Genomic DNA, 94868 nt, shown 5'->3' with positions numbered 1-94868 from the left:
GTCAACTCGACGAAAAGCGTGTCGAGTTGACACCCCGATCCTGGCGCGGCAAACGATCAGGCACGACTCGTGACGGGACCCCACCCGAAGCGCACGGGACAAGCAGCTCGCCTTCGGCGTCGCCTTGCCTCGGCTTCGCCTTCGGGTCGCCTCGCCTTCGGCCTCGGGGCGATTGGGCTTGCCCGATGCGCGCGGGGCCGCCTTCGGCGTGCGGGGGGGAGCAGTTCGTTCGGCTGGCTAGCCCAGGTTTTTGCAGGTGGGCGGTGGCAGCGGGTTCAAGGGACTGCACGGCCAGCCCGAGGATTGGGGTGGGGCGCTCGTCGTGGCCGCCGGTGGGGGTGGCGGGGCCGGGTTCGTCAGGGCCGGGGGTGGGGTGGTGGTTTTCTTCGTCGGTTGTTGCGTGCTCGGGGTCGAGGTGGGGCTCGACGGTGCGCTGCTGTCCGGTGGGGAGCTCTCCGTTGAGCTCGGCGGGGTGTTCGAGGTGGATCTGATCCAGGTGGAGGCGGGTGTCCGGCTCAGTGGATCTTCGTCGGCCACGCCGTGGATCGCCATGCCGACCAGAACGCCCAGCAGTGCGGACCCGAGCACGGCGGAACCACCTGTGGCCCACAGTGCGCGCACAGCGGTCCTCCTCTGAATGCTCATGATTGGAAGTGGAACGATCACGCTCTTCGGCAGATTACCGGGTAGGCCGGTCGCAGGAGAACGCTCGCCTGCATGCCTTATCGGCTTCCTGATGGCCCCGGTTGAGTGATCGCTGTCACTGATCTGTGATCCGGGCGAGTACCAAACTGGCCCCGGAAAGGCCTGCCACCAGCACGGTTCCGGTCAGATGCCACGTCGGAGCGTCACCCGTGCAGGTGAACACCTCGGTGAAGCGTTGTGAGGAGCAGGTGACGAACGGGACCGAGGAGAGGGCTATCGAGGCGGCCGCCACGCCGCCCAGGAGGGCGGAGCCGAAGGTGCGCATCAGTGGGAAGGCGGCGTTGGCCGTGCCCACGGCGGCGATGGCGAAGAGGAGTGGGACGGGCTTGGGGAACAAGCCCGTCAGGGCGCAGCCGACCATCAGGACACCGAGCACGGCCTGGCCGATCCTCGCCTGCGTCGCCACGGCAAGGACCCTAACAACTCCGTAAGCTCTTTTCGGGGCGATTTGGGCCAGTATTTTCGGTATGCCGGATCGTCGAATTCTGATCCCCGTCGCGGTGGTGCTGGTTGCTGCCCTCGGGGTCGGGTTGTACCTGTTCCAGCCGTGGCGACTGCTCACGGTGCGCGAAACGCATGAGGCGCTGCTCGTGCCCTCGTCGACGTCTGCTCAAGCGCCGGCGGGGACTTCGGCGGCCGTCGTGGAAACGCCGAAGGAGATCGCGGCGGGCGAGTGGCGTTCGCTTGAGCACGCGACCACCGGTAAGGCGAGCCTCATCAAACTGCCGGGTGGCGCGCATTCGGTCCAGTTCGCGGCGTTGGACACCAGCGACGGGCCTGACCTGTACGTATACCTCTCGCCGCACGCCTCGGGGTCGGCTGAGAAAACATTTGGTCAGGGATTCACCAGTCTGGGCAAGTTGAAGGGAAATCGTGGCGACCAGGTGTACGAAATTCCCGCCGGCGTGGACGTGTCCGCCATTCGGAGTGTCGTGATCTGGTGCCAACGGTTCTCGGCGGGGTTCGCTGTAGCACCGTTGGAACAAGTATGAAACATCAACCAGGTCTTGCTCTCTTCACACTATTGACTTTCCTGGTCTAGACCACATAACGTTAACAACAGGACATAACATCGTCCCTTGCCGATGGGCGTGCGGAAGCCCCGTTGGCGAGGAGCACGGCTCACTGGGTGGGCCCTTCGCCGGCGGTGACGCGGCTCCAACTCTCCCCGGAGCCGCGTCACCGCCAGCGGCGTTTTAGTGTGGTTCGTGCACACCCGGACCGTGGCGATCCACTACGTGCGCGCGGCACTGCGCGCGTGCCCGTCGCCGTCCGAGGTCATGGCGGGGGCCGGGATTCCGCCGAGCCTTCTCGCTGACGACCGGGCCCGTGTGACGCCCGCGCAGTACACGAAGCTCATCCAGACGCTGTGGGAAGTCCTCGACGACGAGTTCATGGGCTTCGGGCCGCGCCCGTCGAAACGCGGCACGTTCGCGATGATGTGCCTGCTGGCGGTCCACTGCCCGGACCTCGACTCGGCGCTCAGACGCGGGCTCGCGTTCTACGCGCTGTTCGACGAGCCGCTCGACCTGTCGCTGAACGCCGGGCGCTTCTCGCTGCACGTTCCCGGCGACCCGGACCACTTCCTGACGGAGTCGCTGCTGGTGCTCTGGCACCGCTTCTCGTCGTGGCTGATCGGCCGCCGCATTCCGCTGCGGGAAGCCGGGTTCGCCTACCCGGAACCGGCGCACGCCGCCGAGTACCACCTGATCTTCGGGTGCCCGCTGACGTTCGACGCGCCCTCCACGGCGATCTCGTTCGACCCGAAGTTCCTGCGCATGCCGGTGGTGCAGGACGAAGCGGGGCTGCGCCGGTTCCTGAGGCACTCGCCCGCGGAGCTGTTGTCGCGCCGGGACCACGGCGCTGACACGGCGGGACACGTGCGCCGGCTGCTCGGGCGCGGGATGAGCGGGCTGGAGGTCGTGGCGGCGCAGCTGGGCGTGTCGGCGCCGACGCTGAGACGGCGGCTGGCCGCTGAGGGGACGTCGTTCCGCGAGGTGCGCGAGCAGTTGCTGCGCGACCAGGCGGTGGCCTCGCTGGTGCGGGGCGGGGAGTCGGTGGAGGAACTGGCGCTGCGCCTCGGGTTCTCCGAGGCTAGCGCCTTCCACCGGGCCTTCAAGCGGTGGACCGGGTCCTCACCCGGCTCCTACCGCGCGTGACTCACCAGTCCCAGACGTCGCCCGCAGCCGAGGCCTGGACCGAGTCCGTCCGGGGCAGGAGCGTGTCGATCGAGGCCGGGCCCGCCAGTGCGAGCATCGCGGCGGCAGCGGACACGATCGCGGTGAACATCTTTTTCATGGCACAGAGCTTGCGGCCGCCCGGTGGACGGCCGCAAGAACTCCAAAACGTCGTAAAACGTCAGAACTTGTCGCGCTCCCGCAGCGAGGCCGGCGGACGGAACCGCTCCCCGTACGTGTCCGCGAGGTAGTCCGCGCGCTCCACGAACGCCTGCACGCCGTAGGAGTTGATGAACTGCAGCGTGCCACCGCTCCACGGCGCGAACCCGAACCCGAAGATCGAGCCGATGTTCGCGTCGGCGACGGACGTCAGCACGCCCTCGTCCAGGCACCGCACGGTTTCCAGCGACTGCACGAACAGCAGCCGGTCCCGCACGTCCTGTTCGGAGACCCCCGCGTCGGCCTTGGCGTACCGCGTGGTCAGCTCGGGCCACAGGAACTTCTTCGAGCCGTCGGCGGGGTACTCGTAGAAGCCCGCGCCCGTGGACTTCCCGGCGCGCCCCAAGTCGACCATCTCGCGGATCAGGTCGTAGGCTGCGCTGTCCGCCACCAGCGACGGGTCGTCGGCGAGCGTCTGGTCGTGGATCTTCAGCTGCAGCGACAGCGTCACCTCGTCCGACACCGCCAGCGGGCCGACCGCCATGCCCGCCTTGCGAGCGACGTTCTCGATCAACGCCGGGGCGACGCCCTCGGCCAGCATCGAGATCGCCTCGATCACGTACGTGCCGAACGTGCGCGAGGTGTAGAAGCCGCGCGAGTCGTTGACCACGATGGGCGTCTTGCCGATCTGCCGCACGTAGTCCACTGCCCGCTGCAACGTCTCCTCGGACGTCTTCTCGCCGCGGATGATCTCGACGAGCCGCATCTTCGGCACTGGCGAGAAGAAGTGCAGTCCGATGAACCGCTCGGCGTCCGGCACCGCGGTGGCGAGCCCGGTGATCGGCAGCGTCGAGGTGTTGGACGCGATCACCGCGTCAGGCAGTGCTGCGGACTCCGCGGCGCCCAGGACCTTGTTCTTCAGCTCGCGGTTCTCGAACACCGCCTCGATGATCAGGTCGCAGCCCGCGAGGTCGTCGTCGGAGTCGGTCGCGGTGATGCCGGGAAGGTCTCCAGCGCCCTTCTGGGCCGCTTCGAGGGTCACGTCCTTCAGGACGACCTCGATACCGGCTTTCGCTGACACCTCGGCGATTCCAGCGCCCATCATGCCCGCGCCGAGCACGCCCAGCTTGGCCACGCGCTTGCCGGACGACGACGCGCGGCCGTTGACCTCGTTGAGGTTGAACCAGAACGCCGTGATCATGTTCTTGGAGACCTGACCGGCGGCCAGTTCCACGAAGTAGCGGCCCTCGATCTTCAGCGCCGTGTCGAAGTCGACGTAGGCACCCTCGACCGCCGCCGCCATGATCTTCTCGGGCGCAGGGTACGCGCCGTGGGACTTCTTGCGCAGCACCGCGGGCGCCGCGCCCAGGAGCCCGTAGCTGTTGGGGTCACCGAACTTCAGGTCCGGCACCCCGGCACCCTGCACGTCCCACGGCTGGACCGGCGCCGGGTTCGCCGCGATCCACGCGCGGGCTTCGGAGAGAAGCTCCTCGCGCGAGGACGCCAGCTGGTGCACGAGACCGGCCTGCAGCGCGCGTTCCGGACGAAGCTGCTTGCCCTCCATGAGCAACGGCAACGCCTTCTGCACGCCCAGCAGCCGCACCATGCGCGTGACGCCACCGCCGCCGGGCAGCAGACCCAGAGTGGCCTCGGGCAGGCCGATGCGGATGCTGTCGTCGTTCAGCACGATCCGGCGGTGCGCGGCCAGCGCGATCTCGAACCCGCCACCCAGCGCGGAGCCGTTGATCGCCGCGACGACCGGCTTGCCGAGCTTCTCCAGCCGCCGCAGCTGCGACTTGAGCTCCTCGACGCCTTCCAGCGCCTGGGAAGCGTTCTCCGGCGTGACCGCGATCAGCACGTTCAGGTCGCCACCGGCGAAGAACGTCTTCTTGGCCGACGTGATGATCACACCGGTGATCTCGTCACCTTCGAGCCTGGTGACGGCGTCGCCCATCAGCTCCTGGTACTCGGTGTTCATCACGTTGGCGGAGCCGGACATGTCCATCGTCAGGGTGACGATGCCGTCGGAGTCCTTGTCGTAGTGGAAAGGCATCCCTCAGACCCTCTCGATGATCGTCGCGATACCCATGCCGCCGCCCACGCACAGCGTGGCGAGGCCGCGGCGCAGGTCCCGGCGCTCCAGCTCGTCCAGCAGCGTGCCGAGGATCATGCAGCCGGTCGCGCCGAGCGGGTGGCCCAGCGCGATCGCGCCGCCGTTGACGTTGACCTTGTCCTCGGAGACCCCCATGTCCCGCACGAACTTCAGCACCACGGACGAGAACGCCTCGTTGACCTCGAACAGGTCGATGTCCTCGACCGACAGGCCGGCCTTGTCCAACGCCTTGCGCGCGGACGGCGCCGGCCCGGTCAGCATGATCGTCGGCTCGGTTCCCACCACCGCAACCGAAACGATCCGGGCACGCGGCGTCAGACCGAGCGAACGCCCGGCGGCCTCGGAGCCGATCAGCATCGCCGCGGCGCCGTCGACGATCTGCGACGAGTTGCCCGGCGTGTGCACGTGGTTGATGCGCTCGACGGTGGGGTAACGGTCGATCGCCACGGTGTCGTAGCCGAGGTCGCCGTGGAACTGGAAGCTCGGCTTCAGCCGGCCCAGAGATTCCACAGTGGACTCAGGGCGGATCGTCTCGTCCTCCTTCAGCACCACGGTGCCGTTCTGGTCGACCACCGGCACCACGGACCGCTCGAAGAAGCCGTTCTTCTGCGCCTCGAAGGCAAGCGCGTGCGACCGCGCGGCCCACCCGTCGACGTCCGTGCGCGAGAAGCCCTCCAGCGTCGCGATCAGGTCGGCCGACACGCCCTGCGGCACGAACGACAGGTCGAAGTTCGTCCCGGGGTCGATCGCCCACGCGCCACCGTCGGACCCCATCGGCACGCGCGACATCGACTCGACGCCGCCCGCGACGACCAGGTCCTCGAACCCGGAGGCGACCTTGGCGGCCGCGAGGTTCACCGACTCCAGGCCGGACGCGCAGAACCGGTTGAGCTGCACACCCGCCGGGCGCTGGTCCCATCCCGCGGCCAGCACGGCCGTGCGGGCGATGTCACCGCCCTGCTCGCCGAGCGGTGACACCACGCCGAACACGACGTCGTCCACCGCGGAGGTGTCGAGGGAGTTGCGTTCGGACAGCGCGCGCAGCACCCCGGCGGCGAGAGCGACGGGCTTGACGCTGTGCAGCGACCCGCGCTTCCCCTTGCCGCGCGGCGTGCGCACCGCGTCGAAGATCAAGGCTTCGCTCATGCCACCACGCTAGGCCCGGCCTCTCAAGCTGGCCATGACCGTGAAGGGTGACCGATTAGCTCACCCGGAACTCCATGTGCTCCGGCTCGTCGGAATCCACGAACCCCAGCCGCTCGTAGAGCCGCCGAGCAGGCAGGTTGTCGTCGTACACCTGCAGCCGCACGAGCGTCCAGCCCTCTGCTGCCGCCTCCGCCAGCACAGCCCTGACCAGCGCTTCTCCGACACCTCGGCCGCGGTGGGAGGGCCGCACCCACATCGAGTACAGGTACAGGCCGCTCGGCTTGCCGAAGGCACCGACGAGGCCGGCGGGATCCGGATCGAGCGCGACCAGCCGCGGGCCGTCTTCCAGCGTGCGGCGCCAGTCGGCCTCGGTGAACGCCTCCTCGCGGGCGAGCGTCGACCCGAACCCGCCGGGATCCGCGCCCAGCGCCTCCAACCGGACGTCCCGCCAGAGCTCCCAGTCGTCCGGCGTGACCTGGTGGATCTGCATATCGAGCAGTCTGGACGACGAGGGTGGGAATTTCGCTCACTTTTTCGGGCGACGGCCTGGCGCGGCGGTCATGGCGTGGATCACGGCCGGGTGGTTTCGTGGAACGCATGGCAGAGCGTCGATCGCGGTGGATGGACAGCGACCTGGACCAGTTGCGCCAGCTCGCCCGCACGTTCATGGAGAAGGAGGTCGTGCCGCACCAGGAACGCTTCGCCGAGCAGAAGCAGGTCGACCGCGACCTGTGGCGTCGCGCGGGTGACGTGGGGCTGCTGTGCCTGAGCATCCCCGAGGAGTACGGGGGCGGCGGCGGCACGTTCGCACACGAGGCCGTGCTGCTCGAGGAACAGGCGCGCGCCGGTGACAGCGCCTGGGGCAACAGCGTCCACAGCGGGATCGTCGCCCACTACCTCAACTCCTACGGGTCCGAGGAGCAGAAGCGGCGCTGGCTGCCCAAGCTCGCGTCCGGCGAGTACGTCGGCGCGATCGCCATGACCGAACCCGGCGCGGGCTCCGACCTGCAGGGCATCCGCACGAGGGCTCTCCGCGACGGTGACGAGTACGTCATCAACGGCTCGAAGACGTTCATCACGAACGGCGTGCACGCCGACCTGGTGATCGTGGTGGCCAAGACCGACCCCGCCCAGGGCGCCCAGGGCATCTCGCTGATCGTCGTGGAGAACGACATCCGGCGCGGCCGCGTGCTCGACAAGGTCGGCATGAAGGGGCAGGACACCGCCGAGCTGTTCTTCGACGACGTGCGCGTGCCCGTCGCGAACCTGCTGGGCGACCAGGAGGGCCTCGGGTTCGTGCAGCTCATGCACCAGCTGCCGCAGGAACGCCTGATCATCGGCGTCTGCTCGGTCGCGGGCATCGAGGCGGCCGTCGACGTGACGCTGAAGTACGTGAAGGAGCGCACGGCGTTCGGCAAGGAGCTGATGAAGTTCCAGAACACCCGGTTCAAGCTCGCCGAGTGCGCCACCGAGGCGGCCGTGACCAGGGCGTTCATCGACGAGTGCATCGACAAGCACCTGCGCGGCGAGCTGGACGTGCCGACGGCGGCGATGGCGAAGTGGTGGGCCAGCGACCGGCTGGGCAAGGTCGTCGACGAGTGCGTGCAGCTGTTCGGCGGCTACGGCTACATGAACGAGTACCCGATCGCACGTGCCTGGTCCGACGCCCGCGTGCAGCGGATCTTCGGCGGCACGAACGAGATCATGAAGGAAATCATCGCGAGGTCCTTGTGACTGCTACATCGAGGACAGGACCTCTGGCAGGACTTCGCGTGGTCGAGCTCGCCGGTCTCGCGCCCGCGCCGTTCGGCTGCATGGTGCTCGCGGACCTCGGCGCGGACGTGATCCAGGTGCACAAGCCCGGCAGTCACCCGACGGTCCCCGGCGACTTCCTGACCCGCAACCGGCGCTCAGTCGCGATCGACACCCGCAAGCCCGAGGGTGCCGAGCTGGTTCTTCGGTTGGTCGAACAGTCGGACGTGCTGGTCGAGGGCTTCCGGCCGGGCGTCACCGAGCGGCTGGGCATCGGTCCGGCGCAGTGCCTCGCCCGCAATCCGCGCCTTGTATATGGACGCATGACCGGCTGGGGGCAGGACGGGCCCCTGTCCGACCGTGCCGGGCACGACATCAACTACATCGCCGTCGCGGGCGCTTTGGAGCCTCTCGGACGCGCAGGCGGGCCACCGTCGTTCCCGATCAACCTGCTCGGCGACTTCGGCGGGGGAGGGCTGCTGCTGGCTCTCGGCGTGCTCGCGGCGCTGTACGAACGGGAGCGCTCCGGACGTGGCCAGGTCGTGGATGCCGCGATGGTCGACGGGGCGGCGTTGCTGACGACGTTCCTGCACGGGATGCGCAACGCGGGCATGTGGTCCGGCGGGCGCGGCGAGAACATGCTCGACGGTGGCGTGCCGTTCTACGACGTCTACGAGGCCGCGGACGGGCAGTTCGTGGCCATCGGCGCGCTGGAGGAGAAGTTCTACGCCGACCTGGTGCGCGTGCTGGGCCTGGAGGACGCACCGACGCGCAACGACCCGGCGAACTGGCCTGACCTGCGGGAACGAATCGCGGCGGCGGTGAAGACGCGGACGCGGGACGAGTGGGCTGACCTCGCGCGGGACACCGACGCGTGCCTGGCGCCGGTGCTGACGCCCGCCGAAGCGGCGCGGCACCCGTACAACGCGGCGCGGGCGACGTTCGTCGACGTCTCCGGTTCGCCGCACCCGGCGCCGGCTCCTCGCTTCGACCGGACTCCGGCGTCGGTTCCGACGCCTCCGGTAACGACCGGGATGAACACCGGGGAAGTGCTTGCCGACATAGGTGTGGCGGACGCCCGAATTATGGAACTGCGCCGGGCAGGAGTTATTGGATGAATGCTCGCGTGCGCATTAATAAGGACACGACGGGGTGACAGAGCGTGATGCCGTCGGTTCGGCATCCGGGTGAGGCTCGGTTCAACATGTCTGGTCCACGCTGTGGGATGCGAGGGAGTCCGTGTTCACCTCGTGCCCAGGACATCGGCGCTGCTGAGGCCTCTCTTTAGCCGCCATTCGGGTGACATTCCCCGTCAGCAGGCGTGCGTGGCCGGTGGATCCTGGGGGCAGTTGGGCGTGGTCGTTGTTCATCAGCCGGGTGAATGAGGGACCATGTCGGGTGACACGGGCGGTCTGCCGCCTCACCTGTGAGCGAGATGGACGGAGAGGTACCTGTGAACCTCAAGAAGGTGCTAGTGCTGGCGGTCGTCGCGCTGGTGCTGTTCCTCCTGATCACCCGGCCCGAGGAGTCCGCAGGCGCGGTCCAGACGCTCCTCGGCTGGCTGAGGCAGGGCGCGGAGTCGATCATCACCTTCATCAGGAGCCTCTTCGGGACGGCGACGCCTGTCGCCTAGTGACTCTCGGTGATCCTCGGCCATCTGCGTTGGACCGGATGGGTGGAAAGAGGCCAATCACGCACTGGTAACGGGTGTTCTGGGGATTCAGGGTCTGGCGATTGTCAGACCTACCGAATACCTTCCGCTGCAATGGCCGATCCCCGACCGACGAGGAGGCACATATGGTCGAGGACTCCGGGGTCCACGAGCTGTTGCAGCAGTGGGCGGCTGAACGGTCTGATGACGCAGAGATGCAGGAGGTGAACCGGATCAAGAACGCGTGGCTCGCTGAGGCTCCCCCCTCGGCGCCAGGCATCCCCGCACAGCGGGGCGGCAGGGGCGGGCCCTCGCGTGGCTTGGTCAAGGTCGACTCGGCGGATCCGGCCTACGTGGCCGCGATGCGCAAGCGGGCGCCGGAGGCACCCGAGGCACTGCTCGCCGCCGCGGCGAGCTACTGGCAGCTGGTTGGCGATGTCGCCGAGGCCGAGCAGTGGTGGGACGCGGGCATCAGCCCGTTGGACCAGCGCGCGCTCGACTATCGCGCGGCGGGTCTGAGCCCTGCCGACCTCGGGCGGCGCCTGGGACCGATGACGGTTCTCCAGCACCTTCGCCGCGGTTCCGCCGCAGCCTGGTGTGTCGCACGTCTGCAGAGGCAGCGCCGGGACGGCGTGGCGTAGTAGAGGGAACGGGCTGTCGGAGGCGGCAGCCCTGTATCCATGCGTTCCAAGTAGTGTGGAGGCCGTGCGCGGCCTCCTTACACCCCAGCGAGTGTTGATCGGGTTTGCCTGTCTGGTGGCCCTGATCGCCTGTTGCGGGCTCGCGTACTGGCAGTGGCAGCGCTTCGAGTCCGCCAGCGGCACGTTCCAGAATCTCGGTTACGTGCTCCAGTGGCCGCTCTTCGGCCTCTTCCCGGCCTTCATGGTGTGGCGTTTCCGCCGTTTGGCGCGCCAGCGTCGTGACGAGGTTCTCTCCGCACCGGAGCCGGTTGCGGCCGCCGCGAAGCCGATGACTACCGTTGACGCCGTCAAACCCGCGCCTGTCGAGCACTTCGACGATCCTGAAGACGCGGAGCTCGCGGCCTACAACCGCATGCTCGCGGACCTCAACGCGCGGGACGGTCGTTGAGCGAAGGCGGGCTGATGAAGGGTGCGTTGACCCGGTTCCGGGTCATGGCTTACGTGGTCGGTGTCTTCCTGCTGCTCCTGTGCGTGGCGATGGTGCTCAAGTACGCCGCGGACATGGGTCAGTTCATGAAGGTCGTCGGGCCGATCCACGGCTTTCTCTACGCCATTTACCTGGTCATTTCCGTCGACCTGGCGCTGAAGCTGCGCTGGTCGATCAAGGGCACCGCCCTCGTGCTGCTCGCCGGGACGATCCCGTTCCTGTCGTTCTGGGCTGAGCGCAAGGTGGTCGAGAAGACTGCGCAGGGCGTGCCGCTGTGACGTTTGGCCTGCTAGCGTCTGGGGCTACCAACTGAACACGGCCGTCGATGTCGCGCGGGAGAGCTCACTTGAGTGTGAGCGCCGAAGGAGCAACTCCTCCCCGGAATCTCTCAGGTACAGGTACCGCACGACGAAGGCAACTCTGAAAAGCAGGCCCATCGGCCTCGCCCACGGTGCAAGTCGCGTGCTGCGCGGCGAAGCTCTCAGGCTCATGACAGAGGGGGAGGCTCGCTCTGGTGAGGAGTCTCCGATGGACCGTGTCATTCTTCTGTTGCCTCAGCCGGCCCAGGCCGGCTCTTCGGCGCACCCTGGAGGAGCGTTCTGATGTCCCGCCTCACGCCTCTGAACGCCGAGCACGAGCAGCTCGGCGCGATGTTCACCGACTTCGCGGGCTGGCGGATGCCGCTGCGCTACTCCAGCGAGCTCGCCGAGCACCACGCGGTGCGCACCACCGCGGGCCTGTTCGACCTCACGCACATGGGTGAGATCGTGCTGACCGGACCCCAGGCCGGCGAGGCGCTCGACTACGCGCTGGTCGGCCACATCTCGGCGCTGGCCGTCGGCAAGGCTCGCTACACGATGATCACGCAGGCCGACGGCGGCGTGATCGATGACCTGATCGTGTACAGGTTGGGCGACGAGGAGTTCATGGTCGTCGCCAACGCCTCCAACGCCGCTGTGGTGGCTGACGCTCTGGTCGAGCGCGCCGCCGGGTTCGACACCGTCGTCACCGACAAGTCGACCGACTACGCGTTGATCGCGATCCAGGGCCCGAAGTCGGTCGAGATCCTGTCCGGACTCACCGACACCGACCTGTCGGCCGTGAAGTACTACGCCTCCTACCCGTCCACCGTGGCAGGTGTCGACGCGCTGCTCGCCCGCACCGGGTACACGGGCGAGGAGGGCTTCGAGCTCTTCGTGGCGCCGTCCGACGCCTCGGCCGTCTGGGCCGCGCTGCTGGAGGCGGGCGAGGCGCACGAGCTCAAGCCGTGCGGTCTCGGCTGCCGCGACACGTTGCGTCTCGAAGCCGGAATGCCCTTGTACGGCAACGAGCTGACCACGTCGCTGACGCCGTACCACGCTGGTCTCGGCCGCGTCGTGAAGCTCGACAAGCCGGGCGACTTCGTGGGCCGCGACGCGCTGACGAAGGTCTCGGAGTCCGATGTGGACTCGGTCCTGGTCGGACTGAAGACCCCCGAGCGCCGCGCCCCGCGGCACGGTTACGCGGTGCTGAACGGCGACGAGGTCGTCGGCGAGGTCACGTCGGGCGCGCTGTCGCCGACGCTCGGCTACTCGGTCGCCATGGCGTACGTGACTCGGGCCAGTGCCGAACCCGGCACCCCTCTGCTGGTGGACGTCCGCGGCAAGAAGCAGCCGGTCGAGGTCGTCGCACTTCCGTTCTACAAGCGCGCCAAGTAGGGAGATCTTCCAGATGTCCGACCAGTTCAACGCCTCCCTCGCGGAGTACGACCCCGAGGTCGCCGAGGCCGTCGCGGCCGAGCTGGCGCGCCAGCAGGGCACTCTCGAGATGATCGCCTCGGAGAACTTCACGCCCGTCTCGGTGCTGCAGGCACAGGGTTCGGTGCTGACCAACAAGTACGCCGAGGGCTACCCCGGCCGCCGCTACTACGGCGGCTGCGAGCACGTCGACGTCGTCGAGCGCCTGGCCATCGAGCGCATCAAGTCGTTGTTCGGCGCCGGTTTCGCCAACGTCCAGCCGCACTCGGGCGCGCAGGCCAACGCCGCCGCGATGTTCGCGCTGCTGCAGCCCGGCGACACGATCCTCGGCCTCGACCTCGCGCACGGCGGTCACCTCACGCACGGCATGCGCATCAACTTCTCCGGCAAGCTCTACAACGTCGTGCCGTACCACGTGTCCGACTCGGACGGCCGCGTCGACATGGCCGAGGTCGAGCGCCTGGCGCAGGAGCACCGCCCGAAGCTGATCGTCGCCGGCTGGTCCGCGTACCCGCGCCAGCTGGACTTCGCCGAGTTCCGCCGCATCGCGGACTCGGTCGAGGCCTACCTGATGGTCGACATGGCGCACTTCGCGGGCCTCGTCGCCGCGGGCCTGCACCCGTCGCCCGTGCCCCACGCGCACGTGACGACGACCACGACCCACAAGACCCTGGGCGGTCCCCGTGGCGGTGTGATCCTCTCGAACGAGGCGGACATCGCCAAGAAGATCAACTCCGCGGTCTTCCCCGGCCAGCAGGGCGGCCCGCTGGAGCACGTGATCGCCGCCAAGGCCGTGGCGTTCAAGCACGCCGCCTCGCCGGAGTTCGCCGACCGCCAGCGCCGCACGCTGGAAGGCTCGAAGATCCTGGCCGAGCGCCTGTCACAGCCGGACGTGGCCGCCGCGGGCGTGAAGGTCCTCACCGGCGGCACGGACGTCCACCTGGTCCTCGTCGACCTGGTGAACTCCGAGCTCGACGGCAAGCAGGCCGAGGACGTGCTGCACCAGATCGGCATCACGGTGAACCGCAACGCCGTCCCGAACGACCCGCGGCCGCCGATGGTCACCTCGGGTCTGCGCATCGGCACCCCGGCGCTGGCCACCCGCGGTTTCGGCGAGGTGGACTTCGCCGAGGTCGCCGACGTGATCGCCGAGGCCCTCAAGCCGGGTGCGGCTGTTGACGAGCTGCGCGCCCGCGTCGAGGTGCTGGCCGCCAAGCACCCGCTGTACAGCACGCTCTGATTTACCGCACCAGTTCGACCGGGCGACCGGCCTGCACCGACCACACCTGGCCGGTGCGCCGGTCGCCCAGCACTGTCTCGGCAGCGGCGGCGACCTCCTCCGGCGTGGCCAGCTCCAGTCCCGCGGCCACCAGTTCCGACCGGTACGCCGCCACTGCCCGCGTGTCGACCAGGCCGGGGCACAACGCGTTGATCCGGTAGCCCGGCGCGGTCTGCGAAATCGACCGCACCAACCCGATCTGCGCGTGTTTCGCTGTTCCGTAGCAGACGTCGGGCGAGCCGGTCAGCCCGGCGATGCTCGACATCACGAGCGCCGAGCCGTTCAGCACTGCGGAGCACGCGGCCAGCCCGTAGACGACCGCGTCGAGGTTGATCCGCATGGCGTCGCGGTAGCCGGCCACGCTGAACGAACGCGGTCCGGCGGCACCGGCGTTGAACACCGCGATGTCGAGTCCGCCGAACCGTTCGACAGCGGCGGCCACGACACGTTCGTTGCCCTCGTACGAGCGCACATCGGTCCGAACGAACAAGCTGCCGCGCTCCCCGTCCAGATCGACGTCGGCGATCACCACGTCGTCGCCCCTGCCGATCAGCCGCCTGACCAGTGCCGCGCCGATGCCGTGCGCCCCGCCGGTCACGAGCGCGATCATGCCCGGCTGACGTGCACGCCGTTGATGCGCAGCCCGGCCCGGTGCATGACCATCCGCGAGTACACCCGTTGGACCACAACGAGAACCACGAGCAGGACCACCAGCAGCACGTCGTCGAGCACCGGCACCAGGTCGATCGGCAACGTCAGCGCCATGCCGACCCGGATCGCGGTGTCCGCCAGGAAGATCACGCCCCAGATGGCGGTGCAGCCGCGCAGCGCGTGCCGGATCGCCGGGTACTTCTCCCAGTTCTCCGTCCACACCTGCTTCTTGTCCTCGGGTAGTACGAGCATCGCCATCGAGTGGAGCAGCGGCCGCTTGAAGAACAGGCTCGCCAGCATCACGACGCCGAATGCCGCGGTGCCCCACGCCGCGCGCACGAGCAGCACTCGCGGTTCCCCGGTCACGAACGACATCGCGAAGCCGAGCACGACCGCGCCGAGCACGAACGCGTTCACCCCGCTGATGCGTCGTTCGGTGATCACGGAGTAGATCACGCGCAAGGCCGGTATCACGCCGCTGAGCACGAGTGCTGTCGTCTGGTCGGCGCCGAGTGCGCGCGATCCGTAGTAGATGCCCGTCGGTACGAGCAGGTCGATCGCTAGTTTCCGGAACATTCGTCCCCCAGACGAACTGCGAGGTCGATCGCGGTGATGACCTCGGTGGTGTAGGTGTCCAGATCCACGTCGGACCCGTCGCGCACGCGTTGTGCGGCCGCGTCGACGGCCGCGCGGATCAGCACGGCCATCGAGCGGGTGTCGAACTGGCGGAACTCCCCGGCCGCCTTACCGGTTTCGAGCAGTTCGGCCAGGCCGGTGACGCTGAAGTCCTGGCTGGTCGTGCTCGTGTAGCCCTCTCCGGACGGGGTGCGCAGGTGCGGGCCGATCTCGGTGAGCGCGACGATCTCCCTCGGGTGATCGCGCAGGAACCGCAGGTTCGACTCCAGGTAGGCGCGCAGCTTGCCGCCCCACGTGGTCTCGGCGGCCATCGCGGGTGCCATGACCTGGCCCGCGGCGGTGAAGACGTCGATCACGACCTGGCGCAGCAGGTCGTTCTTGTCCGCGAAGTGGTACGAGATCATCCGCGGGCTGCTCAGCCCCGCCCGTTCGGTGATTTTGGCGAACGTCGCCTGGTCGTAGCCCAGTTCCGCGATGGTCTCGATCGCCGCCCGCACGATCTGCGCGCGCCGTGCCGCCGTTCTGCCCGTGTGCTCCACGGTCACCCCCGTTTTTATCCAGCTAGATAAAACACTACCAGACGAACGCAAGCAGGGCCCGCCTGAACCAGGCGGGCCCTGCTTGCGAAGCGAGAGAGCGAAACGACGGGAACCCCGGCCCCTTCCCCAGGGCCGGGGTTTGTCCGTTCAGAGTGGTGTGTGTCTCAGTTGGACCGTCCTAACGGGATGCTTTGGGGGCTACGCCGCCGGTGCCGTGACGCCAGGGGGCAGGCATTCCACGTTGCGCTTGCCGTTGGGCTGGATCACGAACCAGGTGCCACCAACGCCCTGGCCCTTCCACTTGCCCGGGCCCGGGTCCAGCGAGTAGGAGTAGACCGGCCACTTGTCGATGGCGACCTGCTTCTTGCCGTCCGCGCGGGTGATCAGCGAGACGATGCTCGGGTCGATGCCCTCGAGCTGCGGGACGGTGTCCGACAGGAAGGGCGGCCACGTCACAGCGCACTTGTCGTTGCAGTTGGACTTGGTTTCCGGCTTCGGAGTGTCCTTGTCGAAGCGGTACATCGTGCGGCCGTCGCCGTCCTGGACGACCATGCCCATCTTGTCGACCTGCTTGCCGACCAGCTTCAACGAGCTGACCGGGGCGGCTGCGGGAGGCTGCGCGGCGGGGGGCTGCGCGGCCGGGGCCGGGGTTTCCGGTGCTGCCTGCTGAGCAGGGGTCTCGGGTGCCTGAGCGGGCTCCTGGAGTACCGGGGCAGTTCCCACGTCGCCGTAGTCACCGAGGACGCCCAGGTCGGTTTCGGTCTGTGCCACCGGCTTCGAGTTCGTGTTGCTACCCGTTGCGCTCCAGACACCCAGACCCAGCACAACTGCCAGCCCCGCGGCGAGCCCGATGGCAATGCGGTTACGTCGGATCACACTCATGTCCTCCTTGTTCCGTCGTTCGCTCTATCGAGGCCATACGGGCGTGGTTGCGTCTCGGTTCAGAAACGAACCGAACCTCTTGCCGCCCCGAACGTCTGGCGGAGCCAGGTCGTGCAGGAGGTGCAGGGTGGTCGTCGCTGGTCAGCTGGCAGGAATGGCCGAGCGGGTGCTGGGTTCGGCGTTGCCGATCGGAATTCGGGCGTGGGACGGGAGCGTGGCCGGGCCGCAGGACGGCACCGTGCTCGTGATCCGCAGTCGCGACGCTCTCCGCCGGCTCGTGTGGAGTCCGAACGAGCTCGGTCTCGCGCGCGCGTACGTGAGCGGCGAGCTCGACGTGGAGGGAGATCTCGCGGCGGGGCTCGCCCAGATCTGGGGACTCGTGCGGCGCGGGGGCACCCGCAGGCCGCGTGTGGCGGAGGTCGCGAAACTTGCATTGCAACTGAAAGTGTTGGGTCCCAATCCGTCCGCGCCTCGAGAGGAGGCACGGCTGCGCGGCGCCTTGCACACCAAGGCGCGCGACCGGGACGCCATTTCGCATCACTACGATCTGAGCAACGCGTTCTACCAGCTCGTGCTCGACCCGAGCATGGCCTACTCGTGCGCCTACTTCACGTCCTCATCGGACTCGCTCGCGCAGGCCCAGCACCACAAGCTGGACCTGGTGTGCCGCAAGCTCGACCTGCAGCCGGGTATGCGGCTGCTGGACGTCGGCTGCGGCTGGGGCTCGATGATCATCCACGCGGCGCGCAACTACGGCGTGCACGCGGTCGGCGTCACCATCTCGGCGCAGCAACGAGAGCACATCCTCGCGCGCGTGGCCGCGGAAGGGTTGCAGGACCTCGTCGAGGTGCGGCTGCAGGACTACCGCGAAGTGCTGGACGAACCGTTCGACGCGATCTCCACCATCGAGATGGGCGAGCACGTCGGCGAACGCAACTACCCGACGTACGCCTCGACTTTGCACCGGTTGCTGAAGCCGGAGGGACGCCTGCTGCTGCAACAGATGTCGCGCGGCCACAACGCCCCCGGCGGCGGCGCGTTCATCGAGTCGTACGTCGCGCCGGACATGCACATGCGACCCGTCAGCGCCACGACAGGATTTCTCGAAGCCGCGGGTTTGGAGATCCGCGACGTGCACGCCATGCGCGAGCACTACGTCTGGACCGTGCGGGCGTGGGCGCAGACACTGGAAGAGCGGTGGGACGAGGTCGTCGCGCTGGTCGGTGAGGGGCAGGCGCGCGTGTGGCGGCTGTACCTCGCGGGTGGCGCGCTGACGTTCGAGGAAGGACGGATGGGCGTGGACCAGATCCTGGCGGTGCGCAGGAACGAGCACGGACGCAGCGGCATGCCGCGCGTGCGTCGTGAACTGGTGGCGCGATGAGCTACCTGATCAGCTTCCTGGTCGTGCTGGCACTGCTCAGCGGCCTGTTCCTGTACGCGGACGCACGTCGTCGCTACGACCTGATCGACTCCGCGTGGGGCCCCGGATTCGCGGTGATCGCGGTCGTCACGCTGCTGTTCGCGGAGGGCGAACCAACTCGGCAGTGGGTGGTCGCGGCGCTCACCGCGGTGTGGGGCGTACGCCTGGGCCTGCACATCTTCGTGCGCAACTCGGGCAAGGACGAAGATCCGCGATACCAGGACATTTTGAGGCGTGCCAAGGGAAATCCGCGCCTGCGGATGTACCGCGTCTACTTGATCCAGGCCGTGCTGATGTGGATCGTGTCGCTGCCGGTGCAGGCCGCGCCGCATCTTTCGGCCCCGTTCGGAGTGCTAGATTGGGTGGGCACTGGCGTGTGGATGGTCGGCTTCGCTTTCGAGGCCGTGGGTGACTGGCAGCTCTCCCGGTTCCGGTCGGACCCGGCGAACAAGGGCGCCGTGATGGATCGCGGACTCTGGCGCTACACAAGGCATCCGAACTACTTCGGCGACGCTGTCGTGTGGTGGGGCCCGTACCTGTTCGCGCTGCACTCGTGGCTGTCCGCGCTCACGATCATCGGTCCGGTGATCATGACGTGGCTGCTCGCCAAGGGCACCGGCAAATCGTTGCTCGAGAAGGACATCGTGTCGCGTCGCCCCGGCTACGCGGAGTACGTCCGGCGTACGAGCGGGTTCGTGCCGCTGCCTCCGAAGAGTCGCGTGAGCTAGCGACGTGATGTTCGGCGGTGAGGTCCGGCAGGGCGCTGCGCTGCGGCCGCGTTCGCAACCCCACCTGGGGCTGTGGTGCGCGAGGTGAGCCTGCTCGGGGCACCGGCTTGGTGCCGGGCGGGGTGGGTTGTGGCGTGATCGTCGGCGGTGCGTTCGGTGGAGCGCGTCGGCGTTGGTTGGTGCTGCCGCGTCCGTTCCGCGACCTTGCAGCCTGCCGATGTGTCGGCAAGTCCTCCGGGGTTTGTGTCGCGCTGGGGTGGGCCTGCTTGGGGTACCGGTTCGGTGCAGAGCGGGTGAGTTGGTGGCGTGATCGTTGGCCGACGGGTCCGACGGGTCCGACGGGTCCGACGGGTCCGACGGGTCCGACGGGTCTGGCGGGGCGCGTTGCCGTTGGGTGGTACTGCCGCCCCCGTTCCTGCCTCCGCCCTCCGCCCTCCGCCCTGCGGTTCTGCGGCCTGCCTCCGTCGCGCGGCGCTGCGGCCTGCCTCCGTCGCGCGGCGCTGCGGCCTGCCTCCGTCGCGCGACCCAACTCGCCTGCGCGTCCACAACCCCCACCGGGTCTGTATCGCGCCAGGTGAGCCTGCTCGCGACGCCGGTCCGGCGAGGAGCCGCGGGTTAGTGTGGGCGGGTGGGCAACGACATCTCCTTCCCGCGCCAACAGGCGCGCACCCAGCGGTTCACCGTAGGCGCACCCAGGACCTTCGCGGTGTCGTCAGACGGGGCACGTGTCTTCTTCCTGCGTCCGGCCACGGCCACGAGCCGCGCGAACGGACTCTGGGAGCTGAACACGGCCACCGGCGTCGAACGGCTGCTGGCCGACCCGGCACAGCTGCTGACCGACCCGGAGGACCTGCCGGCCGAGGAGAAGGCCCGCCGCGAGCGCACGCGCGAGTCCGGCGCGGGCATCGTCGGCTACGCCCTGTCGAAGGACGCGACGGTCGCGTCGTTCGCGCTGTCGGGCCGCCTGTTCGTGGCCGACCTGACCAGCGGTGCGGTCCGCGAGCTGCCGACCCAGGGCGGCGTCATCGACCCGCGGGTCGACCCGACGGGCACGCGTGTGGCGTACGTCACGCGCGGCACGCTCAGGGTCGTCGACCTGGACTCGGGTGACGACTACGCCGTCGCGGTCCCGGACGGCGAGGACGTGACGTTCGGCCTGGCCGAGTTCATCGCGGCCGAGGAGATGTCGCGCTACCGCGGTTACTGGTGGGAGCCGAACGGCACCCGCCTCATCGCCGCGCGCGTGAACAACGCCACGGTCCAGCGCTGGTACATCGCCGACCCGGCGAATCCGGCCACGGCGGCCACCGAGATCGCCTACCCGGCCGCCGGCACCCCCAACGCGAACGTGACGCTGCACGTGGTGTCGCTGGACGGCACCTTCGTGCCGGTGCTGCTCGAGTTCGACTACCTCAACGACGTGCACTGGTCGTCCGGCGGCGCTCCGCTGATCACCACGCAGACCCGCGACCAGCGCACCCGGCGGATCTACTCGCTCGCCCCCGAAACCGGCTCCGTCACCGAGCTCGTCACCGAGACCGACCCGACGTGGATCGAGGTCACCGGCGGCGCCCCCGCCTGGACCCCGGACGGCCGCCTCGTGCGCATCGTCGGCTCCGGCGACGAGTACGCCCTCCAGGTCGGCGACGACGTCGTGACCACGGGCCTGCAGGTGCGCCGCGTCCTCGACATCGCCGACGACTCGATCCTGGTCGCCGCCTCTGCCGACGACCCGACGCAGACCCACGTCTACTCGGTCGGCACCACCGTCGAGAAACTGTCCACTGAGGACGGCGTGCACACCGCGATCCGAGGCGGTGACACGGTTGTGCTCGCATCGGCCACTTTGGACCGATTCGGCGTCCGCGCCACCGTCGGCGCCCACGAGATCGAGTCCTGGGCCGACACCCCGGTACTCAAGGCCGCCCCGCGCCTGCTGACCCTGGGCGAACGAGACATTCGCGCCGCCCTCCTGCTGCCCACCGGACACACCCCGGGCACCAAGCTCCCGGTCCTGATGGACCCGTACGGCGGCCCGCACGCCCAGCGCGTCGTCTCGTCGCAGAACGCCTTCCTGGCGTCCCAGTGGCTGGCGGACCAGGGCTTCGCGGTGATCGTCGCCGACGGCCGCGGCACGCCCGGTCGCGGCCTGGCCTGGGAACGCGCCATCGCCTACGACTTCGCCGGCGCCACCCTGGAAGACCAGGTCGACGCTCTGCACGCCGCGGCGGCCATCGAGCCCGACCTGGACCTCAGCCGCGTGGCCATCCGCGGGTGGTCGTACGGCGGCTACCTGTCGGCACTGGCCGTCCTGCGCCGGCCCGACGTCTTCCACGCGGGCATCGCCGGCGCACCGGTCACCGACTGGCGGCTCTACGACACGCACTACACCGAGCGCTACCTGGGCCACCCGGACGAGAAGCCCGAGGTCTACGACTCGAACTCGCTCATCGCCGACGCGGACAAGCTGTCCCGCCCGTTGATGATCATCCACGGGCTGGCCGACGACAACGTGGTGGCTGCTCACACGTTGCGGCTGTCGAGCGCGTTGCTGGCGGCAGGGCGGCCGCACACGGTGTTGCCGCTCTCCGGCGTCACGCACATGACCCCGCAGGAACAGGTTGCTGAGAACCTGCTGCTGCTTCAGGTCGACTTCCTTAAGCAGTCACTGGCGTGAGCAAGTACGGCGGGACCGGTGTCAGGCTCGGTCCCGCCGGTGCGACTCGCTCCACCCGGAGGAGAACGTGATCATCGAGTACCGGGTCCTCGGTCCGCTGGAGGTTCTGGTCGACGACATCGCAGTGCCGGTTCCCGCCGGGCGGTGCCGATTGCTGTTGGCCACGTTGTTGTTGCGACCCAACCGGAATGTCTCAGTCGACGAGCTGATCGACCGCCTCTGGGACAGCGAGCCGCCGTCGCCGGACCGTGCTCACAAGTCGCTCCACATGGTCGTGATGAGATTGCGGCAGGCTCTTGGCGATGCGAACTGCGTGCGTCACGTGCGCGGCGGCTATCTGGCCGAGGTCGAGCCGAGCCAGCTGGATCTGCTGAGGTTCAGGGAGTTGGCGAGTGCGTGCGACTTCGCCGCGGCGGTTGGTTTGTGGCGTGGTCCGATGCTCTCAGACGTCGCGTCCGATGCGTTGCATCAGCATGACGTCCCGCCGGTGACTGAAGAGTGGTTGCACGCGCTGGAACGGCGAATCGGTGCCGATCTCGCTACAGGCCGGGCGGGCGAGCTGGTCGCCGAACTGCGCTCGCTCACCAGGCAGCACCCGTTCCGGGAGAAGTTCTGGGGTCAGCTGATGCTGGCGTTCGCCCAGTCCGGGCAGCAGGCTCAGGCGTTGTTCGCCTACGAGCAGCTCCGGGCGCTGCTGGCAGACGAGCTCGGGGTTGATCCCGGTGATGAGCTCAAAGCTGTGCACCAGCAGGTGCTTTCCGGCTCGGCGGGGGTGTCGGGTCCGGTGCCGCGTCAGCTGCCGAGCGCGACCCCGAGGTTCGTCGGGCGGGCTGCGGAGCTGCGCCGTCTCACCGAACTGGTCGGTTCCGACGCGTTGACCATCGCCGTGATCACCGGCACGGCAGGCATCGGCAAGACGACCCTGGCCGTGCACTGGGCTCGCGGTGTGGCCGACCGCTTCCCGGACGGCCAGCTCTACGTCAACCTGCGCGGATTCGACCACCACCGCGAACCTGTGGCGGCGGGCGACGTGCTCACCCGGTTCCTCGAAGCACTCGGTGTCGCTGCCGAACGCATTCCCGTCGATCTCGAAGCGCGGTCCGCGATGTACCGCAGCCTCGTCGCGGATCGTCGCATTGTGGTGCTGCTGGACAACGCCCGCGATGTCGAGCACGTCCGGCCGCTGCTGCCAGGACCGTGCCCGTCACTGGTGCTGATCACGAGTCGCTCGCACCTCACCGGCCTGATCGTGAGCGAGGGTGCGCAGCATCTGGCTCTGGACGTGCTCACGCCCGGCGAAGCCCACGCACTGCTGGTGAGCAGGGTCGGCGCGGTACGAGCGGATGACGCCGACAAGCTCATCAGGTGGTGCGGTGGCCTGCCGTTGGCGCTCGCGATCGTGGCCGCACGCGCCGTGCAGGCGCCTGGTCTGCCGTTGCCGGCGTTGGTCGCGGAACTGGCTGATGAGCGCACTCGGCTCGACACGCTGGACACCGGCGATGCTGCCACCAGCGTGCGAGCTGTTTTCCAGTGGTCGTACCAGCAGCTCAGTCCGGCGGCGGCGCGGATGTTCCGGTTGGCCGGTGTCCATCCCGGACCTGACATCACGGTGCCCGCCGCCGCGAGTCTTGCCGGTGTTTCCACCGCTGAGGCACGGGAGTGCGTGCGGGAGCTGGTGCGGGCGAGCCTGCTGACCGAGCACGTGGCCGGGAGGTTCACGTGTCATGACCTGCTGCGGGTCTACGCGGCGGACCGGTCCTCGGAGGAGGGAACGGCCGAGGTTCGCACGGCCGCGATCGAGCGGGCGTTCGACCACTATCTCCACACTCTGATGGTTGTTGATGCGGCACATCATCAGAGGTTCCGCATGATCGAGGACGTGCCGACGCCGGCGTCCGGCACGGTTGCGGAAATTCTCGAGGACCGCGACGCGATCAAGGCGTGGATCCACGCCGAAAGCGCCGTGCTGCGAGCGGTGATCGCGCAGAGCGATGAGCTCGGTTGGCATCGTCACACCTGGCAGCTCGTGTGGTTCATCTTCGACGTGATCGACTCGAGCAGTCCGTGGCTGGACTGGTTGTGGATCTTCGCAAGGGCTCGCGGCGCCGCGAGCAGGCTCGGTGAGCGGCAGTACGTCGCCAGGCTGCTGTACCTCGAGGGCATGGCGCTGGGCAGGGTTGGACGGTTCCAGGAGTGCAGGGAACTTCTCGAGCAAAGCGATCATGCCTACGCGGAGATCGGCGATGTACCGGGTCGTGTGCGTGCTCAGACCAATCGCGCGTGGTCGTTCATGATGATGGGACAGGCACACGAGGCGTTGCAAGCCGCCGAAGGCGCACTGGAGTTGCAGCGCGGTGACGCCGGCTCGACCGGCCCGTTGATCGGCCTGGTGATCCATCAGATGGTGGAAGCCCTGGTGGTGATGGGAAAGTTCGAGTTGGCGTACGAACGCTGCCTCGAGTGGGAGACCGCGAACTCCGGCGGCGCCACCCCGTACCTGGCGGGGCTGCAAACCCAGGCGACGGCGAACGTGCTGGTGAAACTGCGGCGGTACGACGAGGCCGTAGAAACCGCGCACCGATCGCTGGACCTGCTCGGACAGATAGGATCCGCAGGGGACCTCGCCCACTCGCACCTCTTGCTCGGGGACGCCCATCACGGTCTCGGCGACCAGGAGGAAGCCCGCCACTGGTGGTCGAAAACCCTTGCCGCCTTCGAGTACCACCAGAACCCGCGGGCGGAGGACATCCGGGCGAAGCTCGCAGCGCTCGGCTGACTGGAGCGACTTTCCTGTGCGGCGATCCGCTGAGAGTTCGCGGGTGTTGCAGGTGGACTTTCTCAGGCATGCGGTGAGCTGAGGTCTTGGTAGGGCTGGCCCCCGTGTACTGCGGTCTCACTCACGGCACGCTTCTGCGCCATGGGGAGGAACATCAACGCGCGCACGGTGTCCGTCGCGCTGTACGTGCTCTGGGGCCTGCTGCACATGGGCCTGGGCACCTCGATGGTCATCGGCGATCTGTCCGATGGCGCGCCGGCCGACGAGGTGGCGGCGGAAAGTCTGCTGTACTTCATCGCCGTGACCGTCCTGGGCGCCCAGGCGATCTACGTGGCCCTCACGCTGAACCGGGTGGCCAGCCCGGTGGGGTTCTGGCTCAACACCGTGGTGCTCGGTGTCGTCGACGTAGCTTTCTTCGTGCTCCTGGTGGTTCCGGGTCACGTCGACCTGTTCGGCGGCATCGCGGGCCCGGTCGTCTGGCTCGCCGCGACCGGCTTTGCCGCCGTAGCGCTCAGGAAATAGCAAGAGGGGCGCCTCCCCGACGAACGGGAGGCGCCCCTCTCAGAGCCGTGCTCAGGCCAGCGACTGCCGGACCCGGTAGGGCGGAATGCTGTTGCCCACCAGCGCCAGGTCGTCGATCGACTCAGGCTCGTACCCAGCCGTGGCCAACCGCTCGACCATCAGCGCGGTCGGGTCCTCGACCACGTCCGCGCGGCCGAACAGGTACGCCCACTCGTGCTCGTCGGAGCCGTAGTAGGCGACGGTCTCGAACACCTCGTTGAACCGCTGCCAGGAGCGGATCAGGGTGGTGTTGCGCCACATCGTCTGGCAACCGGACTGGTTGACGACGACGCCGCCCGGACGCAGCAGCGCCTTGCACATGCGCAGGAAGTCGGCGCCGTACAAGCGGTTGTGCTGCGCCTCCTCCTCACGCTCGTCGGGGAGGTCCACCAGCACGATGTCGTACTTCTCCGACGTCGTGCGGATGTACTCGAAGCCGTCGATGTACTGCACGCGGATCGGGCCATCGCCCTTCTCCGCCGCGGCCAGCTCGTCGGTCGAGTACCCGTACGGCAGGTGCTCGGCGCACAGCTTGACGGCCTGCTCGTCGATGTCGATGTGGTCGACGACCGACGCGCCGTGCTGCACGGCCATCTGGCACACGACGCCTTCAGAGGAGCCGATGACCAACACGCGCTCGACCTGATCCGCCAGCAGCAGAGCCGGCACCATCAGGGCCTCGTGGTAGGTCAGTTGGCTGAACTCCGTCGACTGGCGGTCGTTGTCGCAGAAGAGCGAGATGCCCTGGGCCGTGCGGGCGATCACCAGGTGCTGGAAGTCGGTCTTGGTGTCGACCAGCACCTCGTCCACCTGCCAGTGGCGGGTCATGCCGTCGGCGAGTGGCTCGTTGATGGTGTTCACGCGGCGTGCTCCTTGATGCCACGAGTGACGACGTCCGTGCTCACGTGAGCGGCGCCCAGGGCGTCAGCGAGTAGCTGGACGGCCAGCGCGGGTTTGGCACGAGTACCGCAGGTGAACACGTCGACGAACACCGAACCCACTTCGGGATAAGTGTGGATCGACGCATGGGACTCCGACAGCAGAGCCAGCACGGTGACTCCTTGGGGATCGAACTTCTTGGAGATCACCTCCAGCACCGTTGCGTCGGCCTGCGTGAGAACCTCACCAAGGGCGTGCCGGAGGAACCGCTCGTCGTCGAGCAGATCCGCGCTCACACCCGAGAGCTCTGCAAGTACGTGCTGTCCCGCGAACAAACCGACGGTCTCCTCGGTCTGACAGGGCGCTTCGGACATCAATCACTCCAAACTATGTGAATTGCAGACAGGTTCAGACGCAGTACGTGGCCAACGGCGGGAAGCCGTTGAAGCACACGGACGAATAGGACGAGGTGTAGGCGCCCGCGCAGAGGATGTCCACGTGGTCACCCGCCTCGAGGTCCAGCGGCAGGTCGTAGCGCGTGTGCTGGTAGATCACGTCGTCCGCGTCGCACGTCGGACCGGCCAGCACGATCGGGCCGGTGGGGCCGCCGTCACGCGAGGTTCGCAGCGCGTAGGCGATCGCCTCGCCCTCGGTCTCGGCGAGTCCCTGGTAGCGGCCGATGTCGACGTACACCCAGCGGCGTTCGTCCGAATAGGACTTCCGCGACACCAGCACCACGGACGAGCGGATCATCCCCGCCTCCGCGGAGATCGCGCGGCCGGGTTCGATCATCACGCGCGGCCGGTCGGAACCGAAGTGCCGCGCGAGTGAAGCTTCGATGGCGGAGGCGAAAGCCTCCAGGGTGGGCGTATCCGCTTGATACACCGCGGGAAGGCCACCGCCCAAGTTCACGGTGGTGATCTCAACGCCTTCCGCACGCAACTTTGACGAAATCAAAGCGGCGTCGGCGATGCCGGAGTCCCAGCCGGAGACCGAGAGCTGCTGCGAACCGGCGTGGAACGCGACGCCAAGAGGAACGAGTCCCAACTCATGCGCGAGCCGCAAGAGATCCGTCGCCATCTCGGGATCGCAACCGAACTTGTTGCCGAACGGGTACGTGGAACCCTTGCTGTGTACAAGAATCCGCAGCAGGACGGACGAACCGGGCGCGTGCTCGGCCACGAACCGCACGTCCTGCTCGCTGTCCGACACGAACAGTCGCACCCCGCGCGAGTAGGCGTACGCGATGTCCGCGGCCTTCTTGATGGGGTTGCTGTAGGAGATCGACGACGGTGCGGCGCCGCGCGCCAGGCACAGATCGATCTCCGCGGGGGAGGCCACGTCGAACTGCGAACCCTCGGCGACCAGCGTGCCGACCACGTCCGGCTCGGGGTTCGACTTGACGGCGTAGAAGATGTCCACTGACGGCAGCGCTGCGTGAATTGCCTGGTAGCGCGTGCGGATCGTCTCGAGGTCGATCACCAGACACGGTGTCGACGGGTTCTCCTGGTCCAGGAAACGCCGAATACGAGCCTCTGCCTCGTTGCGCCGATCAACGGCGAAGCTCTCGGTCATTTCCCCAGGGGTCCCCCTTCATCCGCCTCGCGGTCCGTACGCGGGCACGGCCGTCCACTCTACGGCCTCCACACCGCAATCGCGCAATCCAGTCCGCGCGAGTGTGATTTAGCCAGCAGAACGAAGCTCGATCATCGTGATGTCGGGAGGGGCGCCCACGCGTACCGGAGGACCCCAGAAACCCGCGCCACGACTGACGTAGAGCCACGTGTCGTCCACCTTCGACAGCCCCGCGACACTGGGTTGCTGCAACGGCACGACGAAGTTGAACGGCACCATCTGTCCACCGTGTGTATGACCGGACAACTGGAGGTCTACGCCTCGTGAAGAGGCGTCGGCGACCTGCACCGGCTGGTGCGCCAGCAGGACGACAGGATTGTTCGTGTCACGGCCCGCGAGAGCGCGGTCGAGGTCCGGTGCGTCACCGTACGACTTGCCGGTCACGTCGTTCACGCCCACGAGCTCGAGCCCGCCCGCAATGGTCAAACCCTCGTTGCGCAACGGGTTCACGCCGAGCCTGTCGATCTCGGAGATCCACTGTTCGTGGCCGGAGAAGTACTCGTGGTTGCCCGTCACGAAATAGCTGCCGTGCCGCGACACCAGGTCTCGCAACGGCGCCGCGGCCTCGCCCAGTTCGGCGACCGTGCCGTCCACCAGGTCACCGACGATCGCGACGAGGTCGGCCTCCTGCTCGTTGATCATCCGCACGATCCGCTCGGTGTGCGAACGGCCGAGCAGCGGCCCGAGGTGGATGTCGCTCACGACCGCGATCCGGAAGCCCGACAGGGACTTCTGGAGCTTGTCCAGCGTCACGGGGACCCGCAGCAGCTGCGGTGCGCCGAGCGCCTGTGTCATGCCGTAGCCGACCACACTGCCCGCCGCGATGCCCGAGCCGATCGCGACCGACCGCGAGATGAACAGCCGGCGCGCGGGATCCGGCACGACCTCGACCGGTTCGGGCCCGACCGCCGCGGGCACGAGGGTTGCTCGCCTGAGCAGGACCCGGCGGGGGATCTCGGCGATGCCGAGCACGATGGCCAAGTAGAACAGCACGGCGAGCCACACGAACCCCGGCCAGGCGAAGAACTTCCCGAACTCCGGTGGCACCCGTCGCGTCACAACCAATGTGCTCATCAGCAGCACGAACGCCCCGACGACGGCCACCGTGCCGATACGACGCCCGAGCGTGCGGGGGAGCGTCGTGTCCACGACCAGCCGGCGCCACAGGTACAGATGGCCCAGCGCGACCGGGACCCCGAGGAGCAACAGGAAAATCACGACATCAGTATGCTTTTCGCTGCCGCGGGCGTGATCGTTGGAGGGACCTATGAGGTCCGTAGTACTCGCGGTGTTACTGCTGGTGTCCGTTCTGACACCTCCCGCGCACGCCGCACAGTCGTGGAAACTCGCGCACACCGACGTCGCGGTCAACGTGACCTTGGCAGATAACGGCTCGCTGTCGATTTCGGTGGCGAAGGCTGAGAAAACCGTGCTGAACCCGTCCGCGCTGGGCATTCGCACGACCGCGGCCGACCTGAGCACCGGCCTGCAGTTCGTCAGCCGCAGCGACAGGACCGTGCGGGAGCAGTACACGACCATGTCCGGACGGCGCCGCCAGCACCAGGCGGACGCGAACGAAACCACTCTCCGTTTCACAAAAGGCACCGAACGGCTCGACGTCGTCTTCCGCGTCTCGGCCGACGGACTGGGATACCGGTACGTGCTCGGGAAGTCCGCGACGGTCACCGGTGAGGCCACCGACTTCGCGGTGCCGCCCAACGCGAAAGCCGTGCTGCTGCCGTGGGACAACGGCAGGCAGGACTACGAGAACATCCACACGCACACGACCGTCGCACAAGCACCACAGGTCGCGTACGGCTACCCGTCGTTGTTCCAAGTGGACGGAACGTGGTTGCTGCTCACCGAGTCCGACCTGACCGGTGACTACGGCGCGAGCCGGATCACCCTGCGCGACAACAGGTTCCAGCTCACCCTGGCGGACGCGCAGACTCAGAGCAACGGCACCACCCCGTGGCGCACGCTGATCGTCGGCGACCTCGCGACCGTCGTCGAATCGGACCTCACCACGGACCTGGCGGGCCCCAACAAGGCGGGTGACGTCTCGTGGGTCAAGCCGGGCATCTCCGCGTGGTCGTGGTGGGGCGAAGGCACGGGCGACCTGGCGCTGCAGAAGAAGTACGTCGACTACGCGGCGAAACAGGGTTGGGAGTACATCCTGGTCGACTCCGGCTGGAAGAGCTGGGGCTCGGGCCAGGTGCAGGACCTCATCCGGTACGGCGCGCAACGCAAGGTCGGCGTGCTGCTGTGGGTGCATTACAGCGACCTCGACACCGCGTCGGAACGCGACTCCAAGCTGCCGCAGTGGAGGCAGTGGGGCGCGGCCGGTCTGAAGATCGACTTCATGAACTCCGACTCGCAGGCCAGGATGCGCTGGTACGACGCGATTCTGGCGGCCACGGCGAAGAACAAGCTCATGGTCAACTTCCACGGTTCGACCGTTCCGCGCGGCACCGAACGCACCTGGCCGCACGTGATGAGCTACGAGGCCGTGCGCGGCGCGGAGGGAACCAAGCCGAAGCCTGGCAGGCAGCCCTACCCGATGTCGCACTACCTGACCCTGCCGTTCACCAGGAACCTCGCCGGTTCGATGGACTTCACGCCGGTCACGTTCAGCGGCGTGCGGGTCAACAGCGACGCGGCCGAGCTCGCACTGTCGGTGATCTACGAGTCGGGTCTGCAGCACTTCGCGGACAAGGTCTCGAACTACCCGAAGTACCCGATCGCGGAACGGCTGCTCAAGACCGTGCCGTCGGTGTGGGACGAGACGAAGCTGCTGGCCGGCGATCCGGGCACGCTCGCGGTCATCGCGCGCAGGAACGGCCCCGAGTGGTACGTCGGCGCGAACGTGGCGGGCGACGCGCGGACGCTTGACGTGCCGCTTTCGTTTCTCGGGGGTGGTCAGTGGACCGCTGAGATCTACGCCGACGGTGCCGACCGCAAGCTCGCATTCAGCACACGGACGGTCACGGCCGGTGGGACGCTCTCGCTACCGGTCGTGAAAGACGGCGGATTCACCGTGAAGTTCGTGCAACCCGCGAGGCCACCCGTGGCGTGACTAACCCGGCACCGCAGAAGGGGGAGACCTGATGAGTGATCGGGACGCCGCGTTCCAGGAGTACTTCGCGGCCCGTTCCGACGCCATGCGCGGCACGGCGTACCTGCTGTGCGGCGACTGGCATCGCGCGGAGGATCTCGTGCAGGCCGCGTTCACGAAGCTGTACCTGGCGTGGAAGCGGATCGAGCGGCACGAGGCGTTGGACGCCTACACCAGGCAGATCCTGGTGCGGACGTTCCTGTCCGAGCGACGGCGCGGGTGGTTCCGGTTCGAGTCCACGAGCGAGGAGCTCGAGGACTCGGCGGCTCCATCAGGGCTCTACTCCGAGGACCGGATGGTGTTGCTGGAGGCTCTGGCGAAGGTGCCTCCGAAACAACGTGCGTGCCTCGTCCTGCGGTACTGGGAGGACATGTCGATCGAACAGACGGCAGTCGTCCTCAAGTGTTCGGAAGGAACGGTAAAGAGTCAGGCCGCGCGGGGGCTGCAGACGCTGCGCGGCCTGCTCTCACAGCAGGAGAGGGTTCGATGAACGAACAGGACCTCAAAAGGGCTTTCGAGACCGTGGTGGTGGCGAGCAGCCCGCCGCCGTCGATGGACCCCGGACGGGCGCTCGACGCGGCCCGCAAGGCCAGGTCGAAGCGGCGGTCGTCGATCGTCGGCGCACTCGTCGCGGTGCTCGTGGTCGGGGTGGGTCTGGGCTCGGCGTTCGCGCTGAACCCGAAGGCCGCCACCGAGTACATGACGGGTGCCGGGCCGAGCAGCAGCAGCTCCTGGCCGGGTGAGTGGCCGGACGGGCAGACCGATCGCACCGCCAAGAACGGGCCGCAGGCGGACCGGGCGACCAAGCTGCTGGAGGAGCTCAAGGGCGTGGTGCCGGCCGGGTACGACGCCCCGCAGCTCAAGTACCAGGACCCCACGTACTCCGGGGGTGACATGCAGCGGACCCAGGGACAGGTGCGGTCGAACAAAGGCGAGGTGCCCGAGGTCTGGGAGTACATGGCGGAAACGCCTGTGCGCAAGGACGGCAAGGTCGGCTGGCTGCTCGTCCAGTCGTCCACGCCCAACTCCCAGCTGCCCACGGAGCCCTGTGCCCTCGCCAAGTCGTTCTGGGGCATGGGCGGGCAATGCCAGGTGCTCGACGTCAAGGGCCTCAAGGTCGGCGTCGTGCAGAACAACACGAGCGACCGTGACCAGTTCGACAAGTGGGCCGCTTACCGGGCCAACGACGGGCAGGTCGTGACGATCGCGCAGGACGACAAGTACCTCGGCGGTGGATATCCGGAGCTCGACGCGCCGGTCTTCACCGAACAGCAGCTCGCCGAGCTGGCGACGGATCCCCGGTTCCGCGTCGGAAGCTGAGTTGGCGCGTTGTTCGGAGGGCGGTCACGTTTGTGGCCGCTCTCTCTCACTGCTCTTTTCGGGTGTTTTGGCAGGTAGAGTGCCGTCCTGCAATGCGCACCCTCCTCATCGACAACTACGACTCGTTCACGTTCAACCTCTTTCAGCACCTCGCTGAGGTGAACGGCGTCGAGCCCGTGGTCGTCCACAACGACGACCCGCGCTTTCGGCTTGCCTCACTGCGGTCGTTCGACAACGTGGTGATCTCTCCCGGACCCGGCCGGCCGGGCAACCCCGCCGATTTCGGCATCTGCCGCGCCGTGATCGACCACGCCGAGATTCCGTTGCTGGGTGTGTGTCTGGGCCATCAGGGGCTGTGCCTGTCTTACGGCGCTGTGGTCGGACCTGCGCCCGTGCCGCGCCACGGGATCGTTTCGCCGGTCACCCACACGGGCGTCGACGTGTTCGCCGGGTTGCCATCGCCGTTGGACGTCGTGCGGTACCACTCGTTGGCCGTCACGGATCTGCCTTCTTCTTTGGAGGCCATCGCGTGGAGCGACGACTCCGTGCTGATGGGTGTGCGCGCTCTCGACAGGCCCGCGTGGGGTGTGCAGTTCCACCCGGAGTCGATCTGCACTGACTTCGGGCGCGAGATGCTCGCGAACTTCAGCGCGCTGACGCCGACTCGATCCGCGGCCGTGCCGGAACCTCCGCAGGTTCGTCCAGAGCCTCAGAAGCGCCCTGTGCACGTCCGGCGCCTTGACCTGGCAGTTGATGCCGAGGAAGCGTTTGCGGCGCTTCATGGGGCGTCTGAGACGTCGTTTTGGCTGGACAGCGGGTCCGGCGGGCGGTTCTCGTTCATGGGGGACGCTTCAGGGCCCCTCGCACGCGTTGCGCAGTATTCAGTGCCGGACCAGGTGCTCACTCTCGATGGCACGCGTCTGCCGTGTCCTTCCTTCTTCTCATGGATGGACGACGACATCGCGGCGTGGGGAGTCGAACAGCCCGATGTGCCGTTCGACTTCGCACTCGGGTGGGTCGGATACCTGGGCTACGAGCTGAAGGCGGAGTGCGGCGGCGACTACGCCCACCGCGCGGAACAGCCTGACGCGTCGTTCGTGTTCGCAGACCGTGCGGTGGTCATCGATCACGTTGATGAGTGCGTCTATTTGATGTCTCTGACCGATGACACGTGGTTCGGAGAGGTTTCGGCCGTTCTGACGGACCTGCGGCCGCTGGGTGAGCCTTCGCGGCCGGTCGTGTCCGCCGTGACGTTGCGGCATCCGCGCGCGCACTACCTCAAGCTGATCAGCGCGTGCCAGGAAGCGATCACCGCGGGGGAGACGTACGAGGCATGCCTGACGAACATGATGTCGTGGCACGGCTCGCTCGACCCGTGGGGCACTTATCGGCTGCTTCGCGCCGCAAATCCCGTTCCGTTCGGTGCGTTGCTGCGTTTCGGTGAACTGTCCGTGCTCAGCACGTCACCCGAACGATTTATCCGTGTCGACCGACATGGTGTCGTCGAGTCATCGCCGATCAAGGGCACACGCCCGCGAGGCGTTGATGCGCCGGACGACGAGATGTTGCGCACAACGTTGGCCCGTTCGGTCAAGGACCGGGCCGAGAACCTGATGATCGTGGACCTCGTCCGCAACGATCTCGGCACGTGCGCGGAAGTGGGTTCGGTCGAGGTGACGCGGTTGTTCGACGTCGAGACCTACGCGACCGTACACCAATTGGTGAGCACCGTGCGGGCACGTCTTCGACCGGACAGTTCTGCCGTCCGATGTGTTCGAGCCGCGTTTCCAGGTGGTTCGATGACCGGTGCCCCGAAGATCCGGACCATGCAGATCCTTGATGGGTTGGAAGCCGGTCCACGTGGGGTGTACTCGGGAGCCCTCGGTTACTTCTCGCTCAACGGCGCCGCCGACTTCAGCATCGTCATCCGAACGCTCGTGACGAACGGCGACCAGGTCAGTTTCGGCGTGGGCGGAGCTGTCATCTCGCTGTCCGACCCCGACGAGGAATTCGAGGAGACAGCGGTCAAGGCCACTGCAGTGTCACGCCTGTTCGGGGCGCACTTTCCCGGTCGTTGATCCCACGTTCCGGGGATAGTGTGAACAGACCGAACTGTGTTCGTGGCTGATGGTTAACACGTCGGCCGGCGACCCGGCCGACGTGTGGAAACCTCGCGTGTTCGCGCAGGTCAGGAGGCGTGCGCTTCCTGGAACTGCACAACCAGGTTCTGCGGAATGCGACCGCGGTCCGAGATCTGGTGCCCCTGCGCGCGAGCCCAGTCACGAATGCGCTGCGCCTCGGCCTTGTCGGTGGCCTTCACCGTGGACTTGCCGGTGCCCTTGCGCTGCTTGCGGCCACCCGCACGACGAGCCTTGCCGACGAAGTCCGCCAGCGACTCGCGAAGCCGCTCCGCATTTCCCTTCGACAGGTCGATGGCGTACTCGACACCGTCAAGTGCGAAGGTCACGGTCTCGTCGGCTTCTCCGCCGTCGAGGTCGTCGATGAGTTGGACGACGGTCTGCTGTGCCACTGTTCCTCCGTTAGGTACTCACATAGCACGCGGATCCTCGACGTAACCACGTGCTCCGACAACACCATAGTCCAGATGAGGAAAAACGGCGAACCTTTCGCCGCTAAAATGTGACCCAACCGCCCGGTCGGGTCATTTACCCCGTGAAACCACAGGGGTGTTATGGGTCCAAAATGTGCAGCTAGTCGTCTCACTTCGACCCGTTGCTGGGCTTGCTGGCCGCTTCACCATTCCCGCTGACGGAGCAGCGTTGCGCATAACGCACCCCCATCCGGTGCAGGTATCCTCGACATACCCGCCAGGGGTAGGGAAGGTCAGGGGCCGATGCACGGGTACACCGCGGACAAGGACGCATACCTCAAGCGACTGCGCCGCATCGAGGGACAGATCCGCGGTCTCCAGCGCATGGTCGAGAACGACGAATACTGCATCGACGTGCTGACGCAGATCTCCGCGGCCACGAAGGCACTGCAGGCCGTGTCGCTGGGGTTGCTCGACGAGCACCTGAAGCATTGTGTGGCACAGGCAGTCGCTGAAGGCGGCCCGGTGGCCGAAGCGAAGCTGGCAGAAGCCTCAGCCGCCATCGGACGCCTCGTAAAGTCCTAGAGCCCCCGCGCGAAAGTTGCTGGCGTGATCCGCTAGAGTTCACACAGCTACGCCCCCGTAGCCCAATCGGCAGAGGCAGCGGACTCAAAATCCGTCCAGTGTGCGTTCGAGTCGCACCGGGGGCATCGTTCGACCGGGCGGCCTCTGTTCGCGGAAAGCGCGAACCGGAGGCCGCCCGAGTGTTTTCCGGGGGTGTGACCCCCAGGCCCCGCCCGGCGGGCTCCGCCCCCAGACCCTCCAGTTGTGGCGTGCGCAGATGTTGCAGGGGTTGAACCGGGGGCACGTACAACGTCCGCTCAGAACCCATGACCGTGCTGGTCACGGGTTCTGTGCGTCTTGGGACATTTCGTCGACCCTTTCCGCGGCTTCGACGACGGCGGTGAGCCGTCGATCAGCAGGTAGTAGGCGTGCTCACCGCGTTGGCTGCCGAACGTCCGGCGCCCGGAGTTCGTCGAACATCCACTTCGGACAATTGTGCAAGCACTTGCTCCTCGGGAGGCTTGCGTGTGACGCCTTGGCCGGTTGACGTTTCGCGTGTTGTCGGGCGCGCGCGGATCTCTTGTGGGCTTCATCTTGGTACGCGTATTTGGCGCGCGCGGTTTGCTCGTGCTGCCGGTCGAGGTGGCGCGACGATCCCGCGTTCGACTCCACCGGCAACGGGCACGACCTGGTGCTGACCGGGGTGGACACGGCTCGTGCCGGGCGGACTGTTGCCGGGCAGGGGGCGGTCGGTTCGACGGGGTGGCGTCCAACGGGGGCGCTGCGGCGAAGTGTCGGTGGTGCCAAGTGGGGCGCTGGCGTCGGGGCCGTGGGGCTGGAGTTCGTCGGCGGTACCAGTGCCGCGACCACGAGTGAACCCGTGCTGTACACCGACCAGTCCTTCACGGTGGACGTGTGGGCCAGGATCAACGACACCGGCACCGCTCGCACGGTCGTGGCCCAGCGCGGGTCGTCCGGAGTGGACCCGTTCTCGCTCGGGTGCGACGGCACGCGGTGGAGCGCCGAGATGCCGAATGCCGCGGTGAAGCCGTCGAAGTGGTGGCGGGCGAAGGGCAACGCGGTCGTGAACAAGTGGACTCATCTTGTGGCCGCTTACAACGCGAGCGCGCGCACGCTCAGCCTGACCGTCGGCTATCAGGACACCGCCGACACGCACAAGAGCACTGTCGGCTGCGTGGTCGGCTGGAACTCCACCGGTGTGTTGTCGGTCGGTCGCGGCAGCACGGGTGAGTCCTTCAACGGCAGCATCGACGAGCTGAAGACGTTGCGGGGCGTGCTGGCCCGAGAGAGTCCAAAGCGGAGCGGGTGGCGGCTTGTGCGCCACCCGCTTTTTTCGTCCGGTGAGGACAGCCAACATCGGTTCGCACACAACGAACTTTGGTCTGAACCACCTAGGCCTCCCTTTCGCGCAGTTGATCAACTCCGAACGGCGGAGTGCGAGACGCTCCGGGACCGATACGGTCGTCAAAGATTCAACGACCGCGTCGGGAGTCCCTGGTGGTCCGGAAGTTCTTGTCTTTTCTCATGGTTCTCCTCACCTGTGCGTGTGCGGAGACTCCGGCGCCGTCCTCGGTTCCCCGTGTGCCGTCGCGGCAGCCCACGTTGATCACGGACGCGCAGGAGAACGTATCGAGGTTCGTGCGTGAGGTGGTCGACGGTCGGACGGTCGAGCTGGACGACGGCCGGCGCGTTCAGATCTCGCTGCTGGCGCCGCCCGCGGTGTGCTGGGCCGCTGCCGCGATCGCGTTCGCGACGAAGACCTTGCTGGTGCGGCCGGTTCGGGTCACGGCGGTCGAGCCCGGCGAGGTCAACCTGGCGTTCGAAGACGGCACCGACTACGCGCTTCTCGCCGTGCGGGAAGGTGTGTTGCGGGCGCAGGGTGCGGCCGGTGAGATCGCTGACGCCGAGGTCGCTGCGGCGCGGGAGAACCGCGGCCTGTGGGGATTGCCCTGCAACGGTATGGATGTCACGTCGACAACCGCTGTGCCGACCACCACCACGCCGCCGAAGCGCATCCAGCCGCCGAATCCGGTTGCGACGACGACGCCTCCTCCGGCGCAGGCGCCGCCTCCGGTCGTGACGGCTCCGCCGAAGCCGTCTCCCACGCCGCCGTGCAGGGTCGCGTACGGGATCGAAGGGCAGTGGCCGGGCGGGTTCAAGGCCGGTGTGACGATCAGGAACACGGGCCGTGACGCGATCAACGGCTGGACGCTGCGGTGGTCGTTCGGCGACGGTCAGTCCGTCCAGAACATGTGGAACGCGTCGTCGTCTCAGCGGGGTGCTGCCGTCAGTGCGACCAACGCGTCCTACACGGTGACGATCGCGCCCGGCGGTGAGGTGTCGATCGGGTTCATCGGGTCGATGCGCGACAGGAACGCCGCTCCGTCGTCGTTCACGCTCAACGGAACGACGTGCGCGAACGGCTGAGGTATTGGTCCCTGAGGTCGAACGTGGCAAGATAAATTATTAATTAACCTCGCACTCGATCATGTTGGGACTAACCGTGCAGGTCACAAGGGCTGTGCCGCTGCACGTCGAGGTCGACAACACCCTCGGCGGCCGCTGGACGTCGCTCCGCACAGCCCGCCGCGAGTGGCTGTGGCACCGCCACGACGAAGCCCGCTCACGCGCGGCTCCGGGTGTCCCGTTCGTCGACGTGGGTGGCCTGGAGGAGTGCGTCCCGACCGTTCGCGGCGTCCCCGACCACGGTGACGCGTGGAGCAGGCCGTGGGACGAGACCGGGGTGGTCTGCCCCGAGTTCCTGCTGCGCCGCCGAATCGAGTCGAAGGACGGCGCGGTCATCGCGGACTACGAGCTGACCGCCGAGCCCGGCTACCGGTTCGTCTGGGCCGCACACGCGTTGCTCGACGTCAGCCCGGACGCTCATCTCGTGGCACCGAAGGGAACTCCGGTGCTGATCACCGACCCGGAGCCGGTTCTTCGCGAATGGCCCGCAGGACTGTCCACTCTCGGCCCGGATGACGGCACGGCGGTGGGTGCGGTGCTCGAGAGCGGCCAGATCCGTGTGGTGGATGGAGATCACCGGCTCGACATGCACATCGAGTGCGTCGACCAGCCCGTGTCGGTCGCGTTGTGGCGCAACCTGCGCGGCTGGCCGGAAGACGAGCCTTACCGCAGCGTCGGCGTGGAACCCATGCTCGGCCGCACCTTCGACCGAGACGACGTCACTCGTCCCGTGGTGGTCGTGCCCGAGTCGGGAATCGTGCGGTGGCGCCTGACCTTCACCGCCTTCGAGGACCTTCTGGACCTGCAACCGGGGAGCACCGTCCGATGACGTTGACGCAGTGGAACTTCGAGCAGCTCGATCTCGGCGAAGGTGCCCGCTGGATCGGCGGCAGGCTCGTCGTGGTCGACCTGCTCGCCGGACGCGTCCTGGAGACACCCGGCGACGTTCCCGCATCCTTCAAGGAGATCGCCGAGCTCGACGTCCCGGTCGGCGCCGTCGCTCCCACCGGGAACGGGCTCATGGCGGCCAAGGGAACCGGCGCCGACCTCCTCGACGGCCCGATCCTGGAGTCCTTCGCGGGCGCGGGCATGCGCGTGAACGACGCGGTGGCCGACCCCGCAGGCCGCTTCTGGGTCACCACGATGGCCTACGACACCGAACCCGGAACCGGTGCCTTACACCGCCTCGGCTCACCGTCACCGGTCCTCAAAGGACTGACGATCCCGAACGGCCCGGCGTTCTCCCACGACGGCAAGCTGATGTACCTGGCCGACAGCGCACGCGGCATCGTCCACCGCTTCGACGTCGACGGCGCCAGCGAGCTGAGCGGCCGCCGCGTCTTCCTGCACGCCCCGCACCACACCCCGGACGGCATGACCGCGGACGTCGCGGGAAACGTGTGGATCGCGTTCTGGGGCGCTTCGGTCGTGCGCCGCTACCGCCCGGACGGCCGTCCGGACCACGAGATCCGCCTCCCCGCGCGTCAGCCCACGAGCGTCTGCCTCGGCGGCCCGGACATGAGCCGGCTGTTCATCACCACCGCCAAACACGGCCTGCGCCGCCCGACCCTGCACGACGGCGCGTTGTTCGCCGCCGACGTGAACATCCCCGGCCGCCCGGCGAACGCGTACGTGCCTGCTGTGGGCTGATCTGCCCACAGCAGAGAAAGCGGCGCGAAGCCGGAGCTGCCCGGCATCGTCGAACCCATGACGAACAACGAGAGGTTCTTCAGTCCTGGGTTGAGGGAACGGTTCTTCGCTCAGCGGGTGCTGATTCTCGACGGCGCGCTCGACGACGACAACGGAACGGTGCTGGCGACGCAGATGTTGTCGCTGGCGAGCGAGGACCCGCGACAGGACATCGCGCTGTGGATCCACTCGCCGGGCGGGTCGGTGCCTTCGATGCTGGCGATCCGGGACGTGATGCGGCTGGTGCCGTGCGACGTGGCGACGCTGGCGCTCGGGCTGGCGTGCAGTGCGGGGCAGTTCCTGCTTTCCGCCGGTACCAAGGGAAAGCGGTTCGCATTGCCGCACGCGCGGATCCTGATGCACCAGGGGAGCGCGGGCATCGGCGGCTCGGCGGTCGAGGTCGAGGTGCAGGCGGACGACCTGCGGCACACCAGGGACACCGTGCTCGGGCTGATCGCGGAGGACACCGGGCAGCCGTTCGACCGGATCTTCACCGACTCGCTGCACGACAGGTGGTTCACCACCGCGCAGGCACTCGAGTACGGGTTCATCGACCACGTCGTCAGCGATCTCGGGCAGGTCGTCCCCGTCCGCACGCATCAGCTGGGACTGCACGCGGGAGCCGTCGCATGAGCACCTACACGATTCCCAACGTCATCACGCGGGACGCGCGCGGCGAGCGGGTCATGGACGTCTACTCGCACCTGCTGAGCTCGCGGATCGTCTACCTCGGCACAGGGATCGACTCCGGGGTCGCCAACGCGTTGATCGCGCAGCTGCTGCACCTCGAGGCCGACAACCCTGACATGGAGATCAACCTCTACATCAACTGCGAGGGCGGCGACCCGTCGGCGATGCTCGCGCTCTACGACACCATGCGCTACATCAAGGCACCGGTGGCGACGACGTGCGTGGGGCAAGCGGTTGCGGCCGGGGCCGTGCTGCTCGCGGCGGGTGCGGAAGGGCGCCGGGCCGTGTTGCCGCACAGCAGGGTCGTGCTGCACCAGCCCGCGGCGCAGGGGCGTGGCGCGATCCCGGACCTGATCCTCGCGGCGGACGAGGTGGTGCGGGTGCGCACGCAGCTGGAGGAGATCCTGTCGCGGCACACCGGCCGGAGCGTGGCCGAACTGCGCCACGACACCGACCGGGACCGCGTGTTCGACGCGGCGGGCGCCGTCGAGTACGGCTTGGCGGACCGGATGCTCGAGCAGCGTTAGGCGACCGCCATGAGCACCGGACCGGAGGGACGTCCCATCGGCCGCGACGTCTGGAACTGTTGAGTGCGCACCACGTACTGGGAACGGACCTGGCCGGCGACACCGATCAACAGGTCGGCCAGGTCAATACCCAACGCGCCGGTGACGGCGGCGATCATCTCGCTGGACGGCTCCTTGCGGCCGCGTTCGATCTCGGACAGGTACTGCACCGAGATGCCCGCCCGTTCGGCCACGTCCACCAAACGGTCGCCGCGCTCCTCCCTGGTCTCGCGCAGCTTGCGGCCCAACGCCTCACGCCACAACGGTTCGGGAGCGCGCTTGAAGTCCAGGATCTCCGCCATTTCCTCATGGTGACAGCACCGCGACCACCGCAAAGGGGCGTTCTGCTGTCAGCAGAAAGACGGCTCTAAAACCACTCAAAGGTGGCTGAAAGACCTCTGAGCAGGCTCTTCCCGGCACAGCAAGACACCACCAAGGGGAGAAACCAGCATGAGAATGCTCATCGGTCTGGGCGTCGCCACCCTCGCCGCGATCGCGATGCCCGCCGTCGCGCACGCCACGCCGCACACCACCGTGTACGTGACCAACCACCAGCTGGTCGTCGAGGGCGAGGCCGGCAAGACCAACAACATCGTGGTCGCGCTGGACCCCGCGAGCCACAACCTCACCGTCACCGACTCCGGCGACCTGCTGGCCGTGGGCGCCGGATGTGCGCTGACCAACGACATCGTGCGCTGCGCCTACGAGTCGGGCACCACGAAGCTGATCACGTCGGTCCGGGTCAACGCGGGTGACATGAACGACCGCGTCGCGATCAACTACGACAACACGAACGCCGACGCGATGCCGGCCTACGTGTACGGCGAGGAGGGCAACGACGTCATCGAGACCCGCGCCAAGGGCACGATCAGCGGCGGCGACGGCGTCGACACGCTGCGGCCCAAGCGCGGTGGCGTGAGCGTGTACGGCGGCCTCGGCGTGGACCGCGTCGACTACAACAGCGGCAGCGTGCTGCACCCGAACTCGGGCGTCTCGGTGACCATCGGCTCCGGCACCGACGACGGCTACGACACGCTGGCGCTGAAGGACTACGTCGCGAGCGACGTGGAGAACCTGACCGGCACCAACTTCGTCGACCACCTGGTCGGCAGCGCGGTGGCCAACAACATCCTCGCGCTGAACGGCAACGACCTCATCTGGGGCCTCGCCGGCAACGACACGCTCAACGGTGGCCTCGGTGTGGACACCTGCCTCGACGCCGAGGACGGCGACGTCCTGGTCAGCTGCCCCTGACCTTAAGGCGGCTTTAATCGAGCGCGGCATCCTTCGGGTCCGCGGGCTGAACGAGCCCGCGGACCTGAAGGGGGATGGACGTGAAGGTGATGGGCACCGCCCTGCTCGTGCTGAGCATGACCGGTCCGGCGGTCGCGCACGCGGCGACTGGCAGCACCGTGGACGACGTCGTGGCGGTGCAGGCCACCAGCCCGGCGTCGTCAGCGGACAAGACCATCTCCGTCAGCTGCCCTGATGGCACGAAGGTCGTCGGCACGGGCGGTTCGGTGACGGGCGAGCGCACGACGATCACGCGGGTGCGGCCGAGTGACGACCTCACCAGCGTGGAGGTCACGGCGGTGGAGCACGGAACGGGGACCGTGCAGCCGTGGACGGTGAAGGTGCGGGCGAACTGCGCGCCCGGCGAGTTCACGCTGGTGTCCAAGAGCGGCACGAAGAACGCCGAGGCCTCCTGCCCTGCTGAGCAGAGGACGCTCGGCGTCGCGGGCGAGACCGAGGGCGTGCACCTGACCAGGCTCGCGCCCAAGACCAACCTCAAGGGCGCGCTGGTCGAGGCACCCGGCACGGCCACCGTCACGGCGTACGCGATCTGCGGCAGCAGGCCGGGACTGGTGCTCCGCGGCGGTACGTCGTCGATCATGCTGAGCAAGACCGGGTCGAAGTCCGTTGCCTGCCAGGGTGACGAGCAGGTCATCAGCGCCGGCGGTGCGGTCGGCGGCGCCGTCATCGACGACGTCGAACCCGTCGGTCCCGTCGCGATCGTCTCCGGTGAGGCGGCGGAGGGTCAGGCCATCCGGTGGTCGATCACGCCCTACGTGGTGTGTTCGCAGCGAACGGGCGCGGGTCGACCTCGATCTCGCGCATCCGCGTGACGTAGGTCTGGTAACACCTCCTCGCCTCACCGTGACTCCCTCCGGCGGCGAGGACGCGCACCAGCATCAGGTGCGCAGGCTCGTCGTACGGGTCGCGTTCAAGTACGCGCAGGCAATACCTGCTGGCCAGCGCGTACTCCCCACCGGACTCGGCCCGTGCGGCGAGCACCGCCACGACCTGCAGGTAGATCAGCCGGGCTTCCTCCCGCAGTCGCCCGGCCCAGTCCTCGTATGGGTCTTCCTCCAGGAAGTCGCCGTGGTACGCGGACTCGGCGGCCGCCAGCAGCGACTGAGCCTCCGACGAGTTCCGTTGTGCCGCAGCGAGTCCGGCTCGTGCATCGGCGAGGAACACGACCACGTCGACGGGCAGGACGTCCGGGTCGAGCCTGATCGCGTCGCCCTCGGCCACGATTCCGGTGCCCGCCCTCAGCACACTGCGGGCCGTGGACAACGCGACCGCGAGCCGGTTCGCGACCTTCTCCGGTTCCTCGTCCGGCCACAGCAGGCTTCCCAGCGCCTCGCGGGTGATCGGCCGTCCGCGCCGGGCGATGAGGATCTTCACCAGGTCCCTGGCCTTGCGCGACTGCCACGCGGCGGGCGGCAGCGGGGCGCCGTCGCGCAGCACCCGGAACCCGCCCAGCGTCTGGATGAACAGCTCGGGCCTGCTCGCTTTCCGGCACGTCTCCGCGACCGCGGCGGCGGCTTCGGCGAGCACCCGTGCGCCGAGATCCGCGGCTTGCCGGCGTGCCTCACCGGCGAGCTGTTCGCCCGCGGCACCACCGACCAGCGCGGCCTGAGCCGTGCGCACCCGGATCTCGCCGAGCGGGTTGCCGATCTCCCGCCACAACGTCAGCGCCTGGTCGAGCAGCACCGAGTCGCGTTCCAGAACTCCCCGCAGCCGCAACGATCGCGCGAACCCGGCCCGGTCACCACGCCGGGTCGCGATCTCCGCGGCCTCCTGGCACAGGTCCTTGTCGTGGTCGAGCCACCCCAGCACGAGCAGCGCCGCGACGCTCTCACCCAGGTCCAACGCCTTGCGGGCGTGCTCACGCGCGAGGTCGGGGTCGTCGTCGGAGACCAGCTCGGCCAGTCCGACGTGCGCCAGGATCATGTGCGGCACGGTGTTCTTGGCCGATGCGAGTCGCAACGCCTCGTGCAGCGCGTATCCCGCCAACGCCCGGTCGCCCCGTTTCCGGTGCACCTCGCCCAGATACACCAACGGCGCCGCCGCGAGCCAGCTCCCCGCTGAGTCGAACACCTTCTGCGCCGCGAGGAAGTCGGCGGCCGCCTCGTCCAACCGGCCGAGCCCGAGCAACGCCTCACCGCGGTTGTGCAGCCCGATCGCCCGGTAGGTCGCGAACCCCGTGACGTCCGCGAGCGGCAGCATCTCCTCGATCTCCCGCAGCGCCGCCCGGTACTCACCGGCCTCGACGTGGTGCGACGCCCGGTTCGACCGGATGCGGATGACGCCGAGCACGTCGCCGGCCTTCTGCGCGTGGTCCAACGCGATGTCGTAGTGCTCGGTCAGCTCGTCGCGTTTCCCTTGTGCCGCGGAGACCATCGCGAGCACGGTGTGCGCGGTGCCGATCGCGCAGTCGTTCGTCGCGGTCTTCAACGCCTCGCGCGCCTTTGCCGCCGCCGCTTCGAGATCACCCAACGCCCAGTGTGCGCTCGCCGCGGTGCTCAGCAGCATCGACTCGGCGGTCGGATCGGAGCCGTCCGGCACGTAGTCGTCGCAGATCTTCAACGCGTCCTGCGGCCCGCCGCGCAGGTGCTGGATCCACGCCATGCGCCAGGCCAGCTCCGCGGTCAGCCCGTCCTCGGTGGCGCGGGTGAACCGGTCCGCCGCCTGCCGCCACTCGCCGCGCAACTGATGCGCGACGCCTTCGAGCTGCCACACCTCGGCCGTGCGCTGGTCTTGCGGCACCAGTCCGGTCGCCGCGAGGACCGCGTCGGCACCCCCAGCTCGCAACACGTCGCCGAGCAGCGCCGTGACACCGGGCCAGTCCTCCAGCGCGGCAAGGGAATCGACGGCACGCACGTACTCACCGCGGGACGCGAACCAGCGCGCGGCCGTCCGGTGCACGCCGATCGCGGGCTCCAGGTGCTCCCGCGCCAACGGCACGAGCGCGAACCAGCCGGGCTCGGCCCGGACCTGCTCGACGAACAACCCGCGCCGCGCGAGGTCCGGCAGAATCGTGGTCGCCGCGGAATGTCCCAGCTCCACCAGAAGATCCGTCGTGAACCGATCGAACGCCGCAGCGGTCCTCAGCAGTGAGCGGGTCTGTTCAGGTTCTCTGCCAACGACTTCGTCGACCAGATCGGCGAGCTCCTCGACCGTGCCCGTCTCCGCGACCAGCCGCACCGCGATCGGCCACCCACCGGTCACCTCGTGCACGTCGTGACCAGCGACCACAGTGGTCTCCTCCGCCGTGAACGCCAGCTGGGCCGCGTTGATCTCGGTCAGCTCCCCGTCGACCTTCAAGCGCCGCAACGAGAACGGCGGCACCGTGCGTCCGGACAAGACGATCCGCGCGCTCGCGGGCAGCTGCAGGCACAGCGCCTCCAGCAGCCGAGCGGCCGAATCTCCTTGTCTCAGAACATGGATGTCGTCCAACACGACCACGACGTCCGATGGCCAGGCGTCGATCAGCAACCCGGCGATGGCGTGCGCCCGCCCGGCCTCGTCCTCACCGGACACCGCAGGGACGCTGGTCCAGTTGGACGCCAAGGAAGTGGCCATCGGCTGCAACAGCCGATGGCCTTCCTGGCAGGTGTGCCACACCACCGGACGGTCGGTGTGCGCCTGCGTCAGCAGAGTCGTTTTGCCGTAACCGGCTGGTGCGACGAGAGTCGTGAGCCTCGTCGTGCGGAGCAGCCCCTCGAGCCGGGGCCGCCGGATCACCGTTGTCCTCCCACGCCCCAAGATCGCCGCTCGGCCGAGAGCGTTACACCGTCACCTCGGTTTTCTTGCGCCGCAACCGCATCACCGTTGCCACCACCAGAATCACCGCGAGCACGCTGTAGGCGAGCGCCGCGAACGGACTGGCGACCAGCGCCGTGAGAGAGCCTTCGCTGATCTGCAACGTGCGGCGCAGCTGTTCCTCCGCCATCGGCCCGAGGATCAGGCCCACGACCAAAGGTGCGACCGGATAGCCGTGACGCCGCATGAAGAAGCCTGCGACGCCGATCACCAGCAGCACGATCAGGTCGTCCACCACGAAGTTCACCGCGTAGGTGCCCAGTGCCGCGAACAGCAGGATTCCCGCGTACAGGTAGGGCCGCGGGATCTGCAGCACCTTCACCCAGATCTTCACCAGCGGCAGGTTCAGCACGAGCAGCATCACGTTGCCGATGTACAGCGACGCGATCAACGCCCACACCATCGCCGAGTTGTTGGTGAACAGCAACGGCCCCGGCTGGATTCCGTAGCTCTGGAACGCCGCCACGATCACCGCGGCCGTCGCCGACGTCGGCAGGCCCAGCGTCAGCAACGGCACGAGAACGCCTGCCGCGGCGGCGTTGTTGGCCGCCTCCGGACCCGCCACGCCCTCAATCGCCCCGTGCCCGAACTCCTCCGGCCGCTTCGAGAGCTTCTTCTCGGCCGCGTAGGACAGGAACGTCGACACGTCCGCGCCACCGGCGGGCACGGTGCCGATCGGGAACCCGATGGCCGTGCCGCGCAGCCACGGTTTCCAGGAGCGCGCCCAGAACGAGCGGGTCATCCACTTCCCGCCGACGGGGATCACCTCGATCGGCCCGTGCCGCAGCCTCGACGCCACGTACAGCGCCTCGCCGACGGCGAACACGCCGACCGCCACCACGACCACGTCGATGCCGTCGGCCAGCGTCCCCACCCCGAGGGTGAAGCGCTGCTGTCCCGACAGGGTGTCGGTGCCGACCAGGCCGATGAACAGCCCGAGACCCAACGACGCCAGGCCGCGCACGGGTGACGACCCGAGCAGCGCCGCCACGGTCGTGAACGCGACCACCATCAGTGCCACGTAGTCCGCGGGCCCGAGCGTCACCGCGACATCGGCGATGGCCGGTGCCAGCAGGGTCAGCAACACGGTCGCGATCGTGCCCGCCACGAACGACCCGATCGCCGCCGTCGCCAGTGCCGCCGCGCCACGTCCGGCGCGGGCCATCTTGTTGCCCTCCAACGCCGTCACGATCGACGCGGACTCACCCGGTGTGTTCAGCAGGATCGACGTCGTCGACCCGCCGTACATGCCGCCGTAGTAGATGCCCGCGAAGATGATCAGCGCCGCGGTCGGGTCGAGCGAGTACGTCAACGGCAGCAGCAACGCCACCGTCATCGCCGGCCCGATGCCCGGCAGCACACCGACAGCCGTGCCGAGCGTGACGCCCAGCAACGCGTACAGCAGGTACACGGGTTGCGCGGCGGTGGCGAAACCCTCCATCAGAGCGGTGATGCTATCCATCGAGGAACGGCACCCCTTCGAGAATTCCGGCGGGCAGCGAGAGGCCCAGACCGGACGCGAACACCACCTGCACGACCAGAGCGAGCACCACGGCGATCGGCAACGCGCGCCACCACACCGCGCCGAGCGTCCACGCCGCCCCGAAGAACAGCACGGTCGCCGCGACCGGCCAGCCGGCCAGGTCGATCAGCACCAGATGTGCCACCAGCACCGCCACGAGCTTGCCCACGGTGATCCAGTCGGTGCGCACATCCGCGTCGACGTCCTCGCCCTCCTCGGCCTGGCCGAGCTTGCCGCGGGCGGTGGCGATGATCGCCGCCACACCCGTGACGATGAGCAGAACCCCTACGGCGTAAGGGAAAGCACGCGGCCCGACCGCGTTGTCGTCACGGGCGACGATCGTGGTCGCGTCGACGAGGGTGAAGACCCCGATCGCCGCGACCAGACCGCCGAACGCGTACTCCTCGACTTTCGCGGAGACTTTGTCCGTGGTCACTTCACGAGCCCGATGTCCTGCAGTGCCGGGCGGATGCGGCCGATCTCCTTGTTCAGGAACGTGGAGAACTCGCTGCCGCTGAGGAAGGTGTCCGTCCAGCCCTTCTTGGTCAGCTCGGCCTTCCACTGCTCGCTCGCGTGCATGTCGGTCACGAGCTTGGTCAGCCGGTCCTTGGCCTCCGGGGAGATCCCGCCCGGTGCCACGACGCCACGCCAGTTCGTGAGCTCGACGCCCAGGTTCAGCTCCTTGAAGGTCGGCACCTTCAGCGTCGGGTCCTGGCTGGGCCCGGACGTGCCGAGCGCACGCAGCTTGCCGGCCTTGATCTGCTCGCGGTACTCGCCGATGCCGGAGATGCCGGCGTCGACCTTCTTGCCCAGCAACGCCGCCAGCGACTCGCCGCCGCCGGAGTAGGGCACGTAGTTGAGCTTGGCCGGGTCGATGTCCTTCGCCTTGAGCAGCAGACCGGCGAGGATGTGGTCGGTACCGCCGGCCGAACCGCCGGTGATCGACACGCCCTTGCCCTTCTCCTGGACTGCCGCCAGGAGTTCCTCGACCGACTTGAACGGCGAGTCGGCGGGGACGACGAGAACCTCGTCCTCCGCGGTCAGCCGTGCGATCGGCGTGGTCTCCTCGATGCGCGCGGCCGAGGCGTTGGTCTCGACCGCGCCGACCATCACCAGGCCGGTGATCATCAGGAACGACTCGGACCGCTCGTTGGCGAGCTTCTGCAGCCCGACCGTGCCGCCCGCGCCGCCGACGTTGCTGACCTGCACGGATCCCGCGAGCTTCGCCCCGGAGACCGCCGTCTGCATGGCACGGGCCGTCTGGTCCCAGCCGCCGCCGGGGTCGGCCGGTGCCATGATCTCCAGCTTGCCGATGGTGCCACCACCGCCGGAGTTCTTCGCCGCCTGACCGCATCCCGCGAGCACCAGTCCGACGGCCGCGATCGCCGCCGCACGTCTCCAGCTCTGCCCCATCGAGCACTCCTCCGCCTCGTTGCGAACGTTGGGCGGGAACGGTAGGTACCTGCGGGTCTCGAACCGGGGCATCGGTCGTAAGGAACGTATTGGTCGTTAAGTTCGTGACGCAGTTCACACACTTTGGGTCAGAATGCCACTCATGTTCCGCCGGTCGGTCTCGCTGGGCGTCTCGCTGCTGGTGTTGCAGGTGGTCATCGTGCTGATGACGACCTGTGCCGCCGGGCTGCTCGCGGCCAAGCTGCAGAGCGACCGCATCCGGGAGGCGTACAAGGACAGGATGCTGTCGGTGGCGGAGAGCGTGGCCCGGCTGCCCACGGTCGTGCAGGCGTTCGACTCGCCGGACCCGGCCGCGACGATCCAGCCGCTGGCGGAGTTGATCCGCAAGGCGTCGCAGGTGACGTACGTGGTCGTCACCGATCGCAACGGCGTCCGCTACGCCCACCCGGATCCGAAGCGCATCGGTGAGCGCGTCTCCACCGACCCGACGGCCGCGTTGTCCGGTGAGGTGTTCGTCGGCACCGAGACCGGCACGCTCGGGACGTCGTTGCGCGCCAAGGTTCCTGTGCGGGCCGCGGACGGGCACATCATCGGCATGGCCTCGGTCGGCATCCTGGAGAGCCAGCTCTCCGACGACCTCGCCGAGGACCTGCCGGAGCTGATCGGCTGGCTGGCCGCGGCCGCGCTGGTCGGCGTGCTCGGGGCCGCGCTGATCACGCAACTGGTGCGGCGCCGCACGTTCCGGCTCGAACCCGCCGAGATCGCGCAGTTGCTGGAGACCCGTGACGCGATGCTGCACGGCATCCGGGAAGGCGTTGTGGCCATCGACGTCCGGCAGCGGCTCGCGTTGGTCAACGACGAGGCGTTGCGGTTGCTCGGACTCAGCGACAACCCGACCGGGCTGCCCGCCTCGCAGGTGCTCGACGAAGGCCTGCTGGACCTGGCGCGGGCCGAGGACGACCTCGCGGACCGGCTGGTGCTGGCCGGGGAACGGGTGCTGGTCGCGAACCGGATGACGGCCAAGACGCACGACCGGGCGGTCGGTGTCGTGCTGACCTTGCGTGACCGAACCGAGTTGCACGACGCGTTGCGCGAACTCGACGGCCAGCGCACCGTTACCGAGGTGCTGCGCGCGCAAGCCCACGAGTTCTCCAACCACCTCCACGTCATCGGCGGTCTGCTGGAGCTGGACCGGCGTTCTGACGCCGTCGCCTACATCGAACGCGTCGGCGGGGCCGGGTCGGTCACCGCGGACATCATCGACGGCGCCAACGCCGATCCCGCGCTGGCGGCGTTGCTGCTGGCCAAGTCGTCGACCGCGCACGAACGCGGTGTCGAGCTGAGGCTGGACCCGGACAGCGCGGTGGACATCCGGGCGGGCGACGACGCGTTGACCGTGCTGGGCAACCTCGTGGACAACGCGGTGGACGCCGTGCAGACAGGTGGAACCGTGCGCGTGATGGTCCGGTCGTCGGTTCAAGGGGTGCGGATGGTCGTGGACGACGACGGTCCGGGCGTGGCGCAGTCGCAACGCGGCCGCATCTTCGACCTGGGCGTCAGCTCCAAGGGCGCCGACCGGGGGATAGGACTCGCATTGGTGTCGAGGGTGGTCACCCGTCGCAAGGGCAGGGTGGCGATCACCGACTCGGAACTGGGCGGCGCGTCGTTCGAGGCGTGGCTGCCGGAGACGGGGAACCGATGAGCGTGCGGACCCTGGTCGTGGACGACGACTTCGCCGTGGCCGCGATCCACCGCGGGTTCCTGGAGGCGATGCCGGGGTTCGAGGTGGTCGGCGAGGCGCACCTCGGCGGTGAGGCGTTGCGCGCCGTCGAGGCGTTGCGCCCGGACCTCGTGCTGCTGGACATCCACCTGCCGGACATGTCGGGACTGGAGGTGCTGGCCCGGTTGCGTGCCCGCAACGGACCGCCCGTGGACGTCATCGCGGTCACGGCCGCGCGGGAACGGGAGACCGTCCGGCAGGCGATGTCCCGCGGCGTGGACAACTACCTCGTGAAGCCGTTCACGCGCACGGCGTTCCTGGACCGGATGCGCGAGTACCTCGCTCAGCGCACCGAGGTGCAGCGGCTCGGCCAGGTGCTGGACCAGGCCGCCGTCGACCAGTTGATGCACCACCGGCCGCGAGTGGTGCTGCCCAAGGGACTCTCGGCCGTGACGCTGCGGCTGGTGACGGATGCGTTGAAGGACAGCGAGGTTGATCTGTCGGCGCAGGAGGTCGGGGATCGGGCCGGGTTGTCGCGGGTCAGCGCGCGGCGGTACCTGGAGCACCTGGTGACCATCGGGATGGCGGAGGTGCAGCCGCGGTACGGCATGGCGAACCGGCCCGCGCACGGTTACCGGCTGACCTGAGCTTCCCAGTCGATGCGGTAGTTCTGGTCCTTCGTGAACGCTTTCGCGCCGAAGGTCTTCATGACGAGTGGCATCAGCAGCCGGGTGATCGGCCCGATCCCGCGCTTGTCGCTGTTGGTCCTGGCCGCGCGTGCCGCGATCCGTTCGACCCGTGGCCGCCTGAGCTGTTCGTAGGTGGCGAAAGCCGTTGCGAGATCAGGGATGTCGCGCAGGCATCGGGCGAGCTGCACCGCGGACTCGGCCGCGAGTGAGGCGCCCTGGCCGGAGCTGGCGCTCGGTGCGTGGGCGGAGTCGCCGACCAGGACCACGCGGCCGCGGTGCCAGTGCGGCACGCTCGGCATGATCTCCAACGGGCCCGCTCCGACCACCTCGCTGCTGTGGGCCAGCAGTTGCTTCGCGGGCATGTCGTCGCCGTACGCCTCGCGCAGGCGTTCCATCCAGGTCGCGGACGGGACGGCGTTGACCTCGGCCGGCGTCATCGGCCGGTCGACCGCGAGGTTGTTGAACCAGGCGATCTTGCCGTCGTGGGCCCAATAACCGAGGAAGGAGCGGCCGAACACGAAGTACATCGTCTCCGGGTCACCGTGCACGCCGCTGTTCTCGGCGTACGAGCCGAAGCCCAGCAGGCCGACGTACTCCGGTTGTGGCGCCTGAGGGTCGATGATCGTGCGGACCCGCGAGCGGATGCCATCGGCGCCGATCAGCACGTCGCCGCTTTCGGTGCTGCCGTCGGCGAACGTTGCGGTGACGCCGTTCTCGTGGTTCTCGACGTCCACGAGACGCTTGCCGTACTCCACCTTGACCTGGTGTTCCACCGTCAGCTCGCGCAGCCGCTGGTAGAGCTCGGCCCGTGTCACGACGCGGCTCGGGTCTCCCGTGATGCGGCCCAGCGTGCGGCCCTGCGCATCGGCCATCACCATGTGGCGCAAGGGCTCGCCGAAGTCAGGTTCCATCCCGACGATCTTCAGCGCCGCGAGTCCGTTGGGCGCCACGGTGAGCATGCCGCCGACGCCGTCCGCGGTCGTGTCGTACGCCTCGAAGACCACCGAGTCGATCCCGGCCTTCTGCAGGGCTAGCGCGGTGACCGGTCCCGCGATGCCGCCCCCGATGACTAACGCCTTCACTGTTCTTCCCTCCCGAAGAATTGCCGCCACCGGTGCTGGTAGTCGGCTTTCGCCAGTTCCCCCGTGAGCTTGCCGACCAGCCGCAGTTCGGCCTCCAGCACCGCGATCCGGTAGTCCTCCTCGACGAGGAAGATCCACTCGACTCCGTCACCGGTGGCCTTGGCGATCATGGCGCGCGTCTCGTCGATGTCCTTCGTCAACGCGTCGGCGCGGGCGCGGAGCAGTTCCACGGTCTCCGCCGGATCCAGCACGGAGATCAGCGACAACGCCACGCCGAACTGCGGGTACTCGTGGACCGGGTCGCGGACGAGCTCGCGCATCCAGTCGTACAGCTCGGCGCGTCCCTCGTCGGTCAGCGCGTAGACCGTGCGTTCAGGCCGTTGGGTGTCTCTGACGGTCTCCTGCTCGGCGACGAACCCGGCTTTCCGCAGTTGCTCGACGACCATGTAGAGCGAGCCGCGGTTGAACTTGATGTTGCGGTCCTTGCCCGTGTCCTTGAGCTGTTTGCCCAGCTCGTAGGGATGCATGGGTCCCATCACGAGATACGCCAGCACGGCCAGGGCCAACGGGTTCGACACCTTGCGACGCACGTTCCGACCTCCTTGGTCGATCTCAACTATCCGACACTGACTAGTCGATGTCAACTATTTGATGAATTGGTCTATACCTCGTATTGACCGTGAACTTTCCCGGTTCCAGACTTAGGTGCTCAGGCCGCCTCCCTGCACAGGAGGTTCGGCATGCGCAGAACCCTCTCCAGAAAGATCCTTCCCCTCCTCGCCGCGCTCGTGACCACCGCCGGTCTCGTCGTGGTCGCGCTCGTGCACCCGTTGCCGTCCCTGGCCGCTGGCCACGAGGACTGCCGTCCGGACGGCCTCTACCGGACGCCCGGTGTCGACACGCCGTACTGCACCGTCTACGACACCGCCGGCCGCGAAAAGATGGGGGACAAGACCCGCAGGACGATCGGATACTTCACCAGCTGGCGCACGGGGAAGAACGGCGCGCCCGCGTACCTCGCGAGCAACATCCCGTGGACGAAGGTCACCCACCTCAACTACGCGTTCGCGAACATCGGCACGGACAACCGGATCTCGGTCGGTCCCGCGGGCGCGACCAACGCGTCCACCGGGATGGAGTGGCCGGGCGTTCCCGGCGCGGAGATGGACCCGTCGTTGTCCTACAAGGGCCACTTCAACCTGCTGACCAAGTACAAGAAGCAGTATCCGAACGTGAAGACGCTGATCTCGATCGGCGGCTGGGCCGAATCGGGCGGCATCCTCAACCCGGACGGCACCCGCAACGCCACCGGTGGCTTCTACAAGCTCGCTCAGTCGCAGACGTCGATCACCACGTTCGCCGACTCGGTCGTCGCTTTCCTGCGGCAGTACGGGTTCAACGGCGCCGACATCGACTACGAGTACGCGACGTCGAACAACTACGCCGGAAATCCCGACGACTTCTGGATCTCCAACGCCAACCGCGGCACGTTGTGGACCGGCTACGAGAACCTGATGCGGACGTTGCGCGACAAGCTCGACCGCGCAGGTGCGGCCGATGGCAGGCACTACCTGCTGACGGCGGCGGTTCCGGCCAGCGGATGGTTGTTGCGCGGCCAGGAGGTCTACGGCGTCACGCGGTACCTCGACTACGTCAACATCATGAGCTACGACCTGCACGGCGCGTGGAACCACTTCGTGGGCCCGAACGCCGCGTTGTACGACAACGGCCAGGACGCCGAGCTGGCGCACTGGCAGGTGTACACGACGCCGCAGTACGACGGGCAGGGGTATCTCAACACCGACTGGGCCTACCACTACTTCCGCGGCGCGATGCAGCCCGGCCGGATCAACATCGGCGTCGGCTTCTACACGCGCGGCTGGAGAGCGGTGACCGGTGGCACGAACGGGTTGTGGGGACGTGCCGCGCTGCCCAACCAGGCGCAGTGCCCACCCGGCACCGGAGGAACCGTCGGGTCGACCGTCCCCTGCGGCAACGGCGCCGTCGGCATCGACAACCTGTGGCACGATGACCTCAACGGCATGGAGGTCTCGTCGGGCGTGAACCCCATGTGGCACGCCATGAACCTGCAGAACGGCATCACGCCGGACTACCTCACCAAGTACGGTCTCGACCCGGTCAACGACCCCGAAGACCGGCTCACCGGGACTTACGCCCGCAACTACAACAGCACGATGGTCGCGCCGTGGCTGTGGAACAGTTCCAAGGGCGTCTTCCTGTCCACTGAGGACGATGTGTCGATCGCGGCCAAGACGAGTTACGTTGCCAGCAAGGGCATCGGTGGCGTCATGATCTGGGAGCTGGCCGGTGACTACGCCTACGACAGCGCCAAGTCGCAGTACTACATTGGTGACACGCTGGTGTCGAAGATCAACGACGGCCTGCGGAGTGCTGCGCCTTATGGTGCGTCGAAGGCCGGTCGCACGATGCCTGCCAACGTGCTGAACGCCAACGTGTCGTTGTCCGGGTTCGCGTTGGGCGACAACAACTATCCGATCAACCCGACCATGCGGATCACCAACAGCTCGACCACGACGATCCCCGGTGGCACGCGCGTCGAGTTCGACTACGGCACCAGTGCGCCGGGCAGCATGACCGACCAGTCCGGGTTCGGGCTCTCCGTGGCGACCCGTGGTCACAGCGGTAACAACGTCGGCGGTTTGCGCGGGGACTTCCAGCACGTCGTCGTGACATTGCCTTCGTGGCAGACCATCGCACCCGGTGCGTCGGTGGACGTCCGGCTGAACTACTACATGCCGATCGCTTCGCCGTCGAACTTCACGTTCACCTTCGGTGGCAACAGTTACGTCATCGCGGGCGACCTGCCGCGGGGGAGCGGGACTCCGCCGACATCGACCACGACCTCGACCACTACTACGACAACGACTACCACGACCACCACCAACCCTGGCGGAAGTGCCTGGGCTCCCAACACCTATTACGCCACTGGCGCGCAGGTGACCTACGGCGGTATGACTTATCGCTGTCGTCAGGCGCACACTTCGCTGACCGGGTGGGAACCTCCGAACGTTCCGGCGTTGTGGGAACGAGTCTGATCCGTTGAGGACACGGCCGTGTTTGCGGCGATGTCGCGAACACGGCCGTGTGCGGCGATTTTCCTGTGGCATCATCGGTCGCATGAGACAGGCCTGGTACCTCTAGTGGTGGAGCTGCGGCGCGCGACCCCCGCAGATGCACCGGCGGTCGCCAGGATCTGGTACCCGGGCTGGTGCGACGCGCACCTGGGCAACGTGCCGCAACAACTCATCGACGCACGGCCTCGCGAGACGTTCGAGCCGCGCGCGTTGGAGCACGTCGAGCACACCACGATCGCGACCGTGGACGGTGAGATAGCCGGCTTCGTGATGGTCGTCGAGGACGAGGTGGAGCAGGTCTACGTCTCATCGGACCACCGCGGATCCGGTGTCGCGTCAGCACTTCTGTCGGCCGCGGAGCAGGTCGTGGCTTCGGGCGGGCATCCCGTGGCGTGGCTGGCCGTCGTCGCCGGGAACACGCGGGCGCGGCGCTTCTACGAACGCCAGGGCTGGACCGACGAGGGACTGTTCGACCACCAGGCACCCCACCCGGACGGCCCCATTCTGGTCCCGGCCCACCGTTACACGAAGCCCGTGGGCGGTAACCGAGTCCACTGACCATCGTGTCGGCTGTGTTAATTCTTCCTGCAGCCCTGCTCGACCGTGTTCTCATGACGGCATGTCGACTACCGCGCTTCTGAGCTTCACGCTGGTCGCGTTGCTCACCGTCATCACCCCGGGCCTGGAGACCCTGCTGGTGCTGCGAACGGCTCTCCTCGTGAGCCGCCGAGCCGCACTGGGCGTCGTGGTCGGCAGCACCCTGGGCTGCCTGGTCTGGGCCACCGCGGGCCTGGTGGGCCTGACCGCCCTCCTCCAAGCCTCCGAACTGGCCTACGACATCGTCCGCTGGCTGGGCGCCGCCTACCTCGTCTACCTGGGCGTCAAAGCCCTGTGGACCTCCCGCCGCCCGGTCGCGGTCGACGAACCGGCCCCCGTCCCGTCGGCACGCGCGGCCGTCCGGGTAGGACTCCTCACCAACCTGCTCAACCCGAAGCCGGGCGTCTTCTACATCTCATTGCTCCCGCAGTTCCTCCCGGTGGGCCAACCGGCCTGGGGTGCGGTCCTGGTGGCGATCCACCTGGGAATCGGCCTCCTGTGGTTCCCCGTCTTGATCACTGCGGCCGGTCGGGCCCGCGCTTTCCTGCTGCGCCGGCGAACCCTGCTGGACCGCATCTCCGCCTCGGCCCTGATCGCGTTCGGTCTCAAAACCGCCGCGGACGCCCGGTAGCCCGAGGACTTCCTTTTGTGCCAAAGGGTTCTGCTCAGCAGCTGACCGCATCCGTGTTCGTCCCGCTGGGACTGAAGCCGGCGTCCGATAGCCCGGACGGGTGAAGCTGGTTGCCGCCGATCGGAATGCGCAATTTTGCCGATGCGAGCACTTGGGGGCGCGGGTGAGATTGATGGTCCGGCGTCGAGCTCAGCGTCGGACGGGCACCCCAGGTGGGATGAGTCGGCCACGGTGATGACCGTGATCATCCGGGGGGAAGTGATCGCGGGGCGTTGGCTCAGCTCACCGGGTGCCCGTGTCAGTGGCCGACCGGAGCCAGGCGGCCAGGGCCACGCGGTTCGGCAGGCCCAGCTTCGCGCGGATGTTGACCACGTGCCGGTCCGCCGTCCGCGGCGAGATGAAGAGCCTCGCCCCGATCTGCTTCGACGTGAGCCCTTCCGCCACGAGTCCGGCGATCGTGAACTCCTGTTTGGTCAGTCCACCCGGCAGCGTCGCCTTCACCGGTCGCCGCTCGGAGTCCGGCACCGGCTCGAGCGCGAACTCCATCGCCTGCTCCTGCCGCAGGTCCGCGCCCAGCGTCGTGATCACCTGGTAGTCGTCGCCCAGCGCGCGGCGGACGGTCCGGTCCGCGCGTTCCAGCATCTTGTGGAACGGGCTCATGCTCGCGAACGAGATCCGCGAGATGCGCTCCTGCGAACGCAGCGCACCCAGCAGCCGTGCCGCACGGTCGTGAGCACCCAGCTCGGCGCACGTGCAGGCGAGCAGCCACAGGCTGTACGCGGGACCCCAGGTGTCACCGAGCTCCAACTGGATCCGCAACGCTTCGACGGCCAGCGGATGCACCTGCGCCGAATCGCCGTGCAGCAGTTCGTAGAGGGCCTGATGCCACAGTCCCCAGGCGTGCGACCAGTCCACGCCGTTGCTCTCCGCCAGCCTGATCAGCCCGGTCGTGGCCTTGTTCGCGGCCTCGGCGTCCATCAGGAAACACACGGCCATCGCGTGCATCAGCTCGGTGATGTACGTGTCTCCCGCCGGTGCGTACTCACGGCACAGCTCGACGACGCGCGCGTACAACGGCACGCAGTCCGGTGAGCCGTCCACGTAGAAGAGATGCGTGGCCTCGACGAACACCAGGTGCACGTCTGTCATCGGCTGCCGCGGCAACGCGCGTGCCTCGTTCATCAACGGGATCGCCGCCGCCATGTCGCCCTGCGTCTGCGCCAGGTACGCGCAGTGCGCCAGCAACGACGATCGCAACGCCGGCTCGGTGATCACCTTGCGCGCCACCGCGAGCAGGTCGCGCGCCTGGCCGAGCATGCCCGCGAACGACGTGAAACGGCTCCGCTGCACGTTCATCGCCATGACGGTCCCGGCCTCCGCCAGGTCGGGAGTCCCCAGCGCGTACCCGACCGCGGCACGGATGTTCGGCCACTCCTCCCGCAGCCGGGCCATCCACAGCGCCTCATCCGGCGAGAACCACGAGCGGGCCGCCTCGTCCACGAACGCGCTGTAGTGCAACACGTGCCGCCGCAACGGCTCGTCAGCGTCCGTGAGCAGACGAGCGCCGAACTGCGACACGGTGTCCAGCAACCGATAGCGCGTGCGCCGCGTGACCGGGCTCGTCGTCGCCACCACGATCGACTTGCGGACCAGCGCCGACAACGACTCCAGCACGTCCCCGCCCGCCACCGCCTCCGCCGCGGCACGATCGAAGTCCGCCGGGAACACCGACAGCGTCGCCCACAGCCGCCGTTCCTCGTCGGTGCACTGGCGAGCCGACCACTCGAACGCCCGCTCCAGCGTGACGTGGTGCGCCGGCCCGTGCGTGTCGCCGACCAGCAGGTCGAACCGCCGGTCCAGCTGCTCGAGCACGTCGGTCAGCGACATCTCGGCCAGCCGCGCGGCCGCCAGTTCGATCGCGAGCGGCAACCCGTCCAGCGCCCGGCACAGCGCCCCGACCTCTGGCAGGTCCACCTCCGTCAGCGACGCCCCCGCCGCCTCCGCCCGTTCCAGGAACAGCTCCACGGCGTCCTCATCCAGCGGCGGCACCCGCAGCAGGTGCTCGCCGTAGACGCCGAGCTGCTCCCGTGACGTCGTGAGGATCGTCAGCCCCTCGCAGTTGCGCAAGAGGTGGTGCACGAGATGCCGCACCGGCTCCAGCAGGTGCTCGCAGTTGTCCAGCACGAGCATCAAATGCTTGTCGTACAACGACTCCACGAGCCGTCCGAGCCCCGCGTCCGGCGAGTTGTCGACGATCCGCAGCTCGGCCGCGACCGTGCGCGCGAGCAACGCCGGATCCTTGAGGTCCGCGAGCGGCACCACCCACACCCCGTGCTGGAACACCCCCGCCCGTGCCACGGTCAGCCCGGTCTCCACGGCGATGCGCGTCTTGCCCACACCGCCGGCACCCACCAGCGTGACCAGCCGGGCCTTGCCGAGGAGCGCCTCGGTTTCGGCGAGCACGGCCCGGCGGCCGATGAACGTCGTGGTTCGGGCAGGCAGATTGCCCCGCACGGTCATCGGCGCATCTTCGCTCAGTGACGGTCGGCAGTGACGATGAGGATCACCTCACCACCCTTTCGGCCTAGCGGTTTCGACCGTGTGTGGTCGCGCGCTCACAGCCGGCCCGGTCGAGCACGCGTCCCGGCACCGCGCCGCCTCCCGGCCCGGTGCGGATCCGCCCAGCCGTCTGTCCAGTGAGTGGCCGCGGCGCTAGCGGGTCCAGCGTTGTGTGGTCGTGCATTCACTGCCGATCCGGTTGAGGGCACGGACTGGCACCGCGTCGCGTCCCGGCTCGGCGCGGATCCGCCCACCCGTCTGCAACGAGTGGCCGCAGCCCCAGCGGCCCGCGTCGTGCGTTCACAGCCGGCCCGGTTCAGAACGCGGGCCGGCACCATGTCGCATCCCGGCTCGGTGTGGATCCGCCCACCCGTCCGCTCAGCGAGCGGCCGCGGCGCTAGCGGGCCCGGCCTTGCGTGGTCGCGCGTTCCCGCGTCCGGATGATCATCTTGGTCGCGAGGCGAAGTCCCTGACGTGCGTTGAGGTGCGGCAGGTACGCCCGGCTCACCGCGTTCGCGATGCGGGGCAGTGCCGCCGAGTCCGGGTACGCCATGAACATCGGGCGGTAGGACGGCTGGAACTTCGCCTTGAACGCGAACAGCGAGCGGAACCCGTACACCGGCTCCAGCACCTGCCCGGTGAAGTCGAGGACGCGTTGCAGCGCCCTGGGTCGCTCACCGCGGTCCAGGCGTGCCAGTGGTGCACCCGACAGGCTCAGGAACCGGGCGCCCTCGGTCTGAAGTTGTTGTGCTGCAGAGGCGATCAGGAACTCCATCGAGCCGCGGAAGCCGTTCGCCCGGCGGCGCATGAAGTCGAGCGTCCACCCGACGACCTCGCCGTCCTGGTACACCGGCAGCCAGCTCGTGATCCCGTGCACCGTGCGGTCGCCGTCGACCGCCAGCAGACAGCGGACACCGTCGCCGGTCAGCTCTTCCAGGCCGCCCAGCGTGAAGCCCATCTCCGGCAGGCCCTTGTCGGCCACCCACTCCGCCGAGATCGACCGGATCTGGTCGGTGATCGCGTAAGGCGCGTCGCCGTACGTGCACCACTCGGCCGTGATGCCGGCCTTGGCGGCCTTGTTCAGGGCCGTGCGCACGTCCTGCCACTTCTTGCCGGTGAACGCCAGCGTGTCCAGTTCGATCACGGTGTCCTCGGCGACCTGCACCGCCGACCACCCCAGACCTCCGACCGCCTCCTTCGTCTCCGTTCCCACGCTGTACAGGCACGGCGTCCACCCGTTGCGGGCGCAGAATTCCGCAAATCCGCGCACGGCCTCGACCCGCGCCGGGCCGATCGGGTCGCCGACCGTCAGCGCGATCGTCGCCACCACGCGGTACGCGATGGCGTTCTCGCCGTCGGGCGTGAACCAGTACTGGTTGCCGCGCCACGTCGTCATGTACGACAACGACGAACCGCCGTAGCGCCGCATCAGGTCGCGAGCGTGCGTCGCTTCCTTCTCGCACGACGACGGCCACGAGCGCCACGACGCCATCAGCAGACCGGCCAGCACGATCAGCCAGAACACCACGCCCGTGTACTCGAACAGCAGCGTCCCGACGAACCCCTCGGCGGAGAACTGCAGCGGCACCAGGCCGAGCAGGTAGCCCGGCGGCAGGAACCGCGTCGGCAGGTCCGCGAGCAGCTCGGCGAAACCGGGCTCCGGCGAGAACTGGTCGCGCACGAGGTAACCGCCGAAGACGTACAGGGCCGACAGCAACGCGACGCTGCCCGCCGTGAACCGCCAGAACTTCCTGACGGCGTGGCGAGGCAGACGCACAGCGAAGTGCTTGCGCGTCAACAACAACACGACCGTGATCGCGAGCGGTGCCAGCATCGGGACGCTGAAGGAGAACAAGACCTCCACCGCGCCGATGTCCGGAATCCGCGCGGCGTCGACGACGTACCACCCGATGAACGCGGAGAACGCCACGTTGAACACCAGCGCCGACCACCACGCGAACCGCCGTCCGCGGCGCAGCCCTTCGGCCAGCACGAGCAGCAGCAACGCCGGCAGCAGCGACATCACGAGCGCGGGGAACCTGCCGTACGACAGCTGAACCATCATCGTCCGGCACAGCTCGACCGCGTCCGAGCCGCACATCGCGTCGACGTCCTCCTGCGACGGCTGCACGACCGCCACGACGTCCGCGAACCACCACAGCGGGCCGTTGGGGGACGGCGACATCATCGCCACCACCGGCCCGAGCGCCGACGCCGCGAGCAGCAGCGCCACCAGCACCCGTGTGTCCTGGAACGTGCGCGGCTTGTGCACCGCCCCGCTCTTCAGGAACAACGCTCCGATCACCAGTCCGGCCACGCCACCGGACAGTCTGAGCAGATCTTCCAGCCAACCTGAGTACAGCGTGAGCACCAGCACCGACAAGATCATCAACAGGCGGACGCGACGCCTCCACAGCGCGGGCATCCGGAACGACAGCGCGAGCGCCAGCCCCACCCCGCCGATCGACGGCCCCGCAGCGGCCTCGCCCACCAGCGACTCGAGCCACGACCAGTGCACGTCCCGGCCGAGCAGCACCACCCCGAGCCCCAGGAACGAGCCGATCACGTGCGACGCGAGGAAGATCGCGGCCGTGCGCAGGCTGCCGAACGACCGCTCGGCCAGCGGCCCGACGACCAGCAGCAGAACCGTGGTCGCCACATAGCCCAGCAGGTCCATCGACCACAGCGCCGAGCTGAACACGCTCCACAGCGGACTGTCGGTGCCGAACCCGACCTGCGCGAGCAGCTCGTCGTTGGCGCCGCCGATCGCACCGGTCAACGCCCCAACAGTCCAGAAAGCGATCAGGAAGACGCAGGTCAGCGGTGCTGTGCGGAACAGCCGGGCGATCATCTGACCACCCCTGTTCGCTGCATGAACCACGGCAGGGACCCGAAGAGCCCCTCCCGTGCCATGTTCCAGTCGTGACCGGTCGGCAGTTCTTTCCACAGCACGTCCATTCCAGCCTTGCGGCAGGCCTCGAACACTTCGGCGTCCGCCTGGCGGTAAGTGGCGTCGTCGTGGCCTGAGACGATGACGCCCGCGCTCTGCGGGAAGCGTTGGCGCGCAAGGATGTCCATCGGGTTGACCCGGATGAACGCAGCCTCGTCGCCGCCGAATGCCGCCTTCACGGTGTCCTGTCGCGTGCCGAGGGTCGGCTCACGTTGGGGCGCGAGGGCGATGAAGTTTCCGTAGACGTCCGGCGCGCGCACGGCGAGCTGCACCGAGCACGTCGCGCCTTGGGAGAAGCCGGCGATCGTCCACGCCTCGCGGCGCTCGTCGACGGTCAGGCGTTGCTTGATCCACGCGGGGACGTCGCGGGCCAGATATGACTCGGACTGGCCCAGTGCGGAGTCGAAGCACAGCGGGTTCGCGTTGTTCGCGCCGAGTTGGTCGGCCACCACGACGATCGGTGCGAGCCCGTCGTGCTCACGCGCGTACGCGTCCAGGTTGTCGACGACCCGCCCGCCGTCGATCCAGTGCTTCGGGTGGCCGGGCTGACCCGCCAGCAACACGATGACCGGCAGCTTCGGGCGCGGTGTCGTGGCATAGGCGGGCGGCAGGTAGACCCACGCCGGACGCGCGGGGAACACGCCGGGGATCGGCACCTCGGAGACCGTGCCCTTGTCCGGCAGGTCGTCCGGCCGCTTCCAGACGTCGGCGAGCTTCTTGCCCGCGGGCACCTCGACCACGCCGGACGGGGGAGGAGCCGCCTCGTTGAGCTCGACCTGGTTGTTCGTGAAGACGTCCAGCACCGCGCGCATGGACGGGTACTGGCCGAAGTGCGCGTTCGTGGCGACCACCGCGCTCGTGGCGACGCCCAGTGCCAGCAGCACGCCGAACACACGGCCGTACCATCGCCCGGAGCGCAATCGTGCGGCCGCCAGTGCCAGCGCGGTCAGAGCGGCGCCCGCCCAGACCGTCAAGATCACCGGCAACGGCTCCGGCCAGGGCTTCCACACGTTGTCGATCACGAAGGTCAGCCCGAGCACGACCACCACGCACGCCGCCAGCACGATGGGAAGAACCCTGGTCCACCAGGTCCGGTTCTTCCTGATTGCGAGATATGTCAACGCAAGGGCGGCAGCAACGGTCGCGGCGGCAGGGATCGGCCCATGTATCAGGGACAGATCCAGGGGGCTGAGCATGTGTGACAGTTCATCAGCAAATCTTCAGGTCCACATCGGAGAATCGTCTTGTTTCAGAGGTGTGAACATCAGCCTTAAGAATGACAACCCGTCAGCCACCTGGCGCGTCGCGCCATGCGTTGGTCAGGACCCGCAGCGCGTCGGGGTGCTCGGCGATTTCCGCGGCGCGGGACAAATCGGACTCCGCCATCCCCAGTTCCCGCAGTGACGTCGCCGCGCCGAACCGGGTGGCCGTGTCGTGGATCCGTTCAGCCAGATCGGCGGGCGCCGTGTGGGAGAGCAACGCCGTGTGTGTCGCGGCATGCGGCAAACCGAACGAACCACCCAGAACGTGTGCCAGCTTGTGGTGCAGTCCCATGGGGACACTAGCGAGACAGGTCCCGGCGAGCCAGGCCGAGTGCAGCAGCTCGGTCCGTGCGTCCACGGTGGATGGATTTCCGGCCAAAGCGTGCAAAACGCCGTCGATGGCCTTCGTTGCGATGGCGTCGATCAGCGGGTTCTCGTTGCCCCTCGCGGTGACGGCGTGCGCGAGAGCGTTGAGCGCGCTCGTCACCGTGACGTCCAACGGCAGGTCCAGCGTGAGGTCGACGTCGTAGATCACCGTGTCCGGCTGGACCGCCGCGTCACGCCGCGTCTTCTTCAGCCCTCCCTCCGTCTCGCCGAGCACCGGCGTGACCTCCGACCCCGCATAGGTCGTCGGTATGACGATCTGCGGCACGCCCGCGCGCACCGAAAGCGCCTTCGACAATCCCGTGCTCGATCCACCGCCGACCGACACCACGCAGTCCGCGCCGTGCTCCCGCAACAACGCGAGCGCGCGCTCCGTGACCTCGACCGGCGTGTGCATCGTCGCGCCGGTGAACTGGGCGGCGAGCAGCGAACCGAGTTCCGCCGACACCTTGTCACCGCCGTGCCGGGCGATCAGCAAGACCCGTGACGCGCCAAGACGCTCGGCTTCGGCGCGCACGGAGGCAGCGGTGCCGCGCCCGAAGACGACACGGGTGCGCGCTGGCTCGAAGGTGAAGCTCACGAAGGTCGAATATTCGCCACCGGGCGTAGTTGACGCAACCGCTGAGGATCAAGCCTTTTGGCTCTGACGAGTGACTTTGTCACTCCTTAGCGTGAATCTCCATGAAGCGTGTTCGTGTTGTAGTGGCGTTAGCAGGGGCCCTGACCCTGACGCCAATCCCTGCCACAGCGGCGACACCGGCGTTTTCCCTGTCCGGCGGCGTGTCCGCGCCGATCCACTCGATGGCCGACGCGGTCCGAGAGACCGTCTACGTCGACACCGGCCTCGACGTGGACGGCGACGGCACTCCCGACCGGGTGACCGCGGACATCATCAGACCCTCCACGACCGGGCGCGTGCCCGTGATCATGGAGGCCAGCCCGTACTACCAGAGCACGGGTCGCGGGAACGAGGGCGAGGTCAAGACCTACGACACCGCCGGCGTGCCGGTGAAGTTCCCGCTCTTCTACGACAACTACTTCGTGCCGCGCGGCTATGCCGTCGTGCTGGTCGACTTCCTCGGCACGAACCGGTCCCGCGGCTGCGTCGACGTCGGCGGCCAGTCGGAGATCGCGTCCGGCACCGCCGTGATCGACTGGCTCAACGGCCGTCGCACCGGCTACTCGACCCAGACCGGCACGACGACGAAGACCGCTTCCTGGTCGACCGGCGCCGTCGGCATGATCGGCAAGTCGTGGGACGGCTCGATCGCGAACGGTGTGGCGTCGACCGGGATCGACGGGCTGAAGACCATCGTACCGATCGCGGGCATCAGCTCCTGGTACGACTGGTTCCGCTCGGACGGCGTCGCGTATCCCGGCTACAGCTCGCCGACCGGGCTGGGCTCGCAGTTCGAGAACTCCAACGCGCGCTCACGGTGTGGTGCCGTGCGCACGCAGATGACGAACGGTTCTCCGTCCAACGGCGACTACACGGCGATGTGGCAGGCACGTGACTTCGTGCGCAACGCCTCACGCGTGAAGGCGTCGATCTTCGCCATCCACGGGCAGAACGACCTCAACGTCAAGACGCTGCAGTACGGCCAGTTCTGGGACGCGGTGCCCGCATCGGTGCCGAAGAAGCTCTGGTTCTCGCAGACCGCGCACGTCGATCCGTTCGACTTCCGGCGCGCTGAGTGGGTCTCGACGTTGCACCGGTGGTTCGACCGCTGGCTGCTGAACGTGCCGAACGGCATCGAGAACGAGCCTCAGGTGTCCGCAGAGCGCGCGCCGGACCAGTGGGAGGACGACCAGGCGTGGCCACCCGCCGGAACCGTCAGCACCGTTCTGCGCCCCTCTTCTTCGGGGCTCGGCACGGCGGCCGGCACCGGTACGGCCGCGTTCACCGACAACGGCAGCGCCACACCTTCCAGTTGGCTCTCCGGCTCGAACACCGGCCGGGTGGTCTACTCGACGGCGGCGTTGGCGTCGGACCTGCGCGTAGCAGGCACGTCGTCGATCACGGTGGGTGTGTCGTCGTCGACGCCGACCGCGCACCTGACGGCGTACCTCATCGACTACGGCCCGGCTCGGGTGCGGACCGGTGAAGGCATCCGGACGCTGACCACGGAGTCGTGCTGGGGCGAGAGCCGCACGGGCGATGACGCCTGTTACAAGAACACGGAAGCGACGGCGGGCAACGTCGACGCGCAGATCATCGCGCGCGGGTGGGCAGACCTCGCGAACTACGCGTCGCTCTCCACTCCGCGCACGATCACGCCGGGAACCAAGTACCGCATGACGTTCCGACTGTCCACAACGGACCACGTCATCCCCGCGGGACACCGGCTGGGCCTGCTGATCGGCGGAACCGACTCGAGCGCGATCGTGCGCCCGAGCCAGCTGCCCCGCTTGACCGTCGACCTGGCGGACACCTCGGTGCGCGTCCCGTTGCGCGGCTCGCTGCCGTCGGCGTCCGCTGATCCGATGATCGCCACCAGTGTTTCCGCAGGTGTGAAGGGCGTGCTGGGCTAGCGGCCAGGACTGTCGGTGCGGCTCGCTAGCATCGGCGGCATGGGTTCAACCGACGGTGTCGTTACCGAAGACGCGCTGCAAGTCCTGCAGCGCGTCTTCGGGTACCCCGAGTTCCGCGGCGACCAGGCCGACATCGTCGAGCACGTCATCGCGGGCGGCGACGCGCTCGTGCTGATGCCGACCGGTGGCGGCAAGTCGTTGTGCTACCAGGTCCCGGCCCTGGTCCGTCCGGGCACCGGCGTGGTGATCTCGCCGCTCATCGCCCTGATGCAGGACCAGGTCGACGCCCTGCGCGCCCTCGGCGTGCGCGCGGGCTTCCTGAACTCCTCCCTGTCCTGGGACGAGCGCCGCATGGTCGAGGCCGAGTTCGTGAACGGCGAGCTCGACCTGCTCTACCTGGCCCCGGAACGCCTGACGTCCGAGGCCACCCTCCGTCTGCTCGACCAGGGCGACATCGCCCTGTTCGCGATCGACGAGGCGCACTGCGTCTCCCAGTGGGGCCACGACTTCCGCCCGGACTACCTGTCCCTGGCCCACCTGCACGAGCGCTGGCCCAAGGTCCCGCGCATCGCCCTCACGGCCACCGCGACCGACGCCACGCGCCAGGAAATCCTCACGCGCCTCGAGCTGACCGAGGGCCGCCAGTTCGTCTCGAGCTTCGACCGCCCGAACATCCAGTACCGCATCGTTCCGAAGAAAGAACCCCGCAAACAGCTCCTCGACCTGCTCCGCGCCGAGCACAACGGCGACGCCGGCATCGTCTACTGCCTCTCCCGCGCCTCCGTCGAGAAGACCGCCGAGTTCCTGGTGGCCAACGGCATCAACGCGCTGCCGTACCACGCGGGCCTCGACGCCCAGACCCGTCAGCGCAACCAGGCCCGCTTCCTGCGCGAGGACGGCCTGATCATGGTCGCCACCATCGCCTTCGGCATGGGCATCGACAAACCGGACGTCCGCTTCGTGGCGCACCTGGACCTCCCGAAGTCGGTCGAGGGCTACTACCAGGAAACGGGCCGAGCGGGCCGCGACGGCCTCCCGTCCACCGCCTGGCTCGCCTACGGCCTCAGCGACGTCGTCCAACAGCGCAAGATGATCGAGTCGTCCGAAGGCGACCTGGCCTTCCGCCGCCGCTCACAAACCCACCTCGACGCGATGCTCGCCCTCTGCGAAACCATCACGTGCCGCCGCACCAGGCTCCTCGACTACTTCGGCCAGTCCGGCGTCCCCTGCAACAACTGCGACACCTGCCTGACCCCACCGGAGTCCTGGGACGGCACGGTCGCGGCCCAGAAAGTCCTGTCGACCGTCTGGCGCCTGCGCAACGAACGAGGCCAGAAGTTCGGCGCGGGCCAGACCATCGACATCCTCCTGGGCCGCAAGACCGCCAAGGTGATCCAGTTCGACCACGACCAGCTCAGCACCTTCGGCAAGGGCGAAGACCTCAACGAGAGCGAGTGGCGAGGCGTAGTCCGCCAACTCCTGGCCCAAGGCCTCCTGGCCGTGGAAGGCGAGTACTCCACCCTCGTCCTGACTCCGTCGAGCTCCGAAGTCCTGAGCCGCAAACGCGAGGTCCACCTCCGCAAGGACCCGACCCCAACCCGCTCCACAACCCGAACGGCCACCTCGTCGGGCACCCCGAAGCCAAAGGTGGACCTCCCAGCAGAGGCTGCCCCACTCTTCGAAACCCTGCGCGAATGGCGAGCCCACCAGGCCCGCGAACAGTCCGTCCCGGCCTACGTGATCTTCCACGACGCCACCCTCAAAGCCATCGCGGCCTCCCGCCCCACCTCCCTGTCCGCCCTGGGCGCGGTAAGCGGCGTAGGCCAAGCAAAGCTGACCAAATACGGCGACCAAATCCTGGAAGTCGTCTCCGGCGCCGCCCCCGCCGCACCCACATCCGCACCCGCCGAAGAAGCCCCCAAACCCAAGCCCAGGCCCAAATCCACCCCTCAAGGCGGCGCAGCCTGGGGCTCCAGCACCACAGACGAAGGCGAGTGGCCAACCCCGGAAGAACCAGACGAGCCAATGGACTGGTAACCCCACAGCCCACCCGCCACCAAACCGCCCGCGAAGCCGGTGGCGAGCCCGCAGCGTGGCGATGCGAAGCGAGCAGTCCGAACCGCGCGCGCCGGGTAGCGGTGATGACTGACGCGTTCGGTGCCAGCGCGCCCACGCACGCAGGCGATTGGGGCTTGACTTTGGGTGCGAGGTGCTAGCGTCGAGGATCGGCCGGGCGCTTCTATGCCCGGCTTTTCAAGGCCGATGAGCGCCTCGCAAGGGCCCCGAAGTCAAGCCCCAATCGCAATCGTCGCGAAGCGGCGATGACGCAACCAACGCTCGTCACTGCCCGCGCACCCACGCTGGAAGGCGACCACCCCGCATCGGCGACCCCTCCGCTGGAACGCGACCAGCGCACCCAAGCCGACCCGCCCACCCCAAATGGCCCGCCGACGCAAGCCGACCCGCCCGCCCCAGGAACGCGCCCCACCCTGACAAGCCGACCCGCCCCACCCACCAAGCCCTCAGATCACCTTCTCAATCTGAGCCCTCTTGATCAGGTTCTTCCCCGACTCCCCAACCACCTCAAAAGCCGCACTGTTCAACACCACACAAGCCGACCCCACCCCGACAATCCGAAACGTGGCCTGCTTCCCGTTGTCCAAATTGGTGACCCGAACCGAAGTCCCCACAGGCAACGACGACGAAAACGCTCCAGGCGCCCCACCCACGGCGGACAACCCGACAGTCGCCCCGTCACAAACCACCGGCCCCACCACCCCGGAAGCCCGAACCCGAGGCGTGGAAGGCCGAGTAGAAGACTGACTGGAAAGCTGACTGGAAGTAGACCGCAGCGGCGCAGGAGCATTCCCCACGATCTCCACCCGAACCCGCCGGAGAACGCTTTCCGCCCCACCCCGCCCGGCATCCGGCGACTGCAGCAAATCGAACGCGGCGGTGTTCAGCTGAGCGCACCCAGGTGAAACCCCGGCCACCACAACAGTAGCGGCCCGTCCATTGGCGAGGTTCGTGACCCGCAAAGAAGTCCCGACCGGTAACTGATCCGACAACACCCCGGCCGGACCGGCATCCTCGACCAGACGCAGAGGCTGCCCCGAGCACACCTCCTTGCCCGCCACCCCCGACTGCGACTCAGGAGCTCCAGATCCGGCAAGGGCGAGGGCCGCACCCCCGACGGCCGCGACGACCGAGAACACCCCGGCGCCCGCGATCCAGCCCTTCGACCAGCGCATGTTCAACACCCGACCTTTCTGTCAGGCCTACGGCCCGCAGATCGGGAAGGTTCAACGGCGCGTGGCTCGAACCAGCGCGGTTGGATCACAGGACGCCAGATGGTCCCGCAGCGCGACGTGGGCGAAGCGGTACTCGCCGTCGACGCGGGTGAGCAGCAGCCGGTCCTGGGCGAGATGCAGCAAAGCCTTGCGCCGGAACGACAACTCGCCCAGCGACAGCGGACGCGTGAGCCCCTCGGCGGCTACCTCGCCCAGCGCGTCGAACGGCCAGACGTAGTCGCGCGCGGCGGTGGGGGTCACCAACAACCCCAATGCCACACCCAGTGCGGTGCCCCAAGATCCAAAGTTGCCGAGGCTGCCCAGCGCACCGACCAATCCGAGTACCGGAACGGCCGGCTGCACCCACCACGGACGTCCCAGCCGCATGCGGTCCTGTTGTCCCGGGCGCACCGTGCGCCACACGCGTCCCACCGCAGCAGCGAACACGCCGCCCGCCACGCCTGCCGAGAACCCGACTCCCATGCCGGCCAGCACGAGATACGGACCGGTCCAGATCATCGACACGCCTGGCGCGGCCGCGATCAGCACGGCCCACGGTATGGGCGCGTCACCCGGCACGAATCCCAGCGCCAGGAAAAAGGCCGCCACGACAACGAAGACATACGTCACGGCGTACGGCCACGGCGTACCAATGCCGCCGAGCCACAATCCGACTAGGCCGACGAGCAAACCGGCGAACGCACCGGCCAGGAATCCCAGCGCCGCGGTGATGATGCCGTGCGCGCGTCCGGGTGGGTGGAAGACGCGCGGCAGTTTGTTCACCAGTACGAGCAACAATGAAGCCGCGCCCACGAACACCAATGCGGACCACAATCCGAGCTGCAGCCCCGTCAGAAACGCCACAGCGCACACACCACCGGCATATGCGGCCGGTACCGCGCGCACGAACAACAACCACAACGGGCGCGTCGGCAGCAGTGGGATCCACGCACGACGGTGAGGCATGTGCACGGGCGCACCGAGGTCCGGCCGCCCCAGTCGTGCGAGGAACTTCAACGCGCGGATGGTCGGGCCCGCGGCGCGTTGGGCGGACAGTCGTTCCACCACGAACGAGCCGACGAAGTCCGTGCCGATCGCGTCGACCGGACGATCAAGGTGCGTCAGTGCCACCAGGTTCAGCGCGAGCGGCGAGTCCAGCCGCTCCCAGATCTCCGGCGTCAGTGCTGATTCCAGGCTGTCGAGACGAGGGCTGACCGAAGCGATGTACTCGAGCACCTGCCCGCGCGACAACGGTTCGACGTACACGGACGGCAGGTTCTCGATCGGCTTGGTCGAGCACACGACGGACGCGAACGGCGCGAGCTCGGACTCGCAGTGCGCCCGGTCGATGTGCGGCACCTCGTCGAGACCGTCGATGAGCACGGCCACCCGCTCGCGGCGCAGCCAGATCGTGCCCGCCGAGCGGCTGATGCCGTAGCGGCGGTTCATCTCGCGCAGCAGCCACGCGGTGAACTCGGTCGGCTTGCGCGTGCCGTACGCGCGCCACGTCGCCAAGTCCACGACAACGGGAATCGGTGCTTCCGGGTCGTTGCGCGCACGCTCGACCAGCACCAGGCACAGCTCGCGCAACAACGTCGAGCGCCCGCTGCCGACCGGTCCCACGAGGACCATGGTGTGGCCGAGGCGGTCGTAGACGGCTTCCAGGTCCGAAGACGAGACTTCCTCGCCCTCGACGCGCACCGAGAGCTGCGGCTGGCGCAGCACGCCGAGCTTGATCTGGGTCTGCGCGGCCAGCGACGAAGCGAGCAACGCCTTCACCCGCGACTCGACGCGGCTCAGGGTCGCGGTGCGGTTGCTGGTCTCGTGACCGCGCACACGTTCCCAGACCGCAAGACCGATCGCGACCAGCACCATCACGCCCACGGCCGGCCACAGCCACCGCCCGAAGTCGCCGAGGAACGCCGGCACGGCCCCACCGGTGCTCACACTGATGGCCGCCGGAAGCAGCAAAACAACGGTGACCAGGCACAACGCGGCTAAAGCGGTCAGCCGTGCAGCTCTCGTCACCCCGCTCGGATCCACTGTCACCTCCGCGATCCCGGCGAACGACGGTAACCGGGTCGCCGGGATCGCGGAAGTGACTCAGAGGCGTTGCCAGAGGGATGCCGCGTTCGGCGGTTCCCAGGACGTGATCGACGTGTGCGCCTGCAGGCACTGATAGTCCAATTCGGCGTAACTCACACGCGAACCAACCGCATAAGCAGTCCCAGGCGCCCACGCTGGGTATGTCCCGCCACCCGGAGGTTGCGTCGTTGTGGTGGTCGTCGAGGCACCGGTGGAGGTCGTGGTGCTGCCGCATGCGCCGAACACCTCGAACTCCCAGAACGAGAATCCGTAGGGCGTCGCCCGGCTCGTTCCGTTGAACCTCACATACCGTGCGCTGCCGGAGATGCCGATGTCCTCGACGCCACCCGCGCCGGAGAACGTGGAGTAGGCCTCACGCCACGTACTGCCGTTGTCGGACAGCTGGATCGAGTACGCCCGGCCGTACGCGGCCTCCCAGTTGATCCGCACACGCGACAGGGCGCGCGACGACCCGAGATCGACCTGCCACCAGTTGGGCTCGTTGTGGGCGGACGACCAGCGCGTCGATGGATTCCCGTCGACCGCGAATGCCGCCGCCTGGTTCCCGCTCTCCACACTGGACGCGGAGGTGGGCCTGCCCTGCGAGACGAGCGGGCCGCACGTCGGCGGAGGCGTGGTGGTGGTCGTGGGCCCGCCGCCGGTTCCCCGCGTCCACACACCCACGTAGTCGATGACCATCGGAACACCCGGCACGATCCCCGGACCCGGTGTGCGGGTGCCGGAGTAGTTGTCGGGGAACTCGCCGCCGATCGCGACGTTCAGGATGATGAAGTACCCCGCGTGCCCGGTCATCTGGTTCCAGGTGTCCGCGGGCAGCTGGTTCTGGTTGACCTGGTGGAACAGCTGGTTGTCCACGTACCACCGGAACTGCTGCGGCGAGACCGACGCGTCCCACTCGAAGCGGTACGTGTGGAACCCGCTCTGGCACGATCCGTTCGGGCAGGGGCGGCTGTTCGCGATGCCGTCCTTCTCGTTGCACGGCCCGCGGGGTGCGACTCCGCAGTGCAGCACCCCCCACACGCGGTCGACGCCGTTGACGTTCTCCATGATGTCGAACTCGCCCACTCCGGGCCAGTTCCACCAGTTCCCGCGGTACGGCGAGCCCAGCGCCCAGAACGCCGGCCAGTACCCGAGAGCGCCCGCGCCGGTGACGTTCGGCATCTGGATCCGCGCTTCCATCCGCATGATCCCGCCGGCCGGTGCCTTGAAGTTCTGCGCGTTGGTCTCGATGCGGGCCGACGTCCAGTTGCCCGCGCCGTCACGTCGCGGCGTGATGCGCAGATTTCCACCGCCGTCGAGCGAGACGTTGGCGGGGTTGTTCGTGTGCGCCGCGATCTCGCCGGTGCCCCAGTTCCCCGGTCCGCCCGGATAGCCGTGACCGAGGGAGAAACGCCAGTTTCCCGTGTTGGGCAGGGAGTTCTGCGGTCCGGTGAAGTCGTCGCCGAACACCTGCGTCCACCCGGCAGGGGGTGGTGGAAGCGCGGCGTTGGTCTGCTGGGCGACAGCGACCAGCGCACTCGCGGTGAGCACGCCGGCCGCTGCCAGAGCGATGGATGTCCGTTGTCGAGTGAGCCTCATTGCCAACCCTCCGAACGAGCGCGTGAGAGCGCTCCCACGGATGATGGTGGCAGGCTTGTCAACGGTGAGCGGGCATCACTTTTCGCGGTACCGGTTCCGTGCGATCACTGTTGCTGGCCGCCGAAATTCCGGAGCCCTTCCTTGAGCTTGTCCTCGCCCTTGTCGATGTGCTCGCTGTGCTTTCCGCCGGTCTTCTCGTCGGCGAACTGGCCCGCGCGCTCGACACCTTCGTCCACCTTGTCGCCGTGCTGGCCGATCAGGTCCTTGGCCTTGTCCTTCAGTTCGTCCAAGCCCATGACTGCATCACCTCCCGATGTAGTTCGGGTACCCGGTCTGGCCCGCGGCACACGTCACTGGATGGAGTGAAGTGCCGCGACCGGGCTCACCCGCGCCGCGCGACGGGCAGGCAGCAGCCCCGCACCTGCTGTGAGTGCGGCCAGAGCCAGCACGACAAGACCGACCGCCACGACCGGAACCTGCAGGGGCCAGTCCACGCCGAGGGAGACGATCGCGAGCCATGCGTAGGGAATGCCGACAGCGAGGCCGATCAACGCGCCGATCACCCCGTACAACCCGGCCTCGGCCGTGACCATGCGGCCCAGTTCCTTGCGGGTCAAGCCGATCGCGCGCAACAACCCGGACTCGCGGGTTCGTTCGACCACCGACAACGCCGTGGTCGAGCCTACACCCACGACGGCGATCAGAATCGTGAGGAACAGCAGGCCGAGCGCAACGGCAACCAATGTGGTGAACCAGTTCTCCTTGGCAGCGCGAAGGTCCGCCAGTGACTCGAACTCCACACCGGCAGGCACGCGCGCCTTGTCACCGTTTGCCAGTACACCCGCAACGGGTCCCTCTACATCGGACCTGTGCACCAGTGCGCTCCCAAGTGGAACCCCTCCGAACACAACGGCCGCAACGGTCGTCGGCTTGCCGTTGACGAGAACCCGCGCACCTGCTGACAGTTCGAGCGAGTGCGCGGTGTAGGTGGAGAGGATGATCTTTCCTGGACCCATGTCCTCGATCGACCCGCTCTCGAACTGGAAGTCCGCGAGGTTCCTCAGCCTGCTCAGGTCGAGGTCGGTCGCCTCCATGGTCAACCGGCCGACCTGGACCTCGGCGCGACGGTAGGGGAGCACGCCGGTGAGCCCGGCGTTCTCCAGCTGCTTCACGTCGACCGGCCCGGTGATCTCCAGATCGGCCGGGTACGCCCCCGCCATCTCGGCCTTTCCGAGCCCCTGCAACGTGTTCGCGCCGGTGATGGTCGCGATGATCAGGCTCACGCCGAGCGCGACGATCGCGGTGACCGAGGCCGCCCGGCGAGGTGCGCCACCGACCCCGCTGACGGCGAGCGAGCCGATGGTGCTGCGCCGCAACGGAATCCCGGCGAGCCGAAGCACCGGCGAGATCAACGCGGGCCCCAGGGTGATCAGCGCGAGGAACGCGAGCGTTCCGCTGATGGTCGTCTTGAACAGCAGGTCCTCGGTCATCCCGGCAGGCCGCCTGTCGGTAGCGAGTCCTTCGACGGCGACGTCGACCAGCAGCAGCACCGCGCCGATGGCCATCGTGACGCCGAGCAACCAGCGCGGCAGGCCGATCCGGCTCCTGGTGTCCTGCGTGGCGGAGGTGCGCAGGGCTTCCAGCGGTGACACCTTGGCCGCGGACCACGCGGGCGCCAGCACGGCCAGTGTCGTCAGCACGAACGACCCCGCGACCACGACCAGCGCGGGCGTCAGCGGAAATCCGGGCGCCGGCAGACCGGCCAGCGGCGCGAGCTGCCCGGCCCCGGCCGCCAGCGCCACGCCGGCCACCGAGGCGAGCAGACCTGTCGTGGCGCCCTCGACGACCAGACCCCGCGCCAGACGGCCCCGGGAAGCCCCCACAGCCCGCAACAACGCCAGCTCACGCATCCGTTGCGCGAACGCGATCCGGAACGTCGACGTGGACACCAGCGCGGCCACGATCATCGCGACCGTGACGAACGCACCGAGCAACGCGAACACCTCGACCAGTTTGGCGGCCTTCACGGCGAGCGAGCGTTCGGTGATGTCCTTGGCGAGCACGGTCGAGTAGGCGAAGAACGCCGCGATCGTGATCGACAGGACGGGCAGGAACCTCCTCATGCCGCCACCGCCTGCACGCCTCGGCCGTCCGCCATCCGCACGACGTGGTCGGCGTACGAGGCAGCCCTGTCGTCGTGCGTGACCATCACGATCGTCTGCCCGAACTCCCGCACGGACTGACGCAGCATGTTCAGCACGTCTGCGGACGTCCGCGAGTCCAGGTTGCCGGTGGGTTCATCGGCGAAGATCACATCTGGTCGCGTGACGAGCGCACGTGCCAATGCCACGCGCTGCTGCTGCCCGCCGGACATCTCCGACGGGCGGTGCGACAGCCGTGACGACAGCCCCAGCCGTTCGACGAGCTGAGCGAACCAGGCGCGATCCACCCGCCGCCCGGCCAGGTTCAGCGGCAGCAGGACGTTCTGCTCGGCGGTCAGCGTCGGCAGCAGGTTGAAGGCCTGGAATACGAACCCGATCCGGTCCCGCCGCACCTTCGTCAGCGCGTTGTCCGAGAGCCGGGTCAGGTCCTTGCCGCCCAGCAGTGCGGCGCCGGACGTGGCCGTGTCGAGCCCGGCCAGGCAGTGCATCAGGGTCGACTTGCCGGAACCGGACGGCCCCATGATCGCGCTGAAGGCCGCGGGCCGGAACCCGACCGTCACCCCGTCGAGTGCTCGAACCGCGGTGTCGCCGGAGCCGTACACCTTCACGAGGTCGACCGCGGCGGAAGCGTAGTTGTTCACGAGAACCAGAAAACGGCAGATGACGAGTACAAACCTCCCTCTCCGGCACGGCCGGGGTCTGTCTTTCGGCCGATCTGCGAGGCCCGCGGGACTGCCTAGGGTCATGGCCATGCTCTGGAGGTACGGCGCGGTCGCTGCACTGATCGCCGCCGCGTTCGTGGACTGGTACTACGGTCTGTTCCGCTCGCCCGGCCTCTACCCGTGGACCGGGTGGGCCGCGTTGGCGTGCGTTCTTCTGCCCGCGCTCGCCTGGCTGCGTCCCCACCGGGCGGTGGCCGCGGTGGCCGCCACCGCGTGCTTGACCTTCACCCTGGTCAACCCGCTGGAGAAGGAGTTCGGGCTGGCCGAGGGCCTGGCGCTCACCGGCGTGCTGGCCGTCACCGCCCATCGCGCGCGGTCGTGGTGGAACGCACCGCTGATCGGCTGGATCGTGGTCGCGCTGATCACCCAGCCCCTGAGATACCCGCTCGGTCCCACCGAGCTGACCCTGATGATGGGTCTGCTGGTGGTCGCCACCAGCGTGCTCGCTCTCGTCGGCTATCTCCGCCTGCTGGGCAACGCTCGCGAGAAGCAGGTCGCGGCCGTTCAGGCCGAGCAGCGGGCCGAGTTCGCCAGAGACCTGCACGACTTCGTGGGCCACCACATCACCGGCATGGTCGTGCTGGCCCAAGGCGCGAGCCGGATCGTCGAACGCAACCCGGAGCAGGCCAGACAGGCCCTCGAACGCATCGAGGAGGCCGGTGGCCAGGCCATGACGGCGATGCGCCGCATGGTCGGCATGCTCCGCGACGACGCCCCCGTGGCACCGGTCGCGGGCATCGTCGACATCGAGCCCCTCGTCGAGGCCGAACCACGAGCAACCCTCGAAATCCACGGCGACACCGGCGAACTGCCGCTGGAGATAGCCAGCTCCGTGCACCGCGTGGTCATGGAGTCGTTGACCAACATCCGCAAACACGCCCACGAAGCGACCAAAGTGGACGTCCAGATCCAGACTTCACCCGACTGGGTCACCGTCCGGATCGCCAACGACGGCAAGCCCGCGAGGCAGGGCAACGGTTTCGGCCTCATCGGACTCACCGAACGCGTCCAGTCGCTCGGTGGCAGGATCAAGGCGGGTCCCGGCATCGACGGCGGCTGGGTCGTCGACGCCGCACTCCCGACAGGAAAGGCGACTGCGTGATCAGGGTTCTCGTCGCGGACGACCAGGCGATGGTGCGCACGGGCTTCGGCATGATTCTGGGAGCCGAGCCGGACATCGAAGTGGTGGCGGAGGCTCAGGACGGCGTGGAAGCCGTGGCGGAGGCACGCCGCACCAAGCCGGACGTCGCGTTGATGGACATCCGCATGCCCCGCATGGACGGACTCGAAGCGCTCAAACAGATCTCGAACGACGTGCACGTGGTTGTGTGCACGACGTTCGACCACGACGAGTACGTGCACACAGCGCTCAAGAACGGCGCGTGCGGGTTCCTGCTGAAGGACGCGGGCCCCAACCTGCTCATCGAAGCGGTTCGTGCGGCAGTAACGGGAGACGCGCTCATTAGCCCGTCGATCACCGTCAGGTTGTTGCAGCACATGAACGCGCCGGAGCAGCAACAGCCGCACAACCTCTCCGCGCGCGAGCTCGACGTCGTGAAGCTCGCCGCCATCGGCAGGACGAATGCGGAGATCGCGCAGGAACTGTTCATCTCAATAGGCACGGTGAAGACGCACCTGGCGAGCGTTCAGGCCAAATTGGACGCGCGCAACCGGGTCGAGATCGCCGCCTGGGCGTGGGAGTCCCGGCTGGTCGGCCAAAAGTAGGACCCACAACCCATCCGCAGACAGAAGTGCCGGCGCGAGCCGATCACCAGAATTCGAGCCATGAAGAAACTCCTCCTGCTGATTCCCGTGCTGGCGCTCGCTGCCTGTGGCCAGAAGAGCTACACCTACGAGGCGTTCTACGACATCGAAGGCACCGGCAAGGCCGAGATGACGCTCGTCGTTCCCGGCGGCGCGTCGCAGTCCGAAACCGTTGACCTGCCGGTGAAGAACCGCGCGATGCTCGCCAACGCGCTCGGCAAGGTCACCCTGAAGGTCAAGTCGGACAACCAGGTCATCTGCAAGCTCCGCGTCGAGAAGGAGAAGGAGGTCTCGAACTCGGGCAAGGAAGCGGCCTGTGAGTACGAGATCACCGAAGCCACCGACAACTGAGTGATTGGTTAAACCTTGCCGGGTCACCGTCGGCTCCACTAGGAATCGCGCATGAGGCGAATCGCAGCTGGCCTGGCCGTGGCGGCACTGGCCGCCGGACTCATCACGACTGGAACCGCTTCGGCCCAGGTCGAGGCCCAGGACGCGCAGGCCAGGATCGACTGCGGCATCACGAAGACGCCGGACGAACCTCCCGCCCGTCCGGTGCCCGTGCCCAAGGACCCCAGGCGCACCAAGGGAAAGGTGTTCGTCCAGATCCGGACGAACCAGGGGAACATCCCCATGGTCCTGGACCGCTCCCAGGCGCCGTGCACGGTGCACAGCTTCGTTCACCTGGCGGAGCACCGGTTCTACGACAAGACCGACTGCCACCGCCTCACCGCGTACCCGACGCTGAAGGTGCTGCAGTGCGGCGACCCGTCCAGCACCGGCGAGGGCGGCCCCGGCTACAAGTACAAGGACGAGCTGCCGACCGACCTGAAGCCCGCGCCGAACGACCCGACCGGACTGCGCCGCATCTACCCGCGCGGCACGCTCGCGATGGCCAACGCCGGACCGGACACGAACGGCAGCCAGTTCTTCCTCGTGCAGTCCGACTCGATCCTGCGCCCGAACTACACGGTGTTCGGCGAGATCCTGCCGGAAGGCCTGAAGACCCTCGACAAGATCGCCGCCGGTGGCATCGCCGGGGAGAACCCGCTGGACGGTCGCCCCAACATCAAGTCGGAGCTCAGGCGCGTCACCGTGTGCTGACCCACCCCCGCAACGCTCCGTAGAAGGCATCCGAGAGCCGCCGGACCACCTGCTCGTCAGGGAGTCCGGCGGTTTTCGTCAGGTCGATGATCTCTCTCGGGTCGAACAACGCGTGGTGCAGGAACTGCGCCACCGACAGCAGCGCGTCCGGCAGCGCCAGTTCGGTCAGCACCCCGAGCAACGCCCGGTTCCACGCCTGCGACGACAACGTTGTCATCGCCTCGGCCGACTGCATGCGCTCCAGGAACCCGCGCCGGGACCAGAACCGCACGATCACCGGACCGTGCACGTTCTGCATCTTCACCCAGCGCGCGACCTGGTGTTCGAACAGCTCCTTGCCGTCCTTGCGCGACCGTTCGCCGTGCTCGGCCAACGACGCCATGACGTCCTCGTGGTAGGCCTTGACGAGCGCTTCCACGGACGGGAAGTGGCGATACGCCGTCGCCTGCGAGAGCGCGGCCTTGCGTGCGATCGACTGCATCGTCGCCGTTGCTGGTTCAGCCCGCAGGACGTGCGTGGCCGCGTCCAGCAACCGTTTGCGGTTGCGGCGCGCGTCACTGCGGCTGCTTGTCTCTTCCGGCAGGGCATCCTCCAACCCGCGTACGGCGGCGAGTGCAGGATAGGGCGAGAGATCAGCGGAAAGAGGCGATTCCGGTCAACGCGTGGCCGATGGATAGCAGATGGATGTCGGAAGTGCCCTCGTAGGTGAGGACGGACTCCAGATTGTTGGCGTGCCGCAAAGGTGAGTACTCCAGCGAGATGCCATTCGCGCCGAGGATCGTCCGGCTTTCCCGTGCGATCGCGATGGCCGACTCCACGTTGTTGTATTTGCCCATGCTGATCTGCTCGGGCTTCAACGTGCCGGCCTCCTTGAGCTTCGCGAGGTGCAACGCGAGCAGCATCGCGTTGTTGACCTGCACGGACATGCTCGCGAGCTTCCGTTGCGTCAGCTGGAACGCGGCGATCGGCTTGTCGAACTGGATGCGCGTGCCGGAGTAGTCCAGCGCCGCCTGCAACGAATCCCGCGCGGCACCCACAGCGCCGAACACGATCCCGAAGCGGGCCTCGTTCAGGCACGAAAGGGGAGCGCGAAGGGAGGTCGCGAGAGGCAGTCGCGCGCTTTCCGGGAGCCGCACGTCCTTCAAAATGAGCTCGGAAGTGACGGACGCTCGCATCGACAACTTGTGCTTGATGTCCTGCGTCTCGAATCCGGGTGTGCCGCGGGGAACGAGGAATCCCCGAATTCCCTCCTCGGTCTGCGCCCACACGGTCGCGACATCGGCCAGGCCGCCATTGGTGATCCACATCTTGGTGCCGTTCAGCACCCAGTCCGCCCCGTCCCGGACGGCCCGCGTGCGCATCCCCGACGGGTTCGAGCCGAAGTCCGGTTCGGTCAGCCCGAAGCAGCCGATCGCCTCACCGGCGGCCAGCCGCGGGAGCCACTCCTGCTTCTGCTCCTCCGACCCGTACTTCCAGATCGAGTACATCGACAGCGAGCCCTGCACGGACACGAAGCTGCGGATCCCGCTGTCCACGGCCTCCAGCTCCAGGCACGCGAGCCCGTACGCCAGCGCCGACGTGCCCGCGCACCCGTACCCATCGAGGTGCATGCCCAGCACCCCGAGCTTGCCGAGTTCCCGCGCCAGCTCGCGCGGCAGGATGCCTTCCTCGAACCAGGTAGCGACGTGCGGCCGCACGTGGTCGGTCAGGTACGCCGCGACGGTGGCCTGGATGTCGCGCTCCTCGTCGCTCAGCAACGACGGGATGTCCAGCAACTGCAACGGGTCCTGCACTTCACTGCTCCAGCTTCGGCGGGCGCAGCCGGTAGGTGACCGGCGTGCGCGACAGGCGGATGGGGTTCGCGACGAGCGTCATGTCGTCGATCGTCGCGGTGGGGCCGAGGTCCAGCGACTCGGCGAGCGCGAACGCGTGCGCGATGTCGTTCACCGGACCGCACGGGACACCGAGCGGTGTCAGGGTCTCGAACCAGTGCTGCGCCGGACGCGTCCGCAGCCGCGCCTGGAGGATCTCGAAGAGCTCGTCGACGTGCTCGACCCGGTCCGCGTTCGTCACGAACCGCTCGTCGGTGGCCAGCTCGGGCACGTCCAGCACCGAGCACAGCCGGCGGAACTGCCTGTCGTTGCCCACCGCTAGCACGATCGGCTGGTCGGCCGTCGGGAACACCTCGTACGGCGCGATCGAGGGATGCCGGTTGCCCATGGGCTTCGGCACCGAGCCCGCGAGCGTGAAGCCCGCGCTCTGGTTGACCATGCTGGACAACAACACAGACAGCAGGTCCAGCTCGACCAGTTGCCCCTGCCCGGTCGCCTCCCGGTGCCGCAACGCCGCCAGGATGCCGACGCACGCGTGCAACCCGGTCAGCACGTCGACCAGCGCCACCCCGGTCTTCACCGGCTCGTACGGACCGGGCCCGGTCACGCTCATCAACCCGCCCACGGCCTGCACGAGCAGGTCGTAGCCGGGCAGGTCCGCGCCCTTGCCCGAACCGAACCCCGAGATCGAGCAGTAGACGAGGTCGTCACGCCCCAACGACTCGTAGTCCAGCCCGAACTTCTTCATGGTGCCCGGCTTGAAGTTCTCGACCACCACGTCCGCCCGCGCGATGAGCTCGCGCGCCTGCTCCCGGCCCGCCTCGGTGGACAGGTCGATCTGCACGGACCTCTTGTTCCTGTTGACCGACAGGAAGTACGTCGCCTCGTCCTCGAAGTGCGGCGGACCCCACGTGCGGGTCTCGTCGCCACGGCCCGGCTGCTCGACCTTGACGACCTCGGCGCCGAGGTCGCCCAGCATCATCGTCGCGTACGGAGCGGCCAGCACACGGCTGAAGTCCGCGATCACGACACCGTCGAGCGAACTCGCGCGACCCGCAGCCGGTTCAGCACCTGCTGGGTCCGCGTTGTGTGCCGCGGCGTCCGTGGCGTCGTCGAGCGGGTTCGTGCGACCGGCAGTCATCTCGGCAACTGCAGGTTCCGTGTCGCGCGAAACCTCGCTCAGGGCACTGTCGGACGAGCTTGCGCGACCCGCCGTCGGTTCGGCAACGGCCGGGACGGCGTCGTGTGCCGTCGCGTCCGCGGCATCGTTGGGCGCGCTCGCGGCACCCTCGGGCGTGCTCATGCGACCCGCCCCCGCAGCTTCATCGCTGCCAGCACGCGTTCCTGCGCCAGTTCGCGCGCGGCCACATGCGTTGTGGTACCCCGATCCCGTGCCTCCGCGATGATCTGGACCGCGTTCGCCCGCAGCTTGACCGACACCGCGTCCAGCACCGTCGCGGGATTCACCGGGAACGGCGAGTACCGCGCGTCCATCCCGAACGCCGCCGCGACCACGCCGCCGGCGTTCGCGATGAAGTCCGGCACGACCGTGATGCCACGAGCGGCCAGGACCTCCTGCGCCGCAACGGAAGTCGGCAGGTTCGCGCCCTCGACCACCAGGGTGGTGTCGAGCTCGCCCGCCAGATCCGCGTCGATCACGTCCTGCATCGCGGCCGGCACCAGCACGTCGCACGACGCCCGGAGTTCGGCACCCAGCGCCTGCACCGGGCCGTACTCCTTGATCGCGAGATCACCGGACGACGCCCGCAAGTCCAGCAGCCGTGCCACATCCAGGCCGTTGGGATCCACCAACGCGCCGTGCACCGACGACACCGCAACGACGACAGCACCCAGCTCGGCGAACCGCCGAGCTGCGGCAGCGCCGACCGCGCCGAAGCCCTGGATCGCGACACGCTTGCCGCGCAACGCGACCAGTTCGTCCGCCACCTCGGCCACGCCGAACCCGGTGACGCCCAGCTCGTCGTACGGAAGACCGCCGAGTTGAGCCGGTGCGCCCATCATAGCGCCGCGGTCCGACAGTTCATCTTGGACGATCGCGGCGTCCCGTTCGGTCAGGCCCATGTCGAGGCCGAGCACGTACTCGCGCGGCACCTCGTTGGAGAGCTTGCGCGCGAACGCCCGCAGCGCCGCTTCCTTGCCGGGAGAGGAAGGATCGAACACGATCCCCGCCTTCGCCCCGCCGAAGAACAGGTCGACCCCCGCCCACTTCCACGTCATCACGCGCGCGAGCCGGGCGATCTCCGCGACGGTCACGCCGGGGCTCATCCGCGTGCCGCCCTTGCCCATGCCGCGCGCGGTGTTGTCGATGACGAGCACACCCTTCATGCCGGTGCGCCGGTCGGACACGCAGACGACCTTCTCAGGCCCCCACTCGTCCATGAGCTGGAGAACGTCCATCAGCATTCCCTCACACGCAGTTGAGTTCGGGCCGCGCCTGGTCGGCGGCGAACCGGGAGGCGTCCAAACTGGACACGTCGACGAAAGGCTCGCGGTCCAGCACGAGGTCGCGCACGACCTCCCCGACCGCCGGGCCCTGCAGGAACCCGTGCCCGGAGAACCCCGTGGCGTAGAAGAACCGGCCCACCGAGCCGATCAACGCGTTGTGGTCGGGCGTCACCTCGTACAGTCCTGCCCATCCGTTGCGCACACCCACGTCCAACAACCGTGGCGCCCGCTGCGAGATGGCGGACGTCAGGCGCGGCAGCCACGCGTCGGACATGTCGAGCTTGAACCCCGGTGTCTCGTCGGGGTCGGACATGCCGAACAGCAGCCCGCGGCCCTCGCGGTGGAAGTAGAAGGTGCTGCCGAAGTCGATGGTGAAGGGCGTAACCCGATCGTGTAGCTCGGGCATGGGTTCGGTGAACATGACCTGTCGCCGCAGGGGAGAAACCGGCAGGTCAACGCCCACCATCTCGCCGATCGAGCGCGACCAGGCACCCGCCGCGCAGACCAGATTCCCCGTCGAGATCTCGCCGCGGTCCGTCTGCACGCGAAAAGTGTCAGACCCCGTCCCTACGATGGAATTCACGGTGGTTCTGGTGTGGAAACGGACACCGAACCGGCGGGCCGCGGTGGCATAGCCGAGGACCACGGACTCCGGTGTGCAGTGTCCGTCGTCCGGCGAGAAGGTCGCCGCGAGCAGGCCGTCCGTTTCGATCAACGGCGACATCCGTTGTGCTTCCTCGACAGTCAGCATGCGACTGCGTACGCCGAGGGAGTTCTGGAGGTCGACGTTGCGCTCGAACGCCGTGACGTGTTCCCGAGAGGAAAGGAGGAACAGGTAGCCGACCTGGTGGAGATCGATCTCCTGCCCGGGTCGCTGCGGAAAGCGCTGGAACGCTTCGAGTGATCGGGCTCCGAGCCTGATGTTCAGCTCGTCGGAGAACTGGGCGCGCACTCCACCCGCCGCTTTGCAGGTGGAGCCGGAACCCAGCTCGTCCTTCTCGACGACCACGACATCCCGGACTCCTGCCTCGGCGAGGTGAAAGGCGATGGACGTCCCCATCACCCCGCCGCCGATGACGACCACCTCAGCCTGAGCGGGCAGCTCAGGCGAGGCGGAAGTCAAGGTTCGCCTCGATCTCGAGCGTGTCCATCTGCGCCTTCTGCAGCTTCCCCGAGTAGTCCCAGTTCATGGACTGCCAGCGGGTGAACTGATCGAGCACCCACACGCCCGACTGCCGGGAGCCGTTGCCGCTCTTGCCGTTGCCGCCGAACGGCAAGTGCGCTTCGGCCCCGGACGTCGAGTTGTTGACGCTCACCATGCCGGCGGAGATGCCGGCGCGGAACCGGAACGCCTTGTTCGGGTCCGTGGTGTAGATCGAGCACGACAGGCCGTAGCCCGGCTTGTTGCCCAGCTCGATCGCCTCGTCCAGGTCCGAGTACTTCATGACGCCGACGATCGGGCCGAACGTCTCCTGCAGGAACAGCTCGTCGTCGGCACGCACACCGGAAACGATTGCGGGGTGGTAGAAGAAGCCGTTCTCACCAGTGAAGCCGTTGCGCGGGCGGGAAGCCGTGATGCGGCCGGTCGGGCCGTGCACCGTGTGGTGCTCGCCGACCCAGCCGAGGTACTTCTCGTACGCCAGCGCGAACTTCTCGTCCAGCAACGGTCCGTAGAGGACATCGCCGGTCGGGTCGCCCACGGTGGCGGCGGCGACGGCGTCGACGAACCGGGACAGGAACTCGTCGTACACCGACTCGTGCACGATCGCCGTGCCGAGCGAGGTGCACCGCTGGCCGGCGGAACCGAAACCGGCGAACAACGCGCCCTGCACGGCCAGGTCGAGGTCCGCGTCCTCGGTGACGACCATCGGGTTCTTGCCGCCCAGCTCCAGGCACGGCGTCTGGAGGTGGCGTCCGCACAGTTCGCCGATCCGCACGCCGACCTCGCTGGACCCGGTGAAGCCGACCTTGTCGACCAAGCCCTCCTGCAACGCCTGCTCCAGGCCGTTGAACGTCTCCGACCCCTCGGCGAAGACGATCTCGAACACGCCCTCCGGGATGCCGGCGGCCTGGAACACTTCGTAGAAGGCCTGGGCGGACGCGGCGGAGTACTCGGCGGGCTTCCACACGACGGAGTTGCCGCACAGCAGCGCCGGGATGATGTACCAGGACGGCACGGCGACCGGGAAGTTGCCGGCGGTGATGATCGCCGCGACGCCGACCGGGTTGCGGAAGGTGAACAGCTGCTTGTCCGCCATCTCGGACGGGACGGTCTGCCCGTAGAGGCGCCTGCCCTCGCCGACGAAGAAGTTGGCGGTGTCCACGATCTCCTGCACCTCGCCGCGTGCCTCCGCGATCGGCTTGCCGATCTCGCGGGTCACCAGCTGGGCGAGCGGCTCGAAGTTGGCCTCGACGAGCCTGCCGATGTTCCCGATGACCTGTCCGCGGACGGGCGCGGGCACGCGGGCCCACGCGCGCTGGGCCGCCTTCGCCCGCCGTGCGGCGTCGACGAAGGTGCGGCTGGTCCCGAGCTCGATCTCGGTGACCACGTCGGAGGTGTTCGACGGGTTCGTGGAGACATAGGCCATGGATCCACCCTGGTAGTTGTCCGGTGGTTCCGCCAGGGGTTGCAGAATGAAACCTCGCGACGTCGAGCATAAGCTGTCCTGATGCTCAACCCGGTGCATCTCCGCACGCTCGTCGAGGTCGTGAAGACGGGCTCCTTCGCCGAGGCGGCCCGCCGTCTCGGCTACACGTCGTCGGCGGTCTCGCAGCAGATCTCGGCGTTCGAACGGGCTGTCGGCGTGACGCTGTTCGAACGTGAGGCGCACTCGATCAGGCCGGCCAGTGCCGCCCTGCTCATCGCCGACCGCGGTGGCGAGCTGCTCGCCGCGTTCGACGGGTTCGAGCACGAGGTGAAGGCGATGGTGCAGGGCCTGCGCGGCCGTCTGCGCATCGGCACGTTTCCCACGGCGAGCTCCCGGATCATGCCCAAGGCGCTGGCGAAGCTGTCGGCGGACCTTCCGGACGCCGAGATCCGTCTGGACGAGGCCGAGCCGGAGGACGTGCTGCCGCTCGTGCTGACCGGCCAGCTCGACCTGGCGCTGGTCTACGCCTACGACCTGGTGCCGCAAACCTGGCCGGAAGAACTGACGGTGGTGCCGTTGCTGGACGAGTCGCTCCTGGTCATGGTGCCGGCCGAGCATCCGGCCGCGAAGAACAACGTCAAACTCGAAGATCTCAAAGACGAACGCTGGATCGCTTCACGTGATGGCACGTCCGGCGCGACATGCCTCACGCGTCTGTGCGCGGCGTCCGGTTTCGCTCCGAGAATTGCTTTCCGCAGCAACGACTACGAGGTCGTGCAGTCGCTCGTCGCGGCCGGCGTCGGCGTCGCACTGGTGCCGGCGCTCGGTTACAAGGCGCTGGCCGGCACGCACGCGATGCCGTTGCGGCACAAGCCTTTGCGCAGGCACGTGCATGTTGTCCACCGCACCGCGAATACCAACCCGCTGCTGCGTGACGCGGTGAACGCTCTCCGCGAAGTTTGCCAAAACGCCGTGGGCGGCTTCGTAAATCCGCCATGATGGAGAAATGGGGGAACTCAGCAGCGATGGGGCGCTGGCTGGGATCCGGGGGTGGGGTTCGCCGGATCTGCGTGCGCACATCAGAATTCTGATCGACAGCAACGAACCGGGTGTCGAGGAAATCATCCTCGACAGCCTTCACGACGCGGGCCCGGTGCGGCCGCTGCTCTGCCGTGTGCTGGCGGAACGCGATCCGCACCGCGACCCGGAATACGCACTCCGCTATTTCTACGAGGCGACCGACGGCCCGGTCCGGCGCTGGCTCGGCCAGGAGGTGTACCGCAGTCCGTGGGTGTGGCTCTACGGCATCACCAGGCTGCGCAACGCACATCCGGTCGACCGCGTCACGCCGGACGCCACGCACTGGCTGGCCACCCGCCGTCAGATCGCGGTCACGGCCCTGGGCGACACCGCCAACCCGGCCGCGCTGCCACCGATCATCGGCCGCCTGCGCGACACGAAGTGGTGGGTCCGCACCGAAGCGGCGGCAGCGGTCCGCCGCCTCGCGCGGTCCGGCGTCCAGGTCGGCTCCGCCGCCGAGGCGTTGACCAGGTGCCTGCACCACGACCGCCAGGAGGTGATCGAGCAGGCCGCTGCCGCGCTGGCGCTCCCGGCGATGCGCGAACGCCTGCTGTGGTCGCGCGCGACGCTCATGCCGCTCGCCGGCGCGATCGTCGACAACGCCCTCGACGGCATGGTCGCACCGCTGGTCCCGCTCTGGCCCGGCGAAGAGTGATCTTCCGCTGCTAGCACCCGGCTACTCGCCGGTCTGTCCGTCCGCGAGCTCGCGGAGCAGATCCAGATGGCCCACGTGGCGCGCGGTTTCCTGCGCCACGTGCGCCAGGATCCACCGCACCGTGAACTCGTCGTCCGCCGCGACGGCGTCGGGATCGCGCTGCTTGAGCGCCTCGGCGTTGGCCCACTCCTCCTGGTACGCCCGGATGAGCGACTCAGGGGTGTCGTCGTCGGTGAGGTCCCACGACGGGTCCGGGCTGCCCTTCCACAACGACGGCAGGTCCAGGCCCGCGCCGGCGATGCACAGCCAGTACCGCTCCACCGCGACGAGGTGCTTGAGCACGCCGAGCGCGGTCAGCTTCGGCGACGTGGCGATCGGTGCGGAGGCCGCCAGGTCGCGGGGCAGCCCGTCGACCTTCATGACGGCGGTCCTGCGCAGGAAGTCCAGGAACTCCCACGCGAGCACGCTTTCGTCCTTCGCGAGGTTGTTCGGCCAGGTTCGGGTCATCGCGCGAGTCTGTCAGCCATCAGTAGTAACGGCGGAGCGTTGGCCAGATTTCATCCCATGGTTCTGTTGGTGCCGTGCACACCTGTATCTCCGTGCCGTCTTCGTCGTTCTCAACGACGCTGTGGTGCTGAGCAACGACCTTGCAGTCCTTGAACGGCGGTTCGTGGAACCCGACGAGCATCACCTTGGTGCTGGTGGACTTCGGAGGCCCCCAGTCGTAGAAGGACATGTGCCCGGAATAGGCGGGGATCTCTGTGTAGACCTCCATCGCGCCGGCTTGCCCGTAGTTGCGGGTGATCAGGACGGGGCGGTCGTTGGCGGACCACGCGTCCTGGACGGTGTGCGCGAACTCGCGCCAGCCGACCTGTTCGCCCTGCTCGGGGTTGATCGCGATGACCGGCCCGAGCGCGCTGGGCGGCAGGACCGGCAGTGAGCCGATGACGGCCGGCACCACGCTCAACGCCACGAGCACGCCGCCGATCACCTTGCGCCGCAACAACCATTCCTGGGCTTGACGAGCGCCTGCCGCCATCAGCACCAACAACAACGGCAACGCGTAGTACGGCTTGCCACCCGCGATGAGCGTCAACGCGCACAGGATCGGGTAGGCCAGCGCGAGCGAGCGGAAGGTCCTGTCGCGCCACAGGTTCCGGAACCCGATCAGCCACACCGGCACCAGGAACGGCGACAGCAGCAGGATCTGCATGGGGACGAACATGATGCGGTTCTCGAGGCCGTCGTCCTCGCTGATGCCGCGCGCCACAGTGAGCAACGGGAAGTCGTGCCGCGCCTGCCAGATCACGACCGGGGCGGCGATCACCGCGCACACCGCCAGTCCGGCCGACAGCCACCACGTGCGGAACACGTCGCGCGGACCGGTGATGAGCAACGCGACCGCCAATGCGGCGAGCAGCAGGAGCACCAACCACTTGTTGGCCAGCGCGACCCCGGCCGTCGCGCCGAGCGCGAGCCACCAGCGGCCGTCCCTGGTCTTCAGCAGCTTGACCGCGAAGTAGCCGACGAGCACCCAGATCAACAGATCGACCGTGGCGGTGGACACCATGTGGCTCACCGCGAGCACGAACGTCGACGTCGCCGACGCGGCGGCCGCGAAGACCTCACCGCCGCCCAGTTCCTTCGCGATCAACGCGACCACGACCGTGATGGCCAGTGCGAGCAGTGTGGCGATCACGCGCAGCCCCATCGGGGTCTCGCCGAACACCGCGGTGCCGATGCGGGCGAGGATCGGTGTGATCGGCGGCTGGTCCACGTACCCCCAGTCCGGCCGTTTCCCCGCCGCGATGAAGTACAGCTCGTCCCGGTGGAACCCGTACCGTCCTGACAACGCGGTCAGCACCACTGCCTGCACAGCGAGCACGATCCCCAGCCCACGTCTCATAGGCGGGACGGTACCCACGCGGGCATGATCAGGAAGACGTTTTGCGGTACCAGCGAGGTGAAGTGTTGACCGGCGGCTTGAGGCCTGCATTGACCACGATCATGGTTGGCCCGCTCGCGTCGTCCAACGCCTCCCGCAGCCCGTCGAACCCCTCGAGCGTGACCGCGGGGATGCCGAAGCTCTCCGCGAGCTTCGCGAAGTCGGGCCGGGTCAGGTCCACGCCGCTGATGGCGTGGTTCGCGATCTGCTGGTCGTACCGGAGCATGCCGTAACCGCCGTCGTCGACGAGCACGATCGTCAGAGGCAGATCTTCCTGCTTGAGGGTCGCGAGGTCTCCGCAGGCGAACAGGAACCCGCCGTCGCCGACCACCGCGATCGTCCGGCCGCCGACCGCCGCCCCGATCGCCGCCGGGAACCCGAACCCGAGCGTGCCCCAGCCGACCGGGTACGCGAGGCCGCGTTGCTTGACGACGTGGTGGAAACCGCCGATCCAGTAACCGGGGATGCACATGTCCGCGACGATCGTGGCCGTCTCGCCTTCGAGCGCCTGCAACAGCTTCGCGGCTTCGGGGGAGTCTGATTCGACGAGGGCGCGGACTTCGGCGTTGACCGCCTCGACGTCGACGGCCGCTTCCTTGCCGGACACCTTGGCCGCCAGCGCTTCCGCGACCGCGGCAGCGTCGCCTTCGATCGTGACGTCCGCGGCGTAGTTCTTGGTGGCCTCGGCCTTGTCGATGTTGATCGCGAGCAGCCTGGGTGGCCTGGGCTGCAACCAGTTCTGCGTCATCATGCCGTCGAAGTCCGTGCCGATCGCGATCACCAGATCGGCCTCGTCCCACAACTTCCCGACAGGCGGCGCGTGCACCGGTCCCTTCACGACGTACGCGCTGTCCATCAGCCCACGCGCGCCGTACGTGGTGACGATCGGCGCGTTCAGCTTGTCCGCCAACGCACCCACCGCGACGCCCGCTCCTGATCGTGCCGCGCCGCCGCCCGCCCAGATCAGCGGCCTCTCCGACTGAGCGATGAGTTGTAGCGCCTCGGTGAGGTCCGGGACGAGGTGGGTCTGTTCGGCCTTCGTCAAAGCGTGGTGTGCGGTCTCAGCGGACAGGAAATCCGTTGGCACGCCGAGATAAACGGGCCCGTGCGGGCTCTGCGTCGCCGCCTGGACCGCCTTGTCGGTGTACGCGGCCAGCTCCTGAGCGGCCGGCACGTCGAACGACGCCTTGGTGACGGGCCCGAACATGGCCTTCTGATCGCGCGTCTCGTGCAACACGCCCCGGTACACACCCGGCTGCCTGAGCGTCGACGGGATGTCCGTGGCGATGACGAGCACCGGACTGCCCGACGCCCACGCCTCACCCGTGGCGCCGAGCGTGTTGGCCGCGCCGGGCCCGGTGGTCACGATCGCGACGCCGAGCTTCCCGGTGGCGCGTGCGTAGCCGTCGGCCGCGTAGACCGCTGTCTGTTCGTGCCGCACCCCGATCATGCGGATGCCCTTGTGCTTCTCCAACGCCTCCCAGATGGCGAGGTTGTGCACGCCGGGCAGGCCGAAGACGACCTCCACGTCGTGCGCGGCCAGCACGTCCAACAAGCTCTCGGCACCCTTGGGCATGCGCTCGACGCTAAGGCCTGCTTATGGCGTGGGCAACGGTCGTGCAGCAGGTCTGGTGCTCAGCCTCACGTGCGCCACGGCTCGTGTGAACGTTCCGGTACTCGCGGTGGGATCGGCTTCGCGGAAAGTGCCCGTTGTTCGACAGGGCCAGGTCGGAATCGAGCAAGTGGAATCCCTCGCCGGTGCCGGTGGCGCACCCGGAATTCGACTCCCGGCCCGCGTCATTTCACCCTCTGGGGTGAATTGGTTGCTCGGGTCGGCCTATGGCGCCAGATCTGTTCAGCTGAGTGCGCGAACCGGCCGCCGACGCTCGCTCCCCCCGCGTGGCTAGGCGAATTCCACCTCAGGTATCACTGTGGCCAGCCGTGCTGGCAGTGCAGTTCGCGCCGGTGCCGAAATGGCGGAATGAAATGCGCGTGTTAAGGCCGGGTTTCGCCCCTTGTTTCAGTGAACTTCACGGATGTGCGAATTGGGTGAGGTGATTGAAGGGCCAACCATGTTCAGGGTGTGGCCCCTTGTGCCACGATGTGCGCGACCGCACGACCTGGGGGTAGGAGATGCTGTACTTCGGTGGGCTGTTCGGAGTGGTGATGTTGTGCCTGACGATCTTCGCTGTCGTGGACGTGATCACGACCGACGAAGGCTCAGTTCGCAATCTGCCGAAGATGCTGTGGCTTCTCCTGGTCCTGCTGTTTCCGTTGGTGGGTTCGATCGCGTGGCTCGTGGCGGGTCGTCCGGTGGTGGGGACCGGACGCGCGCGCCTGGGTGCGTACGAGCGCGAAGCTTCTTCTTTTCCCGAGTACAACCGGCCGGGGCGGTTCGCGGCCACCAATCCTGACGACGACGAGGAGTTCCTGCGCCGCTGCCGTGAGCGCGCGGAGGAACAACGACGCAAGGGACGCGAGAACCAGTGAGGAAAGTCCTGCTGTTCTTAGTTGTTCTGCTCGCCGGTTGCGGAGGTAACGCGCAGCTGGCGGCCCCACCCACCGCCGCTCCCCAAACGTCCACTTCGGACAAACTGGCGCCGGGTGAGTTCCAGGCACGCTGGTGGACATGGGCCTCCCAGCCCTCCAACAGCAACCCGGTGTCCGACACCTCCGGGCGGTTCTGCATGCGGGACCAGCCCGTCGAGGTCTGGCTGCTCGCCGGGTCGCTCGGCGAGGGCCCCGTGGAGCGGCAGTGCCGGGTCCCGGCCTCCAAGCCGCTGCTCGCGCCGGTCGTGAACCTCGCGAGCGACGTCGCCGAGTGCGAGCGGTTCATGAAGTCCGCCCAGGGCGAGGTCCTGATGGACGGCTCCACGCAGGCGTTGACGAGGGTGTCCGCCACGCCGTTCACCTACGAGGCGCGCGCGGGCAACCCGTTCGGCGCCCAGGTCGGCAGGGTCAACTCGGTCGGCTGTGGCCTCTACGCGTGGATCAACCCTCCCGCGTCCGGCGAGCACGACCTGCACATCCGCGGCTCGGCCGACGGCAAGGACGTCGACGTCAAGTACAAGCTGATCGTGGGCGCGGACTAAAAAATCGCGTGTGGTGGTCCGGTAACGTGGTCAGTGGCGTCCGAGCAGACGTGAGGCTGGAGCCGCTCCCCGGCAACGAGCGGCACACTCCGCCGCAGTGTTCAGGAACTCCTGCTCGCTGAAGCGAACCGACCACGTAGACGCGTGACACATGCGTCCTTGTCGTGCCGAGCCGGGCGGCGGAAACGAGGACTGCTGTCATGGCACGTCTGTCCATCACGGACCAGCTGGCCGATCTCCGGCGCACCTACACGGGCGAGAACCTCTCGCAGGCCGTGCCCGCCGTGCGCGACGGGGAGCCGTTGCCCGGCGCCACGAGCGAGGCCCAGCGGCAACTGGAAGCGAAGGTGCTGCTCGCGGGTTGTGCCGCGGCCAGCATGCTCCAACTGATGCCTCCGGCGAGCATCATCAAGCCCGCGCACGCGTTCAGGACGGTGGAACCGGGGGAGACCCTCAAGCTCCACCTGAACGACCGCGCGCTCGGCCCGTTGCTGTTCGAGCTGCTGCCGCGCACCGAGGCCGGGTACGGCATGGGCGTCGCGGGCCTCGCGCACCGGCAGTACCGGCGGTCGGCCGAGCTGACCACCAGCGACGCGGGCGTGGTGCTCGTCGGCGTCGACGAGAACGCCTGGGACCTCGGCATGCGGTACGTGCGCTGGATGCACGAGTTCCGCGGCGTCGAGCACACCGACGGCGGCGGTAGCGACGAGCAAACGCCGGAAGCGGCCACTGGGAGCGCTCTACTGCGCCGGGTACACCTGTGGCATGACGCGAGCTGGCTGCGAGCACTTCCCCTCGGAACCGCGTGGTTCGTCGAATGGCCTGGCGGCCCGCAAGAGGACGAGATCAGGCAGAAGCTCGCCCACCCGACGTTCGGGACGAGCCTCGAGATCACGCTCCGCCGCGCCGAAGCGCCCACTCAGGACGTCGACCGCGCCATGCGCACCTACCCGTGGCCCGAGGAGTTCGTGTCTGCCGTCACGGCTGGTGAGCCCGATCAGGGGTCCGCACGCCGGTAGACTGCGCTTTCGCCCGCAGGAACGATCGTCAGGAGGACCCCGGTGACCCAGCAGGCTGCCGAGGCCCATACCGAAGCCACGCGCAAGGCCCCCCGCGTTCTCGTCGCCGAGGACGAGGCGCTCATCCGTCTCGATCTCGTGGAGATGCTGCGCGAAGAGGGCTACGACGTGGCGGGTGAGGCCGCAGATGGTGAAGAGGCCATGAAGCTCGCGACCGAGCTCAACCCCGACCTGGTGATCCTGGACGTCAAGATGCCCAAGGTCGACGGGATCGAGGCGGCGCAGCACATCGCGGGCAACCGGATCGCGCCGGTCGTGATCCTCACCGCGTTCAGCCAGCGAGACCTGGTCGAACGCGCTCGCGACGCCGGTGCCATGGCCTACCTGGTCAAGCCGTTCGCCAAGCGGGACCTCGTGCCCGCGATCGAGCTGGCCATCAGCCGGTTCAACGAGCTGGCGGCGCTGGAGCAGGAGGTCGCGGGCCTCACCGAGCGCCTGGAGACGCGCAAGGTCGTGGAACGGGCCAAGGGCATTCTCATGACCAAGCAGGGTCTGAGTGAGCCGGAGGCGTTCCGGTGGGTGCAGCGCACCGCCATGGACCGCCGCACGACGATGAAGGCCGTCGCAGAGGCCGTCATCGAGAACTTCGGCTGAGTTCGAGCCATCGAGAGTCGGTCTGCGCCTCGGGATTCTCGGGGCGCAGGCGGACTTCGACGTTGTGGCTGCCCTTGAGGGAGATCTTCAGCTCGTGCCGGCCGCCGATCCCGCCCGGCATCGGCAGCGTCGCCACGTGGCCGCTGTCCACGTACACCTCAAAGCCCGCCACCGGCGCCACTGATCGCGCCGCAGCCGCGTCGAGTGTGATCACCAGGGTCGCCTCGTTCGGGGTCACAGCGGTGAACTCAGCCGTCATCACAGGCAAAACGGGTGCGGGCTCCTCCGGGGCGTTCGGCAGCTTCGCCGGCGACCGGCCCGGCACCTCCAGGTAGCTCTCCAGCACCTCGGCCTGCGACGCGCCGGGCATGCGCAGCACGAACGGCGTGAGCGAGTCCGGCCCTGACTGCCCGAGCAACGACGCCGGCACGTCGCCCACGACCGTCAGTTCGCTGTCCGGAGCTCCTGACCAGCCGCTCACCACGGGCTTCAGCGGCACCCGCTCCGACCCGAGCTGGGCGACCAGGCCGTTCACGTCGCCGCCCTTGCCCAGACGCATCGTTGCCCGTAATCGTGCCGACGGAGCCCCACGCAGTGGTGTGCGCGCTGTGCCGATGCCTGGCGCCTCCTCGTCGGGCTCCAGCACGCGCAACGTCCCCGCCACGATCTGCGTCTCGGTCACCTCGTCCACAGGCTGATGCGACCCGGTAAGGCCGACCGTGTCGATCTCCACGCGTCCGGGATAGCTCGGCGGCGGGGTCAGGCCGATCAGCACGCTCGCCTCGCGCCACTGCGGCACGACGGAAGACGCGGCGATCTGCGAGCCGTCTTGCAGAACGCGCACACCGGACCGTGTCAGTACGACTTCGAATCGATGCAGAACGCCCGCACCACGTATGCCTGGCGCAACGGAGTCGTCCACCACCACGCGGATCGCATCAGAGGGAGGTACGGGGCCGACCCGGTCCGGGGTTCCGGGCACCAGGTCGAGCACGAGCTTCCCGTGCGGCCCCGCGGCGTCCGTCACGACGGC

The 94868-nt window shown here is 68.1% G+C and carries 86 protein-coding genes, 1 tRNA gene and 2 riboswitches (1 of these 89 running past the window's edge); of the genes, 47 read left to right on the top strand and 40 right to left on the bottom strand.

What is annotated here, in order from left to right:
• The first annotated feature begins 256 nt into the window (after nucleotides 1-256).
• Nucleotides 257-637 carry a hypothetical protein gene (locus ABZ345_RS28900; protein WP_359855272.1) on the top strand — a complete coding sequence of 127 codons (381 nt, stop codon included), beginning with the start codon at nucleotides 257-259 and terminating at the stop codon, nucleotides 635-637.
• Nucleotides 638-760: 123 nt separating this feature from the next.
• Here the strand turns inward: ABZ345_RS28900 and ABZ345_RS28895 are convergent, their stop codons facing one another.
• On the bottom strand, nucleotides 761-1111 hold the full coding sequence (locus ABZ345_RS28895; protein ID WP_359855269.1) for a hypothetical protein: 351 nt from the start codon (nucleotides 1109-1111) through the stop codon (nucleotides 761-763).
• 61 nt (nucleotides 1112-1172) lie between these two features.
• Between ABZ345_RS28895 and ABZ345_RS28890 the strand changes: the two genes are divergently transcribed.
• Both ABZ345_RS28890 and ABZ345_RS28885 read left to right on the top strand, forming a co-directional pair.
• Nucleotides 1173-1697 (top strand): DM13 domain-containing protein, encoded by a 525-nt coding sequence (locus tag ABZ345_RS28890; protein WP_359855266.1) that lies wholly within the window; start codon nucleotides 1173-1175, stop codon nucleotides 1695-1697.
• 216 nt (nucleotides 1698-1913) lie between these two features.
• Entirely contained in the window at nucleotides 1914-2864 is a 951-nt protein-coding gene (locus tag ABZ345_RS28885) for an AraC family transcriptional regulator (protein WP_359855263.1), read from the top strand.
• Between the two features lies 1 nt (nucleotide 2865).
• On the opposite strand, the gene ABZ345_RS28880 is transcribed toward ABZ345_RS28885, so the two are convergent.
• Genes ABZ345_RS28880 through ABZ345_RS28865 form a run of 4 tightly spaced genes read right to left on the bottom strand, consistent with a single transcriptional unit; the run spans nucleotide 2866 to nucleotide 6790 of the window.
• A complete protein-coding gene (locus ABZ345_RS28880; RefSeq protein WP_359855260.1) occupies nucleotides 2866-3003 on the bottom strand; it encodes a hypothetical protein in 138 nt (45 codons plus the stop codon).
• 60 nt (nucleotides 3004-3063) lie between these two features.
• Nucleotides 3064-5094: a 3-hydroxyacyl-CoA dehydrogenase NAD-binding domain-containing protein gene (locus ABZ345_RS28875; protein ID WP_359855257.1), complete on the bottom strand. Its 2031-nt coding sequence runs from the start codon at nucleotides 5092-5094 to the stop codon at nucleotides 3064-3066.
• 3 nt (nucleotides 5095-5097) lie between these two features.
• Nucleotides 5098-6300 (bottom strand): acetyl-CoA C-acetyltransferase, encoded by a 1203-nt coding sequence (locus ABZ345_RS28870; RefSeq protein WP_359855256.1) that lies wholly within the window; start codon nucleotides 6298-6300, stop codon nucleotides 5098-5100.
• A 55-nt stretch (nucleotides 6301-6355) separates the two neighbouring features.
• Nucleotides 6356-6790 (bottom strand): GNAT family N-acetyltransferase, encoded by a 435-nt coding sequence (locus tag ABZ345_RS28865; RefSeq protein ID WP_359855253.1) that lies wholly within the window; start codon nucleotides 6788-6790, stop codon nucleotides 6356-6358.
• A gap of 107 nt (nucleotides 6791-6897) precedes the next feature.
• Between ABZ345_RS28865 and ABZ345_RS28860 the strand changes: the two genes are divergently transcribed.
• The 8 genes from ABZ345_RS28860 to glyA all read left to right on the top strand — a co-directional run bounded on the left by ABZ345_RS28860 (nucleotide 6898) and on the right by glyA (nucleotide 13807).
• Nucleotides 6898-8034, top strand: coding sequence for an acyl-CoA dehydrogenase family protein (locus tag ABZ345_RS28860; protein WP_359855251.1), 1137 nt, complete (start codon nucleotides 6898-6900; stop codon nucleotides 8032-8034).
• Nucleotides 8031-9170 (top strand): CaiB/BaiF CoA-transferase family protein, encoded by a 1140-nt coding sequence (locus ABZ345_RS28855; RefSeq protein WP_359855248.1) that lies wholly within the window; start codon nucleotides 8031-8033, stop codon nucleotides 9168-9170. Before ABZ345_RS28860 ends, ABZ345_RS28855 begins: the two co-directional genes overlap by 4 nt.
• 317 nt (nucleotides 9171-9487) lie before the next feature.
• Nucleotides 9488-9685, top strand: a complete 198-nt coding sequence (locus ABZ345_RS28850) for a hypothetical protein (protein WP_359855290.1) — start codon at nucleotides 9488-9490, stop codon at nucleotides 9683-9685.
• Nucleotides 9686-9849: 164 nt separating this feature from the next.
• A complete protein-coding gene (locus ABZ345_RS28845) occupies nucleotides 9850-10344 on the top strand; it encodes a helix-turn-helix transcriptional regulator (RefSeq protein WP_359855246.1) in 495 nt (164 codons plus the stop codon).
• Between the two features lie 115 nt (nucleotides 10345-10459).
• Nucleotides 10460-10792 (top strand): hypothetical protein, encoded by a 333-nt coding sequence (locus tag ABZ345_RS28840; RefSeq protein WP_359855243.1) that lies wholly within the window; start codon nucleotides 10460-10462, stop codon nucleotides 10790-10792.
• A gap of 14 nt (nucleotides 10793-10806) precedes the next feature.
• Entirely contained in the window at nucleotides 10807-11109 is a 303-nt protein-coding gene (locus ABZ345_RS28835) for a DUF3817 domain-containing protein (RefSeq protein ID WP_359855240.1), read from the top strand.
• 45 nt (nucleotides 11110-11154) lie between these two features.
• Nucleotides 11155-11245: riboswitch (glycine riboswitch) on the top strand.
• Nucleotides 11246-11337, top strand: a riboswitch (glycine riboswitch).
• 96 nt (nucleotides 11338-11433) lie between these two features.
• Nucleotides 11434-12528, top strand: a complete 1095-nt coding sequence (gene gcvT / locus ABZ345_RS28830; protein ID WP_359855237.1) for a glycine cleavage system aminomethyltransferase GcvT — start codon at nucleotides 11434-11436, stop codon at nucleotides 12526-12528.
• A gap of 13 nt (nucleotides 12529-12541) precedes the next feature.
• On the top strand, nucleotides 12542-13807 hold the full coding sequence (gene glyA / locus ABZ345_RS28825) for a serine hydroxymethyltransferase (RefSeq protein WP_359855234.1): 1266 nt from the start codon (nucleotides 12542-12544) through the stop codon (nucleotides 13805-13807).
• Between the two features lies 1 nt (nucleotide 13808).
• Here the strand turns inward: glyA and ABZ345_RS28820 are convergent, their stop codons facing one another.
• The 4 genes from ABZ345_RS28820 to ABZ345_RS28805 all read right to left on the bottom strand — a co-directional run bounded on the left by ABZ345_RS28820 (nucleotide 13809) and on the right by ABZ345_RS28805 (nucleotide 16554).
• Entirely contained in the window at nucleotides 13809-14456 is a 648-nt protein-coding gene (locus ABZ345_RS28820) for an SDR family oxidoreductase (RefSeq protein WP_359855231.1), read from the bottom strand.
• On the bottom strand, nucleotides 14453-15073 hold the full coding sequence (locus ABZ345_RS28815) for a VC0807 family protein (protein WP_359855228.1): 621 nt from the start codon (nucleotides 15071-15073) through the stop codon (nucleotides 14453-14455). Before ABZ345_RS28815 ends, ABZ345_RS28820 begins: the two co-directional genes overlap by 4 nt.
• Entirely contained in the window at nucleotides 15058-15678 is a 621-nt protein-coding gene (locus ABZ345_RS28810; RefSeq protein WP_359855227.1) for a TetR/AcrR family transcriptional regulator, read from the bottom strand. The genes ABZ345_RS28815 and ABZ345_RS28810 overlap by 16 nt, the downstream gene beginning before the upstream one ends.
• Nucleotides 15679-15870: 192 nt before the next feature.
• The gene (locus tag ABZ345_RS28805) at nucleotides 15871-16554 is read right to left on the bottom strand and encodes a hypothetical protein (protein WP_359855224.1); all 684 of its coding nucleotides are present in this window, start codon (nucleotides 16552-16554) and stop codon (nucleotides 15871-15873) included.
• Nucleotides 16555-16708: 154 nt separating this feature from the next.
• Here ABZ345_RS28805 and ABZ345_RS28800 point away from each other — a divergent pair, with 154 nt between their 5' ends.
• The 5 genes from ABZ345_RS28800 (at nucleotide 16709) to ABZ345_RS28780 (ending at nucleotide 24677) form a co-directional block, all read left to right on the top strand.
• Complete coding sequence (locus ABZ345_RS28800) at nucleotides 16709-17935, top strand: cyclopropane-fatty-acyl-phospholipid synthase family protein (protein WP_359855287.1); 1227 nt, start codon at nucleotides 16709-16711, stop codon at nucleotides 17933-17935.
• Nucleotides 17932-18702 (top strand): DUF1295 domain-containing protein, encoded by a 771-nt coding sequence (locus ABZ345_RS28795; protein ID WP_359855221.1) that lies wholly within the window; start codon nucleotides 17932-17934, stop codon nucleotides 18700-18702. The genes ABZ345_RS28800 and ABZ345_RS28795 overlap by 4 nt, the downstream gene beginning before the upstream one ends.
• Before the next feature lie 628 nt (nucleotides 18703-19330).
• Nucleotides 19331-21379: a prolyl oligopeptidase family serine peptidase gene (locus ABZ345_RS28790; protein WP_359855218.1), complete on the top strand. Its 2049-nt coding sequence runs from the start codon at nucleotides 19331-19333 to the stop codon at nucleotides 21377-21379.
• Nucleotides 21380-21446: 67 nt separating this feature from the next.
• The gene (locus ABZ345_RS28785) at nucleotides 21447-24155 is read left to right on the top strand and encodes a BTAD domain-containing putative transcriptional regulator (protein WP_359855215.1); all 2709 of its coding nucleotides are present in this window, start codon (nucleotides 21447-21449) and stop codon (nucleotides 24153-24155) included.
• A gap of 141 nt (nucleotides 24156-24296) precedes the next feature.
• The gene (locus tag ABZ345_RS28780; RefSeq protein ID WP_359855212.1) at nucleotides 24297-24677 is read left to right on the top strand and encodes a hypothetical protein; all 381 of its coding nucleotides are present in this window, start codon (nucleotides 24297-24299) and stop codon (nucleotides 24675-24677) included.
• Between the two features lie 51 nt (nucleotides 24678-24728).
• Here ABZ345_RS28780 and ABZ345_RS28775 read toward each other — a convergent pair whose 3' ends face one another.
• The 4 genes from ABZ345_RS28775 to ABZ345_RS28760 form a co-directional block, all read right to left on the bottom strand.
• On the bottom strand, nucleotides 24729-25544 hold the full coding sequence (locus ABZ345_RS28775) for a spermidine synthase (RefSeq protein ID WP_359855284.1): 816 nt from the start codon (nucleotides 25542-25544) through the stop codon (nucleotides 24729-24731).
• Between the two features lie 29 nt (nucleotides 25545-25573).
• Nucleotides 25574-25969, bottom strand: coding sequence for an adenosylmethionine decarboxylase (gene speD, locus ABZ345_RS28770; protein ID WP_359855209.1), 396 nt, complete (start codon nucleotides 25967-25969; stop codon nucleotides 25574-25576).
• Nucleotides 25970-26003: 34 nt separating this feature from the next.
• Nucleotides 26004-27170 (bottom strand): type III PLP-dependent enzyme, encoded by a 1167-nt coding sequence (locus ABZ345_RS28765; RefSeq protein WP_359855206.1) that lies wholly within the window; start codon nucleotides 27168-27170, stop codon nucleotides 26004-26006.
• Between the two features lie 108 nt (nucleotides 27171-27278).
• Nucleotides 27279-28448 carry a metallophosphoesterase gene (locus tag ABZ345_RS28760; RefSeq protein ID WP_359855203.1) on the bottom strand — a complete coding sequence of 390 codons (1170 nt, stop codon included), beginning with the start codon at nucleotides 28446-28448 and terminating at the stop codon, nucleotides 27279-27281.
• A gap of 49 nt (nucleotides 28449-28497) precedes the next feature.
• Here ABZ345_RS28760 and ABZ345_RS28755 point away from each other — a divergent pair, with 49 nt between their 5' ends.
• The 4 genes from ABZ345_RS28755 to pabB all read left to right on the top strand — a co-directional run bounded on the left by ABZ345_RS28755 (nucleotide 28498) and on the right by pabB (nucleotide 33743).
• On the top strand, nucleotides 28498-30306 hold the full coding sequence (locus tag ABZ345_RS28755; RefSeq protein WP_359855201.1) for a glycoside hydrolase family 97 catalytic domain-containing protein: 1809 nt from the start codon (nucleotides 28498-28500) through the stop codon (nucleotides 30304-30306).
• A gap of 31 nt (nucleotides 30307-30337) precedes the next feature.
• The gene (locus ABZ345_RS28750; protein ID WP_359855199.1) at nucleotides 30338-30835 is read left to right on the top strand and encodes a SigE family RNA polymerase sigma factor; all 498 of its coding nucleotides are present in this window, start codon (nucleotides 30338-30340) and stop codon (nucleotides 30833-30835) included.
• Nucleotides 30832-31665 (top strand): hypothetical protein, encoded by an 834-nt coding sequence (locus ABZ345_RS28745; RefSeq protein WP_359855197.1) that lies wholly within the window; start codon nucleotides 30832-30834, stop codon nucleotides 31663-31665. Before ABZ345_RS28750 ends, ABZ345_RS28745 begins: the two co-directional genes overlap by 4 nt.
• Before the next feature lie 92 nt (nucleotides 31666-31757).
• Nucleotides 31758-33743 (top strand): aminodeoxychorismate synthase component I, encoded by a 1986-nt coding sequence (gene pabB / locus ABZ345_RS28740; protein ID WP_359855194.1) that lies wholly within the window; start codon nucleotides 31758-31760, stop codon nucleotides 33741-33743.
• A 110-nt stretch (nucleotides 33744-33853) separates the two neighbouring features.
• Here pabB and ABZ345_RS28735 read toward each other — a convergent pair whose 3' ends face one another.
• Nucleotides 33854-34195, bottom strand: coding sequence for an Lsr2 family protein (locus tag ABZ345_RS28735; protein ID WP_030476951.1), 342 nt, complete (start codon nucleotides 34193-34195; stop codon nucleotides 33854-33856).
• Between the two features lie 324 nt (nucleotides 34196-34519).
• On the opposite strand from ABZ345_RS28735, the gene ABZ345_RS28730 reads away from it, so the two are divergent.
• From ABZ345_RS28730 to ABZ345_RS28695, 8 genes are all read left to right on the top strand, one after another.
• Entirely contained in the window at nucleotides 34520-34801 is a 282-nt protein-coding gene (locus tag ABZ345_RS28730; RefSeq protein WP_359855191.1) for a metal-sensitive transcriptional regulator, read from the top strand.
• A gap of 51 nt (nucleotides 34802-34852) precedes the next feature.
• Nucleotides 34853-34926 (top strand) — tRNA-Leu (locus ABZ345_RS28725).
• A 545-nt stretch (nucleotides 34927-35471) separates the two neighbouring features.
• Entirely contained in the window at nucleotides 35472-36407 is a 936-nt protein-coding gene (locus tag ABZ345_RS28720; protein WP_359855281.1) for a LamG-like jellyroll fold domain-containing protein, read from the top strand.
• The gene (locus ABZ345_RS28715) at nucleotides 36326-37228 is read left to right on the top strand and encodes a cellulose-binding domain-containing protein (protein WP_359855188.1); all 903 of its coding nucleotides are present in this window, start codon (nucleotides 36326-36328) and stop codon (nucleotides 37226-37228) included. The genes ABZ345_RS28720 and ABZ345_RS28715 overlap by 82 nt, the downstream gene beginning before the upstream one ends.
• Nucleotides 37229-37304: 76 nt before the next feature.
• Nucleotides 37305-38096, top strand: coding sequence for a hypothetical protein (locus ABZ345_RS28710; RefSeq protein WP_359855186.1), 792 nt, complete (start codon nucleotides 37305-37307; stop codon nucleotides 38094-38096).
• Nucleotides 38093-38917 (top strand): SMP-30/gluconolactonase/LRE family protein, encoded by an 825-nt coding sequence (locus tag ABZ345_RS28705; RefSeq protein ID WP_359855183.1) that lies wholly within the window; start codon nucleotides 38093-38095, stop codon nucleotides 38915-38917. The genes ABZ345_RS28710 and ABZ345_RS28705 overlap by 4 nt, the downstream gene beginning before the upstream one ends.
• A gap of 57 nt (nucleotides 38918-38974) precedes the next feature.
• On the top strand, nucleotides 38975-39589 hold the full coding sequence (locus ABZ345_RS28700) for an ATP-dependent Clp protease proteolytic subunit (RefSeq protein ID WP_359855180.1): 615 nt from the start codon (nucleotides 38975-38977) through the stop codon (nucleotides 39587-39589).
• Complete coding sequence (locus tag ABZ345_RS28695) at nucleotides 39586-40173, top strand: ATP-dependent Clp protease proteolytic subunit (protein WP_359855177.1); 588 nt, start codon at nucleotides 39586-39588, stop codon at nucleotides 40171-40173. Before ABZ345_RS28700 ends, ABZ345_RS28695 begins: the two co-directional genes overlap by 4 nt.
• Here the strand turns inward: ABZ345_RS28695 and ABZ345_RS28690 are convergent.
• The gene (locus ABZ345_RS28690; protein ID WP_359855174.1) at nucleotides 40170-40514 is read right to left on the bottom strand and encodes a helix-turn-helix transcriptional regulator; all 345 of its coding nucleotides are present in this window, start codon (nucleotides 40512-40514) and stop codon (nucleotides 40170-40172) included. The genes ABZ345_RS28695 and ABZ345_RS28690 overlap by 4 nt on opposite strands.
• 148 nt (nucleotides 40515-40662) lie before the next feature.
• Between ABZ345_RS28690 and ABZ345_RS28685 the strand changes: the two genes are divergently transcribed.
• On the top strand, nucleotides 40663-41466 hold the full coding sequence (locus tag ABZ345_RS28685) for a calcium-binding protein (protein WP_359855171.1): 804 nt from the start codon (nucleotides 40663-40665) through the stop codon (nucleotides 41464-41466).
• Nucleotides 41467-41540: 74 nt separating this feature from the next.
• A complete protein-coding gene (locus tag ABZ345_RS28680; RefSeq protein WP_359855168.1) occupies nucleotides 41541-42338 on the top strand; it encodes a hypothetical protein in 798 nt (265 codons plus the stop codon).
• Here ABZ345_RS28680 and ABZ345_RS28675 read toward each other — a convergent pair.
• From ABZ345_RS28675 to ABZ345_RS28660, 4 genes are read right to left on the bottom strand one after another with little or no spacing between them, the layout of a single operon-like run.
• A complete protein-coding gene (locus ABZ345_RS28675; RefSeq protein ID WP_359855165.1) occupies nucleotides 42271-45243 on the bottom strand; it encodes a BTAD domain-containing putative transcriptional regulator in 2973 nt (990 codons plus the stop codon). The genes ABZ345_RS28680 and ABZ345_RS28675 overlap by 68 nt on opposite strands.
• Before the next feature lie 43 nt (nucleotides 45244-45286).
• Nucleotides 45287-46783 carry a tripartite tricarboxylate transporter permease gene (locus ABZ345_RS28670; protein WP_359855162.1) on the bottom strand — a complete coding sequence of 499 codons (1497 nt, stop codon included), beginning with the start codon at nucleotides 46781-46783 and terminating at the stop codon, nucleotides 45287-45289.
• Nucleotides 46776-47279: a tripartite tricarboxylate transporter TctB family protein gene (locus ABZ345_RS28665; protein ID WP_359855159.1), complete on the bottom strand. Its 504-nt coding sequence runs from the start codon at nucleotides 47277-47279 to the stop codon at nucleotides 46776-46778. The genes ABZ345_RS28670 and ABZ345_RS28665 overlap by 8 nt, the downstream gene beginning before the upstream one ends.
• A complete protein-coding gene (locus tag ABZ345_RS28660) occupies nucleotides 47276-48256 on the bottom strand; it encodes a tripartite tricarboxylate transporter substrate binding protein (protein WP_359855156.1) in 981 nt (326 codons plus the stop codon). The genes ABZ345_RS28665 and ABZ345_RS28660 overlap by 4 nt, the downstream gene beginning before the upstream one ends.
• Before the next feature lie 142 nt (nucleotides 48257-48398).
• On the opposite strand from ABZ345_RS28660, the gene ABZ345_RS28655 reads away from it, so the two are divergent.
• Together ABZ345_RS28655 and ABZ345_RS28650 are read left to right on the top strand one after the other, a co-directional pair.
• Complete coding sequence (locus tag ABZ345_RS28655; RefSeq protein ID WP_359855154.1) at nucleotides 48399-49958, top strand: sensor histidine kinase; 1560 nt, start codon at nucleotides 48399-48401, stop codon at nucleotides 49956-49958.
• Nucleotides 49955-50623: a response regulator gene (locus ABZ345_RS28650; RefSeq protein WP_359855151.1), complete on the top strand. Its 669-nt coding sequence runs from the start codon at nucleotides 49955-49957 to the stop codon at nucleotides 50621-50623. The genes ABZ345_RS28655 and ABZ345_RS28650 overlap by 4 nt, the downstream gene beginning before the upstream one ends.
• On the opposite strand, the gene ABZ345_RS28645 is transcribed toward ABZ345_RS28650, so the two are convergent.
• Nucleotides 50608-51747: an NAD(P)/FAD-dependent oxidoreductase gene (locus tag ABZ345_RS28645; RefSeq protein WP_359855148.1), complete on the bottom strand. Its 1140-nt coding sequence runs from the start codon at nucleotides 51745-51747 to the stop codon at nucleotides 50608-50610. The two genes, ABZ345_RS28650 and ABZ345_RS28645, sit on opposite strands and share 16 nt — an antisense overlap.
• On the bottom strand, nucleotides 51744-52337 hold the full coding sequence (locus tag ABZ345_RS28640; protein ID WP_359855146.1) for a PadR family transcriptional regulator: 594 nt from the start codon (nucleotides 52335-52337) through the stop codon (nucleotides 51744-51746). The genes ABZ345_RS28645 and ABZ345_RS28640 overlap by 4 nt, the downstream gene beginning before the upstream one ends.
• Before the next feature lie 150 nt (nucleotides 52338-52487).
• Here ABZ345_RS28640 and ABZ345_RS28635 point away from each other — a divergent pair, with 150 nt between their 5' ends.
• The 3 genes from ABZ345_RS28635 (at nucleotide 52488) to ABZ345_RS28625 (ending at nucleotide 56091) form a co-directional block, all read left to right on the top strand.
• Entirely contained in the window at nucleotides 52488-54824 is a 2337-nt protein-coding gene (locus tag ABZ345_RS28635) for a glycosyl hydrolase family 18 protein (protein WP_359855144.1), read from the top strand.
• Between the two features lie 108 nt (nucleotides 54825-54932).
• Nucleotides 54933-55421, top strand: coding sequence for a GNAT family N-acetyltransferase (locus ABZ345_RS28630; RefSeq protein ID WP_359855141.1), 489 nt, complete (start codon nucleotides 54933-54935; stop codon nucleotides 55419-55421).
• A gap of 61 nt (nucleotides 55422-55482) precedes the next feature.
• Nucleotides 55483-56091, top strand: a complete 609-nt coding sequence (locus ABZ345_RS28625; RefSeq protein ID WP_359855138.1) for a LysE family translocator — start codon at nucleotides 55483-55485, stop codon at nucleotides 56089-56091.
• Nucleotides 56092-56373: 282 nt separating this feature from the next.
• Here ABZ345_RS28625 and ABZ345_RS28620 read toward each other — a convergent pair whose 3' ends face one another.
• The 4 genes from ABZ345_RS28620 to ABZ345_RS28605 form a co-directional block, all read right to left on the bottom strand.
• Entirely contained in the window at nucleotides 56374-58611 is a 2238-nt protein-coding gene (locus ABZ345_RS28620; RefSeq protein WP_359855135.1) for a LuxR C-terminal-related transcriptional regulator, read from the bottom strand.
• A 436-nt stretch (nucleotides 58612-59047) separates the two neighbouring features.
• Nucleotides 59048-61501 carry a rhomboid family intramembrane serine protease gene (locus ABZ345_RS28615; RefSeq protein ID WP_359855132.1) on the bottom strand — a complete coding sequence of 818 codons (2454 nt, stop codon included), beginning with the start codon at nucleotides 61499-61501 and terminating at the stop codon, nucleotides 59048-59050.
• Complete coding sequence (locus ABZ345_RS28610; protein WP_359855129.1) at nucleotides 61498-62796, bottom strand: alpha/beta hydrolase-fold protein; 1299 nt, start codon at nucleotides 62794-62796, stop codon at nucleotides 61498-61500. The genes ABZ345_RS28615 and ABZ345_RS28610 overlap by 4 nt, the downstream gene beginning before the upstream one ends.
• A 91-nt stretch (nucleotides 62797-62887) precedes the next feature.
• Nucleotides 62888-63826, bottom strand: coding sequence for a maleylacetate reductase (locus ABZ345_RS28605; RefSeq protein WP_359855126.1), 939 nt, complete (start codon nucleotides 63824-63826; stop codon nucleotides 62888-62890).
• 101 nt (nucleotides 63827-63927) lie between these two features.
• Between ABZ345_RS28605 and ABZ345_RS28600 the strand changes: the two genes are divergently transcribed.
• Both ABZ345_RS28600 and recQ read left to right on the top strand, forming a co-directional pair.
• The gene (locus tag ABZ345_RS28600; protein ID WP_359855123.1) at nucleotides 63928-65778 is read left to right on the top strand and encodes a Xaa-Pro dipeptidyl-peptidase; all 1851 of its coding nucleotides are present in this window, start codon (nucleotides 63928-63930) and stop codon (nucleotides 65776-65778) included.
• Nucleotides 65779-65817: 39 nt separating this feature from the next.
• Entirely contained in the window at nucleotides 65818-67815 is a 1998-nt protein-coding gene (gene recQ, locus ABZ345_RS28595; RefSeq protein WP_359855120.1) for a DNA helicase RecQ, read from the top strand.
• A 1265-nt stretch (nucleotides 67816-69080) separates the two neighbouring features.
• Here recQ and ABZ345_RS28590 read toward each other — a convergent pair.
• The 5 genes from ABZ345_RS28590 to ABZ345_RS28570 form a co-directional block, all read right to left on the bottom strand.
• Nucleotides 69081-71096, bottom strand: a complete 2016-nt coding sequence (locus tag ABZ345_RS28590; protein ID WP_359855118.1) for an NACHT domain-containing protein — start codon at nucleotides 71094-71096, stop codon at nucleotides 69081-69083.
• 75 nt (nucleotides 71097-71171) lie between these two features.
• Nucleotides 71172-72752: a discoidin domain-containing protein gene (locus ABZ345_RS28585; protein ID WP_359855115.1), complete on the bottom strand. Its 1581-nt coding sequence runs from the start codon at nucleotides 72750-72752 to the stop codon at nucleotides 71172-71174.
• Nucleotides 72753-72856: 104 nt separating this feature from the next.
• Entirely contained in the window at nucleotides 72857-73048 is a 192-nt protein-coding gene (locus tag ABZ345_RS28580; protein ID WP_359855112.1) for an antitoxin, read from the bottom strand.
• 54 nt (nucleotides 73049-73102) lie between these two features.
• The gene (locus tag ABZ345_RS28575; protein WP_359855109.1) at nucleotides 73103-74875 is read right to left on the bottom strand and encodes an FtsX-like permease family protein; all 1773 of its coding nucleotides are present in this window, start codon (nucleotides 74873-74875) and stop codon (nucleotides 73103-73105) included.
• The gene (locus ABZ345_RS28570; RefSeq protein WP_359855106.1) at nucleotides 74872-75555 is read right to left on the bottom strand and encodes an ABC transporter ATP-binding protein; all 684 of its coding nucleotides are present in this window, start codon (nucleotides 75553-75555) and stop codon (nucleotides 74872-74874) included. The genes ABZ345_RS28575 and ABZ345_RS28570 overlap by 4 nt, the downstream gene beginning before the upstream one ends.
• Before the next feature lie 109 nt (nucleotides 75556-75664).
• Here ABZ345_RS28570 and ABZ345_RS28565 point away from each other — a divergent pair, with 109 nt between their 5' ends.
• Genes ABZ345_RS28565 through ABZ345_RS28550 form a run of 4 tightly spaced genes read left to right on the top strand, consistent with a single transcriptional unit; the run spans nucleotide 75665 to nucleotide 78504 of the window.
• Nucleotides 75665-76738: a histidine kinase gene (locus ABZ345_RS28565; RefSeq protein WP_359855103.1), complete on the top strand. Its 1074-nt coding sequence runs from the start codon at nucleotides 75665-75667 to the stop codon at nucleotides 76736-76738.
• Nucleotides 76735-77361, top strand: coding sequence for a response regulator transcription factor (locus ABZ345_RS28560; protein ID WP_359855102.1), 627 nt, complete (start codon nucleotides 76735-76737; stop codon nucleotides 77359-77361). Before ABZ345_RS28565 ends, ABZ345_RS28560 begins: the two co-directional genes overlap by 4 nt.
• A 60-nt stretch (nucleotides 77362-77421) precedes the next feature.
• Nucleotides 77422-77751, top strand: a complete 330-nt coding sequence (locus ABZ345_RS28555) for a lipoprotein (protein ID WP_359855099.1) — start codon at nucleotides 77422-77424, stop codon at nucleotides 77749-77751.
• A gap of 51 nt (nucleotides 77752-77802) precedes the next feature.
• Nucleotides 77803-78504: a peptidylprolyl isomerase gene (locus ABZ345_RS28550; protein ID WP_359855096.1), complete on the top strand. Its 702-nt coding sequence runs from the start codon at nucleotides 77803-77805 to the stop codon at nucleotides 78502-78504.
• On the opposite strand, the gene ABZ345_RS28545 is transcribed toward ABZ345_RS28550, so the two are convergent.
• The 6 genes from ABZ345_RS28545 to ABZ345_RS28520 form a co-directional block, all read right to left on the bottom strand.
• The gene (locus ABZ345_RS28545; protein WP_359855094.1) at nucleotides 78491-79099 is read right to left on the bottom strand and encodes a TetR/AcrR family transcriptional regulator; all 609 of its coding nucleotides are present in this window, start codon (nucleotides 79097-79099) and stop codon (nucleotides 78491-78493) included. The genes ABZ345_RS28550 and ABZ345_RS28545 overlap by 14 nt on opposite strands.
• A gap of 37 nt (nucleotides 79100-79136) precedes the next feature.
• On the bottom strand, nucleotides 79137-80297 hold the full coding sequence (locus ABZ345_RS28540; RefSeq protein WP_359855091.1) for an acyl-CoA dehydrogenase family protein: 1161 nt from the start codon (nucleotides 80295-80297) through the stop codon (nucleotides 79137-79139).
• Nucleotide 80298: 1 nt separating this feature from the next.
• On the bottom strand, nucleotides 80299-81477 hold the full coding sequence (locus ABZ345_RS28535; protein WP_359855088.1) for a CoA transferase: 1179 nt from the start codon (nucleotides 81475-81477) through the stop codon (nucleotides 80299-80301).
• Between the two features lie 158 nt (nucleotides 81478-81635).
• Complete coding sequence (locus ABZ345_RS28530) at nucleotides 81636-82754, bottom strand: Glu/Leu/Phe/Val dehydrogenase dimerization domain-containing protein (RefSeq protein ID WP_359855085.1); 1119 nt, start codon at nucleotides 82752-82754, stop codon at nucleotides 81636-81638.
• A gap of 10 nt (nucleotides 82755-82764) precedes the next feature.
• Entirely contained in the window at nucleotides 82765-83925 is a 1161-nt protein-coding gene (locus ABZ345_RS28525) for an FAD-binding oxidoreductase (protein WP_359855083.1), read from the bottom strand.
• Complete coding sequence (locus tag ABZ345_RS28520; RefSeq protein ID WP_359855080.1) at nucleotides 83906-85390, bottom strand: aldehyde dehydrogenase family protein; 1485 nt, start codon at nucleotides 85388-85390, stop codon at nucleotides 83906-83908. The genes ABZ345_RS28525 and ABZ345_RS28520 overlap by 20 nt, the downstream gene beginning before the upstream one ends.
• 81 nt (nucleotides 85391-85471) lie before the next feature.
• On the opposite strand from ABZ345_RS28520, the gene ABZ345_RS28515 reads away from it, so the two are divergent.
• The gene (locus tag ABZ345_RS28515; protein ID WP_359855077.1) at nucleotides 85472-86389 is read left to right on the top strand and encodes a LysR family transcriptional regulator; all 918 of its coding nucleotides are present in this window, start codon (nucleotides 85472-85474) and stop codon (nucleotides 86387-86389) included.
• 7 nt (nucleotides 86390-86396) lie between these two features.
• Nucleotides 86397-87125: a HEAT repeat domain-containing protein gene (locus ABZ345_RS28510; RefSeq protein WP_359855074.1), complete on the top strand. Its 729-nt coding sequence runs from the start codon at nucleotides 86397-86399 to the stop codon at nucleotides 87123-87125.
• 21 nt (nucleotides 87126-87146) lie between these two features.
• On the opposite strand, the gene ABZ345_RS28505 is transcribed toward ABZ345_RS28510, so the two are convergent.
• Genes ABZ345_RS28505 through ABZ345_RS28495 form a run of 3 tightly spaced genes read right to left on the bottom strand, consistent with a single transcriptional unit; the run spans nucleotide 87147 to nucleotide 90646 of the window.
• Nucleotides 87147-87632 carry a DUF664 domain-containing protein gene (locus ABZ345_RS28505; RefSeq protein ID WP_359855071.1) on the bottom strand — a complete coding sequence of 162 codons (486 nt, stop codon included), beginning with the start codon at nucleotides 87630-87632 and terminating at the stop codon, nucleotides 87147-87149.
• A 19-nt stretch (nucleotides 87633-87651) separates the two neighbouring features.
• Complete coding sequence (locus tag ABZ345_RS28500) at nucleotides 87652-89031, bottom strand: glycosyltransferase family 39 protein (RefSeq protein ID WP_359855068.1); 1380 nt, start codon at nucleotides 89029-89031, stop codon at nucleotides 87652-87654.
• 28 nt (nucleotides 89032-89059) lie between these two features.
• Nucleotides 89060-90646 carry a thiamine pyrophosphate-binding protein gene (locus ABZ345_RS28495; protein ID WP_359855066.1) on the bottom strand — a complete coding sequence of 529 codons (1587 nt, stop codon included), beginning with the start codon at nucleotides 90644-90646 and terminating at the stop codon, nucleotides 89060-89062.
• A gap of 557 nt (nucleotides 90647-91203) precedes the next feature.
• Here ABZ345_RS28495 and ABZ345_RS28490 point away from each other — a divergent pair.
• The 4 genes from ABZ345_RS28490 to ABZ345_RS28475 all read left to right on the top strand — a co-directional run bounded on the left by ABZ345_RS28490 (nucleotide 91204) and on the right by ABZ345_RS28475 (nucleotide 93835).
• Nucleotides 91204-91560 (top strand): PLDc N-terminal domain-containing protein, encoded by a 357-nt coding sequence (locus ABZ345_RS28490; protein ID WP_359855063.1) that lies wholly within the window; start codon nucleotides 91204-91206, stop codon nucleotides 91558-91560.
• Nucleotides 91557-92162 (top strand): hypothetical protein, encoded by a 606-nt coding sequence (locus tag ABZ345_RS28485; protein WP_359855061.1) that lies wholly within the window; start codon nucleotides 91557-91559, stop codon nucleotides 92160-92162. Before ABZ345_RS28490 ends, ABZ345_RS28485 begins: the two co-directional genes overlap by 4 nt.
• Nucleotides 92163-92362: 200 nt before the next feature.
• Complete coding sequence (locus tag ABZ345_RS28480; protein ID WP_359855058.1) at nucleotides 92363-93181, top strand: hypothetical protein; 819 nt, start codon at nucleotides 92363-92365, stop codon at nucleotides 93179-93181.
• Nucleotides 93182-93223: 42 nt separating this feature from the next.
• Nucleotides 93224-93835 (top strand): response regulator, encoded by a 612-nt coding sequence (locus ABZ345_RS28475; protein ID WP_359855055.1) that lies wholly within the window; start codon nucleotides 93224-93226, stop codon nucleotides 93833-93835.
• Here ABZ345_RS28475 and ABZ345_RS28470 read toward each other — a convergent pair.
• Nucleotides 93816-94868: the 3' portion of a hypothetical protein gene (locus ABZ345_RS28470; protein WP_359855052.1), read on the bottom strand. The gene runs 585 nt beyond the window's last position; 1053 of the gene's 1638 nt are visible here — the last part of the coding sequence; its start codon lies off the right edge, out of view — the gene reads right to left on this strand; its stop codon occupies nucleotides 93816-93818. The two genes, ABZ345_RS28475 and ABZ345_RS28470, sit on opposite strands and share 20 nt — an antisense overlap.

Source organism: Lentzea sp. NPDC005914 (assembly GCF_040629405.1).
Lineage (GTDB): Bacteria > Actinomycetota > Actinomycetes > Mycobacteriales > Pseudonocardiaceae > Lentzea.
The sequence above is the reverse complement of the archived record's forward strand: the minus strand, read 5'-3'. Positions and strand labels throughout refer to the sequence as shown.

What these genes read in the sequence shown, in the direction of transcription:
- ABZ345_RS28890 (WP_359855266.1), top strand. Translation starts at nt 1,173, where the DNA reads ATGCCGGATCGTCGAATTCTGATCCCCGTCGCGGTGGTGCTGGTTGCT.
- ABZ345_RS28880 (WP_359855260.1), bottom strand. Translation starts at nt 3,003, where the DNA reads ATGAAAAAGATGTTCACCGCGATCGTGTCCGCTGCCGCCGCGATGCTC.
- ABZ345_RS28875 (WP_359855257.1), bottom strand. Translation starts at nt 5,094, where the DNA reads ATGCCTTTCCACTACGACAAGGACTCCGACGGCATCGTCACCCTGACG.
- ABZ345_RS28870 (WP_359855256.1), bottom strand. Translation starts at nt 6,300, where the DNA reads ATGAGCGAAGCCTTGATCTTCGACGCGGTGCGCACGCCGCGCGGCAAG.
- ABZ345_RS28865 (WP_359855253.1), bottom strand. Translation starts at nt 6,790, where the DNA reads ATGCAGATCCACCAGGTCACGCCGGACGACTGGGAGCTCTGGCGGGAC.
- ABZ345_RS28860 (WP_359855251.1), top strand. Translation starts at nt 6,898, where the DNA reads ATGGCAGAGCGTCGATCGCGGTGGATGGACAGCGACCTGGACCAGTTG.
- ABZ345_RS28850 (WP_359855290.1), top strand. Translation starts at nt 9,488, where the DNA reads ATGGACGGAGAGGTACCTGTGAACCTCAAGAAGGTGCTAGTGCTGGCG.
- ABZ345_RS28845 (WP_359855246.1), top strand. Translation starts at nt 9,850, where the DNA reads ATGGTCGAGGACTCCGGGGTCCACGAGCTGTTGCAGCAGTGGGCGGCT.
- ABZ345_RS28835 (WP_359855240.1), top strand. Translation starts at nt 10,807, where the DNA reads ATGAAGGGTGCGTTGACCCGGTTCCGGGTCATGGCTTACGTGGTCGGT.
- gcvT (WP_359855237.1), top strand. Translation starts at nt 11,434, where the DNA reads ATGTCCCGCCTCACGCCTCTGAACGCCGAGCACGAGCAGCTCGGCGCG.
- glyA (WP_359855234.1), top strand. Translation starts at nt 12,542, where the DNA reads ATGTCCGACCAGTTCAACGCCTCCCTCGCGGAGTACGACCCCGAGGTC.
- ABZ345_RS28820 (WP_359855231.1), bottom strand. Translation starts at nt 14,456, where the DNA reads ATGATCGCGCTCGTGACCGGCGGGGCGCACGGCATCGGCGCGGCACTG.
- ABZ345_RS28815 (WP_359855228.1), bottom strand. Translation starts at nt 15,073, where the DNA reads ATGTTCCGGAAACTAGCGATCGACCTGCTCGTACCGACGGGCATCTAC.
- ABZ345_RS28805 (WP_359855224.1), bottom strand. Translation starts at nt 16,554, where the DNA reads ATGAGTGTGATCCGACGTAACCGCATTGCCATCGGGCTCGCCGCGGGG.
- ABZ345_RS28800 (WP_359855287.1), top strand. Translation starts at nt 16,709, where the DNA reads ATGGCCGAGCGGGTGCTGGGTTCGGCGTTGCCGATCGGAATTCGGGCG.
- ABZ345_RS28795 (WP_359855221.1), top strand. Translation starts at nt 17,932, where the DNA reads ATGAGCTACCTGATCAGCTTCCTGGTCGTGCTGGCACTGCTCAGCGGC.
- ABZ345_RS28780 (WP_359855212.1), top strand. Translation starts at nt 24,297, where the DNA reads ATGGGGAGGAACATCAACGCGCGCACGGTGTCCGTCGCGCTGTACGTG.
- ABZ345_RS28775 (WP_359855284.1), bottom strand. Translation starts at nt 25,544, where the DNA reads ATGACCCGCCACTGGCAGGTGGACGAGGTGCTGGTCGACACCAAGACC.
- speD (WP_359855209.1), bottom strand. Translation starts at nt 25,969, where the DNA reads ATGTCCGAAGCGCCCTGTCAGACCGAGGAGACCGTCGGTTTGTTCGCG.
- ABZ345_RS28765 (WP_359855206.1), bottom strand. Translation starts at nt 27,170, where the DNA reads ATGACCGAGAGCTTCGCCGTTGATCGGCGCAACGAGGCAGAGGCTCGT.
- ABZ345_RS28755 (WP_359855201.1), top strand. Translation starts at nt 28,498, where the DNA reads ATGAGGTCCGTAGTACTCGCGGTGTTACTGCTGGTGTCCGTTCTGACA.
- ABZ345_RS28750 (WP_359855199.1), top strand. Translation starts at nt 30,338, where the DNA reads ATGAGTGATCGGGACGCCGCGTTCCAGGAGTACTTCGCGGCCCGTTCC.
- ABZ345_RS28745 (WP_359855197.1), top strand. Translation starts at nt 30,832, where the DNA reads ATGAACGAACAGGACCTCAAAAGGGCTTTCGAGACCGTGGTGGTGGCG.
- pabB (WP_359855194.1), top strand. Translation starts at nt 31,758, where the DNA reads ATGCGCACCCTCCTCATCGACAACTACGACTCGTTCACGTTCAACCTC.
- ABZ345_RS28730 (WP_359855191.1), top strand. Translation starts at nt 34,520, where the DNA reads ATGCACGGGTACACCGCGGACAAGGACGCATACCTCAAGCGACTGCGC.
- ABZ345_RS28715 (WP_359855188.1), top strand. Translation starts at nt 36,326, where the DNA reads ATGGTTCTCCTCACCTGTGCGTGTGCGGAGACTCCGGCGCCGTCCTCG.
- ABZ345_RS28705 (WP_359855183.1), top strand. Translation starts at nt 38,093, where the DNA reads ATGACGTTGACGCAGTGGAACTTCGAGCAGCTCGATCTCGGCGAAGGT.
- ABZ345_RS28700 (WP_359855180.1), top strand. Translation starts at nt 38,975, where the DNA reads ATGACGAACAACGAGAGGTTCTTCAGTCCTGGGTTGAGGGAACGGTTC.
- ABZ345_RS28695 (WP_359855177.1), top strand. Translation starts at nt 39,586, where the DNA reads ATGAGCACCTACACGATTCCCAACGTCATCACGCGGGACGCGCGCGGC.
- ABZ345_RS28690 (WP_359855174.1), bottom strand. Translation starts at nt 40,514, where the DNA reads ATGGCGGAGATCCTGGACTTCAAGCGCGCTCCCGAACCGTTGTGGCGT.
- ABZ345_RS28685 (WP_359855171.1), top strand. Translation starts at nt 40,663, where the DNA reads ATGAGAATGCTCATCGGTCTGGGCGTCGCCACCCTCGCCGCGATCGCG.
- ABZ345_RS28680 (WP_359855168.1), top strand. Translation starts at nt 41,541, where the DNA reads ATGGACGTGAAGGTGATGGGCACCGCCCTGCTCGTGCTGAGCATGACC.
- ABZ345_RS28670 (WP_359855162.1), bottom strand. Translation starts at nt 46,783, where the DNA reads ATGGATAGCATCACCGCTCTGATGGAGGGTTTCGCCACCGCCGCGCAA.
- ABZ345_RS28660 (WP_359855156.1), bottom strand. Translation starts at nt 48,256, where the DNA reads ATGGGGCAGAGCTGGAGACGTGCGGCGGCGATCGCGGCCGTCGGACTG.
- ABZ345_RS28655 (WP_359855154.1), top strand. Translation starts at nt 48,399, where the DNA reads ATGTTCCGCCGGTCGGTCTCGCTGGGCGTCTCGCTGCTGGTGTTGCAG.
- ABZ345_RS28650 (WP_359855151.1), top strand. Translation starts at nt 49,955, where the DNA reads ATGAGCGTGCGGACCCTGGTCGTGGACGACGACTTCGCCGTGGCCGCG.
- ABZ345_RS28635 (WP_359855144.1), top strand. Translation starts at nt 52,488, where the DNA reads ATGCGCAGAACCCTCTCCAGAAAGATCCTTCCCCTCCTCGCCGCGCTC.
- ABZ345_RS28625 (WP_359855138.1), top strand. Translation starts at nt 55,483, where the DNA reads ATGTCGACTACCGCGCTTCTGAGCTTCACGCTGGTCGCGTTGCTCACC.
- ABZ345_RS28620 (WP_359855135.1), bottom strand. Translation starts at nt 58,611, where the DNA reads ATGACCGTGCGGGGCAATCTGCCTGCCCGAACCACGACGTTCATCGGC.
- ABZ345_RS28615 (WP_359855132.1), bottom strand. Translation starts at nt 61,501, where the DNA reads ATGATCGCCCGGCTGTTCCGCACAGCACCGCTGACCTGCGTCTTCCTG.
- ABZ345_RS28610 (WP_359855129.1), bottom strand. Translation starts at nt 62,796, where the DNA reads ATGCTCAGCCCCCTGGATCTGTCCCTGATACATGGGCCGATCCCTGCC.
- ABZ345_RS28600 (WP_359855123.1), top strand. Translation starts at nt 63,928, where the DNA reads ATGAAGCGTGTTCGTGTTGTAGTGGCGTTAGCAGGGGCCCTGACCCTG.
- recQ (WP_359855120.1), top strand. Translation starts at nt 65,818, where the DNA reads ATGGGTTCAACCGACGGTGTCGTTACCGAAGACGCGCTGCAAGTCCTG.
- ABZ345_RS28585 (WP_359855115.1), bottom strand. Translation starts at nt 72,752, where the DNA reads ATGAGGCTCACTCGACAACGGACATCCATCGCTCTGGCAGCGGCCGGC.
- ABZ345_RS28580 (WP_359855112.1), bottom strand. Translation starts at nt 73,048, where the DNA reads ATGGGCTTGGACGAACTGAAGGACAAGGCCAAGGACCTGATCGGCCAG.
- ABZ345_RS28575 (WP_359855109.1), bottom strand. Translation starts at nt 74,875, where the DNA reads ATGAGGAGGTTCCTGCCCGTCCTGTCGATCACGATCGCGGCGTTCTTC.
- ABZ345_RS28565 (WP_359855103.1), top strand. Translation starts at nt 75,665, where the DNA reads ATGCTCTGGAGGTACGGCGCGGTCGCTGCACTGATCGCCGCCGCGTTC.
- ABZ345_RS28555 (WP_359855099.1), top strand. Translation starts at nt 77,422, where the DNA reads ATGAAGAAACTCCTCCTGCTGATTCCCGTGCTGGCGCTCGCTGCCTGT.
- ABZ345_RS28550 (WP_359855096.1), top strand. Translation starts at nt 77,803, where the DNA reads ATGAGGCGAATCGCAGCTGGCCTGGCCGTGGCGGCACTGGCCGCCGGA.
- ABZ345_RS28535 (WP_359855088.1), bottom strand. Translation starts at nt 81,477, where the DNA reads ATGACTGCCGGTCGCACGAACCCGCTCGACGACGCCACGGACGCCGCG.
- ABZ345_RS28530 (WP_359855085.1), bottom strand. Translation starts at nt 82,754, where the DNA reads ATGGACGTTCTCCAGCTCATGGACGAGTGGGGGCCTGAGAAGGTCGTC.
- ABZ345_RS28520 (WP_359855080.1), bottom strand. Translation starts at nt 85,390, where the DNA reads ATGGCCTATGTCTCCACGAACCCGTCGAACACCTCCGACGTGGTCACC.
- ABZ345_RS28515 (WP_359855077.1), top strand. Translation starts at nt 85,472, where the DNA reads ATGCTCAACCCGGTGCATCTCCGCACGCTCGTCGAGGTCGTGAAGACG.
- ABZ345_RS28510 (WP_359855074.1), top strand. Translation starts at nt 86,397, where the DNA reads ATGGGGGAACTCAGCAGCGATGGGGCGCTGGCTGGGATCCGGGGGTGG.
- ABZ345_RS28505 (WP_359855071.1), bottom strand. Translation starts at nt 87,632, where the DNA reads ATGACCCGAACCTGGCCGAACAACCTCGCGAAGGACGAAAGCGTGCTC.
- ABZ345_RS28500 (WP_359855068.1), bottom strand. Translation starts at nt 89,031, where the DNA reads ATGAGACGTGGGCTGGGGATCGTGCTCGCTGTGCAGGCAGTGGTGCTG.
- ABZ345_RS28495 (WP_359855066.1), bottom strand. Translation starts at nt 90,646, where the DNA reads ATGCCCAAGGGTGCCGAGAGCTTGTTGGACGTGCTGGCCGCGCACGAC.
- ABZ345_RS28490 (WP_359855063.1), top strand. Translation starts at nt 91,204, where the DNA reads ATGCTGTACTTCGGTGGGCTGTTCGGAGTGGTGATGTTGTGCCTGACG.
- ABZ345_RS28480 (WP_359855058.1), top strand. Translation starts at nt 92,363, where the DNA reads ATGGCACGTCTGTCCATCACGGACCAGCTGGCCGATCTCCGGCGCACC.